This is a genomic window from Drancourtella sp. An12 (assembly GCF_002160935.1).
GTDB classification, from domain to species: domain Bacteria; phylum Bacillota; class Clostridia; order Lachnospirales; family Lachnospiraceae; genus Sellimonas; species Sellimonas catena.
Genome location: NZ_NFLO01000002.1, coordinates 1 through 115,343 on the forward strand (window position 1 = coordinate 1; position 115,343 = coordinate 115,343).

At 44.2% G+C, this 115,343-nt stretch carries 97 protein-coding genes, 1 riboswitch and 1 other annotated feature (1 of these 99 running past the window's edge); of the genes, 58 read left to right on the top strand and 39 right to left on the bottom strand.

Annotated elements, in window-relative coordinates:
- Positions 1 to 469: 469 nt before the first annotated feature.
- The 20 genes from B5E64_RS02385 to B5E64_RS02485 form a co-directional block, all read right to left on the bottom strand.
- Positions 470 to 724, bottom strand: a complete 255-nt coding sequence (locus B5E64_RS02385; protein ID WP_140398809.1) for a hypothetical protein — start codon at positions 722 to 724, stop codon at positions 470 to 472.
- A 176-nt stretch (positions 725 to 900) separates the two neighbouring features.
- Positions 901 to 1,188 carry a hypothetical protein gene (locus B5E64_RS02390; RefSeq protein WP_087166942.1) on the bottom strand — a complete coding sequence of 96 codons (288 nt, stop codon included), beginning with the start codon at positions 1,186 to 1,188 and terminating at the stop codon, positions 901 to 903.
- Positions 1,189 to 1,202: 14 nt separating this feature from the next.
- On the bottom strand, positions 1,203 to 2,465 hold the full coding sequence (locus B5E64_RS02395; protein WP_087166943.1) for a vWA domain-containing protein: 1,263 nt from the start codon (positions 2,463 to 2,465) through the stop codon (positions 1,203 to 1,205).
- A gap of 44 nt (positions 2,466 to 2,509) precedes the next feature.
- Positions 2,510 to 3,007, bottom strand: coding sequence for a hypothetical protein (locus B5E64_RS17805; RefSeq protein WP_140398810.1), 498 nt, complete (start codon positions 3,005 to 3,007; stop codon positions 2,510 to 2,512).
- Positions 3,008 to 3,016: 9 nt separating this feature from the next.
- Positions 3,017 to 4,261: a hypothetical protein gene (locus B5E64_RS02410; protein ID WP_087166946.1), complete on the bottom strand. Its 1,245-nt coding sequence runs from the start codon at positions 4,259 to 4,261 to the stop codon at positions 3,017 to 3,019.
- Positions 4,262 to 4,270: 9 nt separating this feature from the next.
- Complete coding sequence (locus B5E64_RS02415; RefSeq protein ID WP_087166947.1) at positions 4,271 to 5,590, bottom strand: type IV secretion system DNA-binding domain-containing protein; 1,320 nt, start codon at positions 5,588 to 5,590, stop codon at positions 4,271 to 4,273.
- 1 nt (position 5,591) lies between these two features.
- The gene (locus B5E64_RS02420; RefSeq protein ID WP_087166948.1) at positions 5,592 to 6,611 is read right to left on the bottom strand and encodes a hypothetical protein; all 1,020 of its coding nucleotides are present in this window, start codon (positions 6,609 to 6,611) and stop codon (positions 5,592 to 5,594) included.
- Positions 6,608 to 7,237: a DUF2225 domain-containing protein gene (locus tag B5E64_RS02425; RefSeq protein WP_087166949.1), complete on the bottom strand. Its 630-nt coding sequence runs from the start codon at positions 7,235 to 7,237 to the stop codon at positions 6,608 to 6,610. The genes B5E64_RS02420 and B5E64_RS02425 overlap by 4 nt, the downstream gene beginning before the upstream one ends.
- A gap of 12 nt (positions 7,238 to 7,249) precedes the next feature.
- Positions 7,250 to 8,017, bottom strand: a complete 768-nt coding sequence (locus B5E64_RS02430) for a hypothetical protein (protein ID WP_087166950.1) — start codon at positions 8,015 to 8,017, stop codon at positions 7,250 to 7,252.
- Between the two features lie 95 nt (positions 8,018 to 8,112).
- Complete coding sequence (locus B5E64_RS02435) at positions 8,113 to 9,759, bottom strand: hypothetical protein (protein ID WP_087166951.1); 1,647 nt, start codon at positions 9,757 to 9,759, stop codon at positions 8,113 to 8,115.
- 12 nt (positions 9,760 to 9,771) lie between these two features.
- Positions 9,772 to 10,830 carry an SEL1-like repeat protein gene (locus tag B5E64_RS02440; protein WP_087166952.1) on the bottom strand — a complete coding sequence of 353 codons (1,059 nt, stop codon included), beginning with the start codon at positions 10,828 to 10,830 and terminating at the stop codon, positions 9,772 to 9,774.
- Positions 10,827 to 11,942 carry a hypothetical protein gene (locus B5E64_RS02445; protein ID WP_087166953.1) on the bottom strand — a complete coding sequence of 372 codons (1,116 nt, stop codon included), beginning with the start codon at positions 11,940 to 11,942 and terminating at the stop codon, positions 10,827 to 10,829. Before B5E64_RS02445 ends, B5E64_RS02440 begins: the two co-directional genes overlap by 4 nt.
- Positions 11,943 to 11,971: 29 nt before the next feature.
- Positions 11,972 to 14,422 carry a hypothetical protein gene (locus B5E64_RS02450; protein WP_087166954.1) on the bottom strand — a complete coding sequence of 817 codons (2,451 nt, stop codon included), beginning with the start codon at positions 14,420 to 14,422 and terminating at the stop codon, positions 11,972 to 11,974.
- A gap of 23 nt (positions 14,423 to 14,445) precedes the next feature.
- Positions 14,446 to 16,005 (bottom strand): GTPase domain-containing protein, encoded by a 1,560-nt coding sequence (locus tag B5E64_RS02455; protein ID WP_087166955.1) that lies wholly within the window; start codon positions 16,003 to 16,005, stop codon positions 14,446 to 14,448.
- Between the two features lie 24 nt (positions 16,006 to 16,029).
- A complete protein-coding gene (locus B5E64_RS02460) occupies positions 16,030 to 16,677 on the bottom strand; it encodes a hypothetical protein (protein WP_087166956.1) in 648 nt (215 codons plus the stop codon).
- Between the two features lie 4 nt (positions 16,678 to 16,681).
- Positions 16,682 to 18,580: a hypothetical protein gene (locus tag B5E64_RS02465; RefSeq protein ID WP_087166957.1), complete on the bottom strand. Its 1,899-nt coding sequence runs from the start codon at positions 18,578 to 18,580 to the stop codon at positions 16,682 to 16,684.
- An 84-nt stretch (positions 18,581 to 18,664) separates the two neighbouring features.
- The gene (locus B5E64_RS02470) at positions 18,665 to 22,111 is read right to left on the bottom strand and encodes a tubulin-like doman-containing protein (protein ID WP_087166958.1); all 3,447 of its coding nucleotides are present in this window, start codon (positions 22,109 to 22,111) and stop codon (positions 18,665 to 18,667) included.
- A gap of 25 nt (positions 22,112 to 22,136) precedes the next feature.
- Positions 22,137 to 24,194, bottom strand: a complete 2,058-nt coding sequence (locus B5E64_RS02475) for a vWA domain-containing protein (RefSeq protein WP_087166959.1) — start codon at positions 24,192 to 24,194, stop codon at positions 22,137 to 22,139.
- Complete coding sequence (locus B5E64_RS02480) at positions 24,191 to 24,529, bottom strand: helix-turn-helix transcriptional regulator (protein WP_087166960.1); 339 nt, start codon at positions 24,527 to 24,529, stop codon at positions 24,191 to 24,193. Before B5E64_RS02480 ends, B5E64_RS02475 begins: the two co-directional genes overlap by 4 nt.
- Before the next feature lie 360 nt (positions 24,530 to 24,889).
- Positions 24,890 to 26,362, bottom strand: a complete 1,473-nt coding sequence (locus B5E64_RS02485; RefSeq protein ID WP_087166961.1) for a transposase — start codon at positions 26,360 to 26,362, stop codon at positions 24,890 to 24,892.
- A gap of 176 nt (positions 26,363 to 26,538) precedes the next feature.
- Between B5E64_RS02485 and B5E64_RS02490 the strand changes: the two genes are divergently transcribed.
- From B5E64_RS02490 to B5E64_RS02630, 30 genes are all read left to right on the top strand, one after another.
- Positions 26,539 to 27,384, top strand: a complete 846-nt coding sequence (locus B5E64_RS02490; RefSeq protein ID WP_087166962.1) for a DUF1887 family protein — start codon at positions 26,539 to 26,541, stop codon at positions 27,382 to 27,384.
- 16 nt (positions 27,385 to 27,400) lie between these two features.
- Positions 27,401 to 28,432, top strand: a complete 1,032-nt coding sequence (locus B5E64_RS02495) for a hypothetical protein (RefSeq protein ID WP_140398811.1) — start codon at positions 27,401 to 27,403, stop codon at positions 28,430 to 28,432.
- Positions 28,433 to 28,469: 37 nt separating this feature from the next.
- Positions 28,470 to 28,601 (top strand): hypothetical protein, encoded by a 132-nt coding sequence (locus B5E64_RS18605; RefSeq protein ID WP_275532778.1) that lies wholly within the window; start codon positions 28,470 to 28,472, stop codon positions 28,599 to 28,601.
- Positions 28,601 to 29,197, top strand: a complete 597-nt coding sequence (locus B5E64_RS02500; RefSeq protein ID WP_087166964.1) for an ATP-dependent Clp protease proteolytic subunit — start codon at positions 28,601 to 28,603, stop codon at positions 29,195 to 29,197. Before B5E64_RS18605 ends, B5E64_RS02500 begins: the two co-directional genes overlap by 1 nt.
- Positions 29,194 to 30,552, top strand: a complete 1,359-nt coding sequence (locus B5E64_RS02505) for a type IV secretory system conjugative DNA transfer family protein (RefSeq protein WP_242960067.1) — start codon at positions 29,194 to 29,196, stop codon at positions 30,550 to 30,552. Before B5E64_RS02500 ends, B5E64_RS02505 begins: the two co-directional genes overlap by 4 nt.
- A 26-nt stretch (positions 30,553 to 30,578) precedes the next feature.
- Positions 30,579 to 30,803 carry a hypothetical protein gene (locus B5E64_RS17945; protein ID WP_087166965.1) on the top strand — a complete coding sequence of 75 codons (225 nt, stop codon included), beginning with the start codon at positions 30,579 to 30,581 and terminating at the stop codon, positions 30,801 to 30,803.
- A 401-nt stretch (positions 30,804 to 31,204) separates the two neighbouring features.
- Entirely contained in the window at positions 31,205 to 32,101 is an 897-nt protein-coding gene (locus tag B5E64_RS02515; protein ID WP_087166966.1) for a toll/interleukin-1 receptor domain-containing protein, read from the top strand.
- A 174-nt stretch (positions 32,102 to 32,275) separates the two neighbouring features.
- Entirely contained in the window at positions 32,276 to 33,328 is a 1,053-nt protein-coding gene (locus B5E64_RS02520; protein ID WP_140398812.1) for a hypothetical protein, read from the top strand.
- A gap of 160 nt (positions 33,329 to 33,488) precedes the next feature.
- Positions 33,489 to 34,538 (top strand): toll/interleukin-1 receptor domain-containing protein, encoded by a 1,050-nt coding sequence (locus tag B5E64_RS02525; protein WP_087166968.1) that lies wholly within the window; start codon positions 33,489 to 33,491, stop codon positions 34,536 to 34,538.
- Between the two features lie 592 nt (positions 34,539 to 35,130).
- A complete protein-coding gene (locus B5E64_RS02530; RefSeq protein ID WP_087166969.1) occupies positions 35,131 to 36,039 on the top strand; it encodes a trans-4-hydroxy-L-proline dehydratase activase in 909 nt (302 codons plus the stop codon).
- A gap of 4 nt (positions 36,040 to 36,043) precedes the next feature.
- On the top strand, positions 36,044 to 38,422 hold the full coding sequence (hypD, locus tag B5E64_RS02535) for a trans-4-hydroxy-L-proline dehydratase (protein ID WP_087166970.1): 2,379 nt from the start codon (positions 36,044 to 36,046) through the stop codon (positions 38,420 to 38,422).
- A gap of 155 nt (positions 38,423 to 38,577) precedes the next feature.
- The gene (locus B5E64_RS02540; RefSeq protein WP_087166971.1) at positions 38,578 to 40,236 is read left to right on the top strand and encodes a DUF885 family protein; all 1,659 of its coding nucleotides are present in this window, start codon (positions 38,578 to 38,580) and stop codon (positions 40,234 to 40,236) included.
- Positions 40,237 to 40,532: 296 nt separating this feature from the next.
- Positions 40,533 to 40,943: a DUF3899 domain-containing protein gene (locus B5E64_RS02545; RefSeq protein WP_087166972.1), complete on the top strand. Its 411-nt coding sequence runs from the start codon at positions 40,533 to 40,535 to the stop codon at positions 40,941 to 40,943.
- A gap of 99 nt (positions 40,944 to 41,042) precedes the next feature.
- Positions 41,043 to 42,824: an ABC transporter substrate-binding protein gene (locus B5E64_RS02550; protein ID WP_162610118.1), complete on the top strand. Its 1,782-nt coding sequence runs from the start codon at positions 41,043 to 41,045 to the stop codon at positions 42,822 to 42,824.
- Positions 42,825 to 42,891: 67 nt separating this feature from the next.
- On the top strand, positions 42,892 to 43,848 hold the full coding sequence (locus B5E64_RS02555) for an ABC transporter permease (protein ID WP_087166974.1): 957 nt from the start codon (positions 42,892 to 42,894) through the stop codon (positions 43,846 to 43,848).
- The gene (locus B5E64_RS02560) at positions 43,841 to 45,001 is read left to right on the top strand and encodes an ABC transporter permease (RefSeq protein WP_162610119.1); all 1,161 of its coding nucleotides are present in this window, start codon (positions 43,841 to 43,843) and stop codon (positions 44,999 to 45,001) included. The genes B5E64_RS02555 and B5E64_RS02560 overlap by 8 nt, the downstream gene beginning before the upstream one ends.
- 41 nt (positions 45,002 to 45,042) lie before the next feature.
- A complete protein-coding gene (locus B5E64_RS02565) occupies positions 45,043 to 46,107 on the top strand; it encodes an ABC transporter ATP-binding protein (protein ID WP_087166976.1) in 1,065 nt (354 codons plus the stop codon).
- Entirely contained in the window at positions 46,100 to 47,035 is a 936-nt protein-coding gene (locus B5E64_RS02570) for an ATP-binding cassette domain-containing protein (protein ID WP_087166977.1), read from the top strand. Before B5E64_RS02565 ends, B5E64_RS02570 begins: the two co-directional genes overlap by 8 nt.
- A 141-nt stretch (positions 47,036 to 47,176) precedes the next feature.
- Positions 47,177 to 48,718: a DUF885 family protein gene (locus B5E64_RS02575; protein WP_162610120.1), complete on the top strand. Its 1,542-nt coding sequence runs from the start codon at positions 47,177 to 47,179 to the stop codon at positions 48,716 to 48,718.
- A 15-nt stretch (positions 48,719 to 48,733) separates the two neighbouring features.
- Positions 48,734 to 50,413, top strand: coding sequence for a M3 family oligoendopeptidase (locus B5E64_RS02580; protein WP_087166979.1), 1,680 nt, complete (start codon positions 48,734 to 48,736; stop codon positions 50,411 to 50,413).
- A 270-nt stretch (positions 50,414 to 50,683) separates the two neighbouring features.
- Positions 50,684 to 51,787, top strand: coding sequence for an L-ascorbate 6-phosphate lactonase (gene ulaG / locus B5E64_RS02585; RefSeq protein ID WP_087166980.1), 1,104 nt, complete (start codon positions 50,684 to 50,686; stop codon positions 51,785 to 51,787).
- A 16-nt stretch (positions 51,788 to 51,803) separates the two neighbouring features.
- Complete coding sequence (locus tag B5E64_RS02590; protein WP_087166981.1) at positions 51,804 to 52,256, top strand: PTS sugar transporter subunit IIA; 453 nt, start codon at positions 51,804 to 51,806, stop codon at positions 52,254 to 52,256.
- A gap of 17 nt (positions 52,257 to 52,273) precedes the next feature.
- Positions 52,274 to 53,764 carry a PTS ascorbate transporter subunit IIC gene (locus tag B5E64_RS02595; protein ID WP_087166982.1) on the top strand — a complete coding sequence of 497 codons (1,491 nt, stop codon included), beginning with the start codon at positions 52,274 to 52,276 and terminating at the stop codon, positions 53,762 to 53,764.
- A 24-nt stretch (positions 53,765 to 53,788) separates the two neighbouring features.
- Positions 53,789 to 54,094 (top strand): PTS sugar transporter subunit IIB, encoded by a 306-nt coding sequence (locus tag B5E64_RS02600; RefSeq protein WP_087166983.1) that lies wholly within the window; start codon positions 53,789 to 53,791, stop codon positions 54,092 to 54,094.
- Between the two features lie 201 nt (positions 54,095 to 54,295).
- Positions 54,296 to 55,072 carry a DeoR/GlpR family DNA-binding transcription regulator gene (locus B5E64_RS02605; RefSeq protein WP_087166984.1) on the top strand — a complete coding sequence of 259 codons (777 nt, stop codon included), beginning with the start codon at positions 54,296 to 54,298 and terminating at the stop codon, positions 55,070 to 55,072.
- A gap of 48 nt (positions 55,073 to 55,120) precedes the next feature.
- The gene (locus B5E64_RS02610) at positions 55,121 to 55,972 is read left to right on the top strand and encodes an L-ribulose-5-phosphate 3-epimerase (protein ID WP_087166985.1); all 852 of its coding nucleotides are present in this window, start codon (positions 55,121 to 55,123) and stop codon (positions 55,970 to 55,972) included.
- A 5-nt stretch (positions 55,973 to 55,977) separates the two neighbouring features.
- Positions 55,978 to 57,033 (top strand): hypothetical protein, encoded by a 1,056-nt coding sequence (locus tag B5E64_RS02615; protein ID WP_087166986.1) that lies wholly within the window; start codon positions 55,978 to 55,980, stop codon positions 57,031 to 57,033.
- Between the two features lie 3 nt (positions 57,034 to 57,036).
- Positions 57,037 to 57,723 carry an L-ribulose-5-phosphate 4-epimerase gene (locus tag B5E64_RS02620; protein ID WP_087166987.1) on the top strand — a complete coding sequence of 229 codons (687 nt, stop codon included), beginning with the start codon at positions 57,037 to 57,039 and terminating at the stop codon, positions 57,721 to 57,723.
- Between the two features lie 35 nt (positions 57,724 to 57,758).
- Entirely contained in the window at positions 57,759 to 58,478 is a 720-nt protein-coding gene (locus B5E64_RS02625; protein WP_087166988.1) for an HAD family hydrolase, read from the top strand.
- A 16-nt stretch (positions 58,479 to 58,494) separates the two neighbouring features.
- Entirely contained in the window at positions 58,495 to 59,298 is an 804-nt protein-coding gene (locus B5E64_RS02630) for a hypothetical protein (RefSeq protein ID WP_087166989.1), read from the top strand.
- 65 nt (positions 59,299 to 59,363) lie between these two features.
- On the opposite strand, the gene B5E64_RS02635 is transcribed toward B5E64_RS02630, so the two are convergent.
- A complete protein-coding gene (locus B5E64_RS02635) occupies positions 59,364 to 60,506 on the bottom strand; it encodes a type II toxin-antitoxin system HipA family toxin (RefSeq protein WP_087166990.1) in 1,143 nt (380 codons plus the stop codon).
- On the bottom strand, positions 60,493 to 60,777 hold the full coding sequence (locus B5E64_RS02640; protein WP_087166991.1) for a helix-turn-helix domain-containing protein: 285 nt from the start codon (positions 60,775 to 60,777) through the stop codon (positions 60,493 to 60,495). The genes B5E64_RS02635 and B5E64_RS02640 overlap by 14 nt, the downstream gene beginning before the upstream one ends.
- Before the next feature lie 1,161 nt (positions 60,778 to 61,938).
- Here B5E64_RS02640 and B5E64_RS18725 point away from each other — a divergent pair.
- The 3 genes from B5E64_RS18725 to B5E64_RS02655 all read left to right on the top strand — a co-directional run bounded on the left by B5E64_RS18725 (position 61,939) and on the right by B5E64_RS02655 (position 63,407).
- Positions 61,939 to 62,427: an MATE family efflux transporter gene (locus B5E64_RS18725; protein WP_330616853.1), complete on the top strand. Its 489-nt coding sequence runs from the start codon at positions 61,939 to 61,941 to the stop codon at positions 62,425 to 62,427.
- 2 nt (positions 62,428 to 62,429) lie between these two features.
- Entirely contained in the window at positions 62,430 to 63,035 is a 606-nt protein-coding gene (locus B5E64_RS02650; protein ID WP_087166992.1) for a cytidylate kinase-like family protein, read from the top strand.
- A gap of 165 nt (positions 63,036 to 63,200) precedes the next feature.
- On the top strand, positions 63,201 to 63,407 hold the full coding sequence (locus B5E64_RS02655) for a DUF6199 family natural product biosynthesis protein (protein WP_087166993.1): 207 nt from the start codon (positions 63,201 to 63,203) through the stop codon (positions 63,405 to 63,407).
- 123 nt (positions 63,408 to 63,530) lie between these two features.
- On the opposite strand, the gene B5E64_RS02660 is transcribed toward B5E64_RS02655, so the two are convergent.
- Both B5E64_RS02660 and B5E64_RS02665 read right to left on the bottom strand, forming a co-directional pair.
- A complete protein-coding gene (locus B5E64_RS02660; protein ID WP_162610121.1) occupies positions 63,531 to 64,352 on the bottom strand; it encodes a MerR family transcriptional regulator in 822 nt (273 codons plus the stop codon).
- A 216-nt stretch (positions 64,353 to 64,568) separates the two neighbouring features.
- Positions 64,569 to 65,030, bottom strand: a complete 462-nt coding sequence (locus B5E64_RS02665) for a DUF2798 domain-containing protein (protein WP_087166995.1) — start codon at positions 65,028 to 65,030, stop codon at positions 64,569 to 64,571.
- 213 nt (positions 65,031 to 65,243) lie between these two features.
- Here B5E64_RS02665 and B5E64_RS02670 point away from each other — a divergent pair, with 213 nt between their 5' ends.
- The 6 genes from B5E64_RS02670 (at position 65,244) to B5E64_RS02695 (ending at position 71,207) form a co-directional block, all read left to right on the top strand.
- Positions 65,244 to 66,044: a MerR family transcriptional regulator gene (locus B5E64_RS02670; protein WP_087166996.1), complete on the top strand. Its 801-nt coding sequence runs from the start codon at positions 65,244 to 65,246 to the stop codon at positions 66,042 to 66,044.
- On the top strand, positions 66,041 to 66,850 hold the full coding sequence (locus B5E64_RS02675) for an ABC transporter ATP-binding protein (RefSeq protein WP_087166997.1): 810 nt from the start codon (positions 66,041 to 66,043) through the stop codon (positions 66,848 to 66,850). The genes B5E64_RS02670 and B5E64_RS02675 overlap by 4 nt, the downstream gene beginning before the upstream one ends.
- Positions 66,851 to 66,853: 3 nt before the next feature.
- Positions 66,854 to 67,567 (top strand): ABC transporter permease, encoded by a 714-nt coding sequence (locus B5E64_RS02680; protein WP_087166998.1) that lies wholly within the window; start codon positions 66,854 to 66,856, stop codon positions 67,565 to 67,567.
- A 100-nt stretch (positions 67,568 to 67,667) separates the two neighbouring features.
- Positions 67,668 to 68,588 (top strand): helix-turn-helix domain-containing protein, encoded by a 921-nt coding sequence (locus B5E64_RS02685; RefSeq protein ID WP_087166999.1) that lies wholly within the window; start codon positions 67,668 to 67,670, stop codon positions 68,586 to 68,588.
- A gap of 167 nt (positions 68,589 to 68,755) precedes the next feature.
- A complete protein-coding gene (locus tag B5E64_RS02690) occupies positions 68,756 to 69,949 on the top strand; it encodes a DUF6070 family protein (protein ID WP_242960068.1) in 1,194 nt (397 codons plus the stop codon).
- A 22-nt stretch (positions 69,950 to 69,971) separates the two neighbouring features.
- Positions 69,972 to 71,207, top strand: coding sequence for a DUF6070 family protein (locus B5E64_RS02695; protein WP_140398813.1), 1,236 nt, complete (start codon positions 69,972 to 69,974; stop codon positions 71,205 to 71,207).
- A 30-nt stretch (positions 71,208 to 71,237) separates the two neighbouring features.
- On the opposite strand, the gene B5E64_RS02700 is transcribed toward B5E64_RS02695, so the two are convergent.
- From B5E64_RS02700 to B5E64_RS02710, 3 genes are all read right to left on the bottom strand, one after another.
- Positions 71,238 to 73,040 (bottom strand): BlaR1 family beta-lactam sensor/signal transducer, encoded by a 1,803-nt coding sequence (locus B5E64_RS02700; protein ID WP_087167001.1) that lies wholly within the window; start codon positions 73,038 to 73,040, stop codon positions 71,238 to 71,240.
- A 2-nt stretch (positions 73,041 to 73,042) separates the two neighbouring features.
- Positions 73,043 to 73,429 (bottom strand): BlaI/MecI/CopY family transcriptional regulator, encoded by a 387-nt coding sequence (locus B5E64_RS02705; RefSeq protein WP_087167002.1) that lies wholly within the window; start codon positions 73,427 to 73,429, stop codon positions 73,043 to 73,045.
- A 97-nt stretch (positions 73,430 to 73,526) separates the two neighbouring features.
- The gene (locus B5E64_RS02710) at positions 73,527 to 74,426 is read right to left on the bottom strand and encodes a LysR family transcriptional regulator (protein ID WP_087167003.1); all 900 of its coding nucleotides are present in this window, start codon (positions 74,424 to 74,426) and stop codon (positions 73,527 to 73,529) included.
- Positions 74,427 to 74,870: 444 nt separating this feature from the next.
- On the opposite strand from B5E64_RS02710, the gene B5E64_RS02715 reads away from it, so the two are divergent.
- The 3 genes from B5E64_RS02715 (at position 74,871) to B5E64_RS02725 (ending at position 81,147) form a co-directional block, all read left to right on the top strand.
- Positions 74,871 to 75,749 (top strand): DUF3737 family protein, encoded by an 879-nt coding sequence (locus B5E64_RS02715; RefSeq protein WP_087167004.1) that lies wholly within the window; start codon positions 74,871 to 74,873, stop codon positions 75,747 to 75,749.
- A 26-nt stretch (positions 75,750 to 75,775) separates the two neighbouring features.
- A complete protein-coding gene (locus B5E64_RS02720) occupies positions 75,776 to 76,942 on the top strand; it encodes a MalY/PatB family protein (protein WP_087167005.1) in 1,167 nt (388 codons plus the stop codon).
- Positions 76,943 to 77,076: 134 nt separating this feature from the next.
- Positions 77,077 to 81,147 carry a TIM-barrel domain-containing protein gene (locus B5E64_RS02725; RefSeq protein WP_087167006.1) on the top strand — a complete coding sequence of 1,357 codons (4,071 nt, stop codon included), beginning with the start codon at positions 77,077 to 77,079 and terminating at the stop codon, positions 81,145 to 81,147.
- A 501-nt stretch (positions 81,148 to 81,648) separates the two neighbouring features.
- Here B5E64_RS02725 and B5E64_RS02735 read toward each other — a convergent pair.
- Positions 81,649 to 82,806, bottom strand: coding sequence for an IS91 family transposase (locus B5E64_RS02735; RefSeq protein WP_204247044.1), 1,158 nt, complete (start codon positions 82,804 to 82,806; stop codon positions 81,649 to 81,651).
- Entirely contained in the window at positions 82,799 to 83,662 is an 864-nt protein-coding gene (locus tag B5E64_RS02740; protein ID WP_087167008.1) for a tyrosine-type recombinase/integrase, read from the bottom strand. Before B5E64_RS02740 ends, B5E64_RS02735 begins: the two co-directional genes overlap by 8 nt.
- Before the next feature lie 365 nt (positions 83,663 to 84,027).
- Here B5E64_RS02740 and B5E64_RS02745 point away from each other — a divergent pair, with 365 nt between their 5' ends.
- Complete coding sequence (locus B5E64_RS02745) at positions 84,028 to 84,390, top strand: hypothetical protein (protein ID WP_140398815.1); 363 nt, start codon at positions 84,028 to 84,030, stop codon at positions 84,388 to 84,390.
- Positions 84,391 to 84,460: 70 nt separating this feature from the next.
- Here the strand turns inward: B5E64_RS02745 and B5E64_RS02750 are convergent, their stop codons facing one another.
- Positions 84,461 to 85,534, bottom strand: a complete 1,074-nt coding sequence (locus B5E64_RS02750) for a Xaa-Pro peptidase family protein (protein ID WP_087167010.1) — start codon at positions 85,532 to 85,534, stop codon at positions 84,461 to 84,463.
- A 206-nt stretch (positions 85,535 to 85,740) separates the two neighbouring features.
- On the opposite strand from B5E64_RS02750, the gene B5E64_RS02755 reads away from it, so the two are divergent.
- Positions 85,741 to 86,379 (top strand): hypothetical protein, encoded by a 639-nt coding sequence (locus B5E64_RS02755; protein ID WP_087167011.1) that lies wholly within the window; start codon positions 85,741 to 85,743, stop codon positions 86,377 to 86,379.
- A gap of 125 nt (positions 86,380 to 86,504) precedes the next feature.
- On the opposite strand, the gene B5E64_RS02760 is transcribed toward B5E64_RS02755, so the two are convergent.
- Positions 86,505 to 87,410, bottom strand: a complete 906-nt coding sequence (locus tag B5E64_RS02760) for a phosphoribosylaminoimidazolesuccinocarboxamide synthase (RefSeq protein WP_087167243.1) — start codon at positions 87,408 to 87,410, stop codon at positions 86,505 to 86,507.
- 231 nt (positions 87,411 to 87,641) lie between these two features.
- Here B5E64_RS02760 and B5E64_RS02765 point away from each other — a divergent pair, with 231 nt between their 5' ends.
- Together B5E64_RS02765 and B5E64_RS02770 are read left to right on the top strand one after the other, a co-directional pair.
- Positions 87,642 to 88,016: an HIRAN domain-containing protein gene (locus B5E64_RS02765; RefSeq protein WP_087167012.1), complete on the top strand. Its 375-nt coding sequence runs from the start codon at positions 87,642 to 87,644 to the stop codon at positions 88,014 to 88,016.
- Positions 88,017 to 88,033: 17 nt separating this feature from the next.
- Complete coding sequence (locus B5E64_RS02770; protein WP_087167013.1) at positions 88,034 to 89,026, top strand: WYL domain-containing protein; 993 nt, start codon at positions 88,034 to 88,036, stop codon at positions 89,024 to 89,026.
- Positions 89,027 to 89,092: 66 nt separating this feature from the next.
- Here B5E64_RS02770 and B5E64_RS02775 read toward each other — a convergent pair whose 3' ends face one another.
- From B5E64_RS02775 to B5E64_RS02795, 5 genes are all read right to left on the bottom strand, one after another.
- A complete protein-coding gene (locus B5E64_RS02775; protein WP_087167014.1) occupies positions 89,093 to 89,782 on the bottom strand; it encodes a radical SAM protein in 690 nt (229 codons plus the stop codon).
- The gene (locus tag B5E64_RS02780) at positions 89,769 to 90,362 is read right to left on the bottom strand and encodes an ECF transporter S component (RefSeq protein WP_087167015.1); all 594 of its coding nucleotides are present in this window, start codon (positions 90,360 to 90,362) and stop codon (positions 89,769 to 89,771) included. The genes B5E64_RS02775 and B5E64_RS02780 overlap by 14 nt, the downstream gene beginning before the upstream one ends.
- Positions 90,359 to 91,369: a nucleoside hydrolase gene (locus tag B5E64_RS02785; protein ID WP_087167016.1), complete on the bottom strand. Its 1,011-nt coding sequence runs from the start codon at positions 91,367 to 91,369 to the stop codon at positions 90,359 to 90,361. The genes B5E64_RS02780 and B5E64_RS02785 overlap by 4 nt, the downstream gene beginning before the upstream one ends.
- A 31-nt stretch (positions 91,370 to 91,400) precedes the next feature.
- Positions 91,401 to 91,445: riboswitch (PreQ1 riboswitch) on the bottom strand.
- Between the two features lie 139 nt (positions 91,446 to 91,584).
- Entirely contained in the window at positions 91,585 to 92,847 is a 1,263-nt protein-coding gene (locus tag B5E64_RS02790; protein ID WP_087167017.1) for a Glu/Leu/Phe/Val dehydrogenase, read from the bottom strand.
- A gap of 29 nt (positions 92,848 to 92,876) precedes the next feature.
- A complete protein-coding gene (locus B5E64_RS02795; protein ID WP_087167018.1) occupies positions 92,877 to 94,169 on the bottom strand; it encodes an aminotransferase class I/II-fold pyridoxal phosphate-dependent enzyme in 1,293 nt (430 codons plus the stop codon).
- A gap of 272 nt (positions 94,170 to 94,441) precedes the next feature.
- On the opposite strand from B5E64_RS02795, the gene B5E64_RS02800 reads away from it, so the two are divergent.
- The 5 genes from B5E64_RS02800 to B5E64_RS02815 all read left to right on the top strand — a co-directional run bounded on the left by B5E64_RS02800 (position 94,442) and on the right by B5E64_RS02815 (position 100,383).
- Positions 94,442 to 96,202, top strand: a complete 1,761-nt coding sequence (locus tag B5E64_RS02800; protein WP_087167019.1) for a PEP/pyruvate-binding domain-containing protein — start codon at positions 94,442 to 94,444, stop codon at positions 96,200 to 96,202.
- The gene (locus B5E64_RS02805) at positions 96,199 to 97,158 is read left to right on the top strand and encodes a LysR family transcriptional regulator (RefSeq protein ID WP_087167020.1); all 960 of its coding nucleotides are present in this window, start codon (positions 96,199 to 96,201) and stop codon (positions 97,156 to 97,158) included. Before B5E64_RS02800 ends, B5E64_RS02805 begins: the two co-directional genes overlap by 4 nt.
- A 10-nt stretch (positions 97,159 to 97,168) precedes the next feature.
- On the top strand, positions 97,169 to 97,342 hold the full coding sequence (locus tag B5E64_RS17950; RefSeq protein WP_162610122.1) for a hypothetical protein: 174 nt from the start codon (positions 97,169 to 97,171) through the stop codon (positions 97,340 to 97,342).
- A gap of 250 nt (positions 97,343 to 97,592) precedes the next feature.
- Positions 97,593 to 99,038, top strand: a complete 1,446-nt coding sequence (locus tag B5E64_RS02810; RefSeq protein WP_087167021.1) for an amino acid permease — start codon at positions 97,593 to 97,595, stop codon at positions 99,036 to 99,038.
- Between the two features lie 4 nt (positions 99,039 to 99,042).
- Positions 99,043 to 100,383, top strand: coding sequence for a M18 family aminopeptidase (locus B5E64_RS02815; RefSeq protein WP_343284037.1), 1,341 nt, complete (start codon positions 99,043 to 99,045; stop codon positions 100,381 to 100,383).
- A gap of 103 nt (positions 100,384 to 100,486) precedes the next feature.
- Here the strand turns inward: B5E64_RS02815 and iadA are convergent, their stop codons facing one another.
- Positions 100,487 to 101,632 carry a beta-aspartyl-peptidase gene (iadA, locus tag B5E64_RS02820; protein WP_087167022.1) on the bottom strand — a complete coding sequence of 382 codons (1,146 nt, stop codon included), beginning with the start codon at positions 101,630 to 101,632 and terminating at the stop codon, positions 100,487 to 100,489.
- Positions 101,633 to 101,790: 158 nt separating this feature from the next.
- On the opposite strand from iadA, the gene B5E64_RS02825 reads away from it, so the two are divergent.
- The 4 genes from B5E64_RS02825 to B5E64_RS02840 all read left to right on the top strand — a co-directional run bounded on the left by B5E64_RS02825 (position 101,791) and on the right by B5E64_RS02840 (position 104,642).
- On the top strand, positions 101,791 to 101,976 hold the full coding sequence (locus tag B5E64_RS02825; protein ID WP_087167023.1) for a hypothetical protein: 186 nt from the start codon (positions 101,791 to 101,793) through the stop codon (positions 101,974 to 101,976).
- 40 nt (positions 101,977 to 102,016) lie between these two features.
- Positions 102,017 to 102,152: a sequence feature (ribosomal protein L10 leader region), on the top strand.
- A gap of 28 nt (positions 102,153 to 102,180) precedes the next feature.
- The gene (gene rplJ / locus B5E64_RS02830) at positions 102,181 to 102,732 is read left to right on the top strand and encodes a 50S ribosomal protein L10 (RefSeq protein WP_087167024.1); all 552 of its coding nucleotides are present in this window, start codon (positions 102,181 to 102,183) and stop codon (positions 102,730 to 102,732) included.
- A 60-nt stretch (positions 102,733 to 102,792) separates the two neighbouring features.
- Positions 102,793 to 103,167: a 50S ribosomal protein L7/L12 gene (gene rplL, locus B5E64_RS02835; protein WP_087167025.1), complete on the top strand. Its 375-nt coding sequence runs from the start codon at positions 102,793 to 102,795 to the stop codon at positions 103,165 to 103,167.
- A 257-nt stretch (positions 103,168 to 103,424) separates the two neighbouring features.
- Positions 103,425 to 104,642: an amidohydrolase family protein gene (locus B5E64_RS02840; protein WP_087167026.1), complete on the top strand. Its 1,218-nt coding sequence runs from the start codon at positions 103,425 to 103,427 to the stop codon at positions 104,640 to 104,642.
- 145 nt (positions 104,643 to 104,787) lie between these two features.
- Here the strand turns inward: B5E64_RS02840 and B5E64_RS02845 are convergent, their stop codons facing one another.
- Positions 104,788 to 105,522 (bottom strand): DUF6198 family protein, encoded by a 735-nt coding sequence (locus tag B5E64_RS02845; RefSeq protein ID WP_087167027.1) that lies wholly within the window; start codon positions 105,520 to 105,522, stop codon positions 104,788 to 104,790.
- A gap of 80 nt (positions 105,523 to 105,602) precedes the next feature.
- Positions 105,603 to 106,544 (bottom strand): L-lactate dehydrogenase, encoded by a 942-nt coding sequence (locus tag B5E64_RS02850; protein WP_087167028.1) that lies wholly within the window; start codon positions 106,542 to 106,544, stop codon positions 105,603 to 105,605.
- Positions 106,545 to 106,804: 260 nt separating this feature from the next.
- On the opposite strand from B5E64_RS02850, the gene B5E64_RS02855 reads away from it, so the two are divergent.
- From B5E64_RS02855 to B5E64_RS02865, 3 genes are all read left to right on the top strand, one after another.
- Positions 106,805 to 110,674 carry a DNA-directed RNA polymerase subunit beta gene (locus tag B5E64_RS02855; protein ID WP_087167029.1) on the top strand — a complete coding sequence of 1,290 codons (3,870 nt, stop codon included), beginning with the start codon at positions 106,805 to 106,807 and terminating at the stop codon, positions 110,672 to 110,674.
- A 14-nt stretch (positions 110,675 to 110,688) separates the two neighbouring features.
- On the top strand, positions 110,689 to 114,477 hold the full coding sequence (gene rpoC / locus B5E64_RS02860; RefSeq protein WP_087167030.1) for a DNA-directed RNA polymerase subunit beta': 3,789 nt from the start codon (positions 110,689 to 110,691) through the stop codon (positions 114,475 to 114,477).
- 168 nt (positions 114,478 to 114,645) lie between these two features.
- Positions 114,646 to 115,343: the 5' portion of a C1 family peptidase gene (locus B5E64_RS02865; protein WP_087167031.1), read on the top strand. The gene runs 640 nt beyond the window's last position; only the first 698 of its 1,338 coding nucleotides appear in the window; its start codon is at positions 114,646 to 114,648; its stop codon lies off the right edge, out of view.

Consider the following 115,343-nt stretch of genomic DNA (forward strand, 5'->3'; position numbering starts at 1 on the left):
TTTGGACACAATAAAGCAAACACGAAGATTTAGATCACTGATCTCGGAGACGAGATCGGTGACCTAAATCTCCGTGACAAGTGATCTATTTATCCGTGAACAATGATCTATTCACGCGTAATATACAAAGGGGATTGGGGATGTTTCCCCAACAAGCAAATTTGCGAAGAATGACCCAAGGGGAAATTCGAGAAAATGAGTGAACCTGTACAGGTTTACACTGCTTGCCAATTTGTATATTGCATAGTTTAAGATAAGATTACTAAGGAGTATTTCTTCAGAGCATGTTGATTTTTGCTAGTTAAGCTTCAAAATTTCGTTACACCTAATATCAAATTTTATGTAGCCTACAGCAATCTATTTATTAAGAATTTTGTTTCATAGGTTTCCACTCTTTTTAGCTTTGCCTAAAGAGTATCATTTGCCTTTTTGAAGAGCGCCTGGCTTTATGACATATTGAGAAATCGTTCTATTCCATTTCAATGGAATCACCATTCTGCTCAATACAGGAATCATGATTGGGTGACAATTCCGAAATGAATTCTTCGGTTTCGTCAGAGAAAGAACAATACTCGTTGGCGAGATTATCTTGAGCATCGTATACTTCCAAGAAACCATAGTGTTCCTGATTATAGTGAACCTCGTCTTCATAAACTTGTTGAAAGGCTACTTCATACTGCTTTTGTTCTTCTATAATTGCGGATTTATATGTGCAGATTGTCATCCAAAACGGCCACCTGTGCCATATTATCCGGCCAGCGTGAGTCATATTATCCGGCCGGCCATTAACCATTATTCCACGGTACTCTTGACATGAGCCTCCATCACACATGATATTCTGGCAAAGCCGGCAAACCAGCACCACAGGCGGATTTGCCAAGGCAGAGAGCCTATCATGTGCTACTCATGTAAAGAGCCTTTCGCGGCATAACGGTTAATGGCCGGGGATGTCCCGGTCTGGCCGGATAATATGGCCCTGATGACCGTTAAAGGTGGCTGTCTGCAATATGCTTGTAGCCGTCCTGTTTTTTCAGCAGTACTAAGTGTATCATCCTGTAGAGTCTCAACGATGAATTTTTGATAAGCTTGTATTAAATTGTTCATACCTTCCCGAAGATCAGCTCGCTCTTGCTCAAAATTCCTTGTTGAATGAAGAGAGGGTCTCCTTAAAGATCTCCCATAATCCATGCAAATACCTCCTATTATGCTAATCTTCTTGAAGAACGATTCCTTGATGGTCTCCTCGGGCCACGTTTATATGTAGTGGGCTTACTTGCGAGGGTTAAGGAAATAAGAATCCACAAAACAAGCCAAATCATCTTATCAGAAAAGCCCATCACATCAGTACATACTTCCATAAGAATAGCGCCAATAACCGATTTTATTGCAGATGACCCAATAATCAGAGTGCTTGATTCTTGATTGCCATATGCGACAGCGGTTGCAAAACCTATAGTAGCACCCAAGATTGAAATAAAGATGATGCGTAATATGGCGTACAACAAATTTAGATTAGTCGTGTACCTAGTTGAGAGAAGATCTCTGGAAGTATATTGCGTTGCGGCAGATGCCATAGCCTCAGCCAAGCCAGATGCGTCAGAAACATCAATATAAACGCCACCGGTTGTTTTTGCTATTTTACTCATTAGATTTTCATCCACATCACCCAAGCCGACAGTGCTGATACTGATCCCATTCTTTACATATGTTTTTAGTACACCATGGATGGATCTGAATAAGCCAATATCCGTAGCATATCCATCAGTGAGCAGAATAACCTTTGGTGATGTGCCGCCATCCCATTCACCACTTACTTTATCTTGAATCACCCTATTGAGTGCTGCTCGAATTGACGTTCCACCTGTACTATCACCAGTGATTTTGGGAATTCCATTAGATACGGGGGCCATGTCATTAATAATTCCTACATCATTTGAAAAGCCATAAATCATGTATGGAAAATCCGGATTGACATTGGTAAGAACAGAGCTTATTGCATTGTATCTTAATTGTTGCGGGTCATTTTCCGCCATAGAGCCTGAATCGTCAATCACAAAGATATAGGATGTAGGTTGTTTAACTTGTTTGACAAAATTCATTCCATATATCCATTGAAAGAAAATGCTAAGTCCAAAAAGCAGTACGCCAATAATTACGATTGCAAAAATTGAACTAACTAGATTGTTTGAACTGGTCAATATATTTTTCTCAAACGAACCGGATGATATGCTATACACTAGGATAGTTATGACCAATAATAAGAACAAGACTGCGAATATGATGCCGATGAGCAACGGCATTGCAATTTTATTTACTCCAGAAGAGTAGATAATAGTACCTATTATCCAACCAACAATTCCAACAATTATTGTGATCAGTAATAGAAAAATATTAAGTGAAACAGCACGACTTGCAGATGGCTTTCTTGCGTTTAGCTTACGAGTTTTTGGAAGAGTTGGTGACACTTTTTAATTCTCCTTTCATCAGAATGTTCACTTTGTTTTGATTTCTACTTTTTTTTAGGAAAGATAAACCACTTAACAATAAAAATGATAACTAGGATAACTATTACCCATGTAAGAAGTTGCATTAAAAAGTTAGTAATTTCCTCCCTGAAAATCCAACAAAATATAACAACTGCAATAATACCAATAATAGGCAATAAGATGTTCCATGGAATGTTCATTCCAGAACTAGATTGATGAACACTCGGAGGCTTGATTTTAGTTTTCCTAGGTGAATATCCAGTTTTTTGAGAGAACGATGGGTTCATCCCTGCGTTTCCACTACTAGAACGTCGCACAGGTTGATTCTGGAAACCTGTGCTTTTATGTGGCGATTGAGTGGGCATGGAAGAAGCACTAGATGTATCGGAGGTAAAGGTTGGCTTTTCTCTAGAAGATGGCCTAGGAATAGCGCTGGCTGTATTTGATGTATAATTAGTATCTGATTTAAAATCGTTGTTGGTTTTTTGGGAAGCATTCCCACTATTAAAATTAAACGGCATTTTTTCCTCCTAGTTATATCGAATAATTTGATCTGTAGTAGTATCAAACACAATAGCTTGTCCCGCTCTTAGTCCGATAATCTCTTCTGGCATAACTCTATATCTGTTCTCTGTCGAGAACCTTAGATCGTCATGTCGATCTTGTGGTAAGAAACTGAAAAAACCTCTATTGGTTCCTTGTGACATTTCAACTTTGGTGTAGTCGTATCGTCCAAAGATTTCGGATAGAATCGTAGCTGTTTTTCCGGTGCTGTGTTTTAGAATGATAAAAGTATTCATGCGTTCCGTTAAATGAAGAAAGTTATTTTCTTCGCCACTAATTAAATCAACTGCGTTCTCAGCAATTATTCCGCAGCAGCAGCCTGAATTAGTAAGGCGCAGATACTCCTGAAAATGTTCATCTGCTATTTTTGTATCATCAATAATGAGAATAAAAGGCTTTTGAGCGGCCTTTAATTCTTCTGCAAGATAGGGTAGTAGCATTTCCGAATACATATCGTTAACAGACAGTAAAAGGGTTGCATTTTGTCCTATAGCTTGTAAACAATTGAATTCGGAAACACAGTTATCATCATTCCATCCGCCATGAGAAGCATCATGCGCAAGATTGCTAATTACTGCTCTAAATAAATCAAATTGACTATTAGAGTCCTCAGAATCAATTCCTAAATCAGCCCATATTCTGCGAGAGATAGCTTCGCCACAAGAAAGTGCCATGATATTTTCATGGAACTCTCCTATATCATAAAATTGGCATAGATAATTCAAGCCGGATAGGCTAATTGGAATATTCAACTCTTTCAAAATGGACAGATGTGCTTTTATAACCCTTTCAAAACGAGGAGTAACTGAATAATTAAGTTTATTCGCAAGTTGTCTTAATGCCAGTACCACTTGCATTTCATTCATTCCAAAAAAAGGTTCAAACTCAGAATTTTTTTGGTTGATTATCCATAATGGAGAACATTCAGATGATGAAACAATGCTTTGCCAAGCTTGAGTAACCATCGCTTCCATGTGAATATCATTGTTGTGCAGGACTATAATTGGAAATCGTCCAATGGTAGCATCGAAAAAAGTATAAAGCGGTTGGTAGCGCTCATCAGGGTGTACGCCACCACTGATAATAAAATTCGCTGGCACCGAATTAGGGCACAGATATGCACCCACATTTTCAAGCTTACCTTTTGCAGAGAATACATTCGATAATTGTCTATTTGAAACATTTACTTGATGATTATTACGCCATCCCATTTTGATTCCTCACTTCCCGTACTGTGCAAATTGAAATAAAAATGGAGCGTCATATCCCAGCCCAACTATTGCTTGACCAAGGCCGAGATTTAATTGATCCCATTCTTCAACTGTATTTCCATTACGTTCATTGCATACAATACTATTTTTTTGAATATTATTATATTCATACACCATTATGTTTGACCCAAATCTCTTGGTTATGTAGTCACGAGACGAACCATCATTTGTGTGAAATGCAAAAATACTTCCGAAACCGCCCGCAATTACGGCCCCCTTTTCCTGGCCGTATACATCGTATAGTTGATCAATACTTTGGATTCCGGCCATAACACGAACACCTAAACCACGGCCAAAATTTAAGGCATCGTCAATGTGTTGTAATTTTGGTAATAGTTTAAACTCATCCGCAATTAAGAAAACGTTTCCTGAATTCTTGACTCTGCCAAGAGCTTCTTTTAATGCTTGGTCGATTAACAATCTATATACTGGGGCTAAGGTTTCACCAACTGAAAGATCATATTCAACAAAAATTGCCTTTCCACCTTTTGCCCTAACTGCTTTTCTCATTGAAATAGAACGTTCAGGGCGATGAGATGCCAAAATACCAACGAAATATTCGGATAACATGCTGTTTAACTCGCCAAAAACACCGAGAGCCTGATTTGATTTACCATCCCCAAAATACGTAAGGAGACTTTTCAAATCTGGATAATGACTAAAAATTTTCAGATAATGTTCTGGCTGAAAACTCAAAAGGGCTTTTATCAGATCTTCATTATTGAGCCTTGATTTCCACTCTGCAGGGTTGGCTTTTGCTTGGCGAATAAAGTGAATCAAGATACCTCGGAAAATATCTTTTGCGGCGTTACAGAAAAAAGGCTGAGATGACGATCCACGGTCATGAAATAGTGCAGATGCCATTTCTCTAGCATTCATGGTGATATTTGCTTCATCCCAACCATCTGCCAGAATTTCATCAAATAAATTCCATGTATAACTGATATGACGAAAACTTGCACTATTCCCTATTATATAGTCACCATCTTTAGAAAAATCTGTATAGAATTCACCTTTGGTGTCAAAAATAATAGCGATGTCATTTGGGGTCATTTTTTCTCGCAAGGCTTGGACAGTATAGCAGAATGCATTTGTCTTTCCACAACCAGCTCCGCCTAGTAATAGGATATGGCGAGCCATAAGATCCTCGTTAATCTGAAATTTTTCGTCTCCATTCATTGATTGGCCGGGAAAGGTTACCAATGGTTTATCAATAATTGGTGGAACGTTATTAATTACAGAAGTTCCAAAAATAATTTGATGATTCATTTTATTGCTCCATGTCAGAAGAATAATTTTCGTTGTTTTCAAGACCTTCAGTATTCGAAGATTCTATTTCAGCACTGTTGGCAGTACCAAGATAGTTTTCTTCGTCATTTGATCTTTCGATATCATTAGCTGTATTAATATACATGTTACTATCGATGGTTTCAGAAGGTACTTCAACATTTCCTAAGTAGTCATTGCTTGAAATACTAGAATACTCATTATTATTTTGATATTCGCAATTAAGTGTCTCAATTGCATCTCCAATATCATGGCTCCGTTTGACTGTTGGGTCCACATACTCTTCATTATTGATCTTTTCACTTATTGAATTATACTGATCTTCCGAAATGTCCCCTCTGATATAAGCCACATAGGCTTGATTGTTTTGCAATCTGACTCGATCCTTTGAATTGTTGTCAAGTGCAGTGTTAACATTACTAAAGTGAGTTGCACGCTCTTCGATGTATGCTCGATATTCGGGATCATGCTCATAGCGCTCCCGTTGTGTGAGCATAAATGCAGCCGCTTTATTATTACTATCAAGCTCATCACATTGCATGTCATATTCCGGAGAAGATCGAGCATAGTTATATAGATTGCCTTGCTCATCTCTAGCCATCTCTGCTTCCAGCATAGATAGAGTATGGTCATCATAACCTTCACCAGTTTGAATACAATATGCTTGGTAAGCATGAGTGCTTTCGTGAACATATGTATCCAAAGCTTCATATGATGAAAAATCCGATATATTGATATTGATTTGATTGTTTGTGCTAGTATATCCTCCATATGTATCGGTACTATATGAAGAAACTATTTCAGCAGGTGTGCGTCCTTGTTCTGTCGCTGTTCGATTCTCTATTTCTTGAATAACTGCAATTCTATTTTCGTTGTCAAGTTTTTCCCAATTCTCAGTTTTGAATATATCTAACAGTTCGTCTTGGGGACAAACTGAATAATCTACTTTATCTTGTTTGGATTGTTTGCTGTTTTCAGTTAATCGACTCCAAAAGAATTTCATAAGAGCGCCTCGCTTACAAAGTGAGGTGCAGAATCTTCTGCGTCAATTAACTTCTTCTCGAACGAAAGTATTCTTTGTAGATTACTATCGCTAACATAAACTTCTAAAGAATCGGCGGTCTCAGCTGCCTCAGAAAACAATTGTGCCTGGCGCAAGCAATCTATGTATGTAATAGCTACGTTGATATCAGCATTATTTTCAAGATAAATAGAGTAATGCTTAATTGACTTTTTTAAGCATTCAAAATCAGCGGTGCCGATCTCTAATGAATACCAATATCCGAGCAGATACATATCAGCGGATTCCTTGTGTTGTTGAGATTTCTCTAGAATACTTGCAGCGAGACGGATCTTTGTACTGGTACTGCTGTTCTTTGCTTGAAATTTAAGTGCCTTGTACTGCTGTGAAAAAACATAATCTTTAATTTGTTTGGACACAGTTGCGTTAAACTTTTTTGCTGCATAACCACAATGTGGGCACAATATAATTGTATCGAATATAGCCGGAGAGTGAGGATTGTGATCTAATCCCATATTACCGTTTGAATAAAATCCTTTAAGGATGTTTGCTTCAAAGACATTGTTGCAGCAAGGACATGTGACTTTTCTCTTGATATAACTGTCCATAACTATCCTCCTTTATTTTGCTACGATAGCATATTTCAGGCAGTTCATTCCGAAATCCATAATGAATAGCCATAAAATTAGTGCAATTATAGATGTTGCGATTTCACCTTCCACACCATGAAGAATTGCAATGTAAACCCATAGACACATTGCGTTAGTGATAAATGTGGTTCCCATTTTCGAGAGAAGTGTGACAATTATTCTCCACAGAATAGCAGTTCCAACGGCTACACCGCCAATCAGTAAGGGAATTATTGAAACAGTGCCCAGAATTATAACACTTAGTATTCCTAATATAACTGATACGACATCTCCGAATGTATTCGCAAAGTAAGAGAACAGCCACGTAGAAAACCATGAAGCTATAATAGCCAGTATTGGTGCAGTAAGCACAGTTAACATTAGTTCTTTCACCCGATAACCAAAAGTTTCCATATATTTTTCCCGATCATGATAATCGGTATATGAAGACGGTATACGAAGAAATATGGCTGTAAATAACCCTACAACAAGAGGTTGAATAAATGCCATAAATGCCAGCCTTATCAAGTCTGTGAGAAACGAAGATGTAGTAATCAGCGGTATGGAGTACTGATATTTTAATATTTTGCATACCACATCGGAGATTACTTTTGCAAATGGAAGTAATCCCATTAAAGTACCAAAGGCTATTGAAGTGTCTTTGTCTGTAACAATAAGCTCTCGAAATGCGACTATAAATAGTATGATAATTATTATTGCCAGTATTTTGTAAAGCAATTTATCAATTAGTTTTGACATTGGACTTCTCCCTAATAGAAAAAGGCCAAGGAGGCATACCTATAAACAGGTGCGCTCCCTTGGTCTTATCTCAATCCTTTTTTACGAAGCGCTTCTTACTTTGGTTCAAAATTATACAGCCAAGAAGGGAACCAATAGTAATATATTGCCCGATATCCTTTGGCATCGTTAGCGATAACCCTAAGGACATCGCTTTGCACAGGAATCGCTTGCTCTGACTTTATTAATATTGGTTCGTTCCCAACCGTTTTGCCACGATAATCTATCCATTCACAGGAAATTGATTCGACATCATTTCGTTTCCCTTTTGCTTCAACAGAGATGGTCACAACTTCATTTTCAGCGGAAACATCGGCTTTGACTTTCATGGTTGTTCGAACACTAGCTAAACATAAAAGCGCAACGCATATGCACACAAAGATGTTTACATTTTTATTGGGAACAATTTTACCTGGATGAGGATAGTTAAGTATAAGTATAGTGGCTACCGACACTATATAGACCGTAGCCAGAATAATTACACCCTCAACAGAAAACCTCATTTTCCATTGCCAAGCTAGTGCTTCAACGACAAGCACAGAGATAATAGCAATCCAGAGAAAGCTTTTATTGTTCGCCGCTTTCATACGTTCGTATTGTGAATAGAAGATAATTACAAAAACAACAGTTACAATTGCATTAATCAAATAACCATTTTTCAAAGTGTGAAGTGTAAGCAAAAATACCATTGTCTCAACAATTAAAAACGTAGCAGTATTAAGACGACAGGTTTTCTTATTGAGAAGCTCGTTATGTAGGCATCTAAACGTGGCAATAACAAGAAGAAGCATCAACAAAGAGCTGTAGATGAAGTAGTTTCCCATTAGTAGCTTAATTGCGAAAACAAAAATTGCTGATGCGATCATCAAAAAGGAATCTATTCCGATTTGATTTTCCTGATGCTTGTTATCATACATTGCGACAGAGCAACCAATCAGTACAATACACGATACTATAACTTTCCACCATGCAAATGCTGTTGTTGGCAATGCCAGCATTTTAGAGGAAAGATCAGAAGCTATAGAGTGAATATATTGGACTTCTGTCATGCAGAGCGCAATAATGCTTACTAGCAAGATAATTCCAAGCCAAATATTGATTGTCCTTTTTTCAGGAACTATACGTGTACTCATCTCCAACAATACAGTCCAGAAGAGAACAGCAATTAGAAAAGATGCTAAAAAAGCCTCACCGCCAGTAACGAATTGTAAATCCTCAATATTTTTATTGCTCAAAATACTAAGGATGAATACGGAACCAAAGGCGGCAGCACTAATGCCTGTGAACCACGTAAAATTTTGTTTAACCAAGCCAATGAAACCAACGATAGCACCCAAAAGCAATAGCCAAAGACACATTTTTGTCGTAAAAATTGTCTCAAAGATATTTGAAAAGTTTTCAGTAGAGAATCCACCTTTCAGTATTTTATACTGTAATCCTATATATATGAAAAAGTCGAAGAATATCAGGGTTGTATAATATGCACCAGCCGGTAGACTTGAATCACTTCTAAGTACCACAATATAAGTAGAAATTAGTAGTAGTGCAACAGATATTCCAAGACCAAGCAACGTGTAATTTCGAATGATTATAGGAAGCATCATAAAAGCATTGATACAAACAATAATTATTTTATTTGTTTTTAGTGAAGTACCTATTGGGAATTGACATGCTTTCTGATTGTTTTCATTTGTTGTATCCACAATAATCCCTCCTTAAAACAAAAATCGAACTACCATATAGAAAAACCACATAGTAAACATCCCAACAGGAACAAAATACATGGTATCATAAGGCTTTATCCGATGATGAAGAATTGCCATGATCAAAATAGCAAAACTCAGCAATGTAAAAATACATCCAGTTATACGATGAGCAGCATAAAGCGGTGCGCCTGGAGCAAGAATAAATGATGCAACAATAGCTATGAAAAGAGCAATGCTTAGTCCGATCATAATCCGGTTAAATTTTTTTTGATTAACGATATTAACAATTGCATCTTTTCGTTTTTTACTTAAAGCCAAAGAGCCAAAACCAGTGTAATATTCATAGGCTTTGCTCCAATCACTGACACCGTTATCATAATAGTAATCGCCTAACGTGGCAGCAGCTTGAGTATCGCCAGCATCAGCAGCCTCTTGAAGAAGGCTAATTGCACGAACATTGTCAGCTTCAAACTGAATACCGTTGAGAAGGCAGTATCCTAAATAAAACTTTGCTTTAGGAATACCAGCTGCAACGAGAGGCTGTAATTTACTGAAATCAAGTTTAGTGACATCTTTATCTTTAAAAGCTGATTTTTCGAAAGCCTCCTTGAACTCTTTGATTTCAGATTCATACAGGCTAGCAGGAACAACAAAAGCTGTTTCTGTTAGCAACTTGCGTGTCGCAAAATGGTTTGTATTACAGTTGCAAGCAATGTCGGCAGATAATGCGATGTCGCTTGTCAACCCCATCACTGTAGTACGATTAAATCCGGTTTCTTCAACTGCATTTTGAACAAAGCGATCCAGATCAATCTGTTGGGTGCGTGAATCACACTCCATTAAATCCCTAAATCCAGTTACCTTTGTCATTAAGCAGACTTTGTATATGTCTGAAGGTGCTGCTCCTAGTTCATGGAGCGAAGATTGAAGTTGCTTGTCATCAAAATACACCTTACAAGAGTGCTTAGCCACCAAGGATCTGAGGATTGAACCAAGATCAGATACAGGGGGGGAGTAAAAACCAACATACTCTGCGACATCTTGCTGTATCGATGCTAAAGAATTCATACTTCGTCCTCCTTATCGTTTTTTTTCTTTGTGATCCAACCAAGTTGGTCAAAGCAGCGCAGCCATGTTGAAGGAGGGGGATTCACAACTTTACCATTTCGTTCTGCGTTGCTCTGAGATAATGTCATTATAAATAATTCCTGTAATATTTTGGGACATTCTTCCCACAACTCTATCACTTGTCGCTCTTCATCAAAAGCACCTAAAGCATTTTGTTGATCCTGTGGGTCAAAAATAAACACTGGCATTTTATGGTAATCACGAAATTTCACATAATGTTTTTGAATACTGTCATCAACGTATCCTGTGAGCAATCTTCCATCATAGCAATACTGCCCAAAAAATAGATAGAATAGAAGCGCACATAAACTGTAGTTTTGCGTATTAAAATCAAAACTTTTCTGTATTCCACGTACCAAAGCAGGTTCCGCAAATTCGATAGGATATTCGCCTGCTTTTGCATGGCAAAATGGTGTAGCTTCATCTGATATAAAATCCTCAAATGAATACACAAGGTTACTAAAGTTCAAATATACAGTCCCATCAGACCGGAAAAAAATTCTTGAAAGATGGATATCTTCGTATACATACCCATCTTTGTTTACGTTATCTATTGCCCGCAAAATTTGTACAGCTACGTTTCTAATTTCTGGATTTTTCCAACTTAACTGCTTAATTTGAGCAAGTTTCCTCATCCCGTTTATCATGGGAGGATACCCACCATAAGGGAACAATAATGCTCGATTCCCTTTTTTCTCACTTACCAGAGTAGGAGTTTCCGTATATTCTTGTGCAACAAACAAACTACATTGGGCGGCTTGTTCATCTGATAAATTGACCATATCGCTTGGCCATAAAATATTGCTTCGATCCGGCGGGTTAAGAATCCTGCGTCTTAATTTATTATGAAGTACATAATTGCAATTCATTCGCTTAATAAAATAAGTTTCACCAGTAATTAGATTTGTGAGAAGTGGGCTCAATAAATTTTCTCCATTATTGCCGCCCAATGGATCTTGAACCAACTCCTGTCTATCCCATTTGTAAACTCCACCGCCGTAGACCGTACTATAATATAAATCTTCAGTTGTAAGATAATTATTGGTACTCATTAGTCTACCATCCTTTGTGAATAGTTCCTTTATTTCCGACCAAAGAAGCCCCTGATCTTTCCTTTTTTGTCTTGACCATCTGAACCACTGTTTGTAGAATTACTTGATTCATCACTCCCCTGCGTTAGCTTTGAAAACAAGGATAAGCCTTTATCGACAATACTTGAACTAGCAGGAGAATCTGATGCCAAGTATCGCTCGTCTGCTCGTCTTCTCTTTGTTACCTGCTTTAGTTCAGCCAGCCATTTTTTTATAGTTTTAGCCTCTTCACCACGACATTGAATATAATCTTCTGCATCTCGGATATACTTTCTTTTGCTGATAAGCTTGCTTTCTTGTATTACATAGAAACTTTCAGCATTTAAAACAGCAGGTTTGATCTTATCAAAAATCGTAAAAGTGTTAGTGAACTTGACCCCACCAATACTGAGCCATACATCAAGCGGTACGTAATGTAGCTCAGAATCATGCTTTTCACAAAAATCGATTATAATGTTACTAATACCATTCATAATGGTTTTAGAGTTTTTGGCCCAGGTCATACATACTTCAGAAATCTGAAGGAAGCATTCTACCATTTCAGCGTATTGGCATCGATACAGCAGGTAGCGGATATTAACAATTTCTTTTAATAATTCAGGAGCATCCACAGTTGAGGAGACATGAACCCATTCTATCAGCATAGAATCATGACCAGAATATCTGTCGGAAATTGCTTTTTCAATCTGAGTAAAAATGTTTTCTTTGTCTTTTTCTGTAAGCTCCAAATAATACCTTTTAAAATATGTCTGAACAGCACTAAGGAATTCTTCACCATTTTGCTTAGAGAGATTGTACAAGAGTAGAAAAAGTTCCAAAAGCATATTGCAACGATGAGAGCGAATTTGCATGAATTTATATTCGGCTCCAGCTGCTAGCGAAAGATTTTCGAAGTTGATGGATTCCCAGTATTCTTCTTTAGCAGCGTTACAGCAATCCTCAATTTTATCAGCTTGCAACATTCTTTTCATTAGAGCAATATACTCTTCGTATGTCTTGATAGCCAATCCAGGAACCTTTACAGTCTCACTATACAGTGCCCAAGCCAGTTCTCCAATTTTGTCATCTGTTTTAGGTTTGTAAGTCATGTAAGAGGTTTCATTCCATAGTTGTTTAAGTTTTAGCCATGATACATCGTCCGATGATAATACATAGGTAGAGTAATAAAGATCAAGAATTTCTAATCCATTGTCTATTTCTGCAAGTTTTTTTGCATACCTATGAAAAACATCCGGACTCATATAACCGAGTTTTTTTGCTGCTTCAGGAGCAGAGAGTGTGCTGAAGCGATAGATATTATATTGTTCACCGGCGTTTTCCAAATCAAGTGTAATAGGAGAGGCTAATCTGTCAGCAAGGTTAGCTTCGCTTTCATCTGTAAGAAATAATTTGCGTTTTCGAGTTTCACTCAACATTGCAGCAATGTATTTTTCCATCAATGCACTGTTTGATGATTTGGAACGTAGCGCATCACTGAGAATTCCATCCAAATCTGTATCACTGTAGATTTCTACATTAGAGTTTTGCATCAGTTGATGGGCGATTTTAAGGATTAATTCATTGGAAGCTGTGCTGTCGCCTAATTCTACAGCAGTTTTTTCAAGCTTAGAGAAATAGTCTGGTGCATTAATCGTTGCGATGTTTCGTGCAGCATAGTCAACGAATCCATAACGTGTAATCTTTCTTTCTGTACGTCCGGACAACACATTATTCGCTCCGGAAGTAGGGACAAAGAAGAATAATTTGCTCTCTGCATTTTCTGAAAAGATAACATTTTTGCTAAGATCATTGTTGGCTGTATTCGATGCAATACAAAGAGTTTTTCTAAGGTAATGCGGCAATCCATAATAAATGCAGAAAAGAAGAGCTCGCATTTGAGATTCTGTACCATCATATTGAATGAATAGAGGTTCGGTTATTTTCTTTTCGGTCATTTGAGTATATACGCACTGAATTAATTTCAAATAACGCTCCTCATTCAAGTTGCTCATTTGCATTGCTGTGCTGATATCGATACCCTGAACCCGCTGTAGTGATACAGGTATAGAGGCGGCATCACTCTCACAGCTTTTAAAATTCCTGCTGTCAATTGATAGTATATAGTTTGGATCGGAGAGGACATCTTTATCTTTCCATGAAAAGATAAAAGCGTGCGAAAACATATTTGCACGTCCCAAACGGTCTAAGAGACCATATTGGGTTCTCATAATATACACATAAGAACCATCTCCACTGATTTCAAAAAGGTTAAGCACGTTTCCGTGCTCATCAAACATTGCGTTCTGAATAGTAGAATTTGCATTTTGAAAACTTACACACGCATTATATGCTTCTGCTGGAATGTTTTCAGATACCGCAACTGGTTGCCAACCAGAACTAATTGTTCCTCCGATTTCTTGGCTGGCATTTGTATAACAGCATTGTAGTATTCTTTCTGTCATAGCGATTCCTCCAAGATTGAGATTTACTCAGCAACATGTTCCCACTTATGTCCACACACCGTACAGCCATGATTAACATGTACCTTTCTGCGTCTTAAGAAACTACCTATTGTTATTGTCTGCTCATCAAAAGGCAGCTCATAGGTTTTGTCAGAGCCACATTCTGGGCAATGAATAATCTTTTTTGCAGGATTAAAAATCTCTTCATTTTCTCCAATATAGCCAAGTTTATTGAACAGCCAAAGTACAGGTTCTTCTACACGTTTCGGCAAAACAGGGCCAACTGGATAACGGTATTTATTGCCGTTATCTTCGCCTTCTTTAACATCACACCCAAGTGCTGTGAATGCGAAGAAATTATAGGTTGAATAGTTAGTACGCATCTGTTGGGCAAGTACAAGTTCGTTGCCTTGTATAAATTCATTTAGTTTTTGGGCAATAGGGTTATATGCCCTGGCATTAAATACTGGCTTATTAAAACCACTACTATCTTGGACACCTTGAACATCGTCAAGTAACATGCTTCTCAACTCAGGATCTAATACTCGCTGAACATCTTCGGTATCAACCTTTGACATACAAACAGCAAAAGGAATATCACATTTTTCATCTGATCTGCCATGAGATACGATTGAATGTATTATATCTAATACTGTAGTAGGTTCATCAAGTGCAATTCCATTTGCCGCAGCACCACTTACTACACTAAACTGCATCGGATCGATAAGAACAATTACACCGTCTGCATGTTCAATAAACGGAGCAAACTTATTAACTAATGCAGCATCTTTAAAAACTTCGCCAGCAACATCATATAGGACAAATGTTTCGGTGATACGTCCATGCTCTCTGGCATCTCGAACCATCTCATAAAAAAGAGGTTGTTGGAAGCGAGTAGCTGGAGTGGAGCCAGGAAGTGGCTTATCTGCAACAATGCTATTATTCTCTAAAAAGGTTCTCACTCCAGGGTTATTAACTATAGCATTTAGTCCAACTTTAACAGAATATGTGCGCATTTTCCTTAATAGTTGAGAAAGATATATGGTTTTACCAGCGCCAGTAATACCAATAACTGTAGCAAATTTGACTTTGTTTTTTCCATAATTATCCGGTAATGGATTATGACAATATCGACATACTCGACGGTTGCAACGCTCGTGTGTCTGAGTATTTAATTCGATTTGGGTGACCATTCCCTGCTCATCTCTAATAAAATATGAACCATCAGCTTGCTTCACCAAAAATTTTTGATGGTATTCATTTTTCGGATCAAGAATACGTCTGCGATATGCTTTCACATGGAGAATATCATCTGCAGGATTGTACTCAGTTGTTCCGTTGAAATTTTTCCAGAAAGCTTCATATTCTGCATCTTCTGTTTCCGCAAAGAACTCCCAATCTCTTAAATTGCTAAGTATTTCTTCTTTATCAGCGCCTCGATACCTAGCTTGGAAATCATCTAAATCGTCATATTCATCAGGGAGAATATCATTATCACCCTGGTTGATTTTTTCAGAGCGGAATAGCACTTCGTCGTCTCTCATAGTTTTAAAACAATAAGGACATGTGATTTCAAAACTCATAAACAAATTACCTCCACATCAAACTTAGACAATGTGCAAACCCTTGTTATGAGAAATCATCACAGGGCGGACTTCTGAGTAAACATATATTGTACCTTGCTCAAGCATTTGTCTAGTTACTGGTATTTCAAAATTATTTATTTGGTAAGATAAATCGCCATCTATATATCCGTTACTAAAGGAAGGAGGGAAAGAAATTCTAAAAAAACCTGTCTCAATTTCTCGTTTGCGGAAAAAACCTTCTGTGCGCATAATAGTCTCGATCTCGACGTGCAAATCCAACGGAATATCACAAAAAGCAGAAATCATTGCCTGATTTTGGGGCTGATAGATTTCACACACGTCTTTGTCTGTAAAGCAACTGAATACAGTGTATGTACTGGCTTCTCCATTAAGGCAGCACCCTCTGTTGCGAGCTTTATCTGCTGCGGTTACAAATTTGATCCACACTCCGGTTAACACCTCAGTGTATTTTTCTGGCAGTAGCGTTGCATTGGGGAGCAAATGACAAATTTCCTCAATATAGTCAATTGCGCTACTACCAAATGGTGTCTGGACGATAAGGACATCTTGCCCATTTGCGTTGTCCCACATCAAGTTTTTTGTAGTTTTATCCAGCCTTAAGTTAGTGGCAAATCTCGCCGGATTATTAGGGGAATACTTATATATCATTTACTCACCTACTTTCACCGTTAATTAGGTTTTCTTTACTAACTTCATAAACAACCGCTGCTTCTGCAGCATTGCCACATCCGGTATTGTAATAGTATGTTGTTGGTGCCAAGTTGCTATACAGATTGTTATACAACGGTGTTCCGACTTTGATTAGAATTGAAGACAGCACGGGTTGCCCAAAGTTGAAATTCACCTGGAGATATGTACGAACATCTTCACCAGTAAGCTTTTGGCGAATATATTGTTTTGCATCAGTTGGCAATGCCTCTTCATGCAATCTTCGTTCAAGCTCCTCCTCAAACGGAGCGGAAAAGACAGGATTACTATCTACAATTTTGTCTAAAGAATTTTCTAGAAACAGCTTTAGCGATTCGGCGTCTTGCATTTTCTTAAATTCTTCAGTAAGTTCATGCCCATAATGATCAAAGTAATTTCGGACTTTTCTCTCATAAAAAGCAGTAATGTTATCATCACGAATTGCAAAGATATTCTGCCTGGACTGGAGCAATTCACGCCATGCCTGTAAAAACTCCCGAGCGTTTTCTCCTTGTTCTTTTATAGCTGATAAGAAAATATCAATCAACTTAGGGTCAGAGGACAGCATGTATTTTAATCTAGACTTTGCTGCACTCAATACTTGCATTTCTTGTGATGGCTCACGCTTGTGATTGATAATCTCTCGAACATCATCAATATGGTCACTTAGATAAATCAGCTCGTTTGTCGAAAACTGTGTGCAAAGGTATGTTAAGTATTCTTTGCGCCAATTTTGTCGAATCTTGGAATCCATATTAACCTTTTCTTGTGCCTGGTGTGCAACTTGTGACAGATAACTATCCCACGAACTCATAGTAAGTGAATTGAATTCTCTAGCTGAAAGCTGGCTAACATCATCATACTCATCCATAGATACACGGGGGAACAGCGCTAATTGAGAAGCAGAAGGAAGTAATGGAACCAGCACGTTTTGGGCATAGTTATCCAAAATTGTAATCGTTCCGTCCTTTGTCAGCCCTAAACGTTCAGAAATAGAATCATCCTCAAACAGATGCATTTCATGTTGAACGAAGGCTTTTGTCATTTCATCAATAAGCGCTGTCACAATAACTTGTCCAATTTTCTCGGAAGGTTTTTCTTCACGAGCATAACTTGCGGTTAAAACACGTCTGGAAAAAAGAGAGGTAGAAATATTCGCATCGCTATTATTGGACAATGCCATAATAGATATGGCAATTCTGTAACAAATATTCCAGTCTTCAAGGATGGCATGATCGCTGCGCTTATTACTCAGCAAGAAGATACTTTTGCAGTTGCTAAGTAATTTAGGATCTTCATGAAAGGAACACAACTTGTTTCTTATCTGATTTGAGATACTTTTCCTGGAAAAATTCTCGTTTAGTAGAACTATGAGCATATCCAGCATATCCAGCGAGTCAATGCCAAAAGCATTTTTAGTTTGCTGTATTATGTCCATCCATGTAGAGAATTCTTCTGCTGATTTGTAGCTTGTAGTATCCAAAATAAAATATACAAATAGTTTGCTTCGATCCTGAAAATGATTTTTCAGTCCAAACAGAGAAGTGACAATATTACTAATGTCATCTGACGAAATCTGAGATTCTTGAGCCTCATTCTCTTCGAAGGATAACTGTACATAAGCGACTGAGCTTCCTTTATTAGTAACTCCAACAAATTGAAGTTCTCGTTGATATTGCGGCCAAATCTCGAACAAGTTTGAAGCAATCGACGAAAACCCTTTTATTGCTTCGTCACCAAGAAATACTACCAACATGGGAAACTGCGGTTCTTTTCCGGCAGTATTGCCCAATGTGTGACGGTCAATTTGACGGAGTCTATTTTCGAAGTGAAGTATGAGGTTTTGAACAGTTAAGTTTGACATATGATAACCTCACAAAATATGGAATGAAGGGGAAACGTAGTAGCATATTCTACGGTTCCCCATAGGTTGTATGTAACCGTAAACTTACAGTGCGTAATCCATGCAGAAAATACCAAACTGTTGTTTGAGCTTTCCGAGGAACTGAATGATGTCTGTACGCTGCTCATAAGCTGATGCTCTTTGAGCCCAAGCATTTACTCTCTCATCGCTTAATTCATTCTTGAGTTTTGTTCCAGCGGTATGGAGTTCAGGTGCATCACTGTTGTAGCGGTCATCCACAATTTTCTTAATTTCAGCTTTAATAGTATTATCTAATTTCTGATAGCTTAGGAATCCCTGATAAACAGGAATCATACCGAAAGCATACTCTGCGCCACGTTTGGACAGAATGATATCGTTAGAAATACCAAATTGAATCTGGCGATAGGAGACAACAAGACCTTCCCATGTGATTACACCTGTGAACAAAGCATCGCAATAATCAATGACATCTTTATTACCAATTTCAATGCCCTCGATTTTGGAAGCGAGTTTTTGTTTGGCCTGCTGAACGGTATAATCAATTTCTTCTAAATCCTTCAGAATGCCTTTAACAAGAGGATGGTATGCCGGAGAGGATACAAAATGATCCTTTCTTACAAGTTTTTTGGTTTCAATTCGTTCAGCGAAACCATCGTTTTGCATTGCAAATGCCGTTTGTACCATAGGAATGGCATTTGCTACTGCAATAAGTTGAGATAGCTTCTGTTTTGCGCTTTCGACTTCATCAGGGCGAGAAATCTTATTTGCAAGTTCAATACAACCCTGCGCTAAAGCGTTGAGCTCGGTGACTGCCTCTGGAGCAGGTGCACAAATACGATTCTGTTCGTCAAAAATACCCTTAGATTCAGCTTCGTCATACAATTTCTGACCAGCAGTAATGATATCTTTCATTGCATACGGAGCCTTTTCCAGTTGAAGCATGCTTTGCGGTGTTAAAGAAGGAAGTTTACTCCAATCATTGAATTCCATTCCAGGTACTGCCTTGCCTTCATAATAGTGACGCCCGCTATCAGTAGTACTAAAGCAAACTCTTTCATATTCCTCACAATTGTTGTAAGAACTAAGCGGGAGAGCACAGGCACTGCACATCACATAGATTCGATCTGTCAATGCACTTTCTTTCGTTTCCCACAAAGAGTTTGTTTCGAACATCTTTTTAGCAGCAGCTTTAATTGGAGCAGAAGTGGTAGGAATGGACAAAAATGCCAATTTGGAGGTCTGCGATTCTCTCCAAATGCTGTTGTTGAAATAGAAGAGAGGTCTTGCTTTTGCAGTAAGGAGTTTCATCCAATCTTCATAAATCTTGCTTGCAAGGCGTTCGTCGTTATCAATGCCGTATTTATCCTTTAAGAAGGCAGTAATTGTTCTATTGGCAAATCCCGCAAAGGCTGTTTCTACAAAGAATTTCGTTACGAGTTTTGTAATCTTATTTTCGTCTTCAAGAATCCATTCGTCCTCATTTTCCAAGAGAAGCAGCATAAAAGCGTCTAACATTCCAGGAATATTGATTTTAGAAATTTCTTCATCAAGAGGTTTTTTCAGCTCAGCGATTGTCATCATTGGTATGGAGAAAGAGCCTTCAGCAGTCATGATTTTTTCGCTTGCGAGGGCATCACGATTTTCTTTGAAGGAATTAATAAGTGTCTCCATTACTCGACTCAATTTAATATAGTATTGAGCCGTAATATCAACAACCTGCTTGCGAAAATCCCTCAACACCTTATCCAGCTTTTCGTAGATATTCATGGACAATTTGTGCTGCTCGAAAAGCATGAGATAATATTCGTAATTATTAAACTCCTTGGTTGCTTTATTGAATACTGATTTACTACATTTAATTTCAAAATCAGCTTTTGCACCTTCATAATCTCTGGAGCGGAGATCAGTCTGAGCAGCTTCTTGACTCCAACGAGATGAGTTCTCTTCAAGGAGTCCATCAATGATATTCAGAAAGTTATGGCTTTCAGCAGCAGAAATCAAGCGATAAGCAAAAATAGGACCGCTGTTAATATCACGCAAGATGTCTGCCAGCTGAGTTTGAACTCGACCGAGAAGAGATTTCTGGTTAGAAGATGTTGTCATGCTCTTGGAGTTAGCTTCTGCACGGTTAAGTTTTGCTGCTGTTTGGTTTGTATAGTGGGTGATCATTTCCGAATTGCCATAATCACGCACAAATTTCCAATCATCGGTATAAGGAGCATAATCATCTCCAGCACCTTCACGAAGCTCACGGAACAGAGAATTATAAATATCTGTTATGCTTCGTGCATCTCTAGCCAAAGACATTATGGCCAACGCTTCAACATCTGCACGTGAAGGAGTATTGGAACTAATGGTCGAAAAGTGTCCAAACAACTCAGAAGCTAAATATGTATTAATTTCCCTCAAAGGAATACTTGCACAAGAGGCACCAATGACACAGTATGCCAGATTAGAGCCAATTACTTTTTCGCCATCAGCTGTACGGACTTTCTGGCGAAAATTGGAAAGCTGCTCTGTTAAATCAAATGCTTTATCAGAAAACGTTAAAAAATCCATAACGTATTCTGAGGTTACATTCATAGCATAATCATAAGCGTTTGTTAACACATCACCAGCTGCATTGGTTGCACAAACAAGATGACACATATCCACGGGACCAGATTTCCATTCAATCTTCCGGTGTCCTTGGTATTCCTGGACAAAACTACCACCGTTATACTGAAGTTGCATGCAATAGTCTAATTCCTGCATAGCGGCATATCCATTTTTAGGAATATAGGCACGTGTCTTTGTATCCGTGAATGGGATCTTGTCCAAATTAACATCAGGCAGAAAGAAATAGCCAAAGATAGTAACACCGCCAACTTTATCTGCAATTGAGCGTACCATATAGCAGACATCAAGAAAACATCCGGAACCAGTACCACCACTCAGTCCAGAGAAAATATGGATGTTAACGGTAGGCTCTGTTAATCCGCTTTTGGCGGCATTAATTTCCTGCTCAATTCTACTTAAGAAAAGATCGGATTTATCCATCATCATGTATCGACCGACCTGGCGAATACCGCCAGCTCCAGCTTTTCCCAGGTCGGGAGCTTCAATATCTTCCCAACGAAGCCAGTTGAGTTCTGCCCGCTGTTTTAGCGCAAGCGGATTGGCGAAAGCTTTCTTGACATTGGGATTAGCAATAGAGAAAAACTCGGTATCATCAAGTGCCATAAGTGCATCAGCTTTAACGGAATCGTCTTCAGCGTCAACAACACCTTTGCTTTTTTCAGCCGTATCAACACCCAAAAAGCGAATATGAGAGTATGTTGCAACGACTGCTTCAGGGTCATCCGCTTTTAAGCGAGAATAGACTTGAGTTTTAATTGTTCTCAAGCAATCAATGCCTGTACCGCCAAGGCCGATTAAGATGGATGCGGTATTCTGTGCCTGATCAGCTTGTTGTCGAGTGGAGATGATTCCCCCACCCGCACTTAAGAGTAATTTAGAGTAGACTGCCATGATTTTACCTCCACAATAATTATTTTTAACGTCTTCTTGTGTTTGGTTTCCGGCGAGGGCCACGAGGAGTTCCCTTCATCCGACTGTCAAAACGTACATAAAGCAGTTTAGAATCCCCTTCTTTGATAGACAAGGTTACTTCAGCACCACTTTGGATACGAACTTTATTTGTCTTTTGCCCGTTCCAAATTATAGGAACATTTGTATAGAGCCATATAAATTGTTGACCAGTTGCTTGGAAATATGATTTATTGTAATCCAATCCCAATGGATCCAACTGGAATGCGGTAAGCTTGCATTTTCCACGCTTAGGTGTACGAGGAGTGCCTTTATAGCTGCCATTTGAATAGCTCTGCACTGAGATAGTGCCTCTAAAAGGTTTTCTACTCCAATACCAGATATTACCACCAATGATTAACAAAGCTATTAAAGCTGCAATTGCAAGCCCTATACAGGTCATTACTCCGACATTATAACTGGTAACAATAACTTCAACATTGCAAGACAATCCGCCAATATCGGTTACTTTAATATCAAAAGATCCTTTTGATAAGCTAAAGTGATCCAGCGTGATGATATTTTCATTAACACTGAAGTCCGTTCCTTCAATAAATGAACTGGATACAAGGTTATAGTGTAAAACATCATTTTCAGGATCAGACGCCAATTCTGTCATATCGATAGATAAATTCCCGCCTTTAAATGGCCAAATATACACTGTTTTCTTAATAGGATTCTCTTTAGGAACCGGTGCAGAGTTTGTATTGCCAGCGGTTTCAGATACAGTTATAGGCCCAATGTTTGAAGATGTTTTTTCAAGATGGTTCCCAGACACACGAACATTTAAAAAATATGTACCTTCCGCAGGTTGATATGTAGCTGTAAATGCCCCATCACTAACAACCATCGGTAATTCTTCAATAATTTCACCATACGCATCCATCATTTGTAAAGTTGCTGAGTAGCCAGAGTATTGTTCGTTTGCATCTACAGAATTGGTACCCGATTTTAATGTTGCGGTAACATTAATGGGAGTATTAACGGCTACATTAAGTGATTCAGGCTCGACAGTAACATCAACACCTAAATTGGTGTTATATATCATATTGATTTTTATATTGTCGCCAGGAACTCCTTTGGTGACTAATTTCCAAGTTCCAGGTGTAAGCTCTGTAATCTTAATAAGTGTAAATGTTTCAGAAGTCACACTTGTGATATCAATATTCTTTCCTGCTGGGTCAAACAAAGCAATACTATTAGCAGATCCATTGATTACAATATTAACTTCCTCAACGCCTAAACCTGGAACATCAAATGGTGTCTCAAGAACACCAGTGGCAGGAAATACATCATCAACTAAGGTGATTGTAGATGTTCCATAAATCAGACTATAAAAAATGTTAAAAACGTCTTGTAAGTCTTCTGCATCAGAAACCTCTTTAAACACGCCCCCAGTTGCACTGGAAATTTGTTCCATTTCAGACGTATCGGCTTTGTTATTGGCATTTAAGCAAACACTGTAAATACCAATTTTGTTTTCTCTTGCAGCTTGGATAGCATTTGCCTTTAAATTTAAGGAAGTAGTCTGCTCATCTGTTGTTGGCATTTCTGTGTTGCCGTCACTGAGAAAAACAATAACGGAAGGCAAATCCTGACTTCCAGAAGTTAGGAGCATATCTACAGCTTTTGATAACGCTTCACCAATATTGGTATACCCCATATCAGCTGTAACTCCATGAGACATTACTGACTTGAGAAGCGTAGTAACTTCATTTTTGTTTGCTTGACTATTCACCAAAGAGGGGTCTTGCTGTGCTGAGACATGATTTGAAAAAACAATGCCACCAAGATAGTTACCTTGTTCTGCCAAGAGGCTAGTAAACTGACTGATTGCTTCATAGCGGAAGCCATCCGGATCAGTATAATTCATAGAATTACTAGCATCTAGAACCACCACAACATTGAATCTGTTTATGGACGATGATTCGCCCTTATCATTTGCATAAGTAATGGTAGAGATACAGCTTAATAAAATTAACAGAAAAATTAATGATATTATATATCGACGAGTTTTGGCTTTCATATAAGATCCTCCTCTTGAGCATGGGAAGTACTTAACTTTTCATCGTTATCTTTGACTAACCTAGCTTCTTCCAATTCAGATGGAAATATATTAATTTGCCTTATCATTTCGTGAGTTTTGGGATTATAGTCAAACATCATAATAAGAGCCAAGTATGTTCGCCATGTCATCCGTTTTTTTCCAGCTTCAATCACACTATATGTCTGACGAGAAAGTCCAATGGCATTGGCTAGTTCTTCTTGTGACATAGACGTTTTTGTTCGCAAAATCAGTAGTTCTTCAGATAGCTTGTCTATCAGTTCTTCTTTTCGTGAGTCTTCGAATTCAAATGTCATTAAGATCCTCCTCTTGATTTTTCGTAGAGTATCTTACTCTACGACTAGATATTTACTGCCTATAATTCGACATTAACTACTAGAAATATAACAAAATGTCGTGTAATTTGTCAATATGTCTTTATACTTTACCTTAAAAAACCGTTCAAAATCTACAATATGCACATAATTAAAAAATCAGTTACAGCATTTTGTCCCATAAGCCGTCAGAATTATAGTAGGTAATTGCGAAACTCCTTCGTAAACTTGAAGCAAAACAAGGAAAATTCGTACAGGGAAGGAGTTTTGGAATGAAAAGTGGATAACCGGATATTTTAGGCGCACTTTAATAAGCTATCTGCTTTATGAAAGTGGTAAGTCCTATGCTATGAGTGGCTTTAAGCTTCGAATGTATTCATGATGTTTGATTTTATCGGCGAGAACAACAGTAATCAGCTGAGTGATACCGGCAAGGATCAGATCAGCATGTAAAGTCTTCTCGTTTTGTGTCCGACGGCCTGCTAGACAGAGATGATCTTTGATGTGGTTGATATCTCTTTCAACAACAGTCCTTATTTTATAGGTGTTATCCCATTCTTCGGTTCCGCGGATCGTTCCGGGATAAGCCCGCAGATCCTTTTCCGGATAGACATAAACCATACGACCACATCTTGAAGTGGTACAAGGATTTTCGCAACAGCATTGTCTATAAGATTTTTGGGTGGATTTCTCGTAAGCCCATCTCATTTTAGGGCAGACAAACTTGAATCTGGTAACACCGCTTCTTAGTTTAGAAGTGCATTCGTACTTCATAGGGAGGGAAGGATCATGAGGGCAACAGGGGATCCCGTTTTCATTGATGGTATAATCCTGATTTTCAAGACCTGCTCTTGCATTGAGTGGAATATATGCTTTCTGGAAATGTTTGTCCTTACCAAAAGTATCACCGGTAAGAAGGCTCTTATAGAGCTGAGCGGTATCGAAAGCGGCATCTCCGAGGAAGGTTTTGGGATTGATCAGTGGATGCTTTGAAAAGAAGTCTTTGAGTGTCGGGATCAAAAGTTTGGAATCATGAACACACTTATCCTCATCAGGGGAGTCCGATTTCTTTTCGACAACAATATCAGGATGGGACGCCATAAAGTCTTTGTTGTAGAAAGAGATATGACGGATAATGCCCAGCCCATTGGTGACAATGCCAAACTTGAAGACGTAGCAAAAATGTCCATTGATATACAGCTGCTTGATTTCAGGATTCGCAGAAGCATGGGAAGGCATGGAACTGTAGGCGGCCTTATAAGGGTCGTAGGACTGATCAAAGCCATGTGCTTTCGCAAAGGCCTTAACCTGCCGAATGATTCTGTTAGCGTACTTCGGATTATTTTCGGTGACAAAAGCTTCAATACCGGAAGAATCGAAGATGGTTAAATCTGCTTTTGCAGGATCAATAGCCTGGCAGATGGGCTCTGTAATATCAACAAGATGATCAAAGATAAACTGCAGGTCATCTGAAAAGTCCTGTTTAAAGCGAGTGATTTTGGAAGCATCCGGGACTTTGGAAAACCCGCAGAATTCACGAAGGGGTTTAGAGTAAGCGAGAAAAATGAGGAGAAGCTGGTCTGTAGGAATTGAGAAAATACGTTGAATGATCAAAGCCCACAGGAAAGCTTGCAAAGGGTATTTACGGGATCTGCCCGTTGATGCATAAAAATGATTTCTGAAAGAAATCGGAATAATTTCATCAATGTCGATATGGGTTTCTAATAGAGAAAGAAACGCAGGTTTGTCAGTTTTAAATTTTTCCTGGCAATCTGAAAAAATATCTGCCAGAGAAAGCTGTTTATATGGTATCATAGTATCAGAATAACTCCTTTCTTGGATGGTGGTTTATGGATTTTGGACGACTCTATTATACCATATCCGGTGAGGAGTTATTTGTATTTTAGCAACAAAAAACACCGTATTTATACGGTTTGTGGCGTTTCGCAAACGCCTAGCAGCTATCTCATCAGAGAGGAGGGATACTTCATATGTTGAAAGCAAAAGCACTTTGTGCGGTGAATGGCAAATTGGCTCCGGAGATCAGACCACTGATGTCAGTGGGGGGGGCTCCGGTTCCAACAGCTGACACACATGGCAATGGTCTTCGTGACCTGATCGACGGTATACAGAACATCGTTATCGAGTCGGTCGGCAGTGATGAAAAGATACCGGAGGCAGTTGGACAGCTGGCAATCAAAATGATGAAGAACAATGATCTCATTAAGGATCTGTTGCATGAGCTTCGCCAGTTTTACATCCGCGGACAGAAAGACTTCCGTCTGTCACTGGCGGGCAAAAGTGATGCGGAGAAGAAGCAGATTATTTCTCTGTTTCAGGATATGGCCGGACTGGTCAGCAATGTCCGTTACTTCCCGGCGTTCCAGTCTCTCAATGGATCACTGGTTGTGATGCCAAAGGCACAGATGTTCCTTACAGGACAGTATTTGGAGCTTGCGGTTTATCAGACAATCAAGGGCGTACTGCAGAAACTGTCGGTGAAATATAAAGCAGAATATGAGATTTACCGGAATGTCCGTGTGGCAGACAGAGAAGGCAAGCTGAAAAATGAGTTCGACATTGCTTTTCAGTTCAACGGAATCTGGTACATTGTGGAATGCAAGAGCGGTAAATGCTTCTCTGATTGGAGCAGCTTTGCTGAGCTGGGAGTGACCTATAACATCGTTCCGGATCACCTGCTCCTGGTAGATGCCTATATCTCAGACAGCAAGGCGGAATGTATCGAGTACTTCTGTGATTACTATGTGTGTAACCTGTCGGGAATTACCCTTCAGGAGAAGGTAACCAAGATGGTCATGAACGACTTTGCAGCATGAAAGGGGCGTAGTATATATGAAGAAGATGGAAAAGTTCAATGACACTGTGAATTACAGCAACAGAGCTTTTGATTTTGGTTTCAGAGCGGACCATATACCGGATATTCCGGTATATGCGGCTCGCGAGGGAGAAGAGGTCTTTATGACTGTGCTACCTTTCAATGGGGTGCCTGTTGAAGAAATCGAAGAGTCCTTTGACGCGGTCGACTATGCCGTGGTTGAGGAACTGGGACGCAGCAAGTATTTAAGCTCTTTGCAGATATACCAGTTTGTAGGACTCCGTGGTTTCAAAGTCCAGAGACACGGCGTTCGCAATCGACTGAACAAAATGATGAAGCTGAGGGTCATTCGCGAGTATGAGCTGAAGACTCCGGAGGCAGAAAGAAGACTGAAGGTATACGACCTGGATTATAAAGGTTTTCAGATTGCCCGTCACAGAGGTGTACTCTTCCATAAGGGAAACAGATACCTAAGCAATACGAAGAAGCAGGAACTGGATGCATTTGACACAGCAGAGGATATCAAACGCATTCTTGTCGGCAATATGATCTCTCTCGCCGGTCTGATGAATGGGGTGGCATGTGAGCGCTTCGGAATCATGGAGACGATGCGTCCTGCACAGGAACTTCCGATTACAGATGGCTGTATCATTCGGACGGCCGCAAATATTCAGTTGGATGAGGAGTCAATCCTCTTGTATGAGGTGGTCAGATCCACACCGCACGCGATGCGCAAGCTGGCAGATAAGGTGAATCGTTACTACATCCTGATCAATGACAGCCGTTATCGTGAAAACAACTATTACGGGCACGAGACAGTGCCGCAGCTTGTCATCTGCGGCGAGAACTATGAGCACTGCGTAAAGATTGATCGGTATCTTCGCAGCAGAGGTCTGATCAGTGAGACAGACAGTCTGCTGTATACAGAGGATTTGTTTTATGTCCGGCAGACATTGCAGAACCTGTATGAACTGGATGAGGCGGGAAACCGTACCTGGTACAGACTGCCGAAGCGACAGATAGTTACAGATATGAGAAGGAGAGCATAGGGAGGCCTTCGGGTATCCCGGGAAGGGAGAATAAGCTATGCATAGATATGAATATTCAGACAAAATTGTTAATGTTGTTAAGCAGTTTCTGGCAGAGGACAACTGGCCTTATGACAGACCGGAAGTCATTCGTCTGAATCTTTTTGCCACGAAAGGTGGTGAGGCCTGATGAGTACACCAATATTATTGAAGAGCAGCAGCGGTGTTCAGACGGTTGCGATTGAATCCAAACTGATGAGTGACCGCAGGTTATTTATCACTGGCGAGATCAACGCTGACAGCGCTATGGATTTCTTCAAGCAGATGATGCTCCTGAACCTGGAGGATGATAAGGCACCAATCTCGGTGTTTATTAATTCTCCGGGAGGGGAGATCGATAATGGCTTACTCATCTATGATGCCATTGTCGGCTCCACATCCCCTGTCCGTACCTTCTGCAGCGGATGTGCTTACAGTATGGGGGCAGTTTTGTTTACCTGTGGGAAAGAGCGATACATGCTTCCGCACAGCAAGCTTATGCTCCATGAACCATTGCTTGGAGGCAAGATTGGTGGCAATGCATCTTCTATCAAATCCATTTCTGAAAGTCTGTTGGAGTCGAAGGCAATGATAAATAAACTTTTGGCCTTCCATACCGGAAAGACGGAAGAAGAAATGGATCAACTGACATCCTATGACCATTACTTCTCAGCTCAGGAAGCAGTTGAGATGGGACTTGCGGATGGTATTAAGAATTTTAAGGAAATGATGGAGGGATGTGTATGATTAATAAAGATGGGCAGACGAATGTAACCGATAGCTCTTTTGATGAGGTAATGCTTTGGAAATCTAGGGCAGGGAGCGATACTGACAGATTGATCCTTGGAGACGGCGAGAACTGCATTTTCAGTTCGGATTCACAGAAGACCGGACTGAATAATAATATCCTTGTCATCGGCACTTCCGGCTGTGGGAAGACAGTCAGTATTATGGAACCCCGTATTCTGGAGACATTCAACAAGAGTCTCATTGCCACGGTAACGAAACGCAGAATTGTGAAGAAGTACTCTATGGTGATGAAGAAGCGAGGTTATAAGGTCCTGGATCTGAATTTTGTGCATCCCAGCGAGGGCAATTGTGGGTACGATCCACTGATGCACATTGGCTCTTATAACGACATCACCTTCCTGGCTCGGAGTATCGTTCTGGCCAATCCTCTGAAGGCTCAGTCAAATGCTGATCCGTACTGGGATGACGGTGCAACAAGTCTTTTCAGTGCGGAGATATGTTACATATTGCAGACAAAAGACAACCCTACATTCGCGGATGTATTGGAGTTCCACAATAATCTAACTTTTGAGGAGAGAAACGGTGTTATTACCACGAATTATGACAGGAAGTTTGAGTATCTTGCAGAGAAAGATCCGTCGTCCTTTGCAGTGTCCTGCTGGAAATCGTTCAAACAGCTGCCTATCAAGACAGCCAGTTGTATTTTTTCGGCGTTGAACACTACAATCGATTCTATCTTTACTCCGGAACTGAAGGAAATGTTTCGCATGAAAAAAATGGTGGATTTTGAGAAGCTGGCTTCTGAAAAAACTGTGCTTTTTATAACAACCAGTCCGGTTAATTCTTCGCTGAACAGTTTCATCTCTTCCTTCTATGGAACAGTGTTTAAGGAACTGTTTGAGTTTGCGGAAGACCAGGCAGACGGAAAGCTACCGATACCAGTCGATGTTCTTGCCGACGATTTTGCCACCGGTTGTCCTGTTAATATGTTCGAGCAGTACGTGTCCATTTTTCGTGAGAAGGGCCTGTCTGTTACGGTGCTGATCCAGTCAGAGTCGCAGTTAAGCTCACTTTACGGTAGCGAGAAGGCGACCACCATCATTAATAATTGCGACACGATCGTGTTTCTGGGATCTATGGATCTGGATACAGGAAGGAGTATTTCAGTGAGAGCGAACAGACCCCTGGAGGATGTCCTGTACATGCCGATTGGATCAGAAATCATCTTCCGGCGTGGCATGAAGCCGATCTTTACAAAGAGATATAACATCTTCCAGAACGAGATGTATAAGAAAATAACGGCGGTCTATGAGAAACATGTTGAGAAAGAGCTATCTCAGGCTACGCGTTAGAATTAATATGAGATTAACAAAAACGAATGGATTATATCGCAGGTAAAGTGGGGAGTGTAATGAAGGGTAATAAGCGTTTAGAATTTCTGAAGAGTATACGACTGCCATCAGAGGAGACTGACAATGGTAGAAGTAGGCAGGGGACACAGAGCAATCAGGTTCATAATATGACAAGACAGGAAGAGTATGATTTGCAGAAGGAGCTCGAGAGGCGTTTCGATGAACTTTTCGGCACCACATCTGAGGATTAGAAGTTTCAAAAAATTGTTTTCGCCCTGATAAATACCTCCGGATGATGAAACTGCTTGCAGATGGCAGAATGTGTTTGTAAAAGAAAATAGATAGGGCAGCATTTGATGACAAAGAAATGATTTTTCGGTATTTAATAAATGAAATAATTTAGAGAAGACGTATTAGGGCGGTGTTAGTTGGATTTAGATTAAGAACATTTTATTACAATGCATCCGTACATATTCGGTTACAGAATAAAAAAGTTCCCCTTTGAAGGTGTTTTGTGTACTGGGTATCTTTTATGGAATAAGATAGTGTTTACACAATAAGTGATACGAAATATAATAATCAGTAAGGAACGTGATTTATAACGTAAGAGTTTTGGTGAAATGCATATCAGAGAACATAGGGGTATTTTATTATGTATGATATCTTTATAAGCTATAGGCGTGATGGCGGTGAAGCGTTAGCTTGTCTATTGTGTACTAAATTAAGGCAGAGGGGATGTTCTGTTTTCTATGATGTCGAATCACTACGATCTGGAAAATTTAATACTAAAATTTTTTCGGTGATACAAGAATGTACAGATGTTATTGTTATACTTCCTGACCATGCCTTGGATAGGTGTATTGATGAAAGTGATTGGGTAAGAAAAGAAATCAGTTGTAGTATAAAGCATGATAAAAATATAATTCCGGTTATGATGCGAAAGTTTAAATGGCCTAAGAAACTTCCTGAAGAAATACAAGATATTGTCAATTATAATGGTGTATCTGCTAATATGGAATACTTTGACGCTGCATTTGAAAAGCTATTGACAATGTTACACTCAGTTTCGGGTAAAGAGATTGCTGATAAAACATTTGACTTGCTGTACTATTCATTTTCGCCATATACAAATCAACGATTAATAAAATCGAAATTGAAAATAAGAAGTAGTTATGAAGTGGAATTATACGTAAATGTAAAAGGAAATGAGATTTATGAATACTATTATTATGGTACATTGTCAAAAACAGAAACTAATTATTACATTGCATTAAACAATAATGATAGTTCAGAAAAATTAAATATCGTTTTGTACAGGCCGGCTGCATTTTTGAATCGGTTTATTGGGATTATGACAGCGTTAAGTCCTGCTATGACACCGGTTAGCTTTAAATGTGCATGTTTTGACAGTAACGAAAAGATGGAGATTAATGAAAAAGTACTTCAGCAAGTCTTAAAACATAACAATAAGGAGTGGAATAATGATTTGTTGGCATTAGAAACTTGCCAGATGAATCTTTTTTATTCAGATGTAATATTTAAAGTGTGATATTAGTCTGTGGATAATATTGCGCACGGAATATTAGAGTTATTTATCATCATGGTGCTGTAGTATAAATGCTGAAAAGTTCGTTAAAAGAGAGATAATAAGATGGATAAAAGGACGCTTTTCTGAAAAAGGGAAGGTGTTCTTTTATTAGTGGAAAGACAGAGGGAAGAACAAATGAGAAAAATACGAAGGTTGTTGTTCGGTGAAACTGTTTTCACAGAAGAATATGCTGCCTACCTGATTTTACTCGTATCCACTGTGATCGGTATGGTATTTTCAGAAGAATTGTTTACCTATTTCGTGTATCACGAAAAAGTAGTGAAAGGAACTTATCTGTTTCTTGCCTATACAGTTCTCACCGGATGTATGATGTTCTGTGTGGTCTGCAGTAAAAATAAAACGTTGTTACGAATTACTTTATCCGGCATGACTCCGGCGTGTACACTTTTGACGTTCCGCTGGTGGGCAGAGGGAGTATGGGAGGCAAAGCTGCTTGTGGCGGTGTTTGCCCTTTACATCCTGTGGTTGCTTATACAGGCTGTAATTCGGAAATATCATGGTAGGAAAACAAGACATCTGTGGACCAAGATCATCTACAAAAGTTTTTCCGTCCTGATAGGTTTGTCCTTTCTGGGCACTCTCGGCTACAGTATGAACAGGATAACACCTGTGGAAATGAAGGTCCAGAGAACGTCAAGTGAAGTTTATGGTGACAGAGGATGGGATGAGAACCGACGCATGCTGAGCATGTGGCAGGAAGATGTTTATATTGCCCTAGATAATCGGGAAAAAAAGGAACTGTGGCAGGCCCTTATTGATCTTGAGAGTCAGTACTGGGGAATTGAGCCGCCAACGGTGGAAGTGGAGCAGTATGAAGCGGAAAGTGAAAGAGATGGATATTACTCCAAAGAAGACCAGATGATCAGCGTTACAAGCAAGGCGTGGTACTATTCCAGAGAAAGAATGCTTGAGATTCTGCTGCATGAGGTCAATCATGCATACACGCAGGCAGTAGCGGACAGTGTGAAATGGGAAGACCAGTATGAGGACAATCATAAGCTTCGGATGTACGCCGATGCGTATATCTTCAAAAATGCATCGGAACATTATACTGCGCCGGAAGAAGACAAAGAGGAGTATTACAATAATGCTCTGGAGGTTGCTGCCCAGGAATATACGGAAGAGTGGGTAGGGAAATATATCGAATATGTGGATGAGATAGGTTAAACGACGAGTGCAGCGAAAGCACCCAAGAAAGCTGGAAAAGTGAATACGTATGTGGAGACCATCACACATCATAGGTCGTGTCTGTATGCAATGTAGACAGGGCTGAGGAAAGTATTTGAAAGAACATTCTGCTAAAAAATAGTAAAGGAGATAAGGAAGTATGCTGTTTATATTATTCGGTGGAACATTGGAAGTCGGCTTTCAAAGTCGTAAAATCCTTCAGGATAAAGGGTTCGCTGTTATCAAAAAATACAATCTAATTGAAGCCGATTCGCCGATTTCAGATGAGCAATACAAGAATCCGGAGGGCGTGTATAAAGACTGGTTCAATGATAAGATTTATGTAACGAAAGAAGAATACAGAAAATGTGATTTCAAGTATGGATTGAATGGCGTTGCAGTAGGATTTAATCAGCAGCAGATCATGGATGCAATCCATGGTGTGAATGACTGCATTTTGACAATTGGCACTTATGCAATAGAATTCATAGAACAACTGAAGAGGGCTTACGGAGATTATGTGACGCTGATTAATCTTTTTATTGATGACCCATGCTATGAAAAACTGATTGCGGCACAGCCCGGCATAACTGATGAGGAAATTGAAGCAAGGATGGTAGCCGGAAAGAGGATGCAGCAGATATATCTGAGTGACTTCCAATTATTTGATGAGGTGGTTATCTATACCGGAGAAGGGACATCTTTTGATTATAAGGCGCTTGAAAAACAATTCGATCAGATTGTGAACCGACGGAAGAAACTTGAATTAGTGTTGAATGAACAGAAGTATGTGAAACTTCCATATGTGGGCCCAGAACCATATATCTTTGTCAGCTATAGTCATCAGGACAGAGAGCAGGTATATTCGATTCTTGGTATGCTTCAGAGAAATGGTTTTCGAATTTGGTACGATGAGGGAATTACAGGTGGAGCAAACTGGCGCTTGATGATTAAGGACAGAATCAAATGTTCTGAGTGTATGCTATTGTTTTCTTCAGCAGATGCGGTTGGTTCTACTGCGGTTACGATTGAAATAACAACGGCTAATAATTTCGAGATTCCGATTATCTGCGTGTCACTAGATACGGCGCAATTCGATGAGACGATAGAGGAAGAATTAAACAGGAACCAGAAACTGTTTTGCAGAGATGACTTCGGAACGTTTGAGAATAAGGTAATTGAAGCATTGCCGGAAAACTGCAGAGTATGAGGCAAGGCATATTTGTGGATCATTGAGGCTGCTATACATTTTTCGCTTTTTCGAGTAAAAATATCAATATAGTTTGCCGAATCTGAAATGAGTTCGAAAGCCTTGGTCGGAATCCCATTGCATTTCATTGGGGATGTTTTGACGAGAACTATCCGAAAAGAGATAAAGAACTTGAAATCTAATTTATAGGGAAAGCGACACGAGAGAATAGTTTTTACACTGATTCTGTTAAGAGATGAAAAGTAGCTATGATGGTACTCACAGGGAACCGTCATGGCTATATGTATATAATTCTTTGTGAAGACTTTTTCAAAAGGGCGTTATAATTTTGTCAATAAGGTTCAGGATATCTGAACCAAGAAGAGAAAACTACTCTTTCACATTCTCTGTTTTCAGACAGCTGGCAGCAAAAATGATTCGGTATGGGATGGTTTTTTGCGCGGGAAAGGAGTGAGTCGAATTTTTGAAAGGAAAAGTGGAGAAAACCTATTTCTCCTATTGACAAAATTATAACATTGTTGTACATTTAATTTAACGATTAGACTAAAGTTCAAACTGAGGTTCAAAGAGGGAGAACTGACAGGAGAGAATCATGAAAAATATCACAAATATACAGAAATTTTCGATTCATGATGGGGACGGGATTCGTACAACTGTATTTTTCAAAGGATGTCCTTTGAAGTGTGTATGGTGCCATAACCCGGAGACCCAGAGGTTTGAAAGAGAGATGGAGCTGGACAGGGAAAAATGCACAGGATGCGGAGCCTGCGCGGCGGCCTGCCCGAATGGTGCGATCCATATGGAGGATCACAAGCCGGTATGGAATTCACTGTCCTGTACATTTTGCGGAAAATGCGCAGATGTTTGTCCGGCGTCCGCAAGAGAAATCGTCGGATATGAGTATACAATCAAAGAACTGGTTAAAGAACTCATGAAGGATCAGATGTTTTACGAACAGTCCGGCGGAGGAGTTACCTTCTCGGGCGGTGAAGTAATGTCAGTGGACATGGATTTTGTCCTCGCGGCAGCCAAAGAGCTGGACCGTCAGGGAATATCGCTTACCATCGACACATGCGGATATGCTCCTTATGAAAGATTTCAGAAGATTCTTCCTTATGTAGATACATTCCTTTATGATGTGAAGATTATGGATCCGGAGCTTCATAAGAAGTACATCGGAGTTGACAATAAACTGATACTTGAAAATCTGGTCCGCCTTTCTCAGGACGGCGCCAGAATCTATATCCGGATTCCTACCATCAAAGAGGTAAACGGAAACGAACAGAACATGAAAGAAACCATCGCGTTTCTTCAGGAACATGATATCCATCCGGCTCAGATCAATCTGCTGCCTTACCACGATACCGGAAGCGGAAAATACAGAAAGCTGGATATGGAATATAAAGGCACTGACCTGCATGCACCAGACAAAGAAGAGATGGAAGCACTGGCGGCTATATTTATCAATGCAGGATATACGAACACCAAAATAGGAGGTTAGAAAAATGGCAAAACTTCGCGGTATGAATGAAAGAATTCAGAAACTCAGACAGATCAGTGTAACTACTCCGGTTCATATTGACCTGGAAAGAGCAAAAATCGAGACAGACTTTTACAGAGAAAACGATGGAAAATATTCAATTCCGGTTATGAGAGCGATGACTCTGAAAGAATATTTTTCCAAGAAGACATTATATCTTGGAGACGGCGAACTGATCGTTGGTGAAAAAGGAAAAGATCCTCAGGCATCTCCGACATTCCCGGAACTTTGCTGCCACAGTGAAGAGGATATGATCGTCATGAGCGAAAGAGATCTGGTATCCTTCAAGACAACAGAAGAAGACCGGAAGCTTCAGAGAGAAGAGATTATCCCGTACTGGACAGGAAGAAGCATGAGAGAAAAGCTTCTTTCCAAGATGACACCGGAATGGCATGACTGCTATGAAGCAGGTATGTTCACAGAGTTCATGGAGCAGAGAGGACCTGGACATACATGCGGAGGCGAGCAGGTATTCACAACCGGATACATGGATTATAAAGAGAAAATCAAAAAGACAATGGATGCTCTGGATTACATCAATGATCCGGAAGCGCTGGATAAAGCAGAAGAGCTGAAAGCGATGGATATCGCGTGCGATGCTGTCATTATTCTTGGAGAGCGTTATCACAAACTTGCTCTTGAAATGGCAGAAAAAGAAGAAAACGAGACAAGAAAGGCAGAGCTGCTTCAGATTGCTGCAAACCTGGAAGTTGTACCGGCACACAAGCCGCAGACATACTGGCAGGCAATCCAGCTGTACTGGTTTACACACCTTGCAGTTACGACAGAACTGAATCCTTGGGATGCTTTCAGCCCGGGAAGACTGGATCAGCATCTGTATCCATATTATCAGAAAGATGTTGCCGACGGTATTCTGGATGATGAGAAAGCAAAAGAGCTTCTGGAATGTCTGTGGGTAAAATTCTACAATCAGCCGGCTCCTGTAAAAGTTGGTATCACACTGAAAGAAAGTGCAACATACACCGATTTCGCAAATATCAACACAGGCGGGGTAACACCGGATGGACGTAACGGTGTCAATGAAGTAAGTTATCTGATCCTTGACTGCATGGATGAGATGAGACTGGTTCAGCCGAACTCCAACGTAACTATCAGCAAGAAGACACCGGCAAAATTCTTAAAGAGAGCATGTGAAATCTCCAGAGAAGGATGGGGACAGCCGGCATTCTATAACACAGAGGCTCAGATTGCAGAGCTCCTTAATGCAGGAAAGAGTCTGCCGGATGCAAGACGCGGTGGATCCTCAGGATGTGTAGAGACCGGAGCATGGGGAAGCGAAGCTTATATCCTGACAGGTTACCTGAACATTCCGAAGATCTTCCAGCTGACACTGTTCAACGGATACGATGAGTACAGCAAAAAGCAGCTTGGTCTTCAGCTTGGATACGCAAAAGACTTCAAGACATTTGACGAATTATGGGCTGCATTTAAGAAACAGCTTGAGTACTTCGTAGATGTTAAGATCCGTGGAAACAATGTTATTGAAAAATTATATGCTGAAAACATGCCGGCACCATGTCTGTCTGTTGTAACAAATGACTGTATCTCCAAGGCAAAAGACTACAATGCAGGTGGAGCAAGATACAACACAAGCTACATTCAGGGTGTAGGTATCGGAACGGTTACTGACTGTGTTGCTGCAATCAAATACAATGTTTACGACAAGAAGAACTTCACCATGGAAGAGCTGATCGAAGCAATGGAACATGACTTCGAAGGATATGATTCCATCTACAAGATGGTTCATGACAACAGCCCGAAATATGGTAATGATGATGATTACGCAGATGATATCATGCAGGATATTTTCGAGCTTTACAGAAGCACCATCACAGGACGTCCGAATATCAGAGGCGGAGAATACCGCATCGATATGCTGCCGACAACCTGTCATGTATACTTCGGAGATGTCATCCTTGCAACTCCGAACGGAAGAAAAGCTCACAAACCGGTATCCGAAGGTATCTCTCCGGAAAAATCCGCAGATACAAACGGACCGACAGCAGTTATTAAATCCTGCTCCAAGATGGATCATCTTGCAACAGGCGGAACACTTCTGAATCAGAAGTTTACACCGGACGTTGTAGCAGGCGAAGAAGGCCTCAATCATATGGCAGACCTGATCCGTTCTTACTTCGCGATGGATGGTCACCATATCCAGTTCAACGTAGTGGATCGCCAGACTCTGATCAATGCACAGAAACATCCGGAGGATTATAAAGATCTGATTGTTCGTGTTGCAGGATACAGTGATTTCTTCCGCAACCTGGATAAACCGCTTCAGGATGAGATCATTAACCGTACAGAGCAGTCTTTCAGCTAAGAGACAGAAGATAAAGTAATCAGGGACACTCTTTGAAAGTGCAGACTTTCAGAGAGTGTCCCTTTTTGTGTTGTATTGAAGAAGCGTAAATGCTGTGCTAAGATGAAGAAAAGATTATAAAACCGATCAATCGGACACAAAAGGAGCGAACGGAGATGGCAAAGGGATACGAAGAACTGAGACGACAGTACCGGGAACTGGACAGAGACTGCGCGTTGCTGTCCAGATTTTGGCTGGATGGCAAACAGAAGAAAAGCAAGATATTTCTTCCAACAGAAGAGCACATGAGACAGGCATGGAGCAGGGTGGAGGAATTGAAAAAGAGGATGGAGGAACTGGAGGAACCAGACCGGGTATTCTCCTTGATAAAGCATCATTTTAAGGACTTTCTGGATTCGCTGGAGTATACACTGCGTGATAAGGAAGAGCATCCGGAGGCGGATCACCTGGGTGTGCACTGGGAAATCGAGAATACTTCCCGGCTGAACCGGCATCCGGACGAGGAACGGTGTCAGGGGCTGACGGACTATCTTCGTGAGATTTGTGAAGCAAAGGACAGCGTGCTGGAACTGATTCAGGCAAGGGCAGAAGGAAGCACGGGAGATCTTTCGGAAGAATTCCGGAAAGAGAGCAGAATGGTAGAGATGTACCGGACGGACCTGAAGCGGTTTTTTCCTTCCTTCCAGGACGGACAGATGGAAAGGCTGGAGAAGGCGCTGATGAAGACGGAGACCGTTCTGAAAGAAATGGCGGCTGTCCTTCGGGATGAAGAAGCGCCGGCGTCGGAGACCGTGGAAGAAGACCTGAAGCAGACGATAAAGATGGATGCGGACGCCTACCGGACCATTCTGCAAAAACAGATGGGAGTGTCTTTGGATGAGCTCCTGTCCTGGTATCGGGAAGAGATCGAGAAGACCAGGGCCGAAGTCTTTGAGATCGCCGGGAAACTGGACATCCCGGAGCCTGCGCCGGCTACAATGGAAGAGGTCAATGATATTTTGTTCAAATACGAAGGCCCTTGCGATACTCCGGAGGAGATGCTGGACCGCGCAAACGAGTATCTGAAACGAACCAGAGCGCTGGCCCATGAGTATGTCCGGCTTCCGGAGGATGAAACGTGTATCTGTTTACCAGTGCCGGAGTGCTGCAAAGATTCCTACCCGTGGGGCGGATATGAAGGCGGAGATTTCAGTATCCGGCCGCTTGTGGGACAGATGTTTCTGAATGTTTACAACTACAAGAATGTAACGGACGGATGGATCCGGATGAATACTCTCCACGAAGCCTATCCGGGGCACCATGTACAGTATGTGAGGGCCGTGGTTGACGAGACGCCGGAGACGGTCAAAATCGGAGCCAAGCTGGTGCCGCTTCTGGAAGGGACCTGCCTTCGGACCGAGCGCGCATTCCAGGATCTCTTCTCGGAAGATCCGTTCTTCCCGCTCTTTGTCGCATACCGGCGGCATCATGCTTCCGTGCGGATCTGTGCGGATCTGATGCTGTTTTATTACGGGGCGTCTCTGGAGGAAGTAATCAGACTGTACGAAACGGAACTCGGATTCGACAGGGTAACGGCAAGAGGCCAGGTAAGGGCACATCAGAACTCGCCCGGGTATTTTACCTGCTATTACTACGGCATGAAAAAAATCTGCGATTGGGAGAAGGAGTACGATTTCTCCAAAAAAGAATTCACCGAGCTTTTGTTCTCCGCGGGATATATCAGCATGGACCGCTTTGAGGAACTGGTGAAGATGACCCCGAAAGAGCGGGAACACTATTTTCACGACTTTTGCAGCCTCCAGCAGGAAAAATAAGTAAAGAGAAAGAAATGCATTTTCGGTTTGGAAAATGTGTTTCTTTTTTTATGCTTCTATAACCAAAATGACTACCAGATAAGATCAGTAAATGATAATTTTGTTTAAAAAGCACAAAAGTGAGCGATGAAAATTGTATACTTATCTGAAAATAGTAATAAATGTCAGGAAAAGATTGACTAAAATATACGGGGGGGGGTAAAATGAAAGAGCCGTGATAAGAAAAAAAGGTGATGACCACCGATAAAGTATAGAATTACGAATTGACAGAAAAATAGTAAAGCGAGGGGAGAAAGATGAAAAAAATAATGTTAAAAACCTGCCTGAAAAACGAAAAAGTCAGGACATTTTCTATAGCACTTCTTTTAGCGATAATATTTCTTGTTACTCATTTCAAAGAGAGTACATTGTTAAATATTTCGAATACATTGTTCGTTGTAGCAGCAGTTTATATTGTTGTCGGGGGAACAAGGTATATACGAAATGTTGGGCTGTTCAAAACATTCTCATATATTGCTTATAAAAGACGTTGGAAACAGGGAAATAAACTGGATGGAGAATTGCATCCTATGAGCTTGGCTGATTATACGATTAATGTTGTTATGGATGAGACAAGACAGAAACCAGTTGCCTTTTCCCTGTGCATAGGGTGTGCGTGTACAGCTATATCAGCATTTTTAAGCTTTATAAGTTATCGGTTTTTTTGAACCTTAACCATGAAAAGGGAGGAAATAGAACAGAGAAAGGAGGATAGCTTTGTAATAACTGAATAATGCAAAAATAAAGAATGGGAGGATATGACTCGTATGAAAAAAACACGAATTTTAACAGCCGTTATGTTGACAGCAGCTCTGGGGTTAACTGCCTGTAGTGGGAATGGCGGAACGGAAGAAACTTCAGGTGGTAAAAAGTCAGAGAGTGGAGAAAAAGTTCTAAAAACATATTTTTCAGACACCCCTCAAACCTTAAACCCACATACTACGGCTGACAATTATGAACTTCTTCTTGATATGAGTGCAACATTGTATCGAGAGATCTGGGATGAAGAAGCGGGCGCTAAAACGTTTGTTCCGTCATTGGCGGATGGGGATCCTGTTGCAAAGGACGATTCGCATAAAGTCTGGACAATAAAGGTGCAGGATGGATTTACATTTACGGATGGAACGGAAATCAATGCAGAAACTGTTGAATATAGTATCAAAATGTTAAATGATCCCAAGCTTGCTAATCGTAATGTGAATGCAACTAATTTTGAAAATGGAGATGCTTATTTAAAGGGTGAATGTGATTGGGAAGAGGTAGGATTTCAGGCGATAGATGAAAATACAATTGAAGTAACATATGCAGAGAATTATGAACCGGAAAGTGCAAAAGATGTAAAAGATCTTTTCTGTTTTGTAGGAACAGCAGTAGTAAACCCGGAAGTATACGATTCGTGTTTAAACGCTGACAAGACGGAGTGTTCTTATGGATCAAGTTTGGATAAGTTTATGGCATCAGCCTTGTATGAACCGACATCATTGATTCAAGGACAGTATTTGGAATTGACACGGAGAACAGATGGGAAGGCTCCGCTGGAAGATGTATATACACCGGACAAGGTTGAATATCAGGCAATCACTGATGCCAATACAATTGTGCAAATGTTTGAAAAAGGGGAATTGGATGCAGTAGTTGCAAATCAGCCGGCATATGATGAATATGATGGAGCGCGTTATGTATATACCATTGATAACTATGGATTATTCATTAATTCAGAAACTCCGACATGTGAAGCGTTAAAAGATGTAAATCTTCGTTATGCATTTTACTGGGGTCTTGACAGAGAGTCTGTTGTAAAAGCTGTATTTCCAACAGCATTGCCAAGTGCATATCAGTATGTTCCGTTTTCAACAATGCCGGATCCGGCGGATAAAGATAATAAGACGGTAATGTATCATGAGACAAAAGAGGCTAAAGCGATCCGCATGGATGGTCATGAAGTGACCCAGGAAGGATATGATGCAGATCTGGCAAAAGAGTATTTTGATAAAGCCTACCAGGCTAATGGAGGTCAAAAAATTTCTATTACAGCAATTTATTCAGATAATAGTGAAGTAAGTAAAACGTGGGCGGAAGCAATACAGTCAGCATATCAGGAACTGTTTGGAGAGGATAAATTAGAAATCAAACTTCAGGCTACACCAGCTGCAATCATTTATGAAGAAATTGCGCGTGATAAGATGAACTACGATATGTGTCTCAGTTGTGGATGGGCAAATACATATGATGCACCATGGAATAACACGAATTTTGTGTACAGCGGACCATATGTATACAACACACAGTATTGTGTTATTGCAGACGATGAACTTTCAAAACAATGGGATGATCTGTTCTATAAATGCGCGATGTATGATTATAGATGGGATGCCCAGAAAAAACTGGAAGCAACAGCGAAAATGGAAGAAATCCTGTACAATGACTGCAGCTTTATCCCGGCATATTCGGGTGGAAGCCGTTACTTCTTTAGTTCCAAAATCACGCCATTAATGGATGAAGGAGATCCAGAATTGAAATTCTGTCTGATGCAGGCAAAATTTAACTAAAATTACGATACAGATGCCGCCAAAGCATCCTGCTTCTGGCGGCATAAATTAGAAAGAGGGATACTAGATGGTCAAATACATTATACAGAGACTGATTGCGGCTTTTCTGACATTTATTGTCATTCTGATTGTTGTTTTCTTTGTGCTTCATTCCATGCCTGGGGACATTATTGATTTTTCCCCAAAGCTGGATCCGGCCATTCGCGAAATGATCATGGATAAGTATCATTTGAATGATTCGCTGATTGCTCAATTTGGATACACGATGACAGACTATTTGCACTTTGATTTTGGTTACTCGCTTAAAGTGAGACCTGGGGTACCGGTATTTCAGTGTGTGCTGGAACGCCTTCCGGTAACAATACAGCTGAACTATTTTGCGGCATTCTTTATTTTGCCATTCGGACTGCTTTTTGGAATTACAATGGCGATCAAAAAAGATACGATTTACGATCATGTTGTAAGCAGCTTTGTTATTCTTCTCATATCGGTTCCATCCTTTGTGCTCGCAGCACTGATGCAATATTTTCTTGGATACAAACGGGGATGGTTTCCTCTGGTACTGGAGACGGAAGAAAGTTTGACGCTGTCAAAATTCTATTCCATGATTCTGCCGATTCTGGCATTGAGCTTCGGGGGAATAGCAAGTATTGCAAGAACATTGCGGGCAGAACTGGCGGAAGTATTGACAATGGATTTTATGATGCTGGCCAGAGCAAAAGGACTTAATTACAGACAGACGATTTTGCGGCATGCGTTAAGAAATTCATGTGTACCGCTTGCAAGTACCTTTTTATATTTATTTTTGGGAGTGCTTTCCAGTTCGCTTGTAATAGAACAGATTTTTGGAGTTCCTGGACTCAGTAAGACGCTTTTGCAGTCCATCAATGGGAAAGATCACTGGCTGACAATGGGCATTGTTATCTTCTATGTATTGATTGGACTTCTGATGGCGATTCTTGCCGATCTGTCGTATGGCTTTGTGGATCCTCGTATTCGGATGGGAGGTAAAAAGGATGACTGATAGAAAAGTTTATTTGGCAGATGGAGAGCCTTTGAGTGAAGAACTGCTCAATATGGGACCGTCAGAGTTCCAACTGGTAGAAAGAGAAGAAGAAATCAAGGATGTTGAATTTAAAACAGAAGCAGTATCTTATGGAAAAGATGTTTTCCGCAGATTTTTAAGAAGTAAGACGACGGTTGTTGCGGCATGTATAACGTTGTTTATTGTTTTTATGGGAATTGTTGGTCCGTACCTCAGTCCGTACAATTATCTGGAGCAAAATGTAGAGCTTAAAAATATGCCGCCCAGAATTCAGGGGCTGGAAAAGCTCGGAATTTTTGATGGCAGTGAGGTGTTGGAGGTCCAGAAGAGCAGCCTTGCTGAATACGAAGACTGCATTATTAAAAGTCTGGGAACGGTAACAGATAAATCTGCGTTTGGAACAGTGGAGATGGAGCGGATTAAAATTAATATGTACAAGTATAAAGGGGCGGATGACGTATATTACTGGTTCGGATCAGATGCACTGGGACGGGACCTGTTCTCAAGATTATGGCAGGGTACAAGAGTTTCCCTGATCCTGGCTTTCGCAGTTGTAGCAATCAATCTGACGATTGGCCTGATCATAGGTGCCATCTGCGGATACTATGGAGGATGGGTTGATTTGATTATCCAGCGCTTGATGGATGTTATCTGGAACATCCCTGCCCTGCCGCTGACAATTCTTCTGATCATGCTGTTTGGATCTGGGATACTCCCTCTGATGCTTGTATTCTGTCTGACTGGATGGATGGGCATGGCTAACGGGGTACGAATGCAGTTTTATCGCTACAAGAATAAAGAATATGTACTGGCTGCAAGGACAATGGGAGCAAGTGATGCCAGGATCATGGTCCGGCATGTGCTGCCAAATGCTGTAGGAACGATTATTACGCAGTGCGCATTGTCTGTTCCGAATGTCGTTTTCCAGGAAGCGGGACTATCTTATCTGGGACTTGGTGTTCAGGCACCAAACCCGTCGATCGGCATGCTCTTGTCTGATGCTCAGAAAGCGCTTTTGGATTATCCGTTTATGATTGTATCGCCGGGATTTGTGATTGTATTTCTGATGCTGGCGTTTAATCTGTTAGGAAACGGACTTCGGGATGCTTTCAACCCGACACTTAGACAATAATGAAGGATGAGAAATCAGATCAGAAAGGATAGGATATAGCTATGAACGAGGAGAGAGAAAAAGTACTGGAAGTAAAAGATCTGACGGTGTCCTTTCAGACGTATGCCGGGAAGGTACAGGCTGTCAGGAGCAGCAGTTTTGATCTGTATAAAAGGGAAACACTGGCAATAGTAGGAGAATCCGGATCCGGAAAATCGGTTACTGTAAAAACGTTGATGGGGCTTCTGGGAAGGACTGCTGTGATTGAGAAGGGAAGTGCTATGTATAAAGGCATGGACTTGACAAAATTGACAGAAAAACAGTGGGAAAAGATACGCGGCAGAGATATAGCCATGATATTTCAGGATCCACTGTCCTCTCTGAATCCGATAAAAAAAATCGGCAAACAAATTTCGGAAATATTTACAATTCTGCATAAAATGCCAAAGGCAGAGGCGAAGAAGCGGACATTGGAGTTAATGGCAGCAGTAGGAATACCGGAACCGGAGAAACGGTATAATCAGTATCCGTTCCACTTTTCAGGGGGAATGCGTCAGCGAATTGTGATTGCAATTGCACTTGCTTCTAATCCGGATATTTTGATCTGCGATGAACCAACTACTGCACTGGATGTTACTATTCAGGCGCAGGTGCTCGCCCTGATTGGAAATCTGCGAGAGAAGAAGGATGTGTCGACAATATTTATTACACATGACCTTGGGGTTGTCGCCCATGTTGCAGACCGGATTGCCGTTATGTATGCGGGAAAAGTTGTAGAGTACGGTACAGCGGAAGATATCTTCTATGATCCGCTTCATCCGTATACCTGGAGCCTTTTGGCATCCATGCCGGATACGAATCTGAAAGCAGGTGAAGAGTTGAGTGCACTTCACGGGACTCCTCCGAATATGTTGTTCCCTCCGAAGGGAGACGCATTTGCAGAGCGAAATCCATGGGCCGTTGCAATAGATTTTGAAAAGGAACCGCCGATGTTTAAAGTGAGCGATACACATTATGCGGCAACATGGTTGCTTCATCCGAATGCACCGAAAGTAAAACGTCCGGAAGTGCTGGAACGTAGAATCGCAAACAGTATGAGACGGAGGGAGGAACAGGCAAATGGTTAATAAGGAAATAGTGTTGGATGTCCGCCATCTGCAACAGTATTTTTCAAATGGCTTCGGAAAAAATAAAGTGGTTGTAAAAGCGGTGGATGATGTAAGTTTTCAGATTCCAAAAGGCGAGACATTCGGGCTCGTTGGAGAATCTGGATGCGGAAAAACGACAACAGGACGTACAATAATACGATTGTACAAACCGACTGGTGGAGAAATATATTTTAATGGCAGGCTGATTTCCGGAAAACTCAGCCATGAAGACAAAATTGCAGTCCATCAGGGAATTCAGATGATATTTCAGGATCCAATTTCTTCTCTAAATCCTCGTATGACGATTCAGGAGATTATCGGAGAAGGACTTCTGATTAATAAAGTTGTAAAAAATGATGAAGAATTGAGAAAAAGATGTGAAGAAATGATTGAACTTGTTGGATTGACAAAAGACCATTTAAGCCGGTATCCTCACGAATTTTCTGGTGGACAGAGGCAGAGAATCGGTATTGCCAGAGTGCTGGCGTCCAAGCCAAGTCTTGTCATTGCGGATGAGCCGGTTTCTGCTCTGGATGTATCGATTCAGGCACAGGTGCTCAATCTCCTGAATAAACTGAAAAGAGAGCTGGGGTTGACAATACTTTTTATCGCCCATGATCTTTCAGTGGTAAAATACTTTTCTGATTATATTGGAGTAATGAACAAGGGACGTCTTGTGGAAAAGGGGACTCCGGAAGAGATTTATAGTGAGCCAATTCATCCATATACAAAAGCACTTTTGTCGGCAATTCCTGTTCCGGATCCGGCATATGAGAAGTGGAGGGGATATATTACTTATAATCCGAATGTACATGATTATAGAGTAGAAAAACCATCCATGCATCATGTAAGCGGAAGTCATTATGTCTATTTGTCAGATTCAGAAATGGAAAAATATGTAAAATAGAACTGTCTGAGAGGAGAAAAGATGGGAAAAGAAGAATTATTACATTTGTATCGCCAACTTGACAAAGAGTGTGCTCTGCTTTCTAGATATCAGCTGGAAGAGAAGGAAACACAGGAAGCTTTTATTCCAGATAAGGACAATATGAAAAAAATCTGGGAACGGTGGAAGAGTTTATGCAGACGCGTGGCCGAACTGGAGGAACCGGACAGAGTGTTTTCCATGGTGAAGCATCACTTTCAGGATTTTCTGGAGTCTTTGGAATATACGTTTTATGATACAGAAGATCACCCGGAAAGGTATCATCTCACGATCCACTGGGAAATCGAGACAGTATCCCGTCTGAACCGACACACGGATGAAGAACGTTGTGAAGAATTAACGAGAAGTATAAACCAAAGGTGCAGGGTCAAAGAACCGTTTTTAAAACTGATGAAAGAAAAGTATGATACAGCCAGAAGAGAAGAGCTCGCAAGTGATTTTTTAGAAGAAAGCCGGACAGTCGAAAAGTGCCGTATAGATGAAAGAAAATTGTTTCCGACTTTTTCGGAGGGGCAGATAAAATGTCTGGACGAAGCGCTGGGAAATCTTCGGGATGTAATGGAAGAGATGGCAAATGATCTGGCAGAAGATAAGAGGAACGGACCGGAAATCAAAGAAGATGATTTGACGATTACTGTCAAGATGACGGAAGAAGAGTATCGAATTCTTTTAAATAAAAAGTTTGGAGTCTCTTTGGATGAACTGCTGTCCTGGTATCAGGAGGAGATGAATAAAACAAGAAGGAATGTTTTTGACATTGCAGCCGGTCTGGATATTCCGGAACAGGCACCGAAAACCATGCAAGAAGTAAACGATATCTTGATAAAGTATGAGGGACCGTGCAGCAGCGCTGAAGAAATGCTGGACCGTGCGAATGATTATTTAAAGAGGACACGAGCACTGGCGCATGAATATGTAAAACTTCCGGATGATGAAATTTGCCGATGTGTAGAAGTGCCGGAAAGCTGTAAAGAATCCTATCCTTGGGGTGGATATGAAGGAGGGGATTTCAGCATTCGGCCTTTCATAGGCCAGATGTTTTTGAATACATATAATTATCAGAATGTGACGGATGGATGGATCAAATTAAATTCGATTCATGAAGCCTATCCGGGACATCATGTGCAGTATGTTCGTGCTGCAGTAGACGAGACTCCCGAGACAGTCAAAATCGGAGCCAAACTGGTTCCGCTTTTGGAAGGCACATGTCTGAGGAGTGAGAAGGCTTTTCAGTTTATTTACGGAGAAGATCCATTTTTTCCGTTGTTTGTAGCCTATCGGCGCCATCATGCATCCGTAAGAATATGTGCAGATTTGATGCTGTTCTATTTCGGAAAAACACTGGAAGAAGTAGTGGAATTGTATGAAAAAGAACTGGGGTTTGATCGGGGAACAGCAAGAGGGCAGGTCCTTGCACAACAGTATACGCCGGGATATTTTACATGCTATTATTATGGGATGAAAAAGATCTGCGAATGGGAAAAAGAATATGGATTTTCGAAACAAGATTTTACGGAGTTACTCTTTTCGGCTGGATACATCGGTATCAGTCGGTTTGAAGAGCTGGTCAAAATGACAGCAGAAGAAAGAGAACGTTATTTCCACGAGTTTTCAAGCCTTCTTGCGAAAGAAAACAAGGTCTGAGAAAGGAGTGGCGTAATGAAACAGTTTTCGGAGCTTTTATATGAAAGGCCGGATTTTAAGACTGAAAAAGAAGCTGTAAAAAAGTATGCTTCCGATATCATGAATGCCCAGAGCCCTGAGGAGCTTGCGGAGATTTTTCAGAGAGAAGATCAACGAAGCAGACACATGTGGACGATGTATGATTTGGCGTATATTCGCAATACCATTGATACAACGGATTCGTTTTACGAGGGAGAGATGAACGCATTTTACGAGGAAATGGGTGAATTATCGCTTCTGTATCAAAAAGCGGAGTCTTCGATTTTGCAATCGCCATTTAGGAAAGGAATTGAAGAACGATTTGGTGCACTAATACTCCAGCGAATGGAAATGAATCAAAATCTGGTTAGTACTGAAGTTGTAGATGACATGGAATTGGAATCGGGGCTTTGTCAGGAGTACAATCGCCTGGTGGCATCTTGTGTTAGAGAATTTCATGGGGAAACATGTAACTTTGCCAAATTGTCCAAATTTATGCAGGATGCGGACAGGAAGGTGCGTAAAGAAGCGTTTCATGTGTGGGCGTCCATGTATGAGAGCATTGCCGGCCGGTTGGATGATATCTACGGCAAAATGATTGAAGTCAGAAGCCGTATTGCAGAACAACTTGGATTTGAAAGCTATATTCCGTATATTTATGCCCGCTTTGGACGGACGGACTATGGACCGGAAGATATCAGTCGCTTTCGGGGATTTATAAGAGAGAAAATAGTACCTCTCTGTGAAAAGCTGTACAGGGAACAGGCGCGGAAACTGGGGCTTGATTCTTTGGAATATTATGATGAATCGCTTAAAAATCCGGAAGGGAATGCAAATCCATGCGGTACAAAAGAGGAGATGCTTAAAAATGCATCGTTGATGTACCATGAACTGTCGAAAGAGACGGGCGAGTTTTTTGACTTTATGATAAAGTACAATATGTTTGATCTGGATAGCAGGCCCGGCAAGCAGCCTGGAGGGTACTGTGCCTTTTTATCAGAAGTTAAATCTCCGTTTATTTTTGCAAATTTTAATGGAACCAGCGCAGATGTAGATGTGTTGACTCATGAGATGGGACATGCATTCGAGGCGTATACAGCAAGCAGAATCTATCCGTTGTCTTCTATGATGTGGGCATCCAATGAGATAAATGAGACTCATTCTATGTCTATGGAATTTCTTACTTATCCTTGGATGGACAAGTTCTTTGGTGACCGGGCGGAAGAGTATCGAAGAAATCACTTGGCACAGGCGCTTGAAGCAATTCCTTTTATGGTGTGTGTGGATGAATTTCAGCACAAAGTATTTGAACATAAGCCGGATGCCATGGGGCGGAGGCGCATATGGCATGAACTGGAACAGGTGTATATGCCGTGGAGAAAGTATGATGGGAATGAATTTTTTGAAAGCGGCGGATACTGGATGCAGAGGCAGCATATTTTTATTAATCCGTTTTATTATGTGGATTATGCTCTGGCACAGATGGGAGCGTTTCAGTTTTATCGAATGATGGATGCGGATCCTGAGAAAGCATGGCAGGAGTACTACAGGCTCTGCCGTTCAGGCGGGAGCCGTGGGTACTTTGAGACAATGGAATATGCAGGAATCAGTAATCCATTTCAACAAAAGACAATTCAAGAGATTGTAGATTTCTTAAAGCCAAAACTCTTTTTATAGAACTCTATTAACACAGGGAACCAGCTATGTCTTGGAGAATTCTGAGACAGGGCTGGTTTCTTGTGTTTGCCTGTTGTGAAAATACACAAAAACCGAAGTCCTAAATTGTGCAAATCATAAAAAAATCAAGAAACGATCATTTAAATGATAAGTGCTCATATAAATCACTTGATTGAATTCAAAAAAAGTAATATACTACATATAAAGGAACAAGAAACAGGCAAAACGAAACAAAATATATGAATGTTTCGAACGAAAAGGAGGGCTTTTATGAGCAAAATCGACGACATCACAAGGGAGAGCTGGATTATGAGTACATTTCCGGAATGGGGTACCTGGCTCAACGAGGAGATTGAGGCAGAAGAGGTAAAACCGGGAACTGTAGCAATGTGGTGGCTTGGATGTACCGGAATGTGGTTCAAAACTCCTGGAAACTGCAACATCACAGTGGATCTGTGGTGTGGAAACGGAAAGAGAACACACGGCGATGGGAAGATGAAGGTCGGACATCAGATGGCAAATATGTGCGGAGCAAGAGCGATGCAGCCGAATCTTCGTGCCGTACCATTTGTAATTGATCCATTTGCGATCAAACAGGTGGATGCAGTGCTGGCAACCCATTACCATCAGGATCATATGAGCGCGGAGTATGCATCCCACGTAATCAAATCCGGCATGACAACCGTCAACGAAAAGGGTGAAGAGATTCCGGTTCCATTCATCGGACCAAAGAAATCCGTAGAACTGTGGCAGAAATGGGGCGTTCCGGCAGACCGCTGCATCACAGTGAAACCGGGAGATACCATTAAAATCAAAGACATCGAGATTGTTGCTCTGGACTCCTTTGACAGAACCTGCCTTGTAACAACGGATTCTACAGGACCGGACAGAGAAGAACTGACAGGAAAATGCCCGACCGACATGGATGAGAAGGCAGTAAACTACCTGATCAAGACACCGGGCGGAAACATCTACCACAGCGGGGATTCTCACTATTCTATCTACTTTGCAAAACACGGAAAAGATTACGACATCGATGTAGCATTTGGATCGTACGGAGAAAACCCGGTCGGAATGCAGGATAAGATGACATCTGTTGATATTCTTCGTATGGCAGAGGCTTTGAGATGTAAAGTTGTGATTCCGATCCACTACGATGTGTGGACCAACTTCATGGCAGACATCAATGAGATCCGCGTGCTTTACAATATGAAGAAAGACCGGCTGGATTACAAATTCCACCCGTTCTTCTGGGAAGTCGGCGGAAAATACGTGTACCCGACAGATAAGGACAAGATGGCATACCACCACAGGAGAGGATTTGAAGACTGCTTCGAAGCACCGCAGAACATTCCGTTCCGTTCCTGTCTGTAATAAGGAGGCAAAGAAGATGTTAAAAGAATTTGTGGAAAAGAAACATTACAAATTTGCCGAAAGCGCAAAAGACTGGAGAGACGCAATCCGTATGAGCTGTGAAGTCCTGGAAGCGGACGGGACGGTAGAGGGAAATTACAAAGAAGACATCATCAAGTGTGTCGAGAAATACGGTCCGTACATTGTAATCATGCCGGGGCTTGCAATGCCTCATTCTCAGGAATTCGCAGAAGGCGTACATAAGACAGAGATTGCCTTTATGAAACTGGAACAGCCGGTAAGTTTCGATCCGGACGATCCGGATAAGGATGCTGTTCTGTTTTTCACACTTGCTTCCTGCAATCCGGACCAGCATCTGGACAATATGTCAAGACTTGCCGAGATGCTTTCCAATGAAGAACTTGTGGAGGAGCTGAAAAAAGCAAAAGGTCCGGAAGATCTTCTGGCACTTGAAGAAAAATACTTATAAAGGAAGAGGGTAATGACGTGGATATTTTAATGAGTATTTGGTCCTATTTTGCGACCAACGTCCTGCAGCAGCCAGCATTCATGATCGGTCTGATCGTAATGATCGGGTATATCCTTCTGAAGAAACCGTGGTATGATGTACTTGCGGGAGTAATCAAGGCGATCGTAGGATATTTGATCCTGACCGTTGGTTCCTCGGGGCTGACAAACAACTTCCGTCCTGTACTTGTAGGACTGAGAGATGTATTTAACATCGATGCGATGGTAATCGACCCGTATTTTGGACAGAATGCGGTTACGGCCGGTGTTGAAGAAGTATTTGGAAAAGGATTCGGCGATGCGATGATTCTTCTTCTGATCGCATTCATCGTAAACATTCTGCTGGTTCGTTTCAGCAAATACACCAAACTGCGTGCACTGTTTACAACCGGACATGTGCAGGTACAGCAGGCTGCAACAGCTTACTGGCTGATCATGTTCGCTCTGCCGGGACTGATTTCCAATAACGTGGCTCTGCTTGTTGTCATGGCAGTCATCCTGGGAGCATACTGGGCAGTCGGCTCAAACCTCCTGATCAAACCTTGTCAGGAAGTTACGGACGGAGCCGGATTTACTCTGGCTCATCAGCAGATGTTTGGTGTGGCGCTGAACTACTGGCTTGCCGAGAAACTGTTCGGAAACAAGAAAAACGGTAAAAAAGTAAAGAAGATCGATGATATTGAGCTCCCGGGCTTCATGTCCATCTTCAACGAAAATATGGTATGTACATCCATCCTGATGCTCGTATTCTTTGGTGCAATCCTCTGCATCCTCGGAAGAGATTATCTGGTAGAGGGCGGATTCATGGAAGAAGGAGCATCCATGGTATTCTACGTAATCCAGACCTGTCTGTATTTTGCCGTATATCTGGCAATTCTGCAGCTTGGTGTCCGTACTTTCGTAACAGAACTGACAGCATCTTTCCAGGGTATCGCAGACAGACTGCTTCCAGGTTCCGTACCGGGTGTTGACTGTGCGGTTATCTTTGGATTCGGTTCCGCAAACGCTGTTCCGCTCGGATTCCTGGCAGGTTTCCTTGGACAGATCATTGCGATTGCACTGCTGATCGTCCTGAAGAGCCCGACACTGGTTATCTGTGGATTCGTACCTGTATTCTTTGATAATGCGACTATCGCGATTTTCGCGAACGAAAGAGGCGGTATCAAAGCTGCTTTGATTCTCCCGTTCATTTCCGGTCTGTGTCAGGTATTTGGTTCGGCCCTGATTGCAGGATGGGTTGGAATGGCAGCTTACGGCGGATATCTCGGTATGTGGGACTGGGCAGTCGTATGGCCGGTGATGACAGTCGTAATGAAGTTCTTAAGCTACGCGGGTGTTGTTGTTGTGGCGGTAGCACTCCTCATTATTCCGCAGCTTGAGTACAGAGCGGATAAGGAAGGATATTTCCTTATTACAGAAGATTATGAAGCGTATAAAGAATTAAAAGCAAAACGTGAGGCAGGGAAATAATCTGCCGGAAAGGAAGGAAAAGAAATGGCAAAAGAGAATATGAGCTTTTTAGTATGTTGTGCAAATGGAGCCGGCTCCAGTCTGATGATGAAAATGACAATGCAGAAAGTACTCGACAAAGTGGGCTTAAAGCCTGGAAAAGTACATCACTGCGCACTGTCCGAAGGAAAGACAGCGGCATCTCAGTATGATGTGGTATTCTGCGCACAGAACTTTGTAAATATGTTCAAAGATGCGGAGAAGAAGGGAACGATCGTAATCGGACTTCGTAATATCATGTCAGCACAGGAAATTGAACAGAAAATGAAAGAACATGGCATTATTGAATAAGTTGACAGCCATTTCGGTATAAGATCAGAGCCGGGTGCTCCGCTCGAAAGGAGCGGGGCACCCGAAAGTTTTTTAGAAACTCCGAAAATTTTCCTGTTCATTTTTAAGATCATTAATCGCAAAAATAATGACAAAAAATCATATACAATGGTATAATTGAAAACAAGCGGAAATCGATATTATAAAAGACAAGGAGGAAAAATGAAACGGGAAAAAGCGTATGTAGATGGACGAAGACAAAAAATACTGGAACTCCTGCAGCATAATCCTCAAATCCGCGTAGATGACCTGGCTGAAAGGCTGAATGTATCGGTGGTTACGATCCGGCGCGATCTAAGATTTCTGGAAGAAGAAAACCTGGTCAAGCGTTTCTACGGGGGCGCAAAGGTCATGAAAGAAGTGACAGAAGAAAAAGATACGATCTCCATGTGCAGAGATCTGATTGCACGGTACGCGGCGACTCTTGTGGAAGATGGAGATACGATCTTTATTAATACAAGCAAGAATGCGCTGAAACTGATTTCTTATGTGGAGAGCAGGAATGTAACCGTAATTACGAACAATGGAAAAGCAATCAATCACGAGGAAGCAGACGGTGTCAGCATTATACTCACAGGAGGAGAACTCCGGTATCCGAAAGAAGCGATGGTAGGAGATTTTGCGATCCGGAACCTTCAGAATATTTTTGCAAAGAAGGCATTTGTCGGCTGCTCCGGAATCAGCGTGAAATCGGGTATGACAACGGAAATCGCCAATGAAGTCAATGTCAACCAGCTGATGATTGAGCATGCGACCCAGGAAGTTTACATTCTGGCGGATCATACGAAGATCGGTCACAGCAGCAGTTTTACAAGCTGTGATATCAGCAAAGTCAAACATCTGATTACGGATGAGTTTGCACCGGAGGAGGAACTGGAACAGATGCGGATGCACGGCGTTCAGGTTCACCAGGTGAGGAGAGATTTCTTTTTAAAATAGCACTCTGATTTTATGCAGATACGGGATCTGATAACAGGAGGTAGCAGAATGAAAGCGTACTCATTGGGTCTTTATGAAAAGGCCATGCCCCCGGAGCTTTCCTGGAGGGAAAAACTGGAAACCGCAAAAGAAGCAGGATACGATTACGTGGAAATCAGTATTGATGAAACGGAAGAGAAAATCAGCCGTCTTGATATGACAGGGGAAGAGCGTTTTGAGATGGTTTCAGCGATGTATGAAACCGGACTTCCGATCCGCACGATGTGCGTCAGCGCCCTGACAAAATATTCCCTTGGAAATGATGATCCACAGTTCAGCGCCAGAGGTATGGAAATTCTGGAAAAATCGATCCGGCTTGCCGATGATCTTGGAGTTCGTGTCGTGATGATTCCGGGATACGATGTCTATTACAGGCCGTCCACCCTTGAGACAAAACGCAGATATCTGAGAAATCTGAAAAGGGCCGCGGAGATGGCAGAAAAGGCGGGAGTGATTCTCGGACTGGAAACAATGGAAAATGAGTTTATGAACACAGTGGAAAAAGCAATGAAGTATGTGACTTTGTGCGGTTCCAATTATCTGAAAGTCTATCCGGATATCGGAAATCTTACAAATGCGGCGGTTCAGTATCAGTCAGACGTTCTGGAGGATCTGGAACTTGGAAGAGGAAATATCACTTCCATGCATTTGAAAGAGACACTGCCGGGAAGATACAGGGAGGTTCCGTACGGAACGGGCCATGTGGATTTTGAAGCTGCCATCAAAAAGGCATGGGAGATGGGAATCCGCAGGTACGTAACAGAGTTCTGGTATAAGGGAAGCGAAAACTGGAAAGAAGATCTGAAGTTTGCACATAACATGATGTCGGAAATTCTGGACAGTCAGTCAAAAGGAGCGTAGAAAGCATGATCAGAGTAGAGAAAAAAGTAATTTCAAATTTAACAAAGTGTTATTCAATTGCGCCGCTTTTTTATAAAGGGAAAGAGCATTTCCTTGTTGCGGCTGAGAAAGTAGATAAATGTCTTCTTTTCGATATGGAAGGAAATCAGGAAGAAGTTGTCTGGGAAGAACCGGGTGGAGTTATGACAATGGTACAGGTACCGGGAACAGACGGACAGTTTCTTGCAACACATAAATTTTACTCTCCGAACGATTCCAAAGAGGCAAAAATCGTGAAAGTAACTCCGGACGGAAACGGAAACTGGGAGGTAAAAACGCTGGTAGACCTTCCGTTTGTTCATCGCTTCGATATTCTGGAACGTGGCGGAGTCAGATATCTGATTGCGTGCGCTCTGAAGTCCGGCTATGAATACAAAGATGACTGGAGATTTCCGGGCAAGGTTTATGTCGCAGTTCTGCCGGAGGATTTAAGCGGATTCGATGAAGAACATCAGCTGGAGCTGACTGTTTTAAAAGACAATATGCTGAAAAACCATGGCTACTACAGAGTGGAGGATGGAGGAGTCCAGACAAGTGTCATCTCCTGTGACAACGGTATTTATCAGTTTGTTCCACCTGCAGATCCGGACAGTGAATGGGAAATCCGTACCCTGACGACCGATGCGGCCAGCGATGCTGTTATGGTAGACTTTGACGGGGACGGAGTAAAAGAGATCGCTGCCATTGCACCATTCCATGGTGAGAAGATCCGCTTCTACAAAAAGGTGGACGGTGCTTATCAGATGGTCTATGAATTCGGTGAAGACTGCGAATTCCTTCATTCTATTTACGGTGGAACCCTCTGCGGGAAACCGGCATTTGTGACGGGACACCGCAAAGGAAAACGGGATCTGATGGCTTTCTTCTATAACAGGGAAAAAGGATCCTATGAGGTAGAATATATTGATCATGACTGTGGTTCAGCCAATGTATATCACTACGTGAAAGATGGAAAAGATATGCTGGTATCGACAAACCGCGAGATTGACGAAGTAGCATTATATACGATTACGGAGGAATAAGAAATGCTGGAAGAATTAAAACAGGTTGTTTATGAAGCAAATATGGATCTCCCGAAATATGGGCTGGTTACATTTACATGGGGCAATGTAAGTGCCATCGACCGGGAAAGCGGGTATTTTGTAATTAAGCCAAGCGGTGTGGATTATGACAAACTGAAACCGGAAGATATGGTTGTGATGGATCTGGAAGGAAACAAAATTGAAGGAAAATATAATCCTTCTTCCGACACAGCGACACACCTGGAGCTTTATAAAGCATTCCCGAACATCGGAGGCGTTGTTCATACCCATTCTCCGTGGGCAACAAGCTGGGCGCAGGCGGGAAGAGGAATTCCTTGCTATGGAACAACACATGCAGACTATATGTATGGTGAAATTCCATGCGCGCGCTGCCTGGAAGGCAAAGAATTTGATGAGTATGAGAAAAATACCGGACTTTTGATTGTCGATACATTCAAAGACAAAGATTACGAGGCGGTTCCGGCTGTACTCTGCAAGAACCACGGACCGTTTACATGGGGCAAGGATGCCCACGAGGCGGTACATAACGCCGTTGTTCTGGAAGAAGTTGCCAAGATGGCAGCCCGCTGTGAGATGATCAATCCGGATGTGAAACCGGCACCGCAGGATCTTCAGGATAAACATTACTACAGAAAACACGGCGCAAACGCATATTATGGACAGAACTAAAAGGAAAAAATGAAAAGGAAACGAGGCGAGGCAGGATGATCCGGGCAGTGATCTTTGATATCGATAATACCATGTATAATTTTGACCGCGCGCATGCAGCAGCAATGGAGGCGCTTTTCCGGTATGGGAATCAAGCACTCTCTCTCGAACCGGGTTCCATGAAGGAAGGGCTTTCTGCAGCACAGAAGCTCATCCTGGACCGCCTTGGAACGAATTCCTCAGCGATACACAACCGGCTGATCCGGTTCCAGACCTTTCTGGAATCCATGAAAAACGTAGATCTGACCAAAGCGCTGGAGATGTATCATACATACTGGGATACACTTCTGGCTGTGATGGAGCCGGAACCGGGGCTTAAGGATCTTATTCTTGATCTTGGCAGCAGGGGAATCCGGATCGGGATCGGCTCGGATATGACAGCATACATCCAGTTCAAAAAGCTGGAGAAGCTGGGCGTGCTGGATCAGCTCTCCTTTATCGTTACAAGCGAAGAGGCAGGAGCGGAAAAGCCGTCGCCGGAGTTTTTCCGGCTCTGTGTGGAGAAGGCCGGATGTAAGGCAGAGGAATGTGTTTTTATCGGAGATAGCCTGAAAAAGGATGTGGAAGGCGCAGAAAAAAGCGGACTTTACGGGATCTGGTATCATCCGGCGCCGGAAAACCGGAAACATGATATGCAGGAAACCGGAAGCGGATATCCTGTGATTACGTCCTATGAGACATGCCTGAAAGACGGCGGATTCTTTTCGGAAATATAACAAAGGAGAAAAGGCTATGGGATCTTTTACTTACCAGACAATCGTGCTTGTACTGATCGGTGCAGCGGTATTTGTTCTTGGCACGACCAACATAAGGGGACATTTCAGAATGAAAAGACCTGGTATGGTTTTCAAAGGAAAAGTTCTGAATGCAAAGCTGGTGGAACGAAGAGATAAAGAGGACCGGCTGATCCAGCATTATTATGAACTTCAGGTGCAGTGCAGAACACAGAATAAGACATTTAACCACAAGATAAAAAGTACAACAGAGTACGAAAAGGGAGAAGAAATCCAGCTGATGCAAAATGGCGGACAGATCACGATGGTCAGTAATAAATCCATCTCGCTTGGCATTGCCATATTGATAGCTTTCGCCGGGATGGCACTTGCTGTATTTCCGGTAGTTTACCAGAATGCGGGAAAGAAAGAAGGATCTCTTGTACTGACTGTACTTCTTATACTTGCCGGATGCATTACCTTTTTCTCTTATATGAAAGAAAGGGGAAGAAACCTGACAGAAATTCAGGGAGAAATTGTGGATGTTCTCTATTACCGGACCGGGGACAATAAAAGGTTTTCCAAGCCGGTAGAGTCTTATTATCCGCTGATCCGGTGCACACTGGACGGAAAAGAAAAGATTTTCCTCAGCAGCTACAATTCCAGCCGTCCGAATGTCTACAAAGTCGGAAGGGAAATGAAACTTTTCTATGACAAAGAGACAAGAAGCATCGTTGAAAAACGGACAAGCCCGGCACTTCTTGTGGCAGCCGCAGTTCTCTGGTGCCTCGCCCTGATTGGACTGATCAGCAGTTTTATGTAAGAATAGAAAAATGAAGATCCCGGGTTCGCCGTAATGGTTATGGCGGATCCGGGATCGTTTTTGTATCAGGATGGATTTCGGAGATAAATGGAAAGACGCTCGTTTACACACTCATGGATATTCTCTGCGATATGCTTTGCCTTACGGCGGTCAATACCGATTGTATCAGCAACAGCAAGGACATCATCCATTCCGGGATTCGCTCCGTTTCCATGAACTGTTGTTGCATGCTCTCCTCCCAGAGAGTAGCTGTAAGTGAGGTCGTATGCAGGAGACAGGACGAATCGATCCTCCTCTTCCAGATACAGATAAGAGAAGTTTTTGGAGTGGTCGTCTCTGTTGTGAGCAAATACATTGAAACACATCAAGCGGTAAAGCTTTTCTACTTCTTCAAAATCTTCCGTTAATTCCAGAGTGAGTTTCATAAGGATATCATAATCCAGATTTGGAATACGATGGGATGTTTCCAGTAAAGCACTGACAGAAATCATATGAATCCGCTCAACACTTTTGCCCTGCTGATGTTTCCGGTCAAACCGTTTCGTCCCAAAATATCCATCACAAAGTCTGGAAGGAAACAGCCTTGTTTCTTCCATTTTAATTCCACATTCTTTTGCACAAAGAGAATAATCGTATTCCTGACGCCCGATCTGCCCGCGGTCCACAGAGGAGGGAAACTTGATGATCCAGTCTTCGCCGTCTATGTCCGTAAGAATTTTAGGGCGGGCACCGCCGGATGAGCCTCCAAGACGGAAAAGCTCGTCCAGATTCTCTGAATAATCAGTGCGCAGAATACGGCTGCATTCGGCTGCAATCTGGTCCAGATCCATTTGGGATTGTTCGGAATCCAGATGCGTATCCGGCTCATATGTCAATGCACCCATACCGGAGCTCCCTACAATGGAAAGACGATCCAGACTGCCAATTTCATGCGGGTTGATTTGATTTCGTAGCATCAGCCGGTCCACAAGCAGACGTCCCCATCCATCCGGAAGACTGTCGGCAAATACGCCAAAAAGACCTTCAAACGGATCGATCTTAGGAAGAAATACTTTCTTTTCCAGTGGAAGAGAAAAGGGACTGACAGGAAAACCGTCAGCCAGCCATTCATGGTCATACTCAAATGCGGCCAGATGTTTCTGATACTGCATCATTGTCCCGACTTTTCGGTCGTGATAGAAAACATGAAGACGTTCAATCTTTGGCATATGCCACCTCCTCTATAGAGAGAAAAGGAACTTCCTCAAACAGGTCTTCCAGCTCTCCTTCGATTTCCAGTGCGATTGCAATTTTGGTGAGGGAAATCAGCGAGATCTCACCGTTTTGCTCAAACCGCTTCACAGACCCCAGGCTTACTCCTGATTTTTCGCTCAGTCTTTTCTGTGAAATTTTGCGTCTTTTACGGATGCTGCGGATGCGCGACGCAATGAGCTGATCGATTTCCCGTGGTGTTTTGGTTAAAAAATTGTAATTGATCATAGCTAATATATTAGCTTAAAATGGGAAAAAAAGCAAGGGATGGCTAATATTTTAGCTTGATTTTCATAAGTACACAGGAAGCTCCATATTTGACAATTCCTCCACGCCCATGTTAAACTACTTACAGTTTCTCGGAGGGCTGGTACAGCGCTGACTGTGTCCGGCCGGATAAGGGGCGGTCTGAAATGTCCGTCTACGGAGGGGAAATCATTCAGAGGAAATGATGAGCCGGATAAGAGATGAGTTAAGATACTTGTTTCTTATCCGGCTTTTTCCATGAGAATACAATTCAGAACAGGGGGATGAGAGGATGGATTTTCTGAACGGGAAAATCAAAACTATTTATTTTAAGTATCTGGCAGCGGCATTTGGAAGTGCCCTCATCACATCGATCTATTCGATTGTTGACATGGCGATGGTGGGGCAGTACCATGGGCCGGAAGGATCGGCTGCCCTTGCGGTGGTGGCGCCGGTCTGGAATATTATTTACAGTCTGGGACTTCTGATGGGAATCGGCGGATCGGTTCTTTTCAGTATGATCCGGGGAAAAAGCGGGGGTGAGGAAGAACTACGAAGATCCAACGAGTATTTCACGGCATCGGTGATCGGCTCGGTGATCCTTGCGGTAATTGTCTGGATGGGAATTATCTTTTTTGACAGACAGCTTTTAGTTGCATTCGGAGCGCAGGATAATACGCTGACACTTGCAAGAGAATATGTGCGCCCGATTAAAACGGCTATTCCATGTTTTCTGTTTAACCAGATGCTGGCGGCCTATCTGCGGAATGACAAGAATCCGGCCCTTGCTACCGGAGCCGTGCTTGCCGGCGGAATTTTCAATATTTTCGGGGACTATTTCTTCGTGTTTGCGTGTGATATGGGTGCGTTCGGTGCCGGACTTGCGACAGCGATCGGCTCTGCCATCAGCTTTCTTGTCATGCTGACCCATTTCCTGACGAAGAAGAATACACTCCGCCTTGTGAAGCCGACGCGGCTTCTGTGGAAATTAAAGGAGATTACGGTAACGGGATTTTCCACCTTTTTCATCGATGTGGCGATGGGAATTCTGACGATCCTGTTCAACCGTCAGATTGTGATTTACCTCGGAACAAACGCGCTTGCGGTCTACGGGGTGATGGTCAATATCAGTACCTTCGCGCAGTGTTGTGCCTACAGTGTGGGACAGGCCTCGCAGCGATCATTTCCACGAATTTTGGAGCAGGAAAGGGCGGACGGATCCGCCAGACGCTCAAGTACGCGCTTGGAACGGCGGCCTTTTTTGGAATCTTGTGGACGGGGCTCTGCATCTTTTTCCCGGAACAGTTTATCCGTTTCTTCATGAGCCCGACGAAAGAAGTTCTTGCGATTGCGCCGACGATTTTCCGTTGCTATGGAATTTCCTTCCTGCTGCTGCCGCTGAATATCTTTTCCACCTATTATTTCCAGGCTCTGATGCAGCCAAGGACAGCGTTTATCGTTTCGGTGGCAAGAGGGCTTGTCATCAGCGGAATTCTGATCTATGTGCTTCCGGCCGCAGCGGGCGGAAATGCCGTCTGGTTTGCGATGCCGGTTACGGAGTTGGTAGTTGCGGTTTATGTCATCTGTGAGATGATCAAATATACAAAGAAATTAAGCGTGAAGGAGGAATGAGTATGAAGCGGATCATTACGATTGGACGTGAATTTGGAAGCGGCGGGCGCGAACTTGGCCGGAGGCTCTCCGAGGAGATGGGGATTGCCTACTACGATCAGGAGATTATTACCGAGATTGCGAACCGCACCAGCCTGTCGGAACAGTACGTTCAGGCGGTGATAGAACACCGGCCGTCCTTTTCTTTCCCGATTCATATCGGAAGGAGCTTTTATCCGGCGGTCAGCCCGGTGTTTGAGCAGAGCATGGCTGTCTTTCAGGAACAGTTTCGGATTATCAAAGAGATGGCGTTGAAATCGGACTGCGTGATTGTCGGGCGGTGTGCGGATTATATCCTGAAAGAATACCGGCCGATGCGGATCTTTGTCTATGCGGATATGGAAAGCAGGATGGCAAGGTGCCGTGCGAAGGCTCCGGAAGAGGAAGAGATGACAGACAAGGAATTAAAGCAGCACATCCTCGGTATTGATAAAAAGCGTGCAAAATATTATGAATTCTATACCGGACACAAATGTGGAGACAAGCTGAATTTCGATCTGTGCGTCAATACATCCGGAATTGTGATCAAAGAGATCGTGCCGGGCATGGCGGCCATGCTGAAACGATAGTCGGACAAAAAGATAGGTAATCAGATAGAATTTCCGCCTGTTGACGCAGTATGATGAAATCCATTATAATTTTCTTATATAAACCTTTGTATAGGAGAAAGGCTTTCAAATGTGGAGTAGGCGCTGTTTCTGTGAGAAATACAATCATTTGCGGGAGAGTGGGAAATGAAGGATATCAATTTTATCTGGCCGGTCATTTTATTCCTTTTAGGCTTGCTTATGTTAATCAATCCGAAGCTGCTTTGGAAAATAGAAAATTGTTTTACTGTGAAAGATGGAGAACCAACGGATTTATATATTGCATTTATGCGAATAGGCGGACTCTTATTTATGTTTGCATCAATCATTTTTTCAGTAGTATGCTTTGCATAAATCATGATGTTTAAAGAGATGGGACGATTCCAGGAAGGATTGAGACTCTGAAAAGACTCAAATTTCAAGGGATCGTCCATTTATTGTGGAAAGAGCCGGAAAATGGAATCCCGAAGTTTCTAATCATTTGAAACAACGGACTGGAATTCGAACTCTCGTAATCTGTCCTTTTTTTTCGGAGCTTCCGACTTCGTCAATGAGACGTTCCTCGCAGGCATCTCCGATGATTTCCAGCCGATTTTCACGAATGAAAGAAAAGAGCCGCTCGTAAATGGAATCCGTATCCTCCAGAGAACCCGGACCGCAGGCGGCCGCAAATAATCCGGCAGGGATGCTGGCGTTTGCAAGGGAAGCATCCTTTACAAAGGCGACAATTCGGGAGACAGTTTTTGTCTCTTGTTTTTTGAGCTGTTCTCTGGCAGTCAGATAACCTTCGGGATAACCGAAGGTGACGTGGTTCTGCTTGCAGTGCAGATAGAAATCAAGCCAGATTTCATCCGGAATGGCCTGCCGGTCCGCTTCGAAGGGTGTGCTCTGAAAAATCAGTGTTTCCTCAAAAGAAAGGAGCTGTACGTTACGGGTATCCATGGATGTTCCCTCCTCCAGCCGGACGAGCCGTTCCTCCAGCATACCTTGTACAGACTGGAGGCTTCGGATTTTTTCAGTCAGGTTTTGCTGCTGTTCTTTCAGAAAGGACAGGGCATGTCCGGGTGTGATATCAGCTGTATAGTCTTTGATTTTCGAGAGAGGAATCCCCAGTTCTTTTAAAATCTGAATCATTGAGATCACATAAATCTGTTCATGGGCATAGTAGCGGTAACCGTTTGGGGCAGTGTATTTGGGGCAGAAGACGCCGATCGTATCGTAAAAGATCAGTGTTTTCCGTTTCACTTCCGAAATACGGGAAAATTCGCTGATTGTCAGAAGATGCTGATTCTGTTTCAATGCTGATTTCCTCCATGATCTGGTATTTATAAGAGACTATACGGCGGCAGGGCGGGAATGTCAAGAAGGGGAATGGGAGCTGATTGTAGATCATTATTGCAAGCCCAAATGTGAGTTTTTGAATTACTGTCCGGAGAAAAAGTCCTGTGGGCGGTTTCCGGTAAAATAGCAAAAAAGGTACTGAGTTTTCTTTTGAACTCAGTACCTTTTTCTGTTTTATGACTGTCTTATGATCTTTCTGAACAGGAATCTTACCAGTGGTCCGGCATAGCACATCTGCCAGAAGAAGGCCATCGGGAAATTCATCACGATGGTCTGGATCCAGACCGGAATCACGTTGATTCCTGCATCTTTGAACAGCAGTGTGGCCGCAAGACTCATCAGCGGACACATCCACATCACAGTAATGGCGGAGATTGCCAGCACCAGATGAAAAGGATTTTCTTTTTCCGGGTCTACGATTTTAAAAGCGGTCTTTTTTACAACATTACCTACAAAGAAAAAGTCCAGAAGAAAGGCGATTGGGTACATGATGATCAGTTCATGAAAGGCTGCTCCGAATACGGCATAATTCATTCCGCCCATGTTCAGTGCAATATTGTAGCAGATCATGGCATAAACCATGAAAAATACCATCAGAAGTGAAAAAATGAGTTCCTGTTTTTTAGTTCTTGGCATAAAAAATCCTCCTTATGAATGAATAATAAATCAGCAGAAAAATCGTGTTGTTCGTTATTCATTCGGGAGAATGTACGTTTCCAATAAAGACCTGAATTTTCCGAGTCACCAGTCTATCATAAGACGGGATCTGCGGTCAAGAAAAAATTTTTAAAGGGGCTTGCTTGTGACGTTACGTCATGAAGTATACTAGGAGCAGGAGGTGACACGGACATGGAAAAACAAAGAGCAGTACCGAAGGGATTTATGACCGTTGGGGAAGTGGCAAAGAAGATGAATGTCACAGTCCGGACATTACAGCACTATGACAGAGAAGGACTGCTTTCGCCTTCTTCCATCAGTGAAGGCGGGCGGAGGCTTTATACAGATAAAGATGTAATCCGTCTGCACCAGATTTTATCTTTGAAACAGCTTGGATTTTCCCTGCAGGATATCAAAAACCGTCTGATTCCGCTGGATACGCCGGATGAGGTGGCGGATGTTCTGGCACAGCAGGCAGAAGAAGTGAGACGGAAAATCGAAATTCTGTCCGAATCATTGAGGGAGCTTGACATTCTGCGGGAAGAAGTGCTTCAGATGCAGTCGGTAGATTTCAAAAAGTATGCGGATATTATCGTAAACCTGCAAATGAATAATGAGTATTACTGGCTGATCAAGCATTTTGATGATCAGACACTGGAGCACATCCGAAGCCGCTTTGACCGGGAAAGCGGAACGGATTTTATGAACCGGTTTCAAAAGCTGCAGGAAGAAGCAATACGGCTTTACATAGCGAAAGTTCCGGCCGACAGCGAGCAGGGACAGCACTTTGCCGAGATTTACTGGAAGATGATCACGGAATTTACCGGAGGGGATTTGAGTATGCTCTCCAAATTGGTGGAAGTTGGAAAATTTGAAGGAACGGATCCAAAATGGCAGGAAAAACAGGCGATGGCCAATGAGTATGTCGGGCAGGTTCTGGATGTTTATTTTTCCCGGCTGGGAGTGAATCCGTTTCAGGAGGAAGATGCATGACAAAAGCAGTACAGGTTTGTGGATTAAAGAAAAGTTACGGGACACATACGGTGTTGAAAGATCTGAATTTTGGTGTGAATCAGGGGGAAATTTTTGGAATCCTGGGGATAAATGGTGCGGGTAAAACGACGGCCATGGAATGCATCGAGGGGCTGAGAACATATGACGAAGGACAGATCAATGTTCAAGGGAAAACCGGAATTCAGCTGCAGTCGGCATCACTGCCAGAGCATATCCGGGCGATGGAGGCGGTCCGGCTGTTTGCAAAGTGGAATCACTGCGTGCCGGATGCGGGAATGCTGAAGGAGCTTGGCATTCCGGAATTTGCAAAGAAGCAGTATTATCAGTTATCGACGGGGCAGAAGAGACGCCTCCATCTGGCACTTGCCCTGATACGGGATCCGGATCTCCTGTTTCTGGATGAACCGACAGCAGGACTTGATGTGGAAGGGCGTTTGTCACTTCATAGTTTGATCCGAAAGCTGAGGAAAAATGGAAAGACCATTGTAATGACAAGCCATGATATGGCAGAAGTGGAAAGCCTCTGTGACCGGATTGGGATTTTAAATGGGGGCAGCCTTGTATTTCTCGGAACGGTAGAGGAACTTGGTGAAAAGGTTGGAAAGCAGTACCGGATTTCGATTCGGACAGAACATGGCACGGAAGAGTTCGAATCAGAAGACATTGGAACAGATCTGATGAAACTGTTGGAACAGTACCGGAAGAGGAGTGCGACGATTCTGGATCTTCATGTGGACCGGGGATCGCTGGAACAACACTTTATGAAAATCACAAAGGGGGAATGACGGATGAATGCATTCTTTTACGGAGTCTCGCTCCAGTGGAAAATGGATATCCGGAGCCGGACGCTTCTGCTTACCTGCTATCTGGTGCCGCTTCTGTTCTTTGCGGTGATGGGAGGCATTTTTACTTCTGTCATGCCGGAAGCCAAGGAGACACTGATCCAGTCCATGACCGTGTTTGGCGTTTCCATGGGTGCGCTCATCGGTGTTCCACCTTCTCTTGTGGAAATCTACGGAAGTAAGATCCGGCAGGTTTACAAAGCCAACGGTGTTCCCGGGTGGCTTGGATTCTTTACGACAGGTCTTTCTGCGTTTGTACATTTGTTTTGCATGAGTATGATTCTCTTTTTTTCTGCGCCACTGTTTTTTGACGCAGAATTTCCGGAACATCCGGCTGCATATGTGGTTTCACTGGTACTGTTTCTGGTTGTTACGACCAGCGTGGCAGGCGTGATCGGTCTGATGGTGAAAGATCAGAGTAAGACCTCCATGTGGTCGATGCTTGTCTTTCTTCCGTCGATTCTTTTGCCAGGCATTTTGTTCCCGAAAGAACTGCTCCCGAACGCGCTGCAGGTCATCGGAAATGCGTTTCCGGCTGCATGGGGATATTGCCTGATGACAGAAGCGGGAGGATGGATGAAGAACGTCATTCCACTTGCGGTGATTCTGGTTCTTGCACTGCTGCTGTGTAGCATTGGCATTCGCTGGAACAAAGAATAAAAATGGAACTGCACATATCCGGTCAAGAAAAAAGGAGTCCCATCGTGTAAACTAATAATTAGCAAGACCAGACCATGCGGGAATAGGGAGGTGAAAGAAGATGGAAACAGAAGGACTGGAGAGGGTACTTGATTATATTGATACACATATTTCTGAGAAAATCAGTCTGGCAGAACTGGCGGAACTTGCAGGCTACAGTCCTTTTTATTTCAGCAGACTGTTTTCGAGGATCATGGGAATTTCGGTGACCGGATATATACGGATCCGAAAACTACAGCATGCACTGGCTGATCTGGCAGAAGGAAACAAGGTGCTGGATGTATCGCTTCGATATGGATTTGACTCGCATGAGGGCTTTACGAGATCATTTACAGACATGTTCGGGATGGCACCAGGTAAGGCGAAACGGTATCTTGTCTCGTATAAGGTGCCGCAGTACCGCATTCCGGATGAAAACGATGGGAGGATGGCGATGGAATTACAAGAAAGACAGATGGATCTGGGAGACAGTCTGCATGAACTGATATTTGAAGTGCTGAGAACGTCTTTGGAAGAGGCGGAAGAAGGTTTCTGTACGAAGATTGAGGTAGTACTGCATTCTGATTGCAGTGTCCGAATTGTAGATAATGGGAGGGGAATTCCGCTTACACAGAATACGGAGAAAGACCGGGAAGTGCTGGACAGGATCTTTTCTGGATATCCATTATCGGGGCCGGCCTGTCTGCGGACAGAGGAGATAGCGGGATATAGCCTGAAGACAGTGAATTCTCTTTGTGAAAGACTGAAGATCAGGACTTACCGGGACGGCTTTGAGTTCTGGCAGGAATATATACGGGGAATCGCGCAGCACGAGGTTATGAGTGAGCCGTGTGATCATGAACCAGGGACAGAAATTTTGTTCCGGCCGGACCGGGCAGTGTTTGGAGAAAAGAGGATCTCCGCGGATAGAATCCGGGAATGGGTGCGGAAGCAGACCGGAGAGAGGAACACGCCTGTAATCCAAATAAGGGAAGAGGACTAAAAGAGGTACGGGCTGCTGCGAAATATTCGTAGTCAGCCCGTTGAAATCTTCTTGACTTTGAAATCTTACAAGTGTAATATTAAGACACAAGGAAGAAAAGCAGATAGATTCTTGCATTTCCGGGAAGATATTTTACAGTGGTGACAGATGGAAAAGGAGAGAAGTTCTTGAGCTGGAAGAAGTGGATGATTGCAGGCTGGATTCTTCTGTTTGCCGGGGCGGGGTGCAGTATTGCCGTGGAAAGAGAGGACGGATACAGGCAGGAAAATCAGCAAAAAACAGAAAGACAGGAAAAAGAAGAGCGGATTTCCAGGGAATCCGAACAGCTTGCAGAGGGATTCCGGGAAATTTACGAAGAGGAGAGAGGCAGAGGGGAAAAAGATACGCTGGCATTTCAGCAACAGATCATACAGGCCATCGGGGAGCAGGGATATGCGGCGGTTGACACGGACAATCAGATTAACATGGTACATCCCGGGCAGGTCCAGGACTTCTGCGAAAGCGCAGAACAAGGAGAAGAAGACTCAGTGGTGTTTTTCTGTGTAACGGACGAAGGCGGCTGGATCCGCTATGATCTGGAGACCCAGGATGGCAACATAGATGTGACGGAATCTTCCCTGCGGTGGGAGAACGACAACCCGGAGGTCTATTATTATCATGAATTTGAAGCGGCCTCATGGGATTATACGGACAAGGGATATCTGTTTTTTGAAGAATCCCGTCCGGCAGGATACGACGGCGCTCCGGGGCAAAAAGCCTTCCGGGTCAAGCCGTTGGATCAGACATGCAGGGAGGCTTACCAGACCTATCTCGCATCTGTCGGATATGAGCGGAATAATCTGCTGATTACCGACTGGACGGAGCAGGACAGCAAAGAACTGGATTTTTACGATCTGTATGAACGGCTTTGCCGCGCAAAATATGGGGAAATTGTTCCATATGAAGCAAAGGAAGGGGCAGAATATCATGTGCCGGAAGAAGAAATTGAAGAAGTTCTGCAAAGTTATTTTTCCTTTGACAGGCAGACAATCCGGGAACACATGAAGTATCAACCGGAGAGCGGCACCTTTCTCTACCGCCCGCGGGGGCGTTATGATGGAGGCTCGCCATACGGGCCGTATCCGGAAGTGACCGGATATAAAGAACTGGAGGATGGAACGGTTCAGCTTACCGTGGAAGCGGTATGGGAGATGGAAATGCTGGACTGTGCCATGAAGAGTGAACTGGTGGTGCGCCCGATGAAAGACGGGGGTTTTCAGTATGTATCCAACCGCGTGATTTCCAGGGAGGAAGGGATGACCAGTTTCTGGTATAAGCCAAGGCTCACAGAGGAGGAGTGGAATCATTACTATGGGGAGTAAAAAAATTTACAGGAAATATGCTATGCTTATAGTTCTCCTGATTCTGCTGATTGGTCTGAGCGGCATCATGCTGAGCAGAGACAGAAAAGGAAACAGCCAGAGCAAAGGGGAAGAAGCTGAGGCAACAGAGCAGACAGAACAGTGGGAAAAGGGATACAATCTTCCGCTGGATACCCAAAAGGAGAAAGATGCAGAAGAAGAGTGCAGTGCGGCAATGGAGCTGATTTCCAGTCAGTATCAGAACATGGATAAAGGGAATACATCCGATGGAGTATTATCCGATGAGGAGATTGTCGCCCTGAAGGAGGTGCTGAAGGAAGACGGATTGACGGTAACCGGCGCGGATGCCTATTCGACAATGGAGAACTATGAAACGATGGAAGACTTTCTGGCAGATTGTCAGGATGGAAAAGAGGGAACGATGGTTCTTTATAAGGTGAAGTCCAGCGGCGGGTTGAACCGGACGGAGTTTGAGTATGACGGGGAAGACCTGTATGTGGTGGATACCATTTCCGAGTGGAGCGGTGACGGGGAACCTGTCATTTCTTCCACTTCCTATACAAGGGTGAAATGGTGGAACTACACGGAAAAAGGATGGCTTTCCTACGAGTTGTGTGCGCCGCAGCCGCCGGAAGTTACGGAAGTCGTGGACGCATCCACCATGATACGGATCCGGCCCATGGAAGAAACGTACCGAGAACTTTCCAGGAAGTGTGTTCTGGCACTTGGATATCAGGGAAATAATCTACTTTGTTCAAACTGGAATACGTCCGATCTTTCCAGACTGGATTACAATGGAGTATTTGAATCATTCTATGAAATGAAATATGGAACGATCATAGATTATGACCGGTATGCGGACGGGATCGAGGCGGAAGAATTTGAAAGTCTGATCATGGAATATCTTCCGGTGACGAAAGATGAACTCAGGGCCTGTGCAGAATACGATGCAGAGACAGGAACCTATTTGTGGGTACGGCTTGGAACCGGAAATTATTCCCCTACTACGTTCGGAACTTCCATTCCGGAAGTTGTAAAGGCAGAAGAAAAAGGGAACGGCATCGTGGAACTGACGGTGCAGGCGGTGTGCATGGCAGCGTGCAATGACAATGCAATGACCCATAAACTCACCGTGCAGTTTTCGGATGACGGGACATTCCAATATCTGGGAAATGAGATTTCCGAGGAGGAACTTGCGAAAGTGCCGGAATATCAGTACCGGCTTGGAAAACAGTGGGAAGAAGCGGACAAGGAGTAAATATTCCTGTCCGCTTCATTTTGCGTGAATTTAAAGGGATTCATCAGAATAAATCCCCAGATCCGATAAGATGGAAAGGGTGATGGATGCTGCTGCGCTTCCGGCTGCATCTTTGCCCCGAAGGTTTGATGCAAAGAAGACCGGGTGCCCGGAAGACTCTACAAAACCGACAAACCAGCCGTTGATGTTCTGTCCGTTTACTTGTCCGGTTCCCGTCTTTCCATAAAGGGCAGTTCCCGAAGATGAGGAAAGGCAGATAGCATCTTTGACCGTTTCAATATGTGACGGATCGAAATTCCAGTCGTTGTAATAAAATGAAACAAGAAGCTGCACCTGCTCCACCGGAGAAATTTTCAGAGAAGATTCCATCCAGTAAGAAGAAAGATCTCCCTGAAGGGATTCATTTCCATAGCCGATCTGATGCAGGTAGGAACGCAGGACGGATGCGCCCATCTGATGATCCAGATTCTGAAAATACCAGTTGACGGAGGAGGTCATTGCACTTTGCAGTGTCTGATCCTGATTCCACTCTTCAAATGGATACGATTCATCCGGCTGTGGAAGAAAGTTGTGTTCCGGAGTGATTATCCCTTCTTCCAGAGCAAACAGGGCATCAAAAATCTTATAGGTCGAATCCGGTGAAACCCGGCTGCGGGCAAGGGATTCGTTGTAGATGGTCCAGTCGTCCGCTTCCATATCGTACAGGACAAAACATCCCTCATAGCCCTGGAAATAGGCGGAAAGGGAAGATGAAGTACCGGAAGCTCCATTTTCGGGAAGCGCCGCATTTTCTGCCGCTGCATCGGAGGAAAGAAAGGGAACCGATGCGGACAAAAGGAGACAGATCAGGAAAAAGGCGCACCCGTTTTTGAATCGCCTAAAGGGTGTAGGCTTCTGGTAGGAAGCAATGCAAAGAATCCGCTTTCGGATCTGTTTTTTATTTTCTCCAAGTCCGGCTGTAAAAGGAAACGGATGAAGCGATGTTTTCCGGGCAAACCGGATGAGGGTCTGCCCATATTCGGCATAGGAAGCTTCATCGAGCAGGGACAGCACAGAAGCATCGCAGGCAATTTCCCGGTCTTCCCGCATGGTGTGAAGAGAAAGGCGCATCAGCGGATGAAACCAGTAGACCATACCCGCAAGATTCATCAGATGTCCGATGAGTGAATCCCAGTGGCGGTAATGAAACAGTTCGTGAAGCAGAATATACCGGAGATCCTTTTCCTGATAATCAGAGATCAGGTGAATCGGAAGGTAAATGCTGGGACGAATGACCCCGGCCATAACCGGAGACTTTAAAAAGGCATTGCTGTACACGGGAATCTTCCGCCGGATGTGCAGTTCCTCCAGACACGACTGATACAGCGCTTTTGCTTTTTCATGCTGCAAAGGAAGGGAAGCGTTTTTCAGTGCATGGAGACGAAGTGCAGAACGGATCAGAAAGATTCCCATAAAAAAGACGCCGGCAATCCAGACGGCAAAAAGAAAACCCCAAAGAGAAGACGGCGTTCTCTGTGTAACAGATTCCGTGAAATCATTCATCCATCCGGCGGCAGCAACGTAAGGCTGCATATTCTGGCCTGTTCCGGATACAGCATGAAATGAAAAAGAATGGTTTGACGGCAGGAAAGACCATAAAATATTTCCGGAAAATTTAAAAGGGAGACCCGGAAGAAACGGAATGGCAGACAGTATAAGCAGCACAAGCCAGAGATGGTACCGCATCCGTCCGACAAGCAGTGTTTTGAATACTGTCCGGAGAAAGAAAAAGATACCGATGATTCCACAAAGAAGAAGGCTGCAGAACAGAAAATGTATCATAAAACGTTCCATGATCAGCGGCCTCCTTTTTTTGATGTTCCGGACAAAAGCGCACGCAGTTCATCGAGGTCTTCTTCCGAAAGGCGGTCCTCCTCCAGGAAAGAGGAAACCATTTCGGTGAGATCCCCATGGTAAAAACGCTTCAGAAAAGAAGAACTCTCCTGTCCGATATATTCTTTTTCTCCGACCAGAGGAGTGTAGACAAAGATACGTCCCTGCTTTTCGTAGGTCAGAGCACCTTTGTTGACCAGCCGCTTGATCAGCGTCTGAATCGTTTTCGGACTCCAGGATGTCGTTTTCTCCAGACATTCCGTGATTTCATTTGTGTTGACCGGGGCACGCTGCCACACGATTTTCATGACTTCAAATTCCGCCTCGGAGATTTGCGGCAAACGGGTCATAACAGATTCCTCCCTTCAATCTTACAAATGTAATAGTTATATTATAAAAGAGAATACATCCAATTGTCAAATAAAGCGGGGAAAATGGAGAAGAAACCTATGCTTCATCCAGAGAAAGAGATTCCCGCAGGACAGAAATAAATTTTTCCACCGGTTTGGAAAACACCTGATACTTTTTCCAGATAATTGACATCTCTATCTCCAGTGCCGGATCAAGCGGACGAAAGCAAAGAGTACTGTCTCCGGTCGTATTGATCAGATGGTCAAAACTAAACGCATAGCCCAGCCCTTCATCGACCAACCGGGAAGCATTGTAAATCAGATTGTAGGTGGCTACAATACGAAGATCAGCCGGATCCCGCTTCAACCACTGCAGCACCTGGCCGCCGTTGGACTCCTGCTGGGAGACGATCAACGGCTGATCCCAGAGATCTTCTCTCCGGATTGATTCCTTCTCGGCAAGAGGCGAATCCTTACGCATCAGCACACCCCAGATATCCCGTACCGGAACTTTCAAAGCATGATATTTCGTCAGATCTACAGGACCAAAAACAATTCCAAAATCAATCAGTCCCCTGTCAAGAGACTCTCTCACAAACACAGCATTTCCACTTGAAATATGAAACTGGATGCCGGGATAACGCGACTGCATCTGCTTTGCCGCCCGCGCAATCAGCCGGATCCCGTCAGTCTCACCGGCACCAATATAAATATCACCGATCAGAACATCATCAGAAGCAGAGATCTCAGACTCCGTCTTTCGGACAAGCTCGAGAATCTCCTCAGCCCGCTTACGCAGAATCATCCCCTCTTCTGTAAGCGTAATCCGCCGGGAACCCTTACCACCCCGGATAAAAAGTTTCTTACCAAGCTCATCCTCCAGGTTTTTAATCTGCGTAGAAAGCGTCGGCTGTGAAAGATGCAACGACTCGGCAGCATGAACAATACTCTGTTCCCTTGCAATCGCAAGAAAATATTGAAGAACACGAAGCTCCATAAACACATTCCTCCATCAGACTTATCACACAAAATATAAACTATACAAAATTTAAAACATACTATAAAACACTACAAATACTATACCCCGAAGCAGAATAGGTTTCAACTATAAATCCTTATAAACTATAAATAATTACTATCTTATACGCTTTATCGGGGACGTGTTCCGGTGCACAGGTACACGACGTAAATGGACAAAAAAGTCTCAAAACCCGCATAAAATAAGGCCAAAACCGAATTGTCAGATTTTTTCCATCGGGGACAGGTTCCGAAACGCCGGAACACGTCCCCGAAAAATATCCATAACTTTCAGCTATGAAAAGGCATAGTACATAAGTATTTGCTATTTTGTTTTGGCCGTTCTATAGTTAGTTTAGTAAGGAGACTGGGTATTATCCAGGAGCAGGTATTTATAAAGAAGATCGTGAGGAGGTTTTGGAACATGGCAGAAAGAGAATTAGTAAAGCAGGCGTATCTGACAGGGGAAAGGCCGTTGTTTCATGCGGAGCATACGGATGTTTATGATACAATTTTTACAGATGGGGAGTCGCCGTTAAAGGAGAGTGGTGATATCAGGCTTTATGGCAGCATGTTTAAATGGAAGTATCCGCTTTGGTACTGTAATCATATCTATGCGGAGGACTGTACATGGTTTGAGATGGCGAGAGCGGGTGTATGGTATACAAATGATATCACGGTGAAAAATGCGGTCATTGAGGCGCCGAAGAATTTCCGGCGCTGTCAGGGGGTGCATCTGGAATATGTGACATTCCCGAATGCGGCTGAGACTTTCTGGAACTGCAGTGATGTGACAATGGAACATGTTACGGCAAAGGGTGATTATTTTGCCATGAACAGTGAAAATATGAAGCTGTCCGATTTCCAGCTGATAGGGAATTATTCTTTTGACGGTGTGAAAAACATGGAAATCCGAAATGCCAAGATGCTTTCGAAAGATGCGTTCTGGAACAGTGAGAATGTGACGGTTTATGATTCTTTTATTTCAGGAGAGTATCTGGGATGGAATGCGAAAAATCTGACATTGATTAACTGTACAATCGAGAGTCTTCAGGGGATGTGTTACATCGACAATCTTGTAATGAAGAACTGTCGTCTGCTGAATACGACGCTGGCCTTTGAGTATTCGACTGTGGATGCTGAAATTCATGGAAAGGTGGACAGTATCCTGAATCCGTCCGGCGGTACGATCTGCGCGGATGAGATCGGAGAACTGATTATTGAAAAAGACAGGATTGACCCGGAGAAGACCAGGATCTGCTGCAAGTCGGTTGAAGAAAAGCTGGATCGATTTTGTGCATAATCGGGCAGGACAGGAGGAAACAGGGTATGAATTATGATTTTGATAAGCCGGTTAACCGGCGTGGAACTCTGTCTGTAAAATGGGACGTTGCCGGGAATGAGCTTCCGATGTGGGTGGCGGATATGGATTTTGAAACGGCGCCGGAGATCCAGGATGCAATTCAGAAAAGAGCAGGCCACGGTGCTTTTGGATATACTTTGATCCCGGATGAATGGTATGAGTCCATTCAGAACTGGTGGGAGACGCGCCATCAGTTCCGGATAGAAAAAGACTGGATGATTTTCTGTACCGGCGTGGTGCCGGCCATTTCCAGTGCGGTTCGGAAACTTACGACTCCGGCGGAGAAAGTCGTGCTTCTGACACCGGTTTACAACATTTTTTTCAATTCGGTTGTAAATAATGGAAGATATGTTGTAGAGTGTCCGCTTTCCTATGATGGAGAATGTTATGATGTGGATTTCGAAGCGCTGGAAGAAGTGCTTTCTGATCCCCAGACGACTATGTTGATTTTCTGTAATCCGCACAATCCGGTGGGGAAAATCTGGACGAGAGAGACGATGGAGCGGATTGGAGAGCTGTGCTGGAAATACCATGTGGTGGTTATTTCGGATGAAATTCATTGTGAACTGACGGATCCTGGAAAATCCTATATCCCGTTTGCATCGGTATCGGAAAAGTGCAGGAATAACAGTATTACCTGTATTGCGCCTACCAAGACATTTAATCTGGCGGGGCTACAGACAGCGGCTGTGATGGTGCCGGATGAAACTTTGCGTCATAAGATCTGGCGGGCCTTGAATACGGATGAAGCGGCGGAGCCGAATGTCTTTGCCATGACGGGGGCAATCGCGGCTTACCAGAAAGGTGGCCCGTGGCTGGATGCACTGAGAGACTATCTATATGAAAATAAACAGGCTGCGGTGGAATTTATCAAAAAAGAGATCCCGAAGATTCATCTGGTTCCTTCCGAAGCTACGTATCTTCTCTGGATTGACTGCCGGGAAATTACAGAGGATTCGGAAAAACTGGCTGCGTTTCTGAGGAAAGAGACCGGGCTGTATTTGTCGTCCGGAATCCAGTACGGCAAAACAGGAGAGGGATTTCTTCGAATGAATATTGCATGCCCGAGGGCGGTTCTAAAAGACGGACTTCAGAGATTGAAGGATGGAATCACTTTATATATTTATACATAAGTACAATCTTTTTGTAATATTGGACAGAAAAAGCGCTCAGTGATAGCGCTTTTTTGTCTGTTCTGGTAGAATGAATTTACAAAATTTTAAGGCATCATGCATAACCATTCTGGTTGTGTCAAAGGAGGATTGTAATGAGTGAGGAAAAGAACGCATTTTGCGGGACATTAAGTGAGGCATCCGTCATTCAGAAGGATGCGGACAGAAGCAATATCGTATATCTGTCATTTCAGGAAGGAATCAAAGGGAAGATTACATTTCTGGAAGAATCGATTTTCCGCTACGATGTAAGTACAGATGGAGCATTTCCGGAATATGCTGCTCCAAGAGATGAGGCGCATACGGCAAAGATCCAGCAGTATCCGGATGAATCAGATGCATACGCAAAGCCGGAAGTAAATGTGGAGGACCAGGGAGAATCCATCACTATACAGTGCGGCAGAACAAAAATTGTATTCGAGAAAGCAAAAGCACTGATGACAGTCTATGCAGGAGAACGTAAGGTGATGGAGGAAGCAAAGCCTCTGGAATTTACTTCGGAAGAGACGATTCAGACACTTCTGCGCAGTGAAAATGAGCATTTCTACGGCGGCGGAACACAGAACGGCCGGTTTGTGCATACAGGCCGGAAGATTCAGATTGTCAATGAAAGTGCATGGATGGATGGAGGCGTGGCATCTCCGAACCCATTTTATTATACGACAGGCGGATATGGTGTGCTGAGAAATACGTTCTCAGACGGACTCTATGATTTCGGTGAGTCAGATGCGGATGTGGTTACGGCTGCACACAAAGAGCACCATTTCAGTGCGTATTATTTTGTTACCGAAAATGAAGGAGGCCGTCAGATCGTTATGGATCTGCTTCGGGCTTACTACCATGTGACAGGAAATCCGCTGCTGCTCCCGGAGTATGGATTTTATGAAGGACATCTGAACTGCTATAACAGGGATGCGTGGTCAGATGAAGCGGGAGATAAGGCGTGGAATGTCAAGGGAACCGAGTCTCACCTTAACGAAGGAACCACCCATTATGAAAGTGGAATGGCAACCGGCTACCGGCTTTCCAAGGGACAGCATTCCGAGTCGTTAAACGGAGAAATGCCGACAGTGGCTGTGGAGAACTACCCGGAAAATGTAGATACTCCATATGAATATTCGGCAAGGGCTGTACTGGACAAATATCTTCAGTATGACATGCCGCTTGGATATTTCCTGCCAAACGACGGATACGGCGGAGGTTACGGCCAGAATGGCTACTATGTACAGGGAGGCGTTCTGGAAGACGGAAGCAGTTCCGAAGAGCGCATCGCTGCGGTGGACGCCAATGTAGAAAATCTGGCACGCTTTACAGAGTACGCCAACAAAAGAGGTGTGGCGTCCGGACTGTGGACAGAGAGCAACTTAAGCCCGGATTCAGACGAGAAGACCTACTGGCATCTGCTCCGTGATTTCCGTAAGGAAGTAACCAGGGGCGGCGCTACTACGCTGAAAACGGACGTGGCATGGGTCGGACCGGGATATTCCTTCCAGTTAAATGGAGTCAAGACAGCGTACGACATTGTCACAACAGCAGAAAACTTCCGTCCGAACATCATTTCTCTGGACGGCTGGGCAGGCTCTCAGAGATTTAACAGTGTATGGAGCGGCGACCAGACCGGAGGAAACTGGGAATATATCCGTTTCCACATCCCGACCTACATTGGAAGTTCCTTAAGCGGAAACCCGAATATCGGAAGTGATATGGACGGAATTTTCGGCGGGAAATCGCTGATTGCGGCAAGAGATTACCAGTGGAAATCCTTTACACCGCAGATGCTCAACATGGACGGATGGGGAAGCTATATGAAAGCACCGTTTACTTTCGGTGATCCGTATACCGGAATCAACCGGATGTATATGAAGATGAAATCCATGTTGATGCCGTATATTTATACCTGCGCGGTGTCCGCATCCAATCTGGAAACCGGAAATGAGGATACAGGCCTTCCGATGGTGAGAGCGATGTTCCTGGAATATCCGGATGATGAGTATGCATACAGCCGTTCCATGCAGTATCAGTTTATGCTCGGCTCCAGTATTCTGGTGGCGCCGGTTTACCAGAACGTGGCAGGAGACGAGATGGGAAATGATGTAAGAAATCATATTTATCTGCCGGATCCGGAGCAGATCTGGGTAGATTATCTGACCGGAGAACTGTATCAGGGCGGGCAGGTTTTAAATAACTTTGATGTTCCGCTCTGGAAGCTGCCTGTCTTTGTAAAACAGGGAGCGATTCTGCCGATGTACGAAGCAAACAATACGCCGGATGCAGTGAAAAAGGATCATAGAATCGTTGAAGTATGGCCGGCAGGTGAAACGACCTATACCGTATACGAGGATGACGGAAAATATATTTCCAATGAGACAGAAGAAGACGAAGCATACGGAACGATCGACCATGTTTCCTACGGGGATCATGTTTCTACCCGGTACACATCTAAAGTAGAGGGAGACAAGGCAGTTCTGACGGCAGAACGGTCCGAAGGAACTTATGAAGGATATGAACCAGACCGCAGTACAACATGGATTGTCCATCTGACACAAAAACCGGATGCGGTGCTTGTAAAGAACGGAGCAGAGACTCTGAAAGCAAGAGAAGCCAGAGATTTACAGACACTGGAAAACCAGATGCCGGATGCGGGCGAGGCACTTTATTACTATGAGGAAGCTCCAAAACTTCGTACTTTTGCATCCGCAGATGAGAAAGAGCTTGCAAAGATGACAGATGAAGTTCGGACGGCACCGAAGCTTTACATCCGGCTTCCTAAAGTGGATGTGACAGCAGTAGAACAGTCCGTGGAAATTCAGGGATTTGTCTGTGAGATGGAAGTAGGAAAAGAGCAGGAAAATCCGGCGCTTTGCGTGCCGGAGCTTACGATCGCGGAAGAGGAGAAAACAGCTTCCTCCATGTGGCTGCGCTGGACAAAGACAGATGGTGCTTCCAGTTACGAAATGCTGGTAGACGGACAGCTTTATACGATGGGAGACGCAGACTCTTATCTGCACGATGATCTGGATTATCATTCCGAACATAGTTACCAGATTCGTTCCAGAAATGCAGATGGCTATTCTGCATGGAGCAGCGAGGTTCGGACGATGACGCTGTCTGATCCGTGGAGAAATGAAATCGGAGCAGCAGGTAAGGTAACATTTACCGGAAGCGATGAGGCCGGCCCGCTGAAATATGCGACAGATCACAGTTTCCGTGGCCTCTTCTTCTCGGCAGACGATGTTGCAGGACAGAAGATCCCGTTCATCTACGATTTTGGCGCGGCATACGAACTGGACAAATTCGAATACTATCCGCGTGACAGCTATGGAAGCGGTACAGTACAGCGTATGAACGTCTACTCCAGTATGGACGGAGTACACTGGAAACTGGAGTGGAACGGAGCCGAACACGATGCATGGACGTACAATACGGATCTGGATGTGGAGGAAAACGTACAGACCGTACCACTTACCGGTGTTCTTGCACGCTTCCTGAAACTGGAAGTAACAGAGTCTTTAAGAAATTACTTTGCGGCACACGAACTTCCGGTTTACAAAAAAGACGGCACGAAACCATTTGCTGTGGGAAGCACAAACAAGAATGAAGAAGTCTCCGAAGGAGATTACACGAACATGAAGAACTATCTCGGAACCTCTATCAAGGACGGATCCAACTTCGTGGATCAGATTCAAAAGAGAGGCGGAGATATCAACATGAATGGTGTTTACGATGTATACGACTACGCATACACCATGTTCCAGCTGGACGGAGGCACAAAGCAGACCGGAACTGTTTCCGGAAAGATTCTCCTCGTGCCGGAAAAAGAAACGGTCAAAGCAGGAGAAACCTTTACAATTACTGCAATGGCAGAAGAGGCTGAAAATATCAATGCCTTCGGAAAGGTGCTTGACTACGATCCGGCAAAACTGGAATTTGTATCTGTCAGCCGGGAAGACGCAGTTGCTTCAATGGAAGATTTGACAGTCAATAAAGTTTACGGTGATGGAACCGCTTATGTAAACCTCGCATTTGCAAACCGGGGTGACAAGCCGCTCTACAACGGAAGCGGACAGCTTGCAGTCATCACCATGAAAGCACTGGCTGATGTACAGCCGAAGACAGATCTGAATCTGGATGACGTCCTTGCTATCGGACCAGATTTGATCAAATAAAAAAGTAAGAAAAAATAATTTTGGAAACAGGGAGCACCAGACTGCCGCCAGAAACGGCAAAAGGTGCTCACTTTTCTGCAATCAAAGCACACCCAACCCCAATATGCCGCTTCGGGGATTTATCTACCTGGCAAGAATTTATCAGAACTATATCAAACAGATAGACGCAAACATTTATGGGAAAACTCTGATTCCTTTACCGGTTCCGAAATATGTGGTATTCTATAATTCATCAGGAAAGTATCAGATTCAGAGCGGAAAAAGAGCAGTCCTGAGTAAAGCGGAACTGCTCTGAATGTGATTCTTTCCAATTGTACCAATTCGCGGACGGTCAGCCAGATCACTTATGGGGATTGGATCTTTCCGGAGAGCCGAAAAAGTTCGTATTCCATATGAAAAACGGGAAAATCCGATGAATTCCTGGCGGCAATCGGATTTCCGGGCATGTTTCGCAGACCTTCCAGTGGGAGGCCTAAAAAGCGATATGAAAAGAACGTTCGTTTATGGGGAAGGAGCATAACTCCTACCCAGCTGCTGCATGGAAGCGCAGCCGCATTCCGGACAGATTGACAGGTCGATGTTCCAGACTGCTTTCAGCAGTTCCGCCATGGACATCCCGGCATAGCGCTGGCGAAACCTCTGCCTCCCCTGAATCCGAAAGATCAGTTTGAGGTTTCTGGATTTCATCCGGTTGTTCAGAAATCCATAATAACGGATCTTTTGAAAACCGGAAGGGAGCACATGCATGAGGAAACGGCGGATAAACTCTTTGTGGCTGAGAGTGATCTGCCGTTTGGGATCTCCCGGTTTTTTTCCCCGTGCTGAGAAAGTCACTTCGGTTTCCGAAACAGAAAGGATGCGGTTGTTCGAAATGGCAATCCGGTGCGTGTAACGCCCAAGATATTCGATGGCATTGCCAAACCCGTTAAACGTCTCTTTGATATAAGGGCACCAGTCTTTGTTATACAAGCTGTTTTTGAAACGCTTCCATTCCCGGGGATCCTGCAGGGAATGACAGGAAGAAGAGAAAACAAGCTTTTCCTGCTGGTAGAGGGAATCCAGGAGGGCGAGATATTTTCCTTTGAATTTATCCCGAAGGACATAGACCGGAATAAAAAAGGCAGAGGAAGCCTTCCGGATTTTCCGGTCAGGGGTCAGTCCGCCGCCGGAGATAATACAATGCATGTGGACATGGTAGTCTAGTTCTTGATTCCAGGTGTGGAGCACCTGGATGATTCCAGGCTTAGCCCCGAGATAGTGCCGGTCAGCAGAGAGTTCCAGAAGGGTTTGGGCACAGCACTGATGGAGCAGACCGTAAAGGAGTCTCTGGTTGCAGTAGATCAGGGGATTGAGCTCATGAGGAAGCGTAAACACCACATGGAAGTAAGGGGAATCGATGACTTCCGCCCTGCGCTGATCGACCCAGAGTTCTTTGAATACACCCTGACAGTTTGGACAGCTGCGGCTGCGGCAGGAATTATTATGGAACTCCATATGACCGCACTCAGAACACCTGCTGACATTGACACCAAGCCCGCCGGACTTGCAGGCAAGGATTGCACGGGAGGCTTTCCGCTGTTCCGGAGACTGAACCTGTTGGGAGAGACAGTAATCGTCATAGGAATCCAGCCAGACTTTTTGAATCGGAAGGTTACTCAACGGAATCACCTCCCGTCCAGTCAAAAGGAGAGGAGACATGCCTGTCCTGGAAGGAAGCAAGATGGATATAGATCAGGGTCGACTTCAAGGACTTGTGTCCCATGAGATTTTTGATGGTAAGCAGGTCGGCCCCGTTTTCATAAAGGTGAGTTCCAAAGGCATGCCGGAAAGAATGGCAGGTGAACCGGTGTTCCCAGCCGAGAAATTCTTCATGGGCACGCAGATGTCTTGTAACGTAAAAGGTATCGATGGGACGGGAGGGGTCCGTCTGTTTCGGGAAAAGCCAGCCGCAGGGACGGCCGCATGCAAACCAGTAGCGGGTGAGAAGATCAAGAGCTTTTTGGGAAAGGATTGCATAGCGGTCGGAGCGGCTTTTGGAGCGCGCAACATGGATCCGCATCGTTTTGCGCTCAATATCACAGTAACGGAGATTACAGACTTCGCTGACCCTGAGGCCGGCAGAATACATGAGTGCAACCATCGCTTTGGGTTTTGGATCCGACAGGGTGGAGATAAAAGTATGGACTTCCTTTTTGGTCGGGACAAAGGGAAGATAGGAATCGAATTTCCTGATAGGAAGCTGTGTTGGATCCCATGGTTTATGAAGCACGTAGATGGTGAAGAACCGGAGCTGGGAGATACAGGCATTGATGGTACGGTCGGAAAGGGACCGATTCTTCTGAAGCCAGCGGATAAAATCCCGGAGTTCATCCCAGGAGACCTCCTCAGGCAGCTTGTGAAGAACAGAGTGAAGGTAATCCAGATAAGAACGGATATAAGTAGAATAAGAAGTTAAAGTATGGTCAGTAAGACCCCGGAGGGAGATCATCTCCCGGTAAATATTGAAATAGTCCATGACGGAACCTCCTTGAAAAAAATAATAAAAGACCGGCAGTGAAAGGACCTGTCAAGGAGGAGGTCTTGGGAAAAAAAGAGATATGTAGTTGTAGAGGATAAAAAAACATGTTAAACTAATCATAGCAGTTGGCGGTTTATGAAGATTGGTGTGTGTGGTAACTCAACAATACAACATAAATACAAAAACTGCTACTTTTTTTGGAAAAAAGTGATGGAAATGCGTACCTTGCACTAGCCGTCGCGCTAGCGACTTGGTACAATGGAAATCAGACGGAAGCAGATTACCAGGAATTATGTATTTCAGATGCATTTCTTCCAACAGAATCTTCAGAAGAGAAACCCGCGGTCGAATGCCGTGCAGTGATGCTAAATATCAATCTCGGGCACAACAAGGAACTGATGGAAAAATGCCGTGCATTATGGGAGTATGCTTACTTTGTCAATGAAGTAAAGGAAAATCTGAAAAACGGGGTGCCTATTGAAAACGCAGTGGCAGAAGCGAGAAAAGCATGCATTGACAAAGATATTTTGAAAGAATTCCTGGAAAAGAACAGTTCGGAGGTGGAGGACGTGATCTTAGAGGAATTCGATCGTGAATGGTATGAGAAGAAAGTCCGGGAAGAAAGCCAGAGGATAGGGGTGGAAGAAGGAAGAAATGAAGAATTGAGCCGGATTGCCGAGGATGAGAAGCTGCGGGAAGAGCTGTATCGGGAATATGGATTATAATAATGTAAAAAGAAAGCCGCTGCCTTTTCAGGAACATGTCCTGCAAAGCAGCGGCATTTGTATCTAAAGATTAGCCTACGATACGATATTTCTTTTCTACAGAGTTGAGAAGTTCATGTCCATCTTCTGTTACAAGAACAAGGTCTTCGATACGAACTCCGTATTTTCCTTCGATGTAGATACCCGGCTCGATGGAGAAGATCATGCCTGGTTCAGCAACGTTTTTGTTGATCGGGCTGACATCACCATATTCGTGGTCTTCCTGTCCGATGAAGTGTCCAAGACGGATCTTCCAGTATTCGCTATATCCTTTTTCATCGATGTAATCTCTTGCCTGAGCGTCGATATCGCAGAAACGAACGCCTGGTTTGATTACAGATTCTGCTCTTAAAACAGCTTCACGTACGATGTCGTGGATTTCTGTCTGTTCCGGATCAGCGGATTTGCAGTAGAATGTTCTTGTCATATCAGAGCAGTATCCCTGCCATACACATCCCATGTCGATCAGGACACATTCGCCTGCTTTCAGAGTACGTGTATCGCTTGGCTCATGATGCTGGTCAGCAGCATTTGGTCCAAAGCATACGATTGTATCAAAGCTGTTTCCGCTTGCTCCTGCTTTGAGGTATTCTGCATCGATGAAGTCAGCGATCTGTTTCTCTGTCATGCCTTCTTTGATGTAATCAGCAACCTTTTCCATAACAGCATCGTTGATTTCGGATGCTTTCTTCATGATTGCGATTTCTTCTTCATTCTTTACTGCGCGGACGCCGTCTACACAGTCAGATCCCCATACTGTTTTCAGCTGAGGAAGTTTTTCCTGCAGCGGGATGAGGAAACGTGCCGGCCATGTTTTGTCAATACCGAGCGGTTTTTCCGGATCAATATTTTCTGCAATAATGGAGATCTGGTCTTCCATATCTGAGAACCAGACTTCTTCAAATCCTGTGTCCTTTACAAAATAAAGGTAGTTTAGAAGCATGGTGTGCTTTCCACTTGTTCTGAGAATCAGAGCGTATAATCTTTCGCCCGGATTAACCATGATTCCTGTCAGGAAACGGATACTCAGCGGATCGGATACGATCAGCTGTGTCAGGCCTTTCTCTTCCATTTTGCTTAATACTCTTGAAATTCTGTCATTCATTGGTAATATGCTCCTTTCGTATTGCTAACATACTCTGGGAATATTATAGCACAGATAGGGAAGAACTCAACTGTTTTTTGTGCATATTGTTTATACTGTAGTATGAAAAATTATGATGGTAAAAATTAAAAAATCTTAAGGAAAGCTTCCTTGTTTCTCCGGAGCGGTTTCGATATACTGACACCACAAACGGAAGGAGGGATTCAATGAAAAAGAAAAAGCTGGAGCTGCCCGTTCTTTGGATGGAACAGACGGAGGGAACGGACGAATGGTATGTAGGAATGCATTATGGAGGCGGTCCTTATGAGATCTATGAGGCAGAAGATATGATCAGTATGGGCCTTGGTTTTTCCGGAAATCAGATTTATTTCATTCACTATCCGGATGGAGAAGTTTATGCCCCTTTGAAAAAGAAAGAAAATGTCTATTATGAAAGGCCGGTATGGGATGAAGACAGGTTTGGAATTGCGGCAGTAGATTTTGGAAAAAGAGAAGTGATCATTTACTCCTTTATGCCTGGAAAAGAAGTACAAATCCTTCATAAGATTCCGCTTACAGATATCCATGACTGTTATAATCTTAGAATAGAAGCCTCCCCGTTGACACTTAGCCGACAGAAAGATCAGGTCTATGAGATTCTTTGGCCGGAGAAAAAAAGATTTGCAGTTAAAGAAAACGACAGTATGATTTATCGGGACGGAAATACGCTGTATTTTTCCAGGTGGGCGGAGACACCGGAATATCTGGAGTATGTTGTAGCTGTAAATGTTGAAACGGGAGAAGAAATCAGCGTGGAGAAAGGAAATTTATACCGGATGCCGGATGGAAGTTTCTGGCTTGTTTAAAAGTGCGCTTTCAGAAAATGATATAACAGACAATGCCTCCACCCCGGATGGAACTGTGGGTTCATGACCCGGCAGCGCCGAACGGGTGGAGGCATTTTATCAGTTTATAAAGAAGTTTGAAAAGATTACAGTGTCTTTCCTGTCAGCATTTCATATCCCTGCAGATAGATGTCGATGGTTTTCTGTACGACATCTTCCGGCAGTGTCCAGTTATTGTCCGGATTTGCTTTCAGCCAGTCGCGTGCGAACTGCTTGTCAAAGGACGGCTGTCCATGTCCCGGCTCATAACCGTCAGCAGGCCAGAAACGGGAGCTGTCCGGTGTGAGCATCTCATCACCGATCACAATGTTTCCGTCTTCATCCAGACCAAATTCAAATTTGGTGTCTGCAATAATGATGCCGCGGGTCAAAGCGTAATCTGCGCACTTTTTATAAAGAGCGATGGTATAGTCACGAAGTTTTGCAGCGTACTCTTCACCTTTGCCAGGGAAATATTTTTCCAGGTGGGCAATGCTCTGCTCATAGGAAATATTTTCGTCGTGTTCACCGATCTCTGCTTTTGTGGATGGTGTGTAGATTGGCTCCGGCAGTTTGTCAGATTCTACCAGCCCTTCAGGAAGTTTGATGCCGCATACTGTGCCGTCCTTCTGATAGCTTGCCCAGCCGCTTCCTGTAATATAACCACGGACGATACACTCGATCGGGAGCATATTCAGCTTTTTACACATCATGCTGTTGCCGTCAAACTGCGGCTGCTGGAAAAATTCCGGCATATCTTTTACATCTGTGGAAATCATGTGGTTTGGAAGGATATCTTTTGTCATATCAAACCAGAATCTGGACATCTGAGTCAGTACAGTGCCCTTCTTTGTGATCGTATTATTCAGGATCACATCAAAACAGCTGATACGGTCAGTAGCGACCATGATCAGGCTGTCACCGTTATCATAGATTTCACGTACTTTTCCTTCTTTAATCGGTTTCATTTTACATACCTCGCTTCTTAAGATCTCATTATGTTTTACTTCCATATAATAGGATAAGCAGAAACGCGGCAAATTGCAATCTTTTTCTGCTCTTTTTATATAGTCGTTTTTATTGGACACCATAAGAGCTATGATAAAATCAGAAAAAGAAAAGGCGAAGGGAGTGAAACATATGAAAGGATATGTTACGGACAAAGGGTATATGGGACTGGTCGAAGGGCGCTACATTCTCTTCGCCAGCGAAAGAGAGTACTACGATTATATGGAGGACTAAAGATGGGAAAAGTCTATATTACAATTACGGGGATGAAACACTATTTTGGACAGGATTTCCTGAAACCGGGAATGAAAATCGAACTTATCAAAGAACCGGACAATGAATTTGATAAAGAAGCAATCCGGGCAGAGATTAAGGGGATTGGCAAGATCGGTTATGTGGCGAACAGCCCGTACACGGTTTTTGGAGAAAGTATGAGTGCGGGAAGAATTTATGACAAGATCGGAGAAACAGCATCTGCCAAGGTGGTATACGTGCTCCATAACGGAGTCATCTGCAAAATCCGAAAAAAGGATCTGAATGACGGAAAGAAAAAGAAAGAAGAACCGGGCGGAGCAGAGGACGGTTGTGATATACTGGTACATATACCATAGGCCGGAGGAAAATGAGGATGCCAAGAGGAACGAATCAGAAGTTTAAGTTATATTATCTCGCGAAAATCATGCTGGAAAAAACCGATGAGGAACATTATATTACAATGCCGGAGATCCTGAGGGAGCTGGAACGGTATGAAGTGACGGCGGAACGGAAGAGTATCTATACAGATCTGAAAGATCTGGAGAAGCTTGGGATCGAAGTGGAAGGGGAACAGGTCGGCAAGTCCTACCACTATCACGTGGTGGACCGGCAGTTTGAACTTCCGGAGATGAAACTTCTCGTAGACGCAATTCAGTCCTCGAAATTTATTACAGCACGGAAATCACGGGAACTGATCAAAAAGCTGGAAAGTTTTGTGAGCGAATATGACGCGCGAAAGCTTCAGCGTCAGGTCCACGTATCCGGGCGGATCAAGACGATGAATGAAAGTATCTATTATAATGTGGATGAGATTCATCATGCGATTGCTGAGAACCGGAAGATCCGTTTTCACTATTACCAATGGAATACAAAAAAGGAAATGGAGCTGCGCCGGGGAGGAGAGTATTATTGTGTCAGTCCGTGGGGACTGTCCTGGGATGCAGAGAACTATTATCTGATCGGCTATGATTCGGAAGCGGAAAAGATCAAGCACTACCGTGTGGATAAGATGCTGCATATTCAGATGACGGAGGAGCAAAGAGAAGGACGGGAGCTCTACCAGAAGCTGGATCTGGCATCCTACTCAAGGAAAAGTTTTGGAATGTTTGGGGGGAAAGAGGAGAAAGTAAGACTTCGGGTCAGAAATGATCTTGTGGGAGTCATTATTGACCGGTTTGGAAAAGAGGTCATGATGGTACCGGGACAGGAAGGATACTTTACGGTTTCCGTAGATGTCAATGTCAGCAGCCAGTTTTTCGGATGGATTTTTGCACTCGGCAAGGGGGTGGAAATTCTGGGGCCGGAGTGGGTCAGGAAAGAGATGAAGCGGGAGATCGGGAAAGTGATGGAAATGTATGCAAAGTAGATCGGGAAAATGATATCCGTACCATTCAGCCATAAAAGAAGGCTGCGCACGCCGCGCAGCCTTTTATCAGTCTCCGACACCGAAGTCGGTATTTTCATACAGCACTTCCACGGAAGGATCTTCTTCCAGATACCGGAACTCTTCCAGAAACCATTTAACCAGGTCCTCATCCCGTTTGACATCCGTCGTATTGTTGGTGAAGACGTTGATGGTACCGAGTTTGAAGTAACGCTTTAAAAGCGCAATATCGTTTCGGATCATCTCTTTTGTCTGGCCTTTGATTCCTACCATCAGGCACGGGGAGTCAAAGTAGCGGCTCAGCTCTTCGGCATCCTGAAAGTCCGCATGTTTATTCAGGTAATGTTCTCTGAAGTCGTAATCAAAGGTTTCGGCACCGGTTTTGTAGACGATCTGGATTCCAAAGAATTCCCGCATTTCATCCAGACGCTTCCGGTAGATCCAGTGGGCCTCAAAAAAGAGCTTTCGGATGTTCTTTTCCCGGACGATGTTTCGGATATCCTCCAGCGTCTCTTTTGGAAGTTCAAAGCAGCTTCCGGAATTGATGACTTCCAGAACACCGAATTCTCCGGTGACGTGGGAGAGCACTTCACGGTTCAATGCGAGCATGCCTTCTTTGTCTCTGGAATTGTCATCGATGTAATCGCAGAACCGGCATTTGCCCCAGACGCATGGATAGGCTTTCAGCAGAACGATTTCTCGCTGGTTTTTATTGGTAATTTTACTATAACGATCCATAATTTCTTTGTCCTTTCTTTAGTACTGCCAGCATGGAAGCGGGCAGTACTCCAAGTACCAGTACAGACAGACACAACATGACAGCCCGGTCCAGATAATCCGTCAGAAGCTGCACACAGAACACGCTTGCCGTCAGATTCAGCCCTGTATGGTGCAAAAGCTGTACGAGGATAGAAGAACCGGAGGACGTAATTCCGCCGAACAGAAATGCGGTGATGGAAGCGGAAACAATCGTTCCAGGGACCGTTACTGCCGCAGCGAACAGTAGAATCCGGTATTTTCCCGTTTTGAAAGATTTCTCGTAAAAGAGAAATCCGGCCGCAAGAGCGGTGACCAGCTGAACCGGGAGATAAAACAGGGAATAGATATCTGTGGTGAATCCGGTCAGAAGCCCGCTTAACAGTCCCGGGATCATTCCGTAAAACGGGCCGAACAACATAGCCGACAAAAAGGTACCAAGGGTATCCAGGTACAGAGGGATTCTAAGCAGAAGTGCGATATTTGCCCCGGCAATGTTTAATACGGCAGCCAGAGCAAGGAAGCACATCTGCAGTACAGTCAGTTTTTTTGGTAAATTCATGCCGTCACCTCCTCTGTCAGAATACGGGAAAGAATATGCCGGGCCGCCGTTTCGTCTGCACCAAGTACCTGACAGCAGAACAAAAGCCAGAAACGGTACGGATTCGTCTCGGTTAAAATGTGGCTGTTGTGCGGCTTCTTCCAGAATTCATAGGCATCCACCAGAGTCTGTCCGTAGCTGATTCCTCCGGTTTCCACTGCTGTATAGGCGTCAAAGCCGCTGCAGATGGAATGATCGGCAAAATAGGCAACAGCAAGCGGGTCGTTGATGACGCATCCGATGATGCCTTCCTGCTCCCAGTGGAAGTCCAGATAAAACCGGGTGATCGCTTCGATTTTTCCGCCAAGGAACGGATGAAGCCGTTTCATGTACTCGATCAGGTTTGGAGTCAGGACGATCTTCCGGGTGACGTCGAGTCCGATCATATGAATGTTCTTCCCGGACAGTTCCGGCAAGGAAGCATATGCTTCAAAGACCTTTGCGGCGGCATCCGGATCACACCAGTAGTTGTACTCCGTCACAGGAGAACAGTTCCCGTGTGATTTGTAAGTGCCTCCCATGGAGACAAGCTCCTGTATCCGGACAAATGCTTCCGGAGACCGTTCCAGAAGCCGGGCCAGATTTGTCAGCGGGCCAAGCGCAATGACAGAAACCTGTTCCTCTGATAAAAGCACATCAGAAAGATAAGAAACTGCGTCGGCTTCGGCCGGGGAACCTGCCGGATCCGGAAAAGCGGATTCTCCGAGACCGTCCCCGCCGTGGGTATCCATCGCGTCTACGTATGGCCTTACAAGAGGCTTTGCCTCACCTGCATAGACAGGGATCTCTGTTCTGTTCATCAGTTCAAGGATTTTCAGTGCGTTTTTCACGCCTTTTTCGACGGGAACATTCCCGCAGACAACTGTGATCCCGATGACGTCAAGTCCCGGAAGGGAAAGAGCCAGCATGAGCGCCAGTGCGTCATCGATTCCCGGATCGCAGTCCAGAATTACTTTTCTTGCATTCATTCTCCAATCTCCTTTGTTTTTTTGAATTTTGAGATACTTGGTTTTTTATACTGGGAAGTTCACGAACCAGTCCGGGCAAATAGCCCGATTGTATAAATGCAGAATAAGTATAGCAGAAGAAAGCGGGAAATGGAAGAAAAAACAGGCGCAGTTATATATGCGCCTGTTTATGTAAAAAGTTATATGTTCCACTTTTCTGGAGGATTTTGCTTTTTTTACGGCCAGATTGCTCTTGCGGATTTCGCATCCACAACACGTTTCAATGCGATCAGATAAGCGCCCATACGGAGTGTGGTATGCTTTTCCTGTGTCAGATCCCATACGGATTCAAAGGCCGCGTCCATGATATCTTTGAGTTTCTTGTTGACTTCGTCCTCGGTCCAGCTGACGGACTGAATGTTCTGCACCCACTCGAAGTAGGAGACAACAACACCGCCTGCGTTGGCAAGGATGTCCGGAACCACTTCAATTCCCCGTTTTGCAAGAATTTCATCCGCCTCAGAGGTGGTTGGCCCGTTGGCAGCCTCCACAATAAGCTTTGCCTGTATTTTTCCGGCGTTTCCTGCATTGATCTGGTTTTCCAGAGCGGCCGGTACCAGGACGGTGACCGGGAGCTCCAGAAGCTCCTCGTTGGAGATGTGGGTGGTACCATCCTCATTGAAATCTTTTAAGAGATTTCTGCGGTCTGCGGCCAGGTAGGATAAAATGGCCGGAATGTCCAGACCGTCCGGATTGTAGATGCCGCCGGAAACGTCGCTGATGGCTACGACCTTTAATCCTGCTTCATGAAGCAGTTTGGCAGAAACACTTCCCACATTTCCGGCACCCTGTACAGCAACCGTTGTACCTTCAGAAGGGATGCCAAGTTTTTTCAGGATATTTAAGGTTGTAAACATAACGCCGCGTCCGGTAGCTTCATTTCGTCCAAGAGCTCCGCCCAGTTCCAGCGGTTTTCCGGTGACAACACCATGAATACAGTGGCCTTTGAGCATGCTGTAAGTATCCATGATCCATCCCATGACAGCGGCATTTGTTCCTACATCCGGTGCCGGAATATCCTGTTCCGGTCCGATCAGCGGAGCGATTGCTGCGGTATAACGTCTTGTGATAGCCCGGATTTCGTTCTCGGAAAGTTTGGATGGATCACAGACAACGCCGCCTTTGCCGCCGCCGTACGGGATGTTGACAACAGCGCATTTAAAAGTCATCCATGCAGCGAGCGCGCGTACTTCGTCTGCATTAACGTCCGGATGGAAACGAATGCCTCCTTTTGCAGGACCTCTGGAAGTGGAGTGTTGGATCCTGTACCCCTGGAATACATGTGTCGTCCCGTCATCCATCCGGACCGGAATGGAAACCTTCAGTTCCCGCTCCGGATATTTGATTGCTTCAATGTCGCTGTCACTGTATCCAAGAATGGCAGCTGCGTCCTGTACTACCTTCAGTACATTGTCATACGGATTGTAGCTCTGTTTCATGATTACATTTCTCCTTTTTGATGACCTTTCTATTTTGGCTGGTTCCCCAGCAGTTTTTCAAGATATGCGATTTTTATACATAGAATCAAGATGTCCATGGCCTGTGCCAGTTCTTCTTCGGAAGGGTAAGACGGGGCAATACGGATATTGCTGTCATCAGGATCCTTTCCGTACGGATAAGAGGCGCCGGCTACTGTCAACGTGACTCCGGCCTGCCCGGCAAGCTCGACCGTCCGTTTTGCGCATCCGTCGGAGACATTCAGGGAGATGAAGTAGCCTCCTTTCGGACGGCTCCAGGATGCAATGGAAGAATCCTGACCGATACCTTCCTCCAGTTTCTGAAGGACGATATCAAATTTAGGGCGCAGAAGATCAGCAAGTTTCTGCATATGAATCAGAATCTTTTCCGGCGTACCGAAAAACTGTACATGCCGGAGCTGATTCAGCTTGTCGTGGCTGATTGTCTGGGCGGACATATGGCCCAGAAGCTCTTTTATATTGTCCGGACTTGCGGCGATCAGAGAAACACCGGCTCCCGGAAAGGTAATTTTTGAGGTAGAGAAAAAATAGTAGCACCGGTTTGGATGGCCGGCCTTTTCACAGGCTGTAAGGATATCTTTCAGCGGTACCTCTTCGTATATATGGTGGATTCCGTACGCGTTGTCCCAGAAAATCCGGAAATCATCCGCGGCTGTTTCCATGGAAGCAAGTTCCTCTACCACAGCATCGCTGTAGCAGACACCCTGCGGGTTGGAGTGCAGCGGGACACACCAGATGCCCTTGATCTGCTCGTCGTTTTTGACCAGTTCTTTCACCTGGTTCATATCCGGGCCGTCTTCCAGAAGACGGACAGGGATCATTTCGATGCCGAGTTCTTCGCAGATCCGGAAGTGGCGGTCGTAGCCTGGAACCGGGCATAAAAATCTGACGGTACGTCCCACGGTCCGATAATCGGCCCACGGCCTGTTTCCGCCTGTGCCGAACAAAAACAGGAAAGCCATTGTATCAAACATGAGATTTAAGCTGGCATTTCCTCCCATAATAATCTGATCTGCCGGTATACCGAGCAGATTCCCGAACAGCTTCCGGCATTCGGGGATACCCTGTAGGATCCCATAGTTTCTGGCATCGGTGCCGTCTTCCAATATACAGGAATCAGGGAGACGGAGAAGATCCATGGAAAGATCCAGCTGATCCGGGGCCGGCTTTCCGCGGGACATATTTAAATGAAGTCCCTTCGCCTGTTCCTGTCTGTATTCATTCCAAAGTGCAGACTGAAGATCTGTCAGTTTTTCTTTGGAGAGTGCTCTGAGAGATGTCATGATCGTTTTCCTCCTTGCTCTGCCCTCATTATAGAAACGGCCGGGAGAAAAAACAAATATTTATATTTGTATAAATTTTATAAAAGAAAATCTATAGCAGCCCATAGAATAATCAAAAAAATAGACAAAAAAATCAAAAATATTTTGAAATAATTAGACAAAACAGCTATGATATAAATAAACAGTTATAGAGACTATAGACGAGCTGTATTTGAAATCGGAGATGTCAGGGGATAAACTTTTAAGTAGAAGAGCAGAGAGGATGAGGAATTATGGAAGAGGAAAAAAAGAGGGAGCTTTGCCGCGAAATGATGACGCAGGATCCGAGACTTGCGAGAACAATCCTCACATATTTTGAAGAGGAAGATTTTCAGAGGATTTCTGATCATAAGACAGGAGGCGGAGTGATCGGCGGGAAGGCATGCGGATTTGTCCTGGTGGAGAAGATGATGGAGACACTTCTTGGCGAGTATGCAGACCGGTGGGAGCGCTGTCCCTCCTGGTTTGTGGGAACGGAGATTTTCTGCCAGGTACGGGACGGAAAAACGATCGAAACGTTCCGGGGAGAGTTTGAGAGGATCCTGAATTATTTTAACGGAGCACCGTATATCGTCCGTTCCAGCAGCCTGATGGAAGACGGGTATGACAATGCTTTTTTTGGAAAGTATGAGTCCGTTTTCTGCTCGAATCAGGGGACAGAAGAAGAGCGGATCCGGGAAATGCTGAACGCGGTTTCAAGAGTCTACGACAGTGTGAAGAATCAGGAAGCGGTGGAATACCGGAAGAAATGGCATCGGAAAGATCAGGAAGAGCAGATGGGGCTTCTGATTCAAAAGGCAGCGGGGACACAGATCGGAAGTCTGTATTTTCCGGCTGCTGCGGGGATGGGATGCTCCTACAATCCATACAAATGGATGGAACACATCAATCCAGAAGCAGGGATGCTCCGGCTGGTGGCAGGGCTTGGAACGAGAGCCGTAACCCGGACACCGGGGGATTATCCGCGGCTGGTAGGCCTGGACTGCGCGCAGGGGAATCTCTGGGGAACGACAGGGGAGAAACACAAGTACTCTCAGCGTCAGGTGGATGTGATCGATCTGGATGCCCGTAAGATCTGTACGAAAAATCTGTCGGAGCTTCTGGATATCTTCCCGAAATCTTATCGTCGGCTGCTTCTGGACCGGGATACGGATGCGGAAGAACTGCTTGCAAGACGGGGAGACTACAGGAAGATCTATTTTGCGGACTGTCAGGGACTGGTGGAAGACCGTACGTTTATCCGGATGATGAAAACGCTTCTGAAAAAACTGGAGGAGAATTACCGGCAGCCGGTGGATATCGAGTTTGCCGTGAATGCATCGGAAGATGGATGGAAAGTAACCCTTGTACAGTGCAGGCCGCTGCGTTCGGGAATTTCGGATCAGGTCAAGATCCCGAAAGATAAAGATGGAGAATTCCTGTTTGATGTGCGGCGGACTTCTATGCGGCGTTCCAAAGAGCAGAAGCTTGATTATATTGTCTGGGTGGATCCGCAGGCGTACTATGACTATCCATATAAGAAGAAACCGGATGTTGGGCATGTGATCGGAAAGATCAATCATTATCTGGAGGAGACGGAGGAGAAAGCACTCCTTCTGGCTCCCGGCAGAATCGGGACTTCGTCACCGGAACTTGGTGTTCCGGTTTCCTATGCGGATATCAGCAGTTTCGGAGCTATCTGTGAAGTGGCGTACGGGAAGGCAGGGTACCGGCCGGAACTTTCCTATGGAAGCCACATGTTCCAGAATCTGGTTGAGGCTGACGTTTACTACGGAGCGATCAACGAGAACAGCAAGACAAGAATCTACCGCCCGGAGATGCTTTCGGCATGCCCGGAAGTGACAGAGAGATTAGCCGGAGAAACCGCGGTGGAACTGCTGCGGATCGTAAAAGTGTATGATGTGCGGGGACATGCGGTATTGTATCTGGATGCGGCGGATGGCAGAGCGGTGTGCCGGCTGGCGGAAAGCAAAAAAGAGAAGGAAGAATCATGAAGGAAAATACATTTGCAAACATGGAATATGTCTATGAAGTTTATAAAGAAGGAAGCTTTTCCAGGGCGGCGGCCAATCTTTACATTTCGCAGCCTGCTCTTAGTGCAACGGTAAAGAAGATTGAAAAGAAGATCGGAATGCCGCTGTTCGACAGAAGTACGGTGCCGGTTCAGTTGACGGAGTGCGGGAAAAAATATATCAAGACGGCAGAAAAGATCATGGATCTGGAGGAGGAGTTTGAGTGTTATGTCGGGAATCTGAATGACATGCTCACAGGGCGCCTGAGCATCGGCGGGACCTATCTGTTTATCTCGTTTGTACTGCCGGGGATTATCAAGAAATTCCGTGAGAAATTTCCGCAGATCAAACTGAACCTTGTGGAAGCGCACACTTCCCAGATCGAGAAGAAGCTCTTTTCAGGGGAAGTGGATCTGATGCTGGATAACTATCCGATGGATGAGGAGATCTATGACAGGCGGTTTTTTATGAAAGAGAATCTGCTGCTTGCCGTGCCTGCTTCGTTTGAAAGCAACAAAGCGGCTCAGGCATGGGGTATGACATCGGATGATATCAAGCAGAATGTCCATATGCGTCCGGAACTCTACGGTGTGGCGCTGAAACTGTTTGAGCAGGATCCGTTCCTTATGCTGCGGGCTCACAATGATACAAGAGAACGGGTGGAGGCAATCTGCAAACGGGCCGGATTTGTGCCGCGTGTGGCGTTTAAGATGGATCAGATTCTGTCTATCCTGGCATATACAGAACGGGAGATGGGGATCGCGATTGTAAGTGACACGGTAGTAAAAAGCCTTCCGTACAACCGGAATATTATATACTATAAAATTGATGATCCGGCAGCGCAGCGTAATGTATATTTTTATTACCGCAAAAATAAATATTTCACAAAGTGTATGGCAGAATTTATGAAAATTGCGGTGGAAGAAAAAGAATTATAAACATTCTGTTATGAAACATATAAAAGAAACAAATAATAAGAAGAAAAACAGTACCCGGAAAAAAGGAAAGTTTTCGGGCGCTGTTTTTTTGTGTGGGAAAGATATACAATTTATGGATACAAAGAGAAAATTATCAGTCAAAATAAAAGGGATTATAAAGGAACAGTTATATAAGTCATTCTGATTAGTTATTTGAAACTGATATTTATAAAAATTATAATGGAATCATGTGAAAAGCGCTTGAACGAAAAGGCAGGGAACTGCCGGAAAATCTAAAAGGAAGAGAGGATGAACCTCCGGTCTGTGGGAGAACGGGCGGACATGCGTACCACGGGCCGTATGAACATGATATAGCGGAAGGAATGTATCTTGCCGTGAGAGTGATCAAAGAAATTCTTTCCCTGTACGTAAAACAGTAGAAAGGTAGAAGAAATATGAAAACACAAGATAAGAAAATACAATGGTATGTCCTTGCATTTATGTCATTCTCTACCGTGTGGGGATTTGGAAATGTATTAAACGGATTTATCTATTTTAACGGAACGCAGGTAATGCTCAGCTGGATACTGATGTTTGCCCTGTACTTTATTCCGTATGCCCTGATGGTCGGAGAACTGGGCTCCGCTTTCAAGAACAGCGGAAGCGGTGTCAATTCCTGGATCTATGAGACAACAGGACCGAAGATCGCTTATTATGCAGGATGGACGTACTGGGCATGTCACATCACTTACATTGCCAGCAAGGGAAGCGGCGGGCTTAAAGCGCTGAGCTGGGCGATTTTCCGTGATCATGAGACCTATGATGCGATTCCGACGGTTTATGTACAGCTTGCGACACTGGCAGTATTTCTGATCTGTTGCTATATTGCCAGCAGAGGCCTTAATCCATTGAAGAAGCTGACAACGATTGCCGGAACCAGCATGTTTGTCATGTCCCTTTTGTACATCGTAATGATGTTCGCTGCACCTGCGATTAACCCGGGCGCAGATTTTATCAGTCTGGATTTCAGTCTGGATAATTTGATTCCGAATTTTAATATGGGTTACTTCACAAGCCTTTCCATTCTGGTCTTTGCGGTAGGCGGATGCGAGAAAATTTCTCCTTATGTCAATAAAGTAAAAGATCCAAGTAAAGGTTTTCCAAAGGGAATTATCTTTATGGCGGTCATGGTGGCAGGATGTGCGATCCTTGGAACAATCGCCATGGGAATGATGTTTGATCCGGCGGTGATCAATGAAAGCCAGGAGACGTTTGATTCTTATGCCGCGAACGGTGCTTATTGGGCGTTCCAGCGTCTGGGCGAGTATTACCATGTGGGAGACTTGTTCCTGGTTCTTTATGCGCTCTGCAACATGATCGGACAGTTCGCAATTTTGATTTTAAGTATTGACGCACCTCTTCGTATGCTTCTTGACAACGAGAAGACGAAAGAATTCATTCCAAGCAAACTGTTGAAAAAGAACAAATACGGTGCGTTCAGCAATGGAATCTGGCTGGTGGTCATTCTTTCCGGCGCAATTATTTTGATCCAGACCGTGATGCCTGGAGCGGCATCCGTTCTTCAGCAGCTGACAAGATTGAATTCTGTCTGTATGCCGCTCCGTTATCTGTGGGTATTTGTAGCCTACCTTGCGCTGCGGAGAGCGATCAAGCGTATTCCGGCAGAGTACCGGTTTGTGAAGAGCCAAAAGATAGCATATTTCTTCGGAGGCTGGTGTTTTGTTGTGACAGCGGCGTGCTGTATTATGGGAATGTACAGCAAAGATCCGATGACCATGGCGCTCAACATCATCACACCGATTGTTCTGACTGCACTTGGCCTGATCCTGCCAAAGATTGCAAAGCGGGAACGGGAGAAAGGAATGGTACAGGATGCATAATAAGATGATGGATACGCAGGTGTGCAAAGATGAGGCGCTGGAACTGGCAGCCTTTATTCAGAATTCGCCGACACCGTTCCATGCGGTGGAGCAGATGACGGAGATTTTGAGGCGGGAGGGATTTCTCCCGCTGGCAGAATCCGCAAGATGGGAAATCCACAGGGGAGGGCGCTATTATGTGACCCGCAATCATTCCAGTATTCTGGCGTTTGAAGTGGGGAACGATGTGCAGGACTATGGATTCCAGATTGCGGCGTCTCACAGTGATTCCCCGACATTCAAGGTAAAAGAGCGTGCCGAAATGACAGTGAAAGGGCATTATACAAAGCTTAACACAGAAGGCTATGGTGGAATGCTCTGCGCACCGTGGTTTGACCGCCCGCTTTCTCTGGCGGGGAGAGCAGTCGTGCGCACAAAAGACGGAATACAGGAGCGTCTGGTGAAGATCGACAGAGATCTTCTGTTGATTCCGAGTCTTGCAATTCACATGAACCGTAAAGTCAATGAGGGACAGAAATTTAACCTTCAGGAGGATATGCTGCCTCTGTTGTCTGCCAGGGAACTGGAGCCGGATACGGTCAGAAAGCTGATCGCGGAGGAATTGCAGATAAGGCCGGAACATATTCTTGGAATGGATCTTTTCTTATATAACAGGATGAAACCTTCGATCTGGGGGCTGGAGGAAGAGTTCCTTTCCTGCCCTCAGCTGGATGACCTTCAATGCGCCTATGCATCTTTGAAAGGATTCCTGAAAGGGAAAAATCCGGGAGGCATCAATGTCTTTGCGTGCTTTGACAACGAGGAAGTGGGATCCGGGACCAAACAGGGTGCTGCATCCACGTTCCTGACAGATGTCCTGAAACGGGTCAACCGAGCCCTTGGAAAAGGGGAAGATGATTTCTGCCGGGCAGCTGCATCCAGCTTTCTTCTGAGCTGTGACAATGCACATGCTGTGCATCCGAATTACCCTCAGAAAACCGATGAGGGGAACTGTGCATATTTAAATGAGGGAATTGTTATTAAGTCCCATGCGGGACAGAAATATACAAGTGACGGCATCAGTACGGCGCTGTTTCAGGAAATCTGCCGGAAAGCGGGGGTGCCGGTACAGTATTTTGCCAACCGCTCTGACATGGCCGGAGGAAGCACGCTTGGCAATCTTGCCATGGCGCAGATGTCTATGAAAGCCGTTGATATCGGGCTCCCGCAGCTTGCCATGCATTCATCCTATGAGACTTCGGGAATCAAGGATCTTGTGTATCTGGAACAAGCGTCAGAAATCTTTTTCCGCACACAACTGCTGGAAGAGGCCGACGGTACCATCCGAATGACCATTCATGAATAAGCATTGAAATAAGTATAAGTATTGAAAAACAGGCATCGGCCGGGAATCAGACATCCCGGACCGTGCCTGCTTTTTTGTTTAGCAGAAATTTCACAGTATCGGATCAGATTTCGTAGGTGCCTTTCTGAAGAAGCACATGATCTTCCAGCATACGCCTGCCGCCGGCAATGACCGTATGGATGGAAAGATCTTCTTCCAGAAGTAAAAGGTCTGCATCGGAGCCGGCACGGATACATCCTTTTTTCGGAAAGAGTTCCAGCGATCTGGCCGTGTTGGAAGTGGCAAAGCACAGAGCCTCTTCCAGAGGGAGCTGATATTCCTGGACGAGGACTTTGACCTCCTTCAGAACCGTATCTACCGGTGCGTATCCGATTGCAAGAAGACTGCCGGATTCATCATAAGTGGACCAGCTTCCCATTCCATCGGAACTTATGGTGATCTGCTCCATCGGGATACCACGTTCTCTGGCCTCCATGATACAGGCGGCCGGGCGTCCGGCTCCGTCAATCCCGCAGGTCAGATCGATGAAGCCGCCCTGACGGGCAAACGCAAACGCTTCCTCCAGAAGCTCACGTTTGCGGTTGACGTGGGTCGGATGAAAGATCTTGACCGGAATGGCTGTCTGTGCAAGTGCTTCCCGGACAGGTGCAAGACCGGACGGGGCATCGCCCATGTGAAGGACAACGATACCGCATTTTCCGGAGAGCATTCCGGCGGTACGGGTGTCACTTCCGAGCCGCATGAGCTCATTGACAGTGACGTTTGGCGCTCTGTGATCCGAAAGGGCGAGTTTCACCCCCAAAATCTCATCGATAAATACGAGATCTCTTTTGACGTCTCCGGTCAGAGTGACGGACGGAAAGTCATAGGAACCGGTGCAGGCATAGGTGCTGATTCCTTCTTCTTTCAGTGCTTTGACACGGGCAAGCAGATTTTCAACGCTTCTGGTAATTCCGTCTGTTCCGAGAAGACCGACTACAGTAGTGACACCGCCCCGAATCAGATCTGACAGGGAGACAGGAGGAACCTGAGTGTGAAAACTGCCTTCGCCGCCGCCTCCGGTGACGTGCACGTGCGGATCGATGATTCCGGGAATGAGCAGTTTTCCTGTTCCGTCAATCACATGACAGGATGGAAGCGGGAGAGAGATGCGGTCCTCTATGGCTTCGATCTGTCCTCCGCAGACGAGTACATCTTTGATTCCGATAATGTGAGGTGTATAGACTTCTGCTTGTTTGATTAAAATCATGTTCAAATCCTCCGTCAGCCGCATCCGGAATCCGGATGCCGTTTTTTTGCTTTATTCAGGATCATTGTACCATGAATGATGGAATCTGGGTATTATAGAAACCCGAAAGAAGATTTCTTGCATCATCTGATTTCAATATGATAGGATGAAGCTTAAATATGAAGAGGGGGGGCTATGAGAATGAAAATGGAACGATATCGGATCACAAAAGCCGCCTTCATTCCTGCTACGCGTGGGGTGTGCTGGCTGTCGTAGTAGTTTCGGCGGGATTTATGATTGCTTTTGGCAGTGAAAACTGGCAGAGCATGACGTTGGTTCTGACCTTGCTCCCTGCAGTAACATAAAAATTAGCAAAAAATATTGACAACCATGAGTATATATGGTATTGTTACGAAGTAACTGCCGAAGACAGTAGGTGCCGGACGGCATAAGGATCAAAACGCCTACCGAGGAAGACAAAATTCTTTACTTGAATGTTGACCTCTCTGTCTTTTTGCAGAGAGGTTTTTTCTGGCAGCTCACAAATACTACAAGGAGGTGCGTTAATCGTGGCAAAAGTGGAATTAAAACAGCCAATCGTGCAGGCGATCGCTGATGACATCAAGGATGCACAGTCAGTTGTCATTGTTGACTACCGTGGACTTACAGTAGCACAGGACACAGAACTGCGTAAACAGTTAAGAGAAGCAGGTGTCATTTACAAAGTCTGCAAGAACACAATGATGAAAAGAGCTTTTGAAGGTACGGATTTCGCAGGTCTGGAAGAATACCTGGAAGGACCGAGCGCAATGGTTGTATCTAAAGACGATGCTACAGCTCCGGCAAGAATCATCTGCAAGTTCGCCAAGACAGCAGAGGCTCTGGAAGTAAAAGCCGGTGTAGTAGAAGGAACTGTTTACGATGCAGCAGGAATCACAGAACTTTCCAAGATTCCTTCAAGAGAAGAGCTCCTTTCCAAATTGCTTGGAAGCTTACAGTCACCTATCACAAATCTTGCTCGTGTACTTAATCAGATCGCTGAACAGGGTGGAGCAGAGGCGTGCGAGGCAGCAGCAGAGGAAGCTCCGGCAGAAGAACCAGCTGAAACACCAGCTGAGTAATTGATTCAGAATCATTGATTCAAGAGAACGAAACCGATACAAAATATGGAGGTAAATAAAATGGCAAAATTAACAACAGCTGAATTTATTGAAGCTATCAAAGAATTATCTGTATTAGAATTAAACGATTTAGTAAAAGCATGTGAAGAAGAATTTGGTGTATCCGCAGCAGCAGGTGTTGTTGTAGCAGCAGCAGGCGGAGAAGCAGCAGCAGCTGAAGAAAAGACAGAGTTCGATGTAGAACTTGTTTCTGCAGGTGCTTCCAAAGTTAAAGTAATCAAAGTTGTTCGTGAAATCACAGGACTTGGATTAAAAGAAGCAAAAGACCTTGTTGACAACGCTCCGAAGGTAGTAAAAGAAGCTGTATCCAAAGAAGAAGCTGAAGAAATCAAAGCTAAACTCGAAGGAGAAGGCGCTGAAGTTAACGTTAAATAATTTCGTTGATGGAATGATGATGGCAGGATTCGCAGGAATCCTGCCATTTTTTGTTTAACAGGAAGCTTCGTTTCCTGCAAATGATAGATGTTCCCTTTCTGAGCATGGGTGAACAGAAATAAATTGTGCAAAATATATATTTTTCACCAGTTGTAATAAGATTAATTGTGCATTATAATAAATGGCATGGAGATGATTTCTCTTTGGGATGAAAGAGAAATATCATATGACAGTATGGGATCAAGGAGGAAAAAGACATGATAATCACAGCGGAACATCTGATTACCGGAGACGGAAGCACCGTGCTTGAGAAGGCGGCAGTGCTGATCGGAAAGGATGGCAAAATTGCAAAAGTAGGGAAGAAGGAAGAATTGACTGCCCAATATCCGGAGGAAGAAGTCAAAGATTATGGGGAGGCAACAATTTTGCCGGGACTTACCGATATGCATGCACATCTGGGATACTGGTTCAGCCAGCCGGACAGCTTCAACTATAATGATCAGATGATTATGATGTATGCACTTCAGCATGCGCAGGCGGCATTTACGAAAGGAATCACAAGTGTCAGAGACTGCTATTCTCCGCACGGAGTGTGCAAGACATTGAAACTTGCGGAGGAGAAAGGATTTATCACGATTCCCCGTATCACGCATGTGGGAGAAGGTATGTGTATGACGGGTGGACACTGCTGGGATGAAGTTGTTGAAGTGGATGGACCATGGGCAATCCGCAAAGAGATCAGAAAGCAGAGAAGAGATGGAGCGGAATGGATCAAACTGCTTACAAGCCACCGTTCCCATATTCCGGAGTACACCCAGGAAGAATTAGATGCGGCGGCAGATGAGTGCCACAGAAGAGGAATCAAATGTGTTGTTCACGCGGGAACTCATCCATCGATTCAGATGTGTATTGATGCCGGGTTCGATACGATTGAACACGGAACATTCCTGACAGTAGAGCAGGCGCAGCAGATGAAAGAAAAGGGAATTGCGTGGACGCCGACGATTTTTGCCTATACATATTTATATGAAGTGTGCAAGAAGAACATCGAGGAGGGAAACGCGGATGTATTCAATGATCCGGTTGCCGCAAAAGAGCAGAGGGATTATCAGTTCTATGAGCCGGCATATGAAGCCTACCGTGATCATTTTAAAGAGCTTTATGATACAGGTGTGACGGTCTGCACCGGAAGCGATATGGTAATGTACGGTGCTCCGGTTCTTCCAATCGCTCAGGAAATGGAGCTGATGGTAAAATACGGAATCACTCCGGTACAGGCGATTCAGACATCAACAGCAAACCCTGCAAAAGTTCTCGGAAGAGAAGATGAACTTGGAATGATTAAAGAAGGTCTGCTGGCAGACATTCTTGTAGTAGACGGAGATCTGAGCAAAGACATCTCCTGTGTTTATAATGTCAATACGGTATACCTTGGTGGAAAAACCGTATATTCACAGGGAGTAAGATTTGTATAAATCAGCCCTGGAATAGAAGAGTTCCTGTAGATTCTGACAGGGAATAATATAAGAAAGTGAAAAATCCCCTTCGGAAATGACCGCGCCGCTGGTGTGCGGATTCCCGGAGGGGATTTTTTGTATTGAGAAACTTGTTTCGCCTTGTTTAGTTTTCGATGCCGGCCAGCTGTTTCATTTTATCGTATGTAAAGTGGTTGAAGACGGCAATCGTGCGTCCCACTCCGATCATGGCAAGAATCGTGCCGACGCCGATGCCTATCAGATGCCCGGCGAAAGTGAGGCTTAATGTGATTGTGATGGAAATATTGAGCACATCGAAGCAGTTTTTGGTAAAGCCGACGCTTTTGTGTGCCGTATCTGCGATGGCCTGAACAATTCCATCACCTGGATTTGGTACGATGCGCATATTCAGGGACATGGCGGCTCCGATCCCGGTTAGAATGATTGCGATGACCAGAACGATGACGCGAAATGCCATTTCTCCTGCACTGCTTTCTGAACCGGAGTAAAGAGCCGGGATCAAAGCGGAGAATGCATTGAGAAACCGCGTAAAAATGAGGCTTAAAGGGATCTGGAGAATGTCCATCAGGAAAATCAGCTTCCGGTCACGCTTTCCTGCCTGGGACAGTGCGCCGTGTGATTCTTCTACATAGCGGTGTTCTCTTATGAGATGAAGAATAAGTTCGATGACCACAAAGAGGGAATAGAGAGCAAGAGTCATGTTGCCGAAATTATGTCCGGAGATGACTGCCGTGCTGTAAGCGACTGAGATAATAGGTGAGACTCCGAGCCCTGTCTTGGTGTTCAAGGTCAGACCCAGTGCGAGCACCAGAAGACCGATGATATAGAACAGTACACGGAAGAACGTAGATTGTTTCATGAAAATTCCTGCCTTCCTTCTAAGAAATGCTGCCATAAATCTGGCAGCATTTCTATTTTAGAGGTATTGGCAGGCATTTGTCAAATGGCAGAGTCAAGGACCTTCTTTAATTCTGCAGCGGATTTCTGAAGTTTTTCTTTTTCCTCCTGACTCAGCGGGATTTCCAGTACCTGTTCGGCGCCTTTTGCGGAGACAATGGTAGGAACACTGATGCACAGATCCGTGAGCCCGTATTCTCCCTCCATCAGACTGGAAACCGGGAGCACGGAATGCTCGTTGCGGATAATGCTCTCCGCGATCCGGCTCACCGCCATGGCAACACCGTAGTAGGTGGCGCCTTTCCGCTCGATGATTTCGTAAGCGCTGTCCCGCACGGTCCGGTAAATCCGGTCCATGGCCTCATCATGCTCGTAGTGGCCGCGGAGCTCGCAGAAATCATTGATGCCGATACCGGAGACATTGGCGCTGCTCCAGACGGCAAGCTCGCTGTCGCCGTGTTCACCGATAATATAGGCGTGAACGCTTCGGCTGTCCACATTGAGATGCTCGCTTAAGAGGTAGCGGAAACGGGCGGAATCAAGCACGGTGCCGCTTCCGAGGACCCGTTCTTTTGGGTAGCCGGAAATTTTGAGGGCGGCGTAGGTGAGGATGTCAACCGGATTTGCCACGATCAGCAGGATTCCTTCAAAATTTCTCTTTGTGATTTCGGGAATGATGGATTTGAAAATAGCTACATTCTTGTGGACGAGATCCAGTCTTGTCTCACCGGGTTTCTGGTTGGCGCCCGCTGTAATGATAATCAGCGAACAGTCGCTGATGTCGTCGTAACTTCCGGCGTAAATTTTCATAGGGGAAGTAAACGGCCGGCCGTGACTCAAATCCATGGCTTCGCCTTCTGCTTTGGCATGGTTGGCATCGATCAGAACCAGCTCTGAAAATAATCCTTTGTGTACCAGGCTGAATGCGGATGAAGCTCCGACAAATCCGCAGCCGATGATAGCGGCTTTTCTAATATTTATCATATCTGTTTCCTCCAAATAATTGTAATTCTAAAAAAATAGTAACAATTCTTGTTATCAACATAGCATAATATATGGAGAATTACAAGGGGTGAAAAAAATAAAAATTTTTCTTGACACGTGGAATGTGCTTGTGATACAATAAAATGCACTATTGTGGGAAGATGGGCTGTGAAGAGAGCAGAAAATGCTTGAATTTCCCGCAATAAACTATGAAAACTGGTGATTTTCACGAGAATAATAATACAAGGAGTGAAACGTCAATGGAGAAAAACAGAATTCGTCCCATGAAAAGCGGAAGAAGTTCCCGGATGACCTATTCCAGACAAAAAGAAGTTCTTGAGATGCCAAATCTGATTGAGGTTCAGAAAGATTCCTATCAGTGGTTCCTCGACGAGGGTTTGAAAGAAGTGTTCGACGACATTTCGCCGATTACGGATTACAGCGGACAGCTGAGCCTGGAATTTGTCGATTTTACATTATGCGAAGATGATGTGAAGTATACGATCGAGGAATGCAAAGAGCGGGATGCGACTTATGCAGCGCCTTTGAAAGTAAGGGTAAGGCTTTATAATAAGGAAACGGATGAGATCAACGAACACGAGATCTTTATGGGCGATCTGCCTATTATGACGAAGACAGGTACTTTTGTCATCAATGGTGCGGAACGTGTCATCGTAAGCCAGCTTGTACGTTCGCCTGGCATTTACTACGGAATCGCACATGACAAAATCGGTAAGCAGCTCTATTCCTGTACCGTGATTCCGAACCGTGGTGCATGGCTGGAATATGAGACAGACTCTAATGACGTTTTCTATGTAAGGGTAGACAGAACAAGAAAGGTGCCGATCACCGTGCTGATCCGTGCGCTTGGCGTGGGCACCAATCCGGAGATCATCGAAATGTTCGGCGAAGAGCCGAAGATTCTTGCAAGTTTCGGCAAAGATACTGCTGAAAACTATCAGGAAGGTCTCCTCGAACTTTACAAAAAGATCCGTCCGGGCGAGCCGCTTGCAGTAGACAGTGCGGAAAGCCTGATTACAAGCATGTTCTTCGATCCAAGAAGATATGACCTTGCAAGAGTCGGACGTTACAAATTTAATAAGAAATTACTCCTTAAGAACAGAATCACAGGACATGTTCTTGCAAGAGAAGTGTTCAGTCCATTGACAGGCGAGATCCTGGCGGAAGCAGGAACGGAAGTGACAAGGGAGCTTGCCGATACGATTCAGAACAATGCGGTGCCGTTTGTATGGATCAGCCGTGAGGGCGAGGATAGGGACATCAAAGTCCTTTCCAATATGGCGGTAGATCTCAAAGAGGTGACCGGCATTGAACCAAAAGAAGTAGGAGTTTCCGAGCTTGTGTATTACCCGGTTCTTGCAGATCTGATGGAAGAAGCGGCAGGCGATACAGAAGAGCTCAAAGAAGCAGTCAGAAAGAATCTCCATGAGCTTGTTCCGAAGCATATCACAAAGGAGGACATTTTTGCGTCCATCAACTACAACATGCATCTGGAATACGGCCTTGGAAATGACGATGATATCGACCATCTGGGCAACAGACGTATCCGTGCGGTAGGAGAACTTCTCCAGAACCAGTACCGGATCGGACTTTCCCGTCTGGAAAGAGTTGTCCGTGAAAGAATGACAACACAGGATCTGGAAGGTATCTCACCACAGTCTCTGATCAACATCAAACCGGTGACCGCGGCGGTGAAGGAGTTCTTCGGTTCCTCACAGCTGTCCCAGTTCATGGATCAGAACAATCCGCTTGGCGAGCTGACACACAAGAGACGTCTTTCCGCACTTGGACCGGGAGGTCTTTCCAGAGACCGTGCAGGATTCGAGGTGCGAGACGTTCACTATTCCCATTACGGAAGAATGTGCCCGATCGAGACGCCTGAAGGTCCGAACATCGGTCTGATCAACTCTCTTGCAACTTACGCAAGAATCAATAAATATGGTTTTGTCGAGGCTCCGTACCGGAAGATCGACAAGAGCGATCCGGAAAATCCGGTCGTAACAGACGAAGTTGTCTACATGACAGCAGACGAAGAGGACAACTACCACGTAGCACAGGCGAACGAACCGCTGGATGCAGAAGGACATTTTGTGAGAAAGAATGTATCCGGTCGTTACCGTGAAGAGACACAGGAATACGAGAGAAGCAAATTTGACTACATGGACGTGTCTCCGAAGATGGTATTCTCCGTTGCTACAGCGCTGATTCCTTTCCTGGAAAACGATGATGCCAACCGTGCGCTGATGGGATCCAACATGCAGCGTCAGGCAGTACCGCTTCTGACAACAGAGGCTCCGGTAGTCGGTACAGGTATGGAAGAGAAATCCGCGGTAGACTCCGGTGTCTGCGTCGTTGCAGAGGAAGCAGGCGTTGTAGAAAGAGCTGCTTCCACAGAGATCATTATCCGTCAGGACGACGGCGTGAAGAAGACTTACAAGCTGACCAAGTTCTTACGAAGCAACCAGTCCAACTGCTACAACCAGAGACCGATTGTATTCAAGGGCGACAGAGTGGAGAAGGGAGAAGTCATCGCAGACGGACCGTCCACATCCAACGGTGAGATGGCTCTTGGTAAGAACCCGCTGATCGGATTCATGACATGGGAAGGATATAACTACGAGGATGCCGTTCTCTTAAGCGAGCGCCTTGTTCAGGATGATGTATATACATCCGTTCATATAGAAGAATATGAGGCAGAAGCACGTGACACGAAGCTGGGACCGGAAGAGATTACACGGGATATCCCGGGTGTCGGTGATGATGCACTTAAAGACCTGGATGAAAGAGGAATCATCCGTATCGGTGCGGAAGTACGTGCCGGCGATATCCTTGTCGGAAAGGTTACTCCGAAAGGAGAGACGGAGCTGACAGCGGAAGAGCGTCTGTTAAGAGCGATCTTCGGTGAGAAAGCCCGCGAAGTCAGAGATACTTCTCTGAAAGTACCGCATGGTGAATATGGTATTGTCGTAGATGCCAAAGTATTCACAAGAGAAAACGGAGACGAACTTTCTCCGGGAGTTAACCAGGCAGTGCGCATTTACATTGCCCAGAAGAGAAAGATCTCTGTAGGAGATAAAATGGCCGGACGTCACGGAAACAAGGGTGTCGTTTCCCGCGTGCTCCCGGTAGAGGATATGCCGTTCCTTCCAAACGGACGTCCGCTTGATATCGTGCTGAACCCGCTTGGTGTGCCTTCCCGTATGAACATCGGACAGGTACTTGAGATTCACCTGAGTCTTGCGGCAAAAGCACTTGGATTTAATGTGGCAACTCCGGTATTCGACGGAGCAAACGAAAATGACATTATGGATACACTTGACCTGGCGAACGATTATGTAAATCTTTCCTGGGAAGAATTTGAAGAAAAGCATAAAGAGGAGCTTCTTCCTGAAGTAATGCAGTATCTCTATGACAACAGGGAACACAGAAAGCTGTGGAAAGGCGTGCCGATTTCCAGAGACGGTAAAGTACGCCTGAGAGACGGACGTACAGGTGAGTACTTCGACAGCCCGGTTACGATCGGACACATGCACTACCTGAAACTGCACCACCTTGTTGATGACAAGATCCATGCACGTTCCACAGGTCCTTACTCCCTCGTTACACAGCAGCCGCTCGGTGGTAAAGCACAGTTCGGTGGACAGCGTTTCGGAGAGATGGAGGTATGGGCACTGGAGGCATACGGTGCGTCCTACACCCTGCAGGAGATCCTGACAGTAAAATCCGACGATGTGATCGGCCGTGTGAAGACATACGAAGCCATCATCAAAGGAGACAACATTCCGGAGCCGGGTATTCCGGAGTCCTTCAAGGTACTTTTAAAAGAGCTTCAGTCTCTCGGACTGGATGTACGTGTGCTCAGAGACGACAATACAGAAGTTGAGATCATGGAGACATCCGATTACGGTGAGACGAACTTAAATGCAATCATTGAAGGAGACAGAAGGTATTCCAACGACAGGGAGTCCTACGGAGAGCATGGTTTCTCACAGCAGGAATTCCAGGGAGAAGAATTAGTTGACATCGAAGAAGGACAGGATGAAGAAGAACTGGATTTTAACGACGAAGACTTTACGATTGATTTTGACGAAATGTCAGATGAAGAATAGAAAGGGGTGCCGTAATGACGGGAAACAATAATGAAGCGACGTATCAGCCGATGACCTTTGATGCGATCAAGATCGGGCTGGCATCACCTGAAAAGATTCTGGAGTGGTCAAGAGGCGAGGTAACAAAGCCGGAGACCATCAACTACAGAACTTTAAAGCCGGAACGCGACGGGCTGTTCTGCGAACGTATTTTCGGACCAAGCAAGGACTGGGAATGTCACTGTGGTAAATATAAGAAAATCCGTTATAAAGGTGTGATCTGTGACCGCTGCGGTGTTGAGGTTACGAAATCTGCAGTACGCCGTGAGCGTATGGGGCATATCGCACTGGCGGCTCCGGTATCCCATATCTGGTATTTTAAAGGAATCCCGAGCCGGATGGGACTGATTCTCGACCTTTCTCCGAGAACACTGGAGAAAGTACTGTACTTTGCTTCCTACATTGTACTCGATAAAGGGGAGACAGATTTACAGTACAAACAGGTGCTCTCTGAACAGGAATATCAGGAAGCAAGAGAAAAATGGGGAAGCGCATTCCGTGTCGGCATGGGCGCGGAAGCGATTCAGGAACTGTTAAAGAATATTGATCTGGAAAAGGAATACCATGAGTTAAGAGACGGACTCGAAGGAGCGACCGGACAGAAACGTGCAAGAATCGTAAAACGTCTGGAAGTTGTGGAAGCGTTCCGTGAATCCGGAAACAAACCGGAGTGGATGATCATGACGGTCATCCCGGTTATTCCGCCGGATCTGCGTCCGATGGTTCAGCTTGATGGAGGACGTTTCGCGACATCTGACTTAAATGACCTTTACAGAAGAATCATCAACCGTAACAACCGTCTGAGAAGACTTCTGGAGCTTGGAGCCCCGGATATCATCGTAAGAAACGAAAAGAGAATGCTTCAGGAAGCAGTTGACGCCCTGATCGACAACGGCCGCCGCGGCCGTCCGGTTACAGGACCGGGAAACCGTGCCCTGAAATCTCTTTCCGATATGTTAAAAGGAAAATCCGGACGTTTCCGTCAGAACCTGCTCGGAAAACGTGTTGACTACTCCGGACGTTCCGTTATCGTAGTAGGACCGGAACTGAAGATCTATCAGTGCGGTCTGCCGAAAGAAATGGCAATCGAGCTGTTCAAACCGTTCGTAATGAAAGAACTTGTTGCAAACGGTACAGCACACAATATCAAAAACGCAAAGAAAATGGTGGAAAGACTTCAGACAGAAGTCTGGGATGTCCTGGAAGATGTCATTAAAGAGCATCCGGTTATGCTGAACCGTGCCCCTACACTGCACAGACTTGGTATCCAGGCATTCGAGCCGATTCTTGTAGAAGGTAAGGCAATCAAGCTTCACCCGCTCGTATGTACAGCGTTCAACGCCGACTTCGACGGTGACCAGATGGCGGTTCATCTTCCGCTTTCCGTAGAAGCACAGGCAGAGTGCCGTTTCCTTCTCCTTTCACCGAACAACCTTCTGAAACCTTCAGACGGCGGTCCGGTAGCCGTTCCTTCACAGGATATGGTACTTGGTATCTACTACCTGACACAGGAAAGACCAGGCGTGAAAGGTGAAGGCAAGTTCTTCAAGAGCGTAAACGAAGCAATCCTTGCCTACGAAAACCAGGTAATCACACTGCACTCACGGATCAAGGTACGTGTCTCCAAGACAATGCCGGACGGAACAGTGAAGTCAGGAACAGTAGAGTCCACACTGGGACGGTTCCTCTTCAACGAAATCATTCCGCAGGATCTCGGATTCGTGGATAGAACCGTAGAAGGAAATGAGCTTCTTCTGGAAGTCGATTTCCATGTCGGCAAGAAGCAGTTAAAGAAGATCCTGGAAAAGGTTATCAATACACATGGTGCATCCGCAACAGCAGAAGTACTTGATAATGTAAAATCCATCGGATACAAGTTCTCTACGAGAGCTGCGATGACAGTATCCATCTCCGATATGACCGTTCCGCCGCAGAAGCCGCAGATGATCCAGCAGGCACAGGATACGGTAGATAAGATCACAAGAAACTTCAAACGTGGTCTCATCACAGAGGAGGAGCGTTACAAAGAAGTCGTTGAGACATGGAAGGCAACTGACGATGCCCTGACAGAGGCACTGCTTTCCGGTCTGGATAAATACAACAATATCTTCATGATGGCGGATTCCGGAGCCCGTGGTTCTGACAAACAGATCAAACAGCTTGCCGGTATGCGTGGTTTGATGGCAGATACGACCGGACGTACGATCGAGCTGCCGATCAAGTCCAACTTCCGTGAAGGTCTGGACGTACTGGAATACTTCATGTCCGCCCATGGAGCTCGTAAAGGTCTGTCCGATACGGCGCTTCGTACAGCCGATTCCGGTTACCTGACTAGACGTCTTGTAGACGTTTCTCAGGAACTTTCTATCCGCGAAGTAGACTGCGTGGAGAAGGGAGAAGAAATCCCGGGAATGTATGTCAAGGCATTTACGGACGGAAATGAAGAGATTGAAAGCCTTCAGGAGCGTATCACAGGACGTTATTCCTGCGAGACAATCTGTGACAGAGAAGGCAATGTGATTGTCAAAGCAAACCACATGATTACGCCGAAACGTGCGGCTGCGATCGTAACAAAAGGTGTGGATGAAAACGGCAACGAGATCAAAAAGGTGAAGATCCGTACTATCCTGACATGTAAATCCCATCTGGGTGTCTGCGCAAAATGTTACGGCGCCAACATGGCAACAGGAGAGCCGGTACAGGTCGGCGAGGCAGTCGGAATCATTGCTGCCCAGTCCATCGGTGAGCCTGGTACACAGCTTACCATGCGTACCTTCCATACAGGTGGTGTTGCCGGTGACGATATCACACAGGGTCTTCCTCGTGTCGAAGAGCTTTTCGAGGCAAGAAAGCCGAAGGGACTTGCAATCATTACAGAGTTCGCCGGAAAAGCAACGATCAACGATACAAAGAAGAAACGTGAGATCATCGTTACCAACAATGAGACAGGGGAATCCAAGGCATACCTCATTCCGTACGGTTCCAGAATCAAGATTCAGGATGGCGCGGAACTGGAAGCCGGAGACGAGCTTACAGAAGGTAGTGTCAACCCGCATGATATCCTGAGAATCAAAGGTCTGCGTGCTGTACAGGATTACATGATCCAGGAAGTGCAGAGGGTATACCGTCTCCAGGGTGTAGATATCAACGATAAGCACATCGAAGTCATTGTGCGTCAGATGCTGAAGAAAGTCCGTATCGAGGAGAACGGAGATTCCGAATTCCTTCCGGGCACTATGGTAGACGCCCTTGAGTTCGAAGACAGAAATAAAGAACTCGTGGCTGAAGGTAAAGAGCCGGCAACAGGAGAGCAGATCATGCTTGGTATTACCAAGGCGGCACTTGCTACAAACTCCTTCCTGTCCGCAGCTTCCTTCCAGGAGACAACAAAAGTCCTCACAGAAGCAGCCATCAAAGGAAAAGTCGATCCGCTGATCGGTCTGAAAGAGAACGTTATCATCGGTAAACTGATTCCGGTTGGTACCGGTATGAGCAAATACCGCAATATCAAGCTGAATACAGATGCGATGATCGAAGCTCAGAAAGAAGAAGAGGCACGCCTCCGCAGAGAAGCTGAAGAAAAGGAAAATGCAAAAGAAGACGAGAAAGCAGAATCCGAAGCAGCTGAGGAGGATGCAGAGATTCTTGGTGCAGATCTGGATCTGACAGAAGAGCCGGAAGCGGAAACAGCTGAAGAGACGGCAGAGGAAGTTTCCGAAGAAACATCCGAAGAGGAAAGCCAGGAGACAGAAACAGAAGAATAAGAACGATCTGTAGAATAGTTTACTCAGGTAAAGCATAGCGCCCTGCGGGAAATCCCGCAGGGCGCTTATATTTTGCCATGTAAAGCAAGTATCGGGTATTTCGCCGTTTTCAAATTCATGCTATACTATAGGGCAGAGACAAAAGATAAAGGGAAAGGATGATGAAAAATGAATCAGTTTCAAGGATTGACAGCAGATGATCTCTCCGGGTTTGAGGAAAAGTATGCAGGCAGTGCGCTCTGCCGAGCGATGACGAATGCGCTTTACAAGCATTCGGTAAAGGATGCGGCGTTTTGCCATGCAGGGCTTGCATCCTCCCAGTATGCATTCTCCATTGATATTCCGACGCTTCCGGTGACGAATCAGAAAGCCAGCGGACGCTGCTGGATTTTCTCTGCGCTGAATGTGCTTCGTGAAGTGACGGCAAAGAAATGCAATCTGGACAAATTTGAGCTTTCCCAGAACTACACAGCATTCTGGGATAAGTTTGAAAAGGCCAATTATATGCTGGAGAGCATCATTGATCTGGCGGACCGCCCGGTGGACGACCGTACCGTGTGCCACATTCTTTCAGAAGGCGTCGGCGATGGAGGCCAGTGGGATATGTTTGTCAATCTCGTGGAAAAGTACGGAGTGGTTCCGAAGAGTGCCATGGAGGAAACCTACCAGAGCAGCAATACGAGAGATATGAATGCGCTTCTGAATTCCAGACTGCGCCTGTGTGCTGCAAAGCTTCGTGAGACTGTACGAAACGGCGGGGATGCCCATGAAGAGAAAAAAGAGATGATGGCAGATATCTACAGCTTCCTGTGCATGTGCTTCGGCAAGCCGCCGAAGACCTTTGATTTTGAGTATGTAGATAAAGA

Excerpts from the sequence above, each read along its gene's own strand:
- B5E64_RS02385 (WP_140398809.1), bottom strand. The coding sequence starts at position 724 with ATGACAATCTGCACATATAAATCCGCAATTATAGAAGAACAAAAGCAG.
- B5E64_RS02390 (WP_087166942.1), bottom strand. The coding sequence starts at position 1,188 with ATGGATTATGGGAGATCTTTAAGGAGACCCTCTCTTCATTCAACAAGG.
- B5E64_RS17805 (WP_140398810.1), bottom strand. The coding sequence starts at position 3,007 with ATGCCGTTTAATTTTAATAGTGGGAATGCTTCCCAAAAAACCAACAAC.
- B5E64_RS02410 (WP_087166946.1), bottom strand. The coding sequence starts at position 4,261 with ATGGGATGGCGTAATAATCATCAAGTAAATGTTTCAAATAGACAATTA.
- B5E64_RS02415 (WP_087166947.1), bottom strand. The coding sequence starts at position 5,590 with ATGAATCATCAAATTATTTTTGGAACTTCTGTAATTAATAACGTTCCA.
- B5E64_RS02420 (WP_087166948.1), bottom strand. The coding sequence starts at position 6,611 with ATGAAATTCTTTTGGAGTCGATTAACTGAAAACAGCAAACAATCCAAA.
- B5E64_RS02425 (WP_087166949.1), bottom strand. The coding sequence starts at position 7,237 with ATGGACAGTTATATCAAGAGAAAAGTCACATGTCCTTGCTGCAACAAT.
- B5E64_RS02430 (WP_087166950.1), bottom strand. The coding sequence starts at position 8,017 with ATGTCAAAACTAATTGATAAATTGCTTTACAAAATACTGGCAATAATA.
- B5E64_RS02440 (WP_087166952.1), bottom strand. The coding sequence starts at position 10,830 with ATGAATTCTTTAGCATCGATACAGCAAGATGTCGCAGAGTATGTTGGT.
- B5E64_RS02445 (WP_087166953.1), bottom strand. The coding sequence starts at position 11,942 with ATGAGTACCAATAATTATCTTACAACTGAAGATTTATATTATAGTACG.
- B5E64_RS02450 (WP_087166954.1), bottom strand. The coding sequence starts at position 14,422 with ATGACAGAAAGAATACTACAATGCTGTTATACAAATGCCAGCCAAGAA.
- B5E64_RS02455 (WP_087166955.1), bottom strand. The coding sequence starts at position 16,005 with ATGAGTTTTGAAATCACATGTCCTTATTGTTTTAAAACTATGAGAGAC.
- B5E64_RS02460 (WP_087166956.1), bottom strand. The coding sequence starts at position 16,677 with ATGATATATAAGTATTCCCCTAATAATCCGGCGAGATTTGCCACTAAC.
- B5E64_RS02465 (WP_087166957.1), bottom strand. The coding sequence starts at position 18,580 with ATGTCAAACTTAACTGTTCAAAACCTCATACTTCACTTCGAAAATAGA.
- B5E64_RS02470 (WP_087166958.1), bottom strand. The coding sequence starts at position 22,111 with ATGGCAGTCTACTCTAAATTACTCTTAAGTGCGGGTGGGGGAATCATC.
- B5E64_RS02475 (WP_087166959.1), bottom strand. The coding sequence starts at position 24,194 with ATGAAAGCCAAAACTCGTCGATATATAATATCATTAATTTTTCTGTTA.
- B5E64_RS02480 (WP_087166960.1), bottom strand. The coding sequence starts at position 24,529 with ATGACATTTGAATTCGAAGACTCACGAAAAGAAGAACTGATAGACAAG.
- B5E64_RS02485 (WP_087166961.1), bottom strand. The coding sequence starts at position 26,362 with ATGATACCATATAAACAGCTTTCTCTGGCAGATATTTTTTCAGATTGC.
- B5E64_RS02490 (WP_087166962.1), top strand. The coding sequence starts at position 26,539 with ATGTTGAAAGCAAAAGCACTTTGTGCGGTGAATGGCAAATTGGCTCCG.
- B5E64_RS02495 (WP_140398811.1), top strand. The coding sequence starts at position 27,401 with ATGAAGAAGATGGAAAAGTTCAATGACACTGTGAATTACAGCAACAGA.
- B5E64_RS18605 (WP_275532778.1), top strand. The coding sequence starts at position 28,470 with ATGCATAGATATGAATATTCAGACAAAATTGTTAATGTTGTTAAGCAG.
- B5E64_RS02500 (WP_087166964.1), top strand. The coding sequence starts at position 28,601 with ATGAGTACACCAATATTATTGAAGAGCAGCAGCGGTGTTCAGACGGTT.
- B5E64_RS02505 (WP_242960067.1), top strand. The coding sequence starts at position 29,194 with ATGATTAATAAAGATGGGCAGACGAATGTAACCGATAGCTCTTTTGAT.
- B5E64_RS17945 (WP_087166965.1), top strand. The coding sequence starts at position 30,579 with ATGGATTATATCGCAGGTAAAGTGGGGAGTGTAATGAAGGGTAATAAG.
- B5E64_RS02515 (WP_087166966.1), top strand. The coding sequence starts at position 31,205 with ATGTATGATATCTTTATAAGCTATAGGCGTGATGGCGGTGAAGCGTTA.
- B5E64_RS02520 (WP_140398812.1), top strand. The coding sequence starts at position 32,276 with ATGAGAAAAATACGAAGGTTGTTGTTCGGTGAAACTGTTTTCACAGAA.
- B5E64_RS02525 (WP_087166968.1), top strand. The coding sequence starts at position 33,489 with ATGCTGTTTATATTATTCGGTGGAACATTGGAAGTCGGCTTTCAAAGT.
- B5E64_RS02530 (WP_087166969.1), top strand. The coding sequence starts at position 35,131 with ATGAAAAATATCACAAATATACAGAAATTTTCGATTCATGATGGGGAC.
- hypD (WP_087166970.1), top strand. The coding sequence starts at position 36,044 with ATGGCAAAACTTCGCGGTATGAATGAAAGAATTCAGAAACTCAGACAG.
- B5E64_RS02540 (WP_087166971.1), top strand. The coding sequence starts at position 38,578 with ATGGCAAAGGGATACGAAGAACTGAGACGACAGTACCGGGAACTGGAC.
- B5E64_RS02545 (WP_087166972.1), top strand. The coding sequence starts at position 40,533 with ATGAAAAAAATAATGTTAAAAACCTGCCTGAAAAACGAAAAAGTCAGG.
- B5E64_RS02550 (WP_162610118.1), top strand. The coding sequence starts at position 41,043 with ATGAAAAAAACACGAATTTTAACAGCCGTTATGTTGACAGCAGCTCTG.
- B5E64_RS02555 (WP_087166974.1), top strand. The coding sequence starts at position 42,892 with ATGGTCAAATACATTATACAGAGACTGATTGCGGCTTTTCTGACATTT.
- B5E64_RS02560 (WP_162610119.1), top strand. The coding sequence starts at position 43,841 with ATGACTGATAGAAAAGTTTATTTGGCAGATGGAGAGCCTTTGAGTGAA.
- B5E64_RS02565 (WP_087166976.1), top strand. The coding sequence starts at position 45,043 with ATGAACGAGGAGAGAGAAAAAGTACTGGAAGTAAAAGATCTGACGGTG.
- B5E64_RS02570 (WP_087166977.1), top strand. The coding sequence starts at position 46,100 with ATGGTTAATAAGGAAATAGTGTTGGATGTCCGCCATCTGCAACAGTAT.
- B5E64_RS02575 (WP_162610120.1), top strand. The coding sequence starts at position 47,177 with ATGAAAAAAATCTGGGAACGGTGGAAGAGTTTATGCAGACGCGTGGCC.
- B5E64_RS02580 (WP_087166979.1), top strand. The coding sequence starts at position 48,734 with ATGAAACAGTTTTCGGAGCTTTTATATGAAAGGCCGGATTTTAAGACT.
- ulaG (WP_087166980.1), top strand. The coding sequence starts at position 50,684 with ATGAGCAAAATCGACGACATCACAAGGGAGAGCTGGATTATGAGTACA.
- B5E64_RS02590 (WP_087166981.1), top strand. The coding sequence starts at position 51,804 with ATGTTAAAAGAATTTGTGGAAAAGAAACATTACAAATTTGCCGAAAGC.
- B5E64_RS02600 (WP_087166983.1), top strand. The coding sequence starts at position 53,789 with ATGGCAAAAGAGAATATGAGCTTTTTAGTATGTTGTGCAAATGGAGCC.
- B5E64_RS02605 (WP_087166984.1), top strand. The coding sequence starts at position 54,296 with ATGAAACGGGAAAAAGCGTATGTAGATGGACGAAGACAAAAAATACTG.
- B5E64_RS02610 (WP_087166985.1), top strand. The coding sequence starts at position 55,121 with ATGAAAGCGTACTCATTGGGTCTTTATGAAAAGGCCATGCCCCCGGAG.
- B5E64_RS02615 (WP_087166986.1), top strand. The coding sequence starts at position 55,978 with ATGATCAGAGTAGAGAAAAAAGTAATTTCAAATTTAACAAAGTGTTAT.
- B5E64_RS02620 (WP_087166987.1), top strand. The coding sequence starts at position 57,037 with ATGCTGGAAGAATTAAAACAGGTTGTTTATGAAGCAAATATGGATCTC.
- B5E64_RS02625 (WP_087166988.1), top strand. The coding sequence starts at position 57,759 with ATGATCCGGGCAGTGATCTTTGATATCGATAATACCATGTATAATTTT.
- B5E64_RS02630 (WP_087166989.1), top strand. The coding sequence starts at position 58,495 with ATGGGATCTTTTACTTACCAGACAATCGTGCTTGTACTGATCGGTGCA.
- B5E64_RS02635 (WP_087166990.1), bottom strand. The coding sequence starts at position 60,506 with ATGCCAAAGATTGAACGTCTTCATGTTTTCTATCACGACCGAAAAGTC.
- B5E64_RS02640 (WP_087166991.1), bottom strand. The coding sequence starts at position 60,777 with ATGATCAATTACAATTTTTTAACCAAAACACCACGGGAAATCGATCAG.
- B5E64_RS02650 (WP_087166992.1), top strand. The coding sequence starts at position 62,430 with ATGAAGCGGATCATTACGATTGGACGTGAATTTGGAAGCGGCGGGCGC.
- B5E64_RS02655 (WP_087166993.1), top strand. The coding sequence starts at position 63,201 with ATGAAGGATATCAATTTTATCTGGCCGGTCATTTTATTCCTTTTAGGC.
- B5E64_RS02665 (WP_087166995.1), bottom strand. The coding sequence starts at position 65,030 with ATGCCAAGAACTAAAAAACAGGAACTCATTTTTTCACTTCTGATGGTA.
- B5E64_RS02670 (WP_087166996.1), top strand. The coding sequence starts at position 65,244 with ATGGAAAAACAAAGAGCAGTACCGAAGGGATTTATGACCGTTGGGGAA.
- B5E64_RS02675 (WP_087166997.1), top strand. The coding sequence starts at position 66,041 with ATGACAAAAGCAGTACAGGTTTGTGGATTAAAGAAAAGTTACGGGACA.
- B5E64_RS02680 (WP_087166998.1), top strand. The coding sequence starts at position 66,854 with ATGAATGCATTCTTTTACGGAGTCTCGCTCCAGTGGAAAATGGATATC.
- B5E64_RS02685 (WP_087166999.1), top strand. The coding sequence starts at position 67,668 with ATGGAAACAGAAGGACTGGAGAGGGTACTTGATTATATTGATACACAT.
- B5E64_RS02695 (WP_140398813.1), top strand. The coding sequence starts at position 69,972 with ATGCTTATAGTTCTCCTGATTCTGCTGATTGGTCTGAGCGGCATCATG.
- B5E64_RS02700 (WP_087167001.1), bottom strand. The coding sequence starts at position 73,040 with ATGGAACGTTTTATGATACATTTTCTGTTCTGCAGCCTTCTTCTTTGT.
- B5E64_RS02705 (WP_087167002.1), bottom strand. The coding sequence starts at position 73,429 with ATGACCCGTTTGCCGCAAATCTCCGAGGCGGAATTTGAAGTCATGAAA.
- B5E64_RS02710 (WP_087167003.1), bottom strand. The coding sequence starts at position 74,426 with ATGGAGCTTCGTGTTCTTCAATATTTTCTTGCGATTGCAAGGGAACAG.
- B5E64_RS02715 (WP_087167004.1), top strand. The coding sequence starts at position 74,871 with ATGGCAGAAAGAGAATTAGTAAAGCAGGCGTATCTGACAGGGGAAAGG.
- B5E64_RS02720 (WP_087167005.1), top strand. The coding sequence starts at position 75,776 with ATGAATTATGATTTTGATAAGCCGGTTAACCGGCGTGGAACTCTGTCT.
- B5E64_RS02725 (WP_087167006.1), top strand. The coding sequence starts at position 77,077 with ATGAGTGAGGAAAAGAACGCATTTTGCGGGACATTAAGTGAGGCATCC.
- B5E64_RS02740 (WP_087167008.1), bottom strand. The coding sequence starts at position 83,662 with ATGGACTATTTCAATATTTACCGGGAGATGATCTCCCTCCGGGGTCTT.
- B5E64_RS02745 (WP_140398815.1), top strand. The coding sequence starts at position 84,028 with ATGCTAAATATCAATCTCGGGCACAACAAGGAACTGATGGAAAAATGC.
- B5E64_RS02750 (WP_087167010.1), bottom strand. The coding sequence starts at position 85,534 with ATGAATGACAGAATTTCAAGAGTATTAAGCAAAATGGAAGAGAAAGGC.
- B5E64_RS02755 (WP_087167011.1), top strand. The coding sequence starts at position 85,741 with ATGAAAAAGAAAAAGCTGGAGCTGCCCGTTCTTTGGATGGAACAGACG.
- B5E64_RS02760 (WP_087167243.1), bottom strand. The coding sequence starts at position 87,410 with ATGGAAGTAAAACATAATGAGATCTTAAGAAGCGAGGTATGTAAAATG.
- B5E64_RS02765 (WP_087167012.1), top strand. The coding sequence starts at position 87,642 with ATGGGAAAAGTCTATATTACAATTACGGGGATGAAACACTATTTTGGA.
- B5E64_RS02770 (WP_087167013.1), top strand. The coding sequence starts at position 88,034 with ATGCCAAGAGGAACGAATCAGAAGTTTAAGTTATATTATCTCGCGAAA.
- B5E64_RS02775 (WP_087167014.1), bottom strand. The coding sequence starts at position 89,782 with ATGGATCGTTATAGTAAAATTACCAATAAAAACCAGCGAGAAATCGTT.
- B5E64_RS02780 (WP_087167015.1), bottom strand. The coding sequence starts at position 90,362 with ATGAATTTACCAAAAAAACTGACTGTACTGCAGATGTGCTTCCTTGCT.
- B5E64_RS02785 (WP_087167016.1), bottom strand. The coding sequence starts at position 91,369 with ATGAATGCAAGAAAAGTAATTCTGGACTGCGATCCGGGAATCGATGAC.
- B5E64_RS02790 (WP_087167017.1), bottom strand. The coding sequence starts at position 92,847 with ATGAAACAGAGCTACAATCCGTATGACAATGTACTGAAGGTAGTACAG.
- B5E64_RS02795 (WP_087167018.1), bottom strand. The coding sequence starts at position 94,169 with ATGACATCTCTCAGAGCACTCTCCAAAGAAAAACTGACAGATCTTCAG.
- B5E64_RS02800 (WP_087167019.1), top strand. The coding sequence starts at position 94,442 with ATGGAAGAGGAAAAAAAGAGGGAGCTTTGCCGCGAAATGATGACGCAG.
- B5E64_RS02805 (WP_087167020.1), top strand. The coding sequence starts at position 96,199 with ATGAAGGAAAATACATTTGCAAACATGGAATATGTCTATGAAGTTTAT.
- B5E64_RS17950 (WP_162610122.1), top strand. The coding sequence starts at position 97,169 with ATGAAACATATAAAAGAAACAAATAATAAGAAGAAAAACAGTACCCGG.
- B5E64_RS02810 (WP_087167021.1), top strand. The coding sequence starts at position 97,593 with ATGAAAACACAAGATAAGAAAATACAATGGTATGTCCTTGCATTTATG.
- B5E64_RS02815 (WP_343284037.1), top strand. The coding sequence starts at position 99,043 with ATGATGGATACGCAGGTGTGCAAAGATGAGGCGCTGGAACTGGCAGCC.
- iadA (WP_087167022.1), bottom strand. The coding sequence starts at position 101,632 with ATGATTTTAATCAAACAAGCAGAAGTCTATACACCTCACATTATCGGA.
- B5E64_RS02825 (WP_087167023.1), top strand. The coding sequence starts at position 101,791 with ATGAAGAGGGGGGGCTATGAGAATGAAAATGGAACGATATCGGATCAC.
- rplL (WP_087167025.1), top strand. The coding sequence starts at position 102,793 with ATGGCAAAATTAACAACAGCTGAATTTATTGAAGCTATCAAAGAATTA.
- B5E64_RS02840 (WP_087167026.1), top strand. The coding sequence starts at position 103,425 with ATGATAATCACAGCGGAACATCTGATTACCGGAGACGGAAGCACCGTG.
- B5E64_RS02845 (WP_087167027.1), bottom strand. The coding sequence starts at position 105,522 with ATGAAACAATCTACGTTCTTCCGTGTACTGTTCTATATCATCGGTCTT.
- B5E64_RS02850 (WP_087167028.1), bottom strand. The coding sequence starts at position 106,544 with ATGATAAATATTAGAAAAGCCGCTATCATCGGCTGCGGATTTGTCGGA.
- B5E64_RS02855 (WP_087167029.1), top strand. The coding sequence starts at position 106,805 with ATGGAGAAAAACAGAATTCGTCCCATGAAAAGCGGAAGAAGTTCCCGG.
- rpoC (WP_087167030.1), top strand. The coding sequence starts at position 110,689 with ATGACGGGAAACAATAATGAAGCGACGTATCAGCCGATGACCTTTGAT.